92 protein-coding genes, 15 pseudogenes and 1 other annotated feature (1 of these 108 running past the window's edge) are annotated in these 109,803 nt (G+C 61.8%); of the genes and pseudogenes, 67 read left to right on the top strand and 40 right to left on the bottom strand.

The annotated features are described in order from the left end of the window. From BLR24_RS31010 to BLR24_RS07075, 7 genes and pseudogenes are all read left to right on the top strand, one after another. Positions 1-107, top strand: a pseudogene (locus BLR24_RS31010) (type VI secretion system tube protein Hcp); the annotation flags it as partial. Positions 108-205: 98 nt separating this feature from the next. After that, a complete protein-coding gene (locus BLR24_RS07100) occupies positions 206-2,509 on the top strand; it encodes a type VI secretion system Vgr family protein (protein ID WP_093014623.1) in 2,304 nt (767 codons plus the stop codon). Beyond that, positions 2,506-3,675 (top strand): DUF2169 family type VI secretion system accessory protein, encoded by a 1,170-nt coding sequence (locus BLR24_RS07095; protein ID WP_093014620.1) that lies wholly within the window; start codon positions 2,506-2,508, stop codon positions 3,673-3,675. Before BLR24_RS07100 ends, BLR24_RS07095 begins: the two co-directional genes overlap by 4 nt. A gap of 2 nt (positions 3,676-3,677) precedes the next feature. Then, positions 3,678-4,022 (top strand): PAAR-like domain-containing protein, encoded by a 345-nt coding sequence (locus BLR24_RS07090; RefSeq protein ID WP_093014617.1) that lies wholly within the window; start codon positions 3,678-3,680, stop codon positions 4,020-4,022. Further along, positions 4,022-5,044 (top strand): hypothetical protein, encoded by a 1,023-nt coding sequence (locus BLR24_RS07085; protein ID WP_093014614.1) that lies wholly within the window; start codon positions 4,022-4,024, stop codon positions 5,042-5,044. Before BLR24_RS07090 ends, BLR24_RS07085 begins: the two co-directional genes overlap by 1 nt. After that, positions 5,041-5,469: a hypothetical protein gene (locus tag BLR24_RS07080; RefSeq protein WP_175543211.1), complete on the top strand. Its 429-nt coding sequence runs from the start codon at positions 5,041-5,043 to the stop codon at positions 5,467-5,469. Before BLR24_RS07085 ends, BLR24_RS07080 begins: the two co-directional genes overlap by 4 nt. A 348-nt stretch (positions 5,470-5,817) precedes the next feature. Continuing rightward, a complete protein-coding gene (locus tag BLR24_RS07075) occupies positions 5,818-6,957 on the top strand; it encodes an ABC transporter substrate-binding protein (RefSeq protein WP_254787196.1) in 1,140 nt (379 codons plus the stop codon). A 355-nt stretch (positions 6,958-7,312) separates the two neighbouring features. On the opposite strand, the gene BLR24_RS07070 is transcribed toward BLR24_RS07075, so the two are convergent. From BLR24_RS07070 to BLR24_RS07040, 7 genes are all read right to left on the bottom strand, one after another. Continuing rightward, positions 7,313-8,593 carry a TRAP transporter large permease subunit gene (locus BLR24_RS07070; RefSeq protein ID WP_093014611.1) on the bottom strand — a complete coding sequence of 427 codons (1,281 nt, stop codon included), beginning with the start codon at positions 8,591-8,593 and terminating at the stop codon, positions 7,313-7,315. 19 nt (positions 8,594-8,612) lie between these two features. Beyond that, positions 8,613-9,173 carry a TRAP transporter small permease gene (locus tag BLR24_RS07065; RefSeq protein ID WP_093014849.1) on the bottom strand — a complete coding sequence of 187 codons (561 nt, stop codon included), beginning with the start codon at positions 9,171-9,173 and terminating at the stop codon, positions 8,613-8,615. 17 nt (positions 9,174-9,190) lie between these two features. Beyond that, on the bottom strand, positions 9,191-10,231 hold the full coding sequence (locus tag BLR24_RS07060) for a DctP family TRAP transporter solute-binding subunit (protein ID WP_254787195.1): 1,041 nt from the start codon (positions 10,229-10,231) through the stop codon (positions 9,191-9,193). A 34-nt stretch (positions 10,232-10,265) separates the two neighbouring features. Then, positions 10,266-11,141: a sugar phosphate isomerase/epimerase family protein gene (locus BLR24_RS07055; RefSeq protein ID WP_093014608.1), complete on the bottom strand. Its 876-nt coding sequence runs from the start codon at positions 11,139-11,141 to the stop codon at positions 10,266-10,268. A gap of 63 nt (positions 11,142-11,204) precedes the next feature. Then, positions 11,205-11,948 carry an SDR family NAD(P)-dependent oxidoreductase gene (locus BLR24_RS07050; protein ID WP_093014605.1) on the bottom strand — a complete coding sequence of 248 codons (744 nt, stop codon included), beginning with the start codon at positions 11,946-11,948 and terminating at the stop codon, positions 11,205-11,207. Continuing rightward, positions 11,945-13,705 carry an FAD-dependent oxidoreductase gene (locus tag BLR24_RS07045; RefSeq protein ID WP_093014843.1) on the bottom strand — a complete coding sequence of 587 codons (1,761 nt, stop codon included), beginning with the start codon at positions 13,703-13,705 and terminating at the stop codon, positions 11,945-11,947. The genes BLR24_RS07050 and BLR24_RS07045 overlap by 4 nt, the downstream gene beginning before the upstream one ends. Positions 13,706-13,832: 127 nt before the next feature. Beyond that, complete coding sequence (locus tag BLR24_RS07040) at positions 13,833-16,409, bottom strand: winged helix-turn-helix domain-containing protein (protein WP_175543210.1); 2,577 nt, start codon at positions 16,407-16,409, stop codon at positions 13,833-13,835. A 666-nt stretch (positions 16,410-17,075) separates the two neighbouring features. Between BLR24_RS07040 and BLR24_RS07030 the strand changes: the two genes are divergently transcribed. Further along, on the top strand, positions 17,076-17,768 hold the full coding sequence (locus tag BLR24_RS07030; protein WP_175543209.1) for a TetR/AcrR family transcriptional regulator: 693 nt from the start codon (positions 17,076-17,078) through the stop codon (positions 17,766-17,768). A 105-nt stretch (positions 17,769-17,873) separates the two neighbouring features. Then, complete coding sequence (locus BLR24_RS07025) at positions 17,874-18,536, top strand: TetR/AcrR family transcriptional regulator (RefSeq protein WP_093014594.1); 663 nt, start codon at positions 17,874-17,876, stop codon at positions 18,534-18,536. Positions 18,537-18,558: 22 nt separating this feature from the next. On the opposite strand, the gene BLR24_RS07020 is transcribed toward BLR24_RS07025, so the two are convergent. From BLR24_RS07020 to BLR24_RS07005, 4 genes are read right to left on the bottom strand one after another with little or no spacing between them, the layout of a single operon-like run. Beyond that, positions 18,559-19,740: an acetyl-CoA C-acyltransferase gene (locus BLR24_RS07020; RefSeq protein WP_093014591.1), complete on the bottom strand. Its 1,182-nt coding sequence runs from the start codon at positions 19,738-19,740 to the stop codon at positions 18,559-18,561. Beyond that, positions 19,733-22,708 carry an AMP-binding protein gene (locus BLR24_RS07015; protein WP_093014588.1) on the bottom strand — a complete coding sequence of 992 codons (2,976 nt, stop codon included), beginning with the start codon at positions 22,706-22,708 and terminating at the stop codon, positions 19,733-19,735. Before BLR24_RS07015 ends, BLR24_RS07020 begins: the two co-directional genes overlap by 8 nt. A gap of 51 nt (positions 22,709-22,759) precedes the next feature. Further along, positions 22,760-23,629 (bottom strand): SDR family oxidoreductase, encoded by an 870-nt coding sequence (locus tag BLR24_RS07010; protein WP_093014585.1) that lies wholly within the window; start codon positions 23,627-23,629, stop codon positions 22,760-22,762. Between the two features lie 40 nt (positions 23,630-23,669). Further along, positions 23,670-24,665, bottom strand: coding sequence for a Bug family tripartite tricarboxylate transporter substrate binding protein (locus BLR24_RS07005; protein WP_093014582.1), 996 nt, complete (start codon positions 24,663-24,665; stop codon positions 23,670-23,672). A 204-nt stretch (positions 24,666-24,869) separates the two neighbouring features. On the opposite strand from BLR24_RS07005, the gene BLR24_RS07000 reads away from it, so the two are divergent. The 13 genes from BLR24_RS07000 to BLR24_RS06940 all read left to right on the top strand — a co-directional run bounded on the left by BLR24_RS07000 (position 24,870) and on the right by BLR24_RS06940 (position 38,493). Continuing rightward, positions 24,870-25,283 (top strand): FAS1-like dehydratase domain-containing protein, encoded by a 414-nt coding sequence (locus BLR24_RS07000; protein ID WP_093014841.1) that lies wholly within the window; start codon positions 24,870-24,872, stop codon positions 25,281-25,283. A gap of 13 nt (positions 25,284-25,296) precedes the next feature. After that, the gene (locus BLR24_RS06995) at positions 25,297-25,707 is read left to right on the top strand and encodes a MaoC family dehydratase (RefSeq protein WP_093014838.1); all 411 of its coding nucleotides are present in this window, start codon (positions 25,297-25,299) and stop codon (positions 25,705-25,707) included. A 38-nt stretch (positions 25,708-25,745) separates the two neighbouring features. Further along, positions 25,746-26,906 carry an acyl-CoA dehydrogenase family protein gene (locus BLR24_RS06990; protein WP_093014578.1) on the top strand — a complete coding sequence of 387 codons (1,161 nt, stop codon included), beginning with the start codon at positions 25,746-25,748 and terminating at the stop codon, positions 26,904-26,906. A gap of 50 nt (positions 26,907-26,956) precedes the next feature. Next, the gene (locus tag BLR24_RS06985; RefSeq protein WP_093014835.1) at positions 26,957-27,832 is read left to right on the top strand and encodes an SDR family NAD(P)-dependent oxidoreductase; all 876 of its coding nucleotides are present in this window, start codon (positions 26,957-26,959) and stop codon (positions 27,830-27,832) included. A gap of 16 nt (positions 27,833-27,848) precedes the next feature. Further along, on the top strand, positions 27,849-29,120 hold the full coding sequence (locus tag BLR24_RS06980; RefSeq protein ID WP_093014575.1) for an acetyl-CoA hydrolase/transferase family protein: 1,272 nt from the start codon (positions 27,849-27,851) through the stop codon (positions 29,118-29,120). A gap of 35 nt (positions 29,121-29,155) precedes the next feature. After that, on the top strand, positions 29,156-30,352 hold the full coding sequence (locus BLR24_RS06975) for an acetyl-CoA C-acetyltransferase (RefSeq protein ID WP_093014573.1): 1,197 nt from the start codon (positions 29,156-29,158) through the stop codon (positions 30,350-30,352). Positions 30,353-30,579: 227 nt separating this feature from the next. Continuing rightward, positions 30,580-32,148 carry a carotenoid oxygenase family protein gene (locus tag BLR24_RS06970; protein ID WP_093014570.1) on the top strand — a complete coding sequence of 523 codons (1,569 nt, stop codon included), beginning with the start codon at positions 30,580-30,582 and terminating at the stop codon, positions 32,146-32,148. A 297-nt stretch (positions 32,149-32,445) separates the two neighbouring features. Continuing rightward, the gene (locus BLR24_RS06965) at positions 32,446-33,171 is read left to right on the top strand and encodes an ABC transporter ATP-binding protein (protein WP_139188736.1); all 726 of its coding nucleotides are present in this window, start codon (positions 32,446-32,448) and stop codon (positions 33,169-33,171) included. Continuing rightward, complete coding sequence (locus BLR24_RS06960) at positions 33,158-33,892, top strand: ABC transporter ATP-binding protein (protein WP_093014564.1); 735 nt, start codon at positions 33,158-33,160, stop codon at positions 33,890-33,892. The genes BLR24_RS06965 and BLR24_RS06960 overlap by 14 nt, the downstream gene beginning before the upstream one ends. Continuing rightward, positions 33,892-34,761 carry a branched-chain amino acid ABC transporter permease gene (locus tag BLR24_RS06955; protein ID WP_093014561.1) on the top strand — a complete coding sequence of 290 codons (870 nt, stop codon included), beginning with the start codon at positions 33,892-33,894 and terminating at the stop codon, positions 34,759-34,761. The genes BLR24_RS06960 and BLR24_RS06955 overlap by 1 nt, the downstream gene beginning before the upstream one ends. A 1-nt stretch (position 34,762) precedes the next feature. After that, positions 34,763-35,758, top strand: coding sequence for a branched-chain amino acid ABC transporter permease (locus tag BLR24_RS06950; RefSeq protein WP_175543208.1), 996 nt, complete (start codon positions 34,763-34,765; stop codon positions 35,756-35,758). 25 nt (positions 35,759-35,783) lie between these two features. Further along, positions 35,784-36,992, top strand: a complete 1,209-nt coding sequence (locus tag BLR24_RS06945) for an ABC transporter substrate-binding protein (protein WP_093014555.1) — start codon at positions 35,784-35,786, stop codon at positions 36,990-36,992. 34 nt (positions 36,993-37,026) lie between these two features. Then, positions 37,027-38,493 carry an aldehyde dehydrogenase family protein gene (locus tag BLR24_RS06940; protein ID WP_093014552.1) on the top strand — a complete coding sequence of 489 codons (1,467 nt, stop codon included), beginning with the start codon at positions 37,027-37,029 and terminating at the stop codon, positions 38,491-38,493. A gap of 252 nt (positions 38,494-38,745) precedes the next feature. On the opposite strand, the gene BLR24_RS06935 is transcribed toward BLR24_RS06940, so the two are convergent. Further along, entirely contained in the window at positions 38,746-39,579 is an 834-nt protein-coding gene (locus BLR24_RS06935) for a GntR family transcriptional regulator (protein ID WP_093014550.1), read from the bottom strand. A gap of 143 nt (positions 39,580-39,722) precedes the next feature. Between BLR24_RS06935 and BLR24_RS06930 the strand changes: the two genes are divergently transcribed. The 10 genes from BLR24_RS06930 (at position 39,723) to BLR24_RS06885 (ending at position 49,832) form a co-directional block, all read left to right on the top strand. After that, positions 39,723-40,916 carry a CaiB/BaiF CoA transferase family protein gene (locus BLR24_RS06930; RefSeq protein ID WP_217636295.1) on the top strand — a complete coding sequence of 398 codons (1,194 nt, stop codon included), beginning with the start codon at positions 39,723-39,725 and terminating at the stop codon, positions 40,914-40,916. Further along, the gene (locus BLR24_RS06925) at positions 40,913-41,713 is read left to right on the top strand and encodes an enoyl-CoA hydratase/isomerase family protein (RefSeq protein WP_093014547.1); all 801 of its coding nucleotides are present in this window, start codon (positions 40,913-40,915) and stop codon (positions 41,711-41,713) included. Before BLR24_RS06930 ends, BLR24_RS06925 begins: the two co-directional genes overlap by 4 nt. Positions 41,714-41,882: 169 nt before the next feature. Further along, the gene (locus BLR24_RS06920) at positions 41,883-42,731 is read left to right on the top strand and encodes a fumarylacetoacetate hydrolase family protein (RefSeq protein ID WP_093014544.1); all 849 of its coding nucleotides are present in this window, start codon (positions 41,883-41,885) and stop codon (positions 42,729-42,731) included. A 16-nt stretch (positions 42,732-42,747) separates the two neighbouring features. Next, complete coding sequence (locus tag BLR24_RS06915; protein ID WP_093014541.1) at positions 42,748-43,689, top strand: VOC family protein; 942 nt, start codon at positions 42,748-42,750, stop codon at positions 43,687-43,689. Between the two features lie 66 nt (positions 43,690-43,755). Next, positions 43,756-45,267: an aldehyde dehydrogenase family protein gene (locus BLR24_RS06910; protein ID WP_093014538.1), complete on the top strand. Its 1,512-nt coding sequence runs from the start codon at positions 43,756-43,758 to the stop codon at positions 45,265-45,267. A 19-nt stretch (positions 45,268-45,286) separates the two neighbouring features. Then, on the top strand, positions 45,287-46,417 hold the full coding sequence (locus BLR24_RS06905) for an ABC transporter substrate-binding protein (RefSeq protein WP_093014535.1): 1,131 nt from the start codon (positions 45,287-45,289) through the stop codon (positions 46,415-46,417). A gap of 36 nt (positions 46,418-46,453) precedes the next feature. Then, positions 46,454-47,341 carry a branched-chain amino acid ABC transporter permease gene (locus tag BLR24_RS06900; RefSeq protein ID WP_093014532.1) on the top strand — a complete coding sequence of 296 codons (888 nt, stop codon included), beginning with the start codon at positions 46,454-46,456 and terminating at the stop codon, positions 47,339-47,341. 5 nt (positions 47,342-47,346) lie between these two features. Beyond that, complete coding sequence (locus BLR24_RS06895; protein WP_093014529.1) at positions 47,347-48,303, top strand: branched-chain amino acid ABC transporter permease; 957 nt, start codon at positions 47,347-47,349, stop codon at positions 48,301-48,303. 7 nt (positions 48,304-48,310) lie between these two features. Further along, complete coding sequence (locus BLR24_RS06890; RefSeq protein ID WP_254787194.1) at positions 48,311-49,057, top strand: ABC transporter ATP-binding protein; 747 nt, start codon at positions 48,311-48,313, stop codon at positions 49,055-49,057. A gap of 1 nt (position 49,058) precedes the next feature. Continuing rightward, positions 49,059-49,832, top strand: a complete 774-nt coding sequence (locus BLR24_RS06885; RefSeq protein ID WP_093014523.1) for an ABC transporter ATP-binding protein — start codon at positions 49,059-49,061, stop codon at positions 49,830-49,832. Between the two features lie 76 nt (positions 49,833-49,908). On the opposite strand, the gene BLR24_RS06880 is transcribed toward BLR24_RS06885, so the two are convergent. From BLR24_RS06880 to BLR24_RS06860, 5 genes and pseudogenes are all read right to left on the bottom strand, one after another. After that, a protein-coding gene (locus BLR24_RS06880; protein WP_093014519.1) for an IS3 family transposase occupies positions 49,909-51,140 on the bottom strand; the annotation gives its coding sequence in 2 pieces (ribosomal slippage) (positions 49,909-50,852 and positions 50,852-51,140; 1,233 coding nt in all). Then, positions 50,746-50,862 (bottom strand) — a sequence feature (AL1L pseudoknot). Its footprint overlaps the gene before it by 117 nt. A 453-nt stretch (positions 51,141-51,593) precedes the next feature. Then, complete coding sequence (locus BLR24_RS06875) at positions 51,594-52,580, bottom strand: Bug family tripartite tricarboxylate transporter substrate binding protein (protein WP_093014516.1); 987 nt, start codon at positions 52,578-52,580, stop codon at positions 51,594-51,596. 56 nt (positions 52,581-52,636) lie between these two features. Beyond that, positions 52,637-53,074, bottom strand: a complete 438-nt coding sequence (locus tag BLR24_RS30645; RefSeq protein ID WP_254787193.1) for a M20/M25/M40 family metallo-hydrolase — start codon at positions 53,072-53,074, stop codon at positions 52,637-52,639. 94 nt (positions 53,075-53,168) lie between these two features. Then, a pseudogene (locus BLR24_RS06865) lies at positions 53,169-53,458 on the bottom strand (helix-turn-helix domain-containing protein); the annotation flags it as partial. A gap of 102 nt (positions 53,459-53,560) precedes the next feature. Further along, the gene (locus BLR24_RS06860) at positions 53,561-54,454 is read right to left on the bottom strand and encodes a LysR family transcriptional regulator (protein ID WP_093014512.1); all 894 of its coding nucleotides are present in this window, start codon (positions 54,452-54,454) and stop codon (positions 53,561-53,563) included. A 200-nt stretch (positions 54,455-54,654) separates the two neighbouring features. On the opposite strand from BLR24_RS06860, the gene BLR24_RS06855 reads away from it, so the two are divergent. From BLR24_RS06855 to BLR24_RS06845, 3 genes and pseudogenes are all read left to right on the top strand, one after another. Beyond that, entirely contained in the window at positions 54,655-55,620 is a 966-nt protein-coding gene (locus BLR24_RS06855; RefSeq protein ID WP_175543206.1) for a tripartite tricarboxylate transporter substrate-binding protein, read from the top strand. Between the two features lie 82 nt (positions 55,621-55,702). Beyond that, positions 55,703-55,921, top strand: a pseudogene (locus BLR24_RS31255) (DUF2817 domain-containing protein); the annotation flags it as partial. Beyond that, positions 55,920-56,414, top strand: a complete 495-nt coding sequence (locus tag BLR24_RS06845; RefSeq protein ID WP_302848486.1) for a DUF2817 domain-containing protein — start codon at positions 55,920-55,922, stop codon at positions 56,412-56,414. The pseudogene BLR24_RS31255 and the gene BLR24_RS06845, both read left to right, overlap by 2 nt. A 52-nt stretch (positions 56,415-56,466) precedes the next feature. On the opposite strand, the gene BLR24_RS31250 is transcribed toward BLR24_RS06845, so the two are convergent. Then, positions 56,467-56,676 (bottom strand): integrase core domain-containing protein, encoded by a 210-nt coding sequence (locus BLR24_RS31250; RefSeq protein WP_093014503.1) that lies wholly within the window; start codon positions 56,674-56,676, stop codon positions 56,467-56,469. 119 nt (positions 56,677-56,795) lie between these two features. Next, positions 56,796-56,903, bottom strand: a pseudogene (locus BLR24_RS31245) (hypothetical protein); the annotation flags it as partial. Between BLR24_RS31245 and BLR24_RS31005 the strand changes: the two are divergent. The 6 genes and pseudogenes from BLR24_RS31005 to BLR24_RS31235 all read left to right on the top strand — a co-directional run. Next, positions 56,862-57,059, top strand: a complete 198-nt coding sequence (locus tag BLR24_RS31005; protein WP_254787192.1) for a hypothetical protein — start codon at positions 56,862-56,864, stop codon at positions 57,057-57,059. The pseudogene BLR24_RS31245 and the gene BLR24_RS31005 overlap by 42 nt on opposite strands. A gap of 214 nt (positions 57,060-57,273) precedes the next feature. After that, positions 57,274-57,456: a hypothetical protein gene (locus tag BLR24_RS30350; RefSeq protein ID WP_139188734.1), complete on the top strand. Its 183-nt coding sequence runs from the start codon at positions 57,274-57,276 to the stop codon at positions 57,454-57,456. Positions 57,457-57,464: 8 nt separating this feature from the next. Continuing rightward, positions 57,465-57,632 (top strand): annotated as a pseudogene (locus BLR24_RS31000) (IS21 family transposase); the annotation flags it as partial. Beyond that, positions 57,630-58,155, top strand: a pseudogene (locus BLR24_RS06830) (ATP-binding protein); the annotation flags it as partial. The pseudogenes BLR24_RS31000 and BLR24_RS06830, both read left to right, overlap by 3 nt. Before the next feature lie 34 nt (positions 58,156-58,189). Then, positions 58,190-58,339, top strand: coding sequence for a hypothetical protein (locus BLR24_RS31240; protein ID WP_175543205.1), 150 nt, complete (start codon positions 58,190-58,192; stop codon positions 58,337-58,339). Between the two features lie 80 nt (positions 58,340-58,419). After that, positions 58,420-58,581: pseudogene (locus tag BLR24_RS31235) on the top strand (iron-containing alcohol dehydrogenase); the annotation flags it as partial. 38 nt (positions 58,582-58,619) lie between these two features. Here the strand turns inward: BLR24_RS31235 and BLR24_RS06825 are convergent. The 5 genes from BLR24_RS06825 to cofH all read right to left on the bottom strand — a co-directional run bounded on the left by BLR24_RS06825 (position 58,620) and on the right by cofH (position 65,256). Then, the gene (locus tag BLR24_RS06825) at positions 58,620-59,279 is read right to left on the bottom strand and encodes a nitroreductase family protein (RefSeq protein WP_093014500.1); all 660 of its coding nucleotides are present in this window, start codon (positions 59,277-59,279) and stop codon (positions 58,620-58,622) included. A 116-nt stretch (positions 59,280-59,395) separates the two neighbouring features. Next, a complete protein-coding gene (locus BLR24_RS30875) occupies positions 59,396-59,614 on the bottom strand; it encodes a hypothetical protein (protein ID WP_217636294.1) in 219 nt (72 codons plus the stop codon). Between the two features lie 441 nt (positions 59,615-60,055). Further along, the gene (locus tag BLR24_RS06820) at positions 60,056-61,387 is read right to left on the bottom strand and encodes an aspartate aminotransferase family protein (RefSeq protein WP_093014497.1); all 1,332 of its coding nucleotides are present in this window, start codon (positions 61,385-61,387) and stop codon (positions 60,056-60,058) included. Positions 61,388-61,432: 45 nt separating this feature from the next. After that, complete coding sequence (locus BLR24_RS06815) at positions 61,433-62,704, bottom strand: hydantoinase/carbamoylase family amidase (RefSeq protein WP_175543204.1); 1,272 nt, start codon at positions 62,702-62,704, stop codon at positions 61,433-61,435. Positions 62,705-62,856: 152 nt separating this feature from the next. Then, positions 62,857-65,256, bottom strand: a complete 2,400-nt coding sequence (gene cofH, locus BLR24_RS06810) for a 5-amino-6-(D-ribitylamino)uracil--L-tyrosine 4-hydroxyphenyl transferase CofH (protein WP_093014491.1) — start codon at positions 65,254-65,256, stop codon at positions 62,857-62,859. Between the two features lie 216 nt (positions 65,257-65,472). Between cofH and cofD the strand changes: the two genes are divergently transcribed. The 8 genes from cofD to BLR24_RS06770 all read left to right on the top strand — a co-directional run bounded on the left by cofD (position 65,473) and on the right by BLR24_RS06770 (position 71,789). Then, a complete protein-coding gene (gene cofD / locus BLR24_RS06805) occupies positions 65,473-66,456 on the top strand; it encodes a 2-phospho-L-lactate transferase (protein WP_093014488.1) in 984 nt (327 codons plus the stop codon). Next, complete coding sequence (gene cofC, locus BLR24_RS06800; protein WP_139188733.1) at positions 66,453-67,076, top strand: 2-phospho-L-lactate guanylyltransferase; 624 nt, start codon at positions 66,453-66,455, stop codon at positions 67,074-67,076. Before cofD ends, cofC begins: the two co-directional genes overlap by 4 nt. A 7-nt stretch (positions 67,077-67,083) precedes the next feature. Next, the gene (gene cofE / locus BLR24_RS06795; RefSeq protein WP_093014482.1) at positions 67,084-67,854 is read left to right on the top strand and encodes a coenzyme F420-0:L-glutamate ligase; all 771 of its coding nucleotides are present in this window, start codon (positions 67,084-67,086) and stop codon (positions 67,852-67,854) included. Further along, the gene (gene npdG, locus BLR24_RS06790) at positions 67,851-68,519 is read left to right on the top strand and encodes an NADPH-dependent F420 reductase (protein ID WP_093014479.1); all 669 of its coding nucleotides are present in this window, start codon (positions 67,851-67,853) and stop codon (positions 68,517-68,519) included. The genes cofE and npdG overlap by 4 nt, the downstream gene beginning before the upstream one ends. 241 nt (positions 68,520-68,760) lie before the next feature. Continuing rightward, positions 68,761-69,867: a pyridoxal phosphate-dependent aminotransferase gene (locus BLR24_RS06785; protein WP_175543203.1), complete on the top strand. Its 1,107-nt coding sequence runs from the start codon at positions 68,761-68,763 to the stop codon at positions 69,865-69,867. 135 nt (positions 69,868-70,002) lie between these two features. Beyond that, on the top strand, positions 70,003-70,752 hold the full coding sequence (locus BLR24_RS06780) for a 2-amino-5-chloromuconate deaminase CnbZ (protein WP_093014473.1): 750 nt from the start codon (positions 70,003-70,005) through the stop codon (positions 70,750-70,752). Between the two features lie 30 nt (positions 70,753-70,782). Then, on the top strand, positions 70,783-71,076 hold the full coding sequence (locus BLR24_RS06775) for a gamma-glutamyltransferase (RefSeq protein WP_368086192.1): 294 nt from the start codon (positions 70,783-70,785) through the stop codon (positions 71,074-71,076). Positions 71,077-71,378: 302 nt separating this feature from the next. Further along, positions 71,379-71,789 (top strand): nuclear transport factor 2 family protein, encoded by a 411-nt coding sequence (locus BLR24_RS06770; RefSeq protein WP_093014470.1) that lies wholly within the window; start codon positions 71,379-71,381, stop codon positions 71,787-71,789. 430 nt (positions 71,790-72,219) lie between these two features. Here BLR24_RS06770 and BLR24_RS06765 read toward each other — a convergent pair whose 3' ends face one another. The 5 genes and pseudogenes from BLR24_RS06765 to BLR24_RS30870 all read right to left on the bottom strand — a co-directional run. Further along, positions 72,220-73,095 (bottom strand): DMT family transporter, encoded by an 876-nt coding sequence (locus BLR24_RS06765; protein WP_093014467.1) that lies wholly within the window; start codon positions 73,093-73,095, stop codon positions 72,220-72,222. Between the two features lie 112 nt (positions 73,096-73,207). Further along, positions 73,208-74,269 carry an XdhC family protein gene (locus tag BLR24_RS06760; protein ID WP_093014464.1) on the bottom strand — a complete coding sequence of 354 codons (1,062 nt, stop codon included), beginning with the start codon at positions 74,267-74,269 and terminating at the stop codon, positions 73,208-73,210. Between the two features lie 285 nt (positions 74,270-74,554). Next, entirely contained in the window at positions 74,555-75,973 is a 1,419-nt protein-coding gene (gene pntB / locus BLR24_RS06755; protein WP_093014461.1) for a Re/Si-specific NAD(P)(+) transhydrogenase subunit beta, read from the bottom strand. Between the two features lie 12 nt (positions 75,974-75,985). Further along, a complete protein-coding gene (locus BLR24_RS06750; RefSeq protein ID WP_093014458.1) occupies positions 75,986-77,644 on the bottom strand; it encodes a Re/Si-specific NAD(P)(+) transhydrogenase subunit alpha in 1,659 nt (552 codons plus the stop codon). Then, positions 77,634-77,762 (bottom strand): annotated as a pseudogene (locus tag BLR24_RS30870) (hypothetical protein); the annotation flags it as partial. The gene BLR24_RS06750 and the pseudogene BLR24_RS30870, both read right to left, overlap by 11 nt. Positions 77,763-78,219: 457 nt before the next feature. On the opposite strand from BLR24_RS30870, the gene BLR24_RS06740 reads away from it, so the two are divergent. The 8 genes and pseudogenes from BLR24_RS06740 to ribA all read left to right on the top strand — a co-directional run bounded on the left by BLR24_RS06740 (position 78,220) and on the right by ribA (position 85,732). Then, complete coding sequence (locus BLR24_RS06740; protein WP_093014455.1) at positions 78,220-79,239, top strand: LLM class flavin-dependent oxidoreductase; 1,020 nt, start codon at positions 78,220-78,222, stop codon at positions 79,237-79,239. Between the two features lie 9 nt (positions 79,240-79,248). Beyond that, a pseudogene (locus BLR24_RS30990) lies at positions 79,249-79,350 on the top strand (ABC transporter ATP-binding protein); the annotation flags it as partial. Between the two features lie 98 nt (positions 79,351-79,448). After that, positions 79,449-80,444, top strand: a complete 996-nt coding sequence (locus BLR24_RS06735; RefSeq protein ID WP_093014452.1) for a tripartite tricarboxylate transporter substrate-binding protein — start codon at positions 79,449-79,451, stop codon at positions 80,442-80,444. A 148-nt stretch (positions 80,445-80,592) separates the two neighbouring features. After that, positions 80,593-81,960: an amidohydrolase family protein gene (locus tag BLR24_RS06730; RefSeq protein WP_093014449.1), complete on the top strand. Its 1,368-nt coding sequence runs from the start codon at positions 80,593-80,595 to the stop codon at positions 81,958-81,960. Between the two features lie 102 nt (positions 81,961-82,062). After that, the gene (locus BLR24_RS06725) at positions 82,063-82,260 is read left to right on the top strand and encodes a hypothetical protein (RefSeq protein WP_139188732.1); all 198 of its coding nucleotides are present in this window, start codon (positions 82,063-82,065) and stop codon (positions 82,258-82,260) included. A 114-nt stretch (positions 82,261-82,374) separates the two neighbouring features. Then, the gene (locus BLR24_RS06720; protein ID WP_175543202.1) at positions 82,375-82,974 is read left to right on the top strand and encodes a flavin reductase family protein; all 600 of its coding nucleotides are present in this window, start codon (positions 82,375-82,377) and stop codon (positions 82,972-82,974) included. Positions 82,975-83,009: 35 nt separating this feature from the next. Further along, positions 83,010-84,476: a dihydroorotase gene (locus BLR24_RS06715; protein WP_175543201.1), complete on the top strand. Its 1,467-nt coding sequence runs from the start codon at positions 83,010-83,012 to the stop codon at positions 84,474-84,476. Positions 84,477-84,643: 167 nt separating this feature from the next. After that, positions 84,644-85,732: a GTP cyclohydrolase II gene (ribA, locus tag BLR24_RS06710; RefSeq protein ID WP_093014437.1), complete on the top strand. Its 1,089-nt coding sequence runs from the start codon at positions 84,644-84,646 to the stop codon at positions 85,730-85,732. A 362-nt stretch (positions 85,733-86,094) separates the two neighbouring features. On the opposite strand, the gene BLR24_RS06705 is transcribed toward ribA, so the two are convergent. Both BLR24_RS06705 and BLR24_RS06700 read right to left on the bottom strand, forming a co-directional pair. Further along, complete coding sequence (locus BLR24_RS06705; RefSeq protein ID WP_093014434.1) at positions 86,095-86,289, bottom strand: hypothetical protein; 195 nt, start codon at positions 86,287-86,289, stop codon at positions 86,095-86,097. A gap of 38 nt (positions 86,290-86,327) precedes the next feature. Then, positions 86,328-87,905 carry a hypothetical protein gene (locus BLR24_RS06700; protein WP_139188731.1) on the bottom strand — a complete coding sequence of 526 codons (1,578 nt, stop codon included), beginning with the start codon at positions 87,903-87,905 and terminating at the stop codon, positions 86,328-86,330. Positions 87,906-88,381: 476 nt separating this feature from the next. Between BLR24_RS06700 and BLR24_RS06695 the strand changes: the two are divergent. The 8 genes and pseudogenes from BLR24_RS06695 to BLR24_RS06665 all read left to right on the top strand — a co-directional run. Further along, a pseudogene (locus BLR24_RS06695) lies at positions 88,382-88,695 on the top strand (leucine zipper domain-containing protein). 251 nt (positions 88,696-88,946) lie between these two features. Further along, positions 88,947-89,942 carry a Bug family tripartite tricarboxylate transporter substrate binding protein gene (locus BLR24_RS06690; RefSeq protein WP_093014429.1) on the top strand — a complete coding sequence of 332 codons (996 nt, stop codon included), beginning with the start codon at positions 88,947-88,949 and terminating at the stop codon, positions 89,940-89,942. A 46-nt stretch (positions 89,943-89,988) separates the two neighbouring features. Beyond that, positions 89,989-90,135 carry a hypothetical protein gene (locus BLR24_RS30625; protein WP_175543200.1) on the top strand — a complete coding sequence of 49 codons (147 nt, stop codon included), beginning with the start codon at positions 89,989-89,991 and terminating at the stop codon, positions 90,133-90,135. Next, positions 90,132-91,613, top strand: coding sequence for a xanthine dehydrogenase small subunit (xdhA, locus tag BLR24_RS06685; protein WP_093014426.1), 1,482 nt, complete (start codon positions 90,132-90,134; stop codon positions 91,611-91,613). Before BLR24_RS30625 ends, xdhA begins: the two co-directional genes overlap by 4 nt. Next, positions 91,601-93,973: a xanthine dehydrogenase molybdopterin binding subunit gene (xdhB, locus tag BLR24_RS06680; protein ID WP_093014423.1), complete on the top strand. Its 2,373-nt coding sequence runs from the start codon at positions 91,601-91,603 to the stop codon at positions 93,971-93,973. Before xdhA ends, xdhB begins: the two co-directional genes overlap by 13 nt. Positions 93,974-94,154: 181 nt before the next feature. After that, positions 94,155-95,699, top strand: coding sequence for a histidine ammonia-lyase (hutH, locus tag BLR24_RS06675; RefSeq protein WP_093014826.1), 1,545 nt, complete (start codon positions 94,155-94,157; stop codon positions 95,697-95,699). A gap of 149 nt (positions 95,700-95,848) precedes the next feature. Beyond that, positions 95,849-97,279 (top strand): FAD-binding oxidoreductase, encoded by a 1,431-nt coding sequence (locus BLR24_RS06670; protein ID WP_217636293.1) that lies wholly within the window; start codon positions 95,849-95,851, stop codon positions 97,277-97,279. Positions 97,280-97,281: 2 nt separating this feature from the next. Next, positions 97,282-98,076, top strand: a pseudogene (locus BLR24_RS06665) (IS110 family transposase); the annotation flags it as partial. Between the two features lie 304 nt (positions 98,077-98,380). On the opposite strand, the pseudogene BLR24_RS06660 reads toward BLR24_RS06665, so the two are convergent. The 3 pseudogenes from BLR24_RS06660 to BLR24_RS30980 form a co-directional block, all read right to left on the bottom strand. After that, positions 98,381-98,893 (bottom strand): annotated as a pseudogene (locus tag BLR24_RS06660) (transposase); the annotation flags it as partial. Continuing rightward, positions 98,890-99,144: pseudogene (locus BLR24_RS30985) on the bottom strand (IS21 family transposase); the annotation flags it as partial. The pseudogenes BLR24_RS06660 and BLR24_RS30985, both read right to left, overlap by 4 nt. Positions 99,145-99,535: 391 nt before the next feature. Next, positions 99,536-99,628 (bottom strand): annotated as a pseudogene (locus tag BLR24_RS30980) (ABC transporter ATP-binding protein); the annotation flags it as partial. Positions 99,629-100,043: 415 nt separating this feature from the next. On the opposite strand from BLR24_RS30980, the pseudogene BLR24_RS06645 reads away from it, so the two are divergent. Beyond that, positions 100,044-101,013, top strand: a pseudogene (locus BLR24_RS06645) (IS3 family transposase); the annotation flags it as partial. Between the two features lie 267 nt (positions 101,014-101,280). Here the strand turns inward: BLR24_RS06645 and BLR24_RS06640 are convergent. The 6 genes from BLR24_RS06640 to BLR24_RS06615 form a co-directional block, all read right to left on the bottom strand. Beyond that, positions 101,281-102,258 carry a Bug family tripartite tricarboxylate transporter substrate binding protein gene (locus BLR24_RS06640; protein ID WP_093014417.1) on the bottom strand — a complete coding sequence of 326 codons (978 nt, stop codon included), beginning with the start codon at positions 102,256-102,258 and terminating at the stop codon, positions 101,281-101,283. Between the two features lie 109 nt (positions 102,259-102,367). After that, positions 102,368-103,651 (bottom strand): phosphopyruvate hydratase, encoded by a 1,284-nt coding sequence (gene eno / locus BLR24_RS06635; protein WP_093014414.1) that lies wholly within the window; start codon positions 103,649-103,651, stop codon positions 102,368-102,370. A gap of 12 nt (positions 103,652-103,663) precedes the next feature. Continuing rightward, entirely contained in the window at positions 103,664-105,079 is a 1,416-nt protein-coding gene (gene pyk, locus BLR24_RS06630; protein WP_093014411.1) for a pyruvate kinase, read from the bottom strand. Between the two features lies 1 nt (position 105,080). Further along, positions 105,081-106,385: a glycerate kinase type-2 family protein gene (locus BLR24_RS06625; RefSeq protein WP_093014820.1), complete on the bottom strand. Its 1,305-nt coding sequence runs from the start codon at positions 106,383-106,385 to the stop codon at positions 105,081-105,083. Between the two features lie 17 nt (positions 106,386-106,402). After that, complete coding sequence (locus BLR24_RS06620) at positions 106,403-107,758, bottom strand: dicarboxylate/amino acid:cation symporter (RefSeq protein WP_093014408.1); 1,356 nt, start codon at positions 107,756-107,758, stop codon at positions 106,403-106,405. A gap of 146 nt (positions 107,759-107,904) precedes the next feature. Next, positions 107,905-108,993 (bottom strand): tartrate dehydrogenase, encoded by a 1,089-nt coding sequence (locus tag BLR24_RS06615; protein ID WP_093014405.1) that lies wholly within the window; start codon positions 108,991-108,993, stop codon positions 107,905-107,907. A 118-nt stretch (positions 108,994-109,111) separates the two neighbouring features. On the opposite strand from BLR24_RS06615, the gene BLR24_RS06610 reads away from it, so the two are divergent. After that, on the top strand, positions 109,112-109,803 hold the 5' portion of the coding sequence (locus BLR24_RS06610) for a LysR substrate-binding domain-containing protein (RefSeq protein WP_093014402.1). Its footprint extends 238 nt past the window's final position; 692 of the gene's 930 nt are visible here — the first part of the coding sequence; the start codon lies at positions 109,112-109,114; its stop codon lies off the right edge, out of view.

Genomic DNA, 109,803 nt, shown 5'->3' with positions numbered 1-109,803 from the left:
TCCAGGCCGCCAAGGTCAAGCAGCAGTACTGGGAGCAGACGGACAAGGGCGGCAAGGGCGCCGAGACCGTGCTGGCCTGGAACATCAAGGAAAACAAGGAGGCCTGAGCCTCTCGTCGTTCGATGCCTCCAGGGCCTCAGCGCGCATGAGGTCCCCGGGCATCCCGGCCACGCCTCTTTCCGTAGGGTCAACTCAGGGGGATCTCATGCCAACAGGCTCCGCGCAGCTTGCGCGTGTTCTCAGTGTCTCTTCGTCCGCCATGCCGGCGCTGGGCGGCGAGCCGGCGTTGGAGCCCATTGCCATCGAGGGCGATGAAGGGATGAGCTGCCTGTTTCGCTACACCCTGACCCTGGCCACGCCGGAGCAGCCCGGCTACAACGAGCGCCAGGCCGCCAACGTGGCCATCAAGCAACTGGTGGGCGAGGGCCTCACTGCCCACATCGTGCTCGATGGGCGTCCGGGTGCGGGGCCGCAGCGGCGCCACATCTCGGGCCTGGTGACGCGCGTGCGCTTCCTGCGGCTGGAGAACCGGCGCGCACTGTACGAAGCCGTGATCGAACCCTGGCTCACCCTGGCCACGCGCACCAGCGACTACCGCATCTTCCAGAACCAGAACGTGCTGGACATCGCCCGGGATGTTCTCGGCAAGTACGGCTTTTCGTTCGACGTGCGGGCCACCCGCAGCTATCCGCCGCGCGAGTTCCAGGTGCAGTACGGCGAGAGCGACCATGACTTCGTCGCGCGGCTGCTGCACGAGTGGGGCCTGTATTTCTACTTCGAGCACGAAGAGGGCAATCACAAACTGGTCATCGTCGACGACATGGCGTCGCACCAGCCCTTTGCCCATGCGGGCTACCAGCGCATTCCCTTCCACGCGGCCGATGCCACCGTGCGCGAGGAACGTTGCGACCGCTTCAATGCCTGCGAGGAGCTGCAAAGTAGCCGCTGGGTCACGGATGACTTCGACTTCAAGCGCCCCAAGGCCGAGTTGCAGCAGGTCAGCGCCATGCCGCGCAAAACCGCGCAGAACACCTGGGAGCGCTATGGCTGGCCGGGCGACTACGTGGTGGAGACCGAAGGCGAGCAGCTCGTGCGCACGCGCATGGAAGAGATCGGCAGCCAGGGCGAACGCGCCAGCGGCTCGGGCAATCTCCGCGCGGTGGTGCCGGGGTATCTGCTCACGCTGGAGCGCCATCCTCAGAACGAGTCGAACCGCCAGTACCTGGTGACCGACGCCCATCTGCGGCTGCAGGACGTGGGCGATGCCAGCGACCAGCAGGAGTTCGAGTGCCGCGTGGATTTCGAGGTGATTCCAAGCAGCAAGGTGTTCCGGGCGCCAGCACCGCTGGCGCCCAGGCCGCGCACCAGGGGTCCGCAGACGGCGATCGTCACCGGGCCGGCTGGCCGCGAGATCTGGACCGACGAATACGGCCGCGTGAAGCTGAGCTTTCACTGGAACCGCTATTGCACCAAGGACGAGAACAGTTCGTGCTGGGTGCGCGTGTCCTCGCCCTGGGCCGGCACCCACTTCGGCGGGATCCAGATTCCGCGCATCGGCCAGGAGGTGATCGTCGATTTCGAGAACGGCGATCCCGACCGTCCCATCGTGACCGGGCGCGTCTACAACGCCGACAACATGCCGCCGTGGAAGCTGCCGGACAACGCCACGCAAAGTGGCCTGCTCACGCGCAGCTCCGAAGGCGCGACGGATGCCAACGCCAACGCGCTGCGCTTCGAAGACAAGAAGGGGCAGGAGCAGGTGTGGCTGCATGCGGAGCGCAACCAGGACATCGAGGTCGAGAAGGACGAAACGCACTGGGTGGGGAACGACCGCAGCAAAAAGGTGGAGCGCAATCAGATCTCCACCATCGGCATGGCCTACATGCACAACGTGGGCCTCGCCAAGATGGTGAATATCGGCCTGGCCTACTCGTTCAACGTCGGCATGTTGCGCAATACCGTCGTCGGCATGACGGACAACACCTTCGTCGGCAAGACGCAGACCACCAAGGTCGGCGAGCAATACACCCTTTCAGTGGGAGGCGACAAAGGCAGCCACATTCAAATGGACGCCAAGACCATCTCGCTGCGCGTTGGTGCATCGGTCGTGCAGTTGACGGCAGATGGCTCCATTGCCGTGACGGGAAAGAAGATCAACATCACGGCACAGGGCGATGATGTCACGGTCAATGGAGAAAATATCTGGTTGAATCCGACCGGGGGGCAAGCCGCCCTGCAGCCTTCGGCCGTTCCCGTGGCACCGCCATTTCAGCCTCCTGACAGCCCGGCGGCGAGCCTCGACAAGCTGATGAGCGATCCGGGCCAACTTCTGGGCAAGGTTTCTCAACTGGCCTCGGTTGCCCAGCAAGTCTCCTCGGCGGGAGGGGGCAGCGGAGGAAAAGGCCCCGCACAGCTGCTGGGTGTCGCATCGGCCGCGGTGAAGGGGATGATGAGTGCGAAAGAGGCACTTCCTCAGCGGGTGGATGGCACACCGGGGAGCTCCCGATGAGCGCGGCATCGGCACCGCCAATTCCGGCGCCACGCCTTCAGCAGGTGCGCAATGCGACGCCGTTTCCTCATCTCCAGTTCGACAAGATGGGCAAGGGCCGACGCTTTTACGACGTCGTGGTTGTCTGTGCGAGCTTTGTTCTCGAGGCGGGCCGCCTGCAGCCCGCTGCAGGGCACCGAGGACCAGTCCTTGCGGACGAATTCTGGGATCCTGCACGCGCCGAGTTGTCGAGCCTGCGCGCCGCCACCGATGTCTTGCTGGTCAAGCCCGCGACAGATGTGTACGTGACCGGCGCGGCGCGCACCTTCGACCGGCGAGCATGCAAGGCATGGAACGTCGCGCTCACCGTCAAACGCCGGGGAGAGCTGCTGTTGCATAAGACGCTTCGCCTGACGGGGCCCCGGCGTTGGACAGAGGGCCCGGAGCCGGGGCACCACGCGCTGTCTGATGCCGAGCCTACGCGCGAGGTCCAGCTTCGCTACGAACTCGCCTATGGCGGTTGGTGGTTCGACAAGGGAGACGATCCCTCCGCATCACCTCGCACGTATAGCCAGAATCCTTGCGGCACAGGTTGGTTTGGAGCGGCTGCCAGGAAGGATGACTCCCGCGACTGCTACGAAGACAGCAAGACAGTGCCGGCACCGCAGATCGAATACGCGGATGCCCCCATTCCGGATGGCAACCAGGATCTTCTCGTGGCTGGACTGGCGCCGATCGCCCGGTTCTGGGAGCCGCGTGTCGCCTTGGCCGGTACATACGACGACGCTTGGCGCAAGCGCTTCGAACACGAGACCGTCATGGACTATGCCTCGGACTTCGACGAAAGGTTTTTCCAGTACGCGCCGGGCGACCAGGTGATCGCTGGCGGGCTCGTCGGCGACGAGGCGATCCACCTGGCCGGATTCTTCGTCTCCGCGTCCGCCATCGACATGCAACTGCCCCATGTTCGGATCGAAGCCACATGCGAAGCCGAAAACGGTGAACGGCACCGCGAGGCGATGAAGCTGGATACCGTGCACATCGACCTCGACGACATGCGGGTCCACCTCACCTGGCGGTTGACCCTCGATCAAACGCGCGACATCGTTGCAGTCGAGTTGCGCGACCAATCGACCGATGACAACGCAGTTCGTGACGAAGACCTCATCGAGGGAGTTCTCTCGTGACCATGGAAAAGCACATCGCCGATGCCGAGACGCAGTTCATGGTGCTCAACGTGACGCCGGACTTCTGCAAAGTCGGCAACAGAATTGTTCCTTTCGACATCGTCGCCATCCTGCCTCCGGAACGCGCCGCGTATGCGCATTCGGTGTTCGCGCACAGCGAAAAAGTGCTGATGGTCGACAGCGTCGTGAAAGGAGTGACGGGCAATGCCGGAAGCGGTGTGCGATCTGGTGTTTCCCTCGGCGCCGGCAATGTCAAGGTCATCACGGGTTCAAAGACCGTTTTCGTGGAAAGCCGGGCGGCAGCGCGCCATGGCGATCTCTGCGAGATGAACGGAGCAGCGGGCTGATGGGCGACACACCATTCAGCGGCAACGGAACCATCGGTCGCTTGCATACGCAGGTGGTGCCCACACCGCCCAGGATGCTTCAAAAGAAGGACTGTGAAAGGATCTGGAGTGATGTCCGGGAAGCGGAGAGCGCGATGGGCTGGATCCAGTGGATCGCCACAAAGGACGAGTCCTGGCGCGATCCGTGGGTCATCAATGCGCGCTACCAGGAATGCAAGCAATGGCCGAGCCAACTCGAGGAGGCCAAGTACACGCGGGCTCGCGACCAGTTGATAGCCTATGACAGAGGCGAGCTGGCGTTGAGCGCGGAGGACGCGGTCCAGTTGCGTGGGGCGGTGAACAAGGTTCAGTCTCTGTACGACGTGAGCGCGCCCTACAAGACCATGCCTGCCGACTACATGAGCGAGCCGGAAAGGGAGCTCTTCCGGCGTTCGGGAAACAACTTGGGCATGGCCTTGATGCCGACGTCGATACCCGGAGTTTTGGGTGCGCGATGGCTCGGTGCGAATGAAACCGTGGCCGCGCAGGCGGGCTTGGCGACAGCGGGCGTGCTGGGAGCTGGTGCAGCGACGTTCGCAGCAAAGGGTCAGCAGCTTCGGCCGTTGCCGCCTCAGCAAACCAGTGGCTTGTATATCGGGCCGAAGAGAGTCTGGAATTTCAAGCCGCCCCTCACCTCGCGGCACAGCATTCGCGGAGTCAAGGAAAACAGCCGACCCAAGGAAAAAAATACCGTGGCCGACCCGTCTGTGGATATGAAGGCTGACGTCGAGGCCATCAACAACGGGCAGGGCACAAGAAACGGGAACCTGTACACGGTCAACGGAAGAACGTATCAGCGTTTTGACAACCATCTGGTGCCGCACAGCGGACCGGGTTTCCATCCGCTCGACCGCGGTGAGTTCAAGGCGCTGGGAATCTTCAATTCACAAGGCAACACACCGCAGGCGATGCAAAATGCGATTCGTACAACCAACGATATGACTGCTCAACGAGCGCTCGAAATCTGGAGACTCGGACAATGATCTGGTTTGATGCCTCCTTGGAAAGCCCTGCCGATGATGGCCTCCTGCAGCGTTGCATAGCGGCAATGCTCAACGTCTCCACCGAGAGCGTGGAGGTTGTCCACAGCATCAGAGAAGTCGAAGATGCGCCCGTCACATGCGTCGTTGAACCTCATTCTGTAGACAGCTACTCGCAACTTATCACCCTCTATCTCCCCGAGGCCTTGCCGCGCCCTGACGTTCCCGAGGCGGCCGCTCGATTGGCTCGGACGCTCGATAGATCTTTGCTCCTGGCGAACGACGAAACAGCGAATCCGTATTCATTCATTCGCGTCTCCAATACCGGCCAATGTTCGGTTGTCTTGGTAGACCCTGACGAGCTGGACGAGAACGACCGCTATGTCATTCGGGAGCCCGGCCGCGAAAACGACGGGGCTTCGACGTAGCAGGGCGCGTGCCATGACTTCAGCAGCATCGCTCAAGAGCGCTACCCTTGCGGCCCTGTTCCCACTGAGGAGCCCGCACAGCTGGGATACGTGACAGGCGACCCCTTCGCGGACCAGGCCTTGCCAGCGGATGTGCGCTTGGTGCGAATCGGTCCTTGAGCTGCTCGCGGTGAAACCGAAGCGCCGCGTGCCACCAGCAGACCTGATTAACGATGTGCGCCCAGAGGGTTCGGTTCGCAATCCTGCAGCAGCTCATGCGAGCGAACAGTCATTCGGGATTCCCCTTGGATGACGTATCAATATGTTGCATATATTCCACGCTCATTAATACAAAAGAGGAAACTGGCCATGAAACACGGTGGACTCGCACAGTGGCTCACAGGCATGGCAATCGCGACGGCGGCGATGAGCAATGCATGTGCCCTTGAGGTACTGGTGGCACAGGTAGCACCCATTCGCGGGCTGGAAGCCAAGCAGGGGATGGGCTATGCCGCCGGCTTGCGTCTGGCGTTCGAGGCTGCGAATCGCCGAGGCGGCATGAACGGCCACACCTTCGCACTGACGACCGAGGACGATGGCAGCCGCCCGGAATCCACCGTTGAACAGACCCGCAAGCTGCTCACCGAAAAGCGCCCGCTGGTGCTGGCGGGCTACTTCGGAAGCCAGAATCTGCGCGAACTGCTGGCCTCGCGACTGCTGGAGCAGCAGCATATCGCGCTCGTGGGTTACCGCACGAGCGACATCGCGCCTGCGCACGCGCAGCTTTTCAACGTGCGCGCCGACATTCCGAGCGAGCTGGCCAAGCTCACGAACCAGTTGGCGACCGTGGGCGTCACCAAGCTGGGCCTGCTTTACGAGGCGGGCCCGGGGGGCGATGCGATCGTCGCGGCGGCCGACCAGGCGGCCGCGCAGGCCAAGGTCCGCTTCCTGGCGCGCGCTTCCTATGCGAGCGGCAACCGGAGCGCGAACACATCGATTGCCGATGCGGTGCAGATGTTCACCAAGGCTGCGCCCCAAGCCATCATCCTGGTGGTCAACGGCGCCCCGACCGCGGCCTTCATCGAGGCCTACCGTCTCAGCGGCGGCACGGCGCAGCTCTTCGCGTACTCGGGCGCGGACATCGAGCAACTGTCGCAGCGGCTGGGAGATGACCACCTAAAGGGCGTGGTCATCTCCCAGGTCACTCCGAATCCCTACAAGAACACCAGCCGCCTGGTGCGCGAGTTCACCGAAGCCGTGGCCCAGCAAAAGCCGAAGGAACCGAAAAGCTACGTGATGATGGAGGGCTACATCGCCGGGCGCGTGATCGTGGAAGCCGTGCAGCGCCAGGGCCGCACTCCCACGCGCGAAGGCATGATCGCCACCCTCAATGCGATGAACGACTACGACCTCGGGGACTACGTCATCGGTTTCGGCAGCGGCGCGCGCAGCGGTTCGAAGTTCGTCGAGCTTTCGATCGTTAGCAACGGCGGCAGGGTTCAGCAATGACTGGCATCCTGACCGGCGCTTCGTGTCGGAGTAGAACGCCGCCGACCTTTTGGGGCTGGAGTGGCGATGATCCTGCGGGACTTCGCTGCAATGCCCAGGCAGAGCGGCGGGCCGGCGAAACGGCGCGACTTATAGTCTGAGCCTGTCGATCATTACCTCCTGGACCTTGACGTCCAAGGTCTTGTGGTCGCGCAGCACTGCCAGCGGGAAGGCGCAGGCGCTGGTTGACCTCGTCAAGCAGCATCTGGCTTAAGCCCGGGTGCGAGTAGTCGTCAATCGCCAAATGACAAGCCCTGCCTCGAGCTGTTCACGCTTCCCGGCGTAATCGGTTTACAGCTTGAGAAATTTCACCCAATCAACCGCCCAACCACCTCGCCGGGCCTGTTACGAGCCACGGAAAAAACACCAGAACGAACATCACGATGAACTCCGCGAGCATGAAAGGGAGTACACCTTTGGTGACTTCGTCCAGCTTCATCCGGCCGACTCCAGCCACCACGTTCAGCACCGTACCCACTGGCGGCGTGATCAGGCCAATGGCATTGTTCATGATGAAGAGAACACCGAAGTAGATCGGATCGATGCCAGCGGCCTTGATGACGGGCATCAGCACGGGCGTGAGAATGAGGACGGTCGGGATCATGTCCATCGCCGTTCCGACCAACATGACCAGCACCATGATGGCGATCAGCAGCATTGTCTGATTGCTCATGAAGGGTTTCAGCAGATCCACCGTCTGCGCCGGGATATCGGCGACTGTGATGAGCCAGGCCGAGACCATTGCCGCCGCGGTCAAGAACATGATTACCGCCGTCGTCTTCGCGGCACTCGCGAACACGCCATACAGTTGCTTCAGTGAAAGTTCACGGTACACCAACGTAGACACCAGCAGCGCATACACGGCGGCAACGACAGCCGCTTCCGTCGGCGTGAAGACTCCGAACTTCAAGCCCACGATGACGATGATTGGTAGCACCAGTGCCCAGGTGGACTCCTTCAGCGCTTGAACGCGCTCTGGCCAGGTTGCCTTAGGCGGCGGAACGATGTCCTCCTTGCTGGCCACCAGGTACCACGTGATGGCGATGCTCAATCCCATCAGCAGCCCCGGCACGATGCCAGCCAGGAACAGTTTGGAGATCGATACATTGGCCGCAACGCCGAAGATCACAAAGCCAATGGATGGTGGAATGATCGGGGCGATGATGCCTGCGGATGCAATGAGCCCGCCTGCGCGGCCCTTGTCATGACCCGCCCGTACCATCATCGGCAGCAACAGCGCAGCCAGCGCGGCCGTGTCTGCCACGGCGGAGCCCGACAGCGCCGCCATGATGCAGGCTGCCACAATGGCCACGTAGCCAAGGCCACCGCGTCGATGACCGACGAGTTGGAGCGCCAGGTTGACGATGCGTCGTGAAAGACCCCCGACGTTCATGATCTCGCCCGCAAGCATGAAGAAAGGCACGGCCAACAGCGGGAACGAATCGGCGCCGTTGATGACGTTCTGGGCCAGGATCTGCGCGTCGAAGATGTCCAGGTGCCACATCAGGGCCACGCCAGAGAGAAGCAGGGCATAGGCGATCGGGACGCCCAGTGCCATCACGCCGAGCAGCGAGCCGATGAAGATGAATATGGTCATGTCGTATGTCTCCGCGCGCTCATTGCTTCTTGAAGGGCTGGCTCTGATCGAGGTGCAGCGCTTCAAGCTGGGCCATCTCTTCGCTTTCCTGGCTCATGCTCAGATCAGCTTCAGTGGCGGTGCCCGAGACGATCAGCCAGAGCTGCATCAGCAGGAGGAGCGCACTGCATCCTGCGAAGACCAGACCGGATCCGTAGAAGATTGCCATCGAGGCACCGGACACGGGTGCCAGTACCTCGCGATTGATGAGGACCTGGGCCCAGCTGCCCGAGAACAGCAGCCAGGTGGCATAGAGCATCATCAAGTGGGCAACCACCGCGAATACCTTTTTCCCCACGAGCGGCAGGCGCGAAACCAGCATGTCGGTTCCCAGATGTCCGTGCTCCTTCAGCGCAACGACAGCGCCCAGGAAAACCATCCAGACGAACAGCCACCTCGAGACTTCTTCGCTCACTGCGATGCCCGAGTTCATCGCGTATCGCAGGACCACGTTGCCGAACACCAGGATCACCATCAGTGCAAGCAAGATGACCAAGAGTGTTTCGAAGAGACGGCAAAGGGCGTCGACGAGTCTGTTCACGATGGGACTCCAGTCGATCACTTGCGCAGCTTGGCCAGTTCCGCGTGGGCTTCCTTGACCAGCGCTTCGCCAACGACACCGGCGTACTTGTCGACGACCGGTTTGGCCTTCTCGCGCAGCCTGGCGCGTTCGGCCGTCGACACGTCATTCACGACCATGCCGTTCTTGGCGAGCACCGCCAGTGCTTGGGAGGTGTACTCCGGAATCTTCTTTCGCTGGAACTCCTTCGCCTCCATCGCGGCTTGGATGATCAGCGCCTTCTCGTCGGCGTTGAACCGATCCCAGCTCTTTCCGCTGACGAGCAGAACGATGTAGTTGTACATGTGCGCTGTCAAAGACATGTACTTCTGCACTTCGTACGCTTTCATGCTCGACGCGATCGGCGCGGTGTTGGTCATGCCGTCGATGGCCTTCTGCTCCATCGCGTTGTAAACCTCCGTGAACGACATGGCCACGGGATTGGCGCCCAGTGCGCCCATCAGGTCGACGTACACAGGGCTCTGGATGACGCGCAGCTTCAGGCCTTGGATGTCGTCCGCCTTGTTGATGGGCCGTTTGCTGTTGTGGAGATGTCGGAACCCGAAGGCCGAGATCGGCATGCCGACCACGCCCTTTGCTGCGAGCTTGTCGAACATCTGCTTGCCCACGGGCCCATCGATCAGGCTCGACGCTTCCTTGTCGTTGTCGAGCAGGAACGGGAAATCGAGAAGTCCGAATTCCTTGACGACGCCGACGAGCGCATTGGTACCCATCACGCTCATGTCGATGGTGCCGCCCTGCAAGGAGGAGATCATCTGGACGTCGCCTCCGAGTGTGCCGTTGGGGAACACCTTGATCTCGATCTTGCCGCCGCTCTTTTGCTTCACGAGTTCGACGAACTTGTCGACGCCGTTGAGTGCGCCCGTGTCAGCGGCCGTGACAAATGCAAGCTTGACCTTGTGGTCCCTGATCTGCGCTTGCGCATGGCTCGCTGCCAGGACCAGGCCACAGGAAAGTGCGGCTGCGATCCCTCTGAGAATCGACCGCGTTGAACTCGTTTTTTGTGTACGAATGACCATCATTGTCTCCGGTGCGTTAAGTGCTTGGATTGATTCATGAATGCGGTGCGATCTGCACACGCGGTGCGCAGGCATACGACTGGAAGAAGTCCGTCGTGTGCTGGGCCGCCGACCTAGCTCGCTGAAGCGGCGAAAAACCGGCTTCGGTCGCTATGGGTGTCTCGATGACCAACTGAAGGCCGGCCGGAAGCAGATCGAGTATTTGTTGCAGCGGTATTGCGCCTTCGCCAAGGTGCAGCCGGGAGCCGCGCGCTTCCGCGGCGAGCTTCTCCGGTGGCAAGGCCGTTGCAACGCAGTCGGACAGCTGCGCGTAGGCGATTCTTTCCGCCGGCATCTGAAGCAAATCGGACGGTGCCGCACCGGCGCGGAAGAAGTGCAAGACGTCCAGGATCAGGCCGGCATTCGCACGTCCCGACGCGTCGATCATCTGCAGGGCATCGCGCCAAGTTTGAATGTCGCGATACATCATGAATTCGACGCCGACAGTGAGTCCAAATTGAGCAGCCTCGTCGCACAGGCGTCCGAACAAGTCGATGCGCTGTTCTCTCGACAAGAAGGTCGCGTTGTCCGCGAACTCTGTGCCGATCGAAGAGATGTGCGTTGCGCCAAGTTCGGCCCCGAGTTCCAACGCAGGCCTGAAACGCTCGACATCCGTTTGCGGGGACAGAACGAAGGCCTCGACGTCGAAGACGCCGACACCTGTGTCCCGGGAGGCGGCCTTGATCTCTCGGATCACATCGGGCCGGCCGATGACTTCATGCTGCAGCGGCTGTGCGGTCGCGGTCATGAGCAACAAGCCGACCTTGCCGAAGCCCGCCTCGGCTGCCGCCCGAATCAGTTCGGTTTGAGTAGTGCGGCCAACCGTGAGGTTGGCCAGAGAGACGTGATTAAGTTGGGTTTCATTGATCATGGCTGATGGGAGAGTTGGGGCGACTGCGCGAGCCTGACTCGCTCGGAGTGGCGCCTATGCGTGTCAATAGGTTGCTCGCCCACCGGTCAGGTCGAAGGTGAAGCCGGTTGTGAAGCTGCAATCCGCGCTCGCGATCCACGCGACCATCGCCGCGAGTTCCTCGACTTCCATGAGCCGCCGCATCGGAATCTTCGCCTTGATCGATGCGATGAACTCGGGCGTCATCTGCTTGAGCAGGTCGGTCTCGGCCATCGTCGGCGCCACGCAGTTGACCAGCACACCGGATTGCGCGAGTTCCTTCGCAATCGATTTCGTATAGGCAATCACGCCACCCTTGGCTGCGGCATAGGCGCTTCCGTTCGGATTGCCTTCTTTGCCGGCGACCGATGCGACATTGACGATGCGGCCGTAGCCGTTCGCGATCAAGTGCGGTATCGCCGTTCGACAGCAGTTGAAGACACCGGTCAGGTCGATATCGAGCACGCGCTGCCACTGGTCGACGGGGTACTCCCAGGTCGGAGCGATGGGACCATTGATGCCCGCATTGTTGATCAGGATATCGACGCGCCCGGCCGCCAACAGGGCCTCGTTGAAGGCCTTCGAGACGGACGGTAGATCGGCCACATTGACCTGCTGCATCAACAAAGGTTTGAAGCCGGCTTGGGACGTGGCGAAGTTCTCGAAATCCAGATCCCACAGAATGATCCTGCGTCCTTCCGAGGCCAATCGCTTGGCGATGCCGAGCCCGAGCCCGCGGGCGCCACCCGTGACGATAGCGGTCTGAATTGGATGATTTGTCGTGGTCAATGGCTGTTCCTGATGCTGTGTTGCGAAAGTTCGAAACCCGCTGCGTGGCGGCCCGCGATGTATCCGAAGGTCATGGCGGGGCCGAGATTGATGCCGCCGGACGGGTAGTAGCCGCCCATCACGCTGGCCATATCCGTCCCGACTGCGTACAGGCCGGCGATCGGCCTGTCGCTTCGGTCGAGCACCTGGGCTGCGCCATTCGTTTTGAGGCCGGCGAAGGTTCCGAAACTGCCGGGCAGCACCTTCACGGCATAGAACGGTCTTTGCTCGATCGGTGCCACGCACGGGTTCGGCCCCGCGTGCTGCGGATCCCCCTGCTTGCGGTTGTAGGGCGTGGAGCCACGGCCAAATTCCGGATCCTCGCCCCGGCGCGCGTGCTTGTTGTAGCGCCCGACGGTTTCGACGAGGCCCGCGGCGTCGATGCCGCAGCGCTTGGCAAGGTCCTCGAGGCTGTCGGCTCGCTGGAGATAGCCGCTTCGGATGGAAGGTCCGACGGGAATCGGAAACGGCCGTGCATGGCCGAGGCCATAGCGTCTCTGAAAGCGGTGATCGCATATGAGCCAGGACACCACGTCCTGACCTTCGGGCACTTTCGCGACCATGGCAGCGGTGTAGTCGTAGTAGCCGTCGGCTTCGTTGACGAACCGCTTCCCATCGGACAGCACACCAATCAGCCCAGGCTTGGCCCGATCAATGATGTGCGGGAAGTGCCCGACGCTGCCATCGCCGTGTCGAACCCGCGAGACCGGCGCCCATGCCACAGGTGAGGCGAGATCCGTCACCAGGCAACCGCCTGCCGATTCGCCGAGGCTGATGCCGTCACCAGCGCACGCGGCGGGCGGCAGCGCGAGATGCTCTTCGCCGGTCGGTGTGCGAGGGAATAGCGCCTTTCGGCGGTTCGCATCATGCGGGAATCCGCCTGCCGCGAGGACCACGCCTTTGGCCGCGCGAATCTCGATATCGCCTTGTGCCGAGGCCACGACGGCACCGCGCACGGCGCGGTTCTCCACGATCAAGCGCTTTGCAGGCGCCGACTCGATGAGTGTCACGCCCAGTTTCTCGGCGGACTTCGCCAGCCGGCCGATGAGTGCGACGCCATTGACCAATTGCATCGCACGTCCATACAGCGCCAGGTCCATCAGGTGCCGGATGAAGCGCGTGGTCACGTGGAGCAGCGACTTCAGCGAACGTGTCATGTTCAGGAAGGCCGCGAGGTCGGCGCCCGCCATGATCGGCATGCCCATGAACGAGGTTTCGCGCATCGTCTTGCGAAGGCGTTCCACCAATGGACCGAGTTCGCGGCCGTCGTAGGGTGCGGCAATGACTTGGTGGCCTTGTGTGCCGGCGCCTGCCACGCTCCCGTGGATGTCGGGAATGGCGTTCCCATCGACGAACTTCAGGTCGGTGTGTTCCTCGAAAAAGGCGACCATGCGCGGGCAGTTGTCGAGGAACGCATCGATCCGCGCGGCGTCATATCGCGCGCCCAACTCATTTCGGAGATAGGTTCGCGGCTGCTGCGGGTCTTCATGGATACCAGCACGCTGGGCGAGTGGATTGCCAGGAACCCACATCCAACCGCCCGACCAGGCTGTGGCCCCGCCGAAGACGGCTTCCTTTTCCACCACCACCACCTTGAGGCCATGCCACGCGGCCGTCACGGCCGCCGCCAGGCCCGAGGCACCGGAGCCGACCACGAGCAAGTCGCACTGCAGCGACTCGACATCGCCGCGCGTCTCGCTTGCCAAGGGCTCTGACATCCGCATCTCCTGTTCTTGCAACGACCCACCGTCGTCGCGAGAGCAGAATTTAGTGATCCGGCAGCGAAATCTCGCCTATCCGCCACCTGCCGAAAGATAGGTTGGATGCCCCGTGGCGGGTAAACACCTACAGGAGCTTCGACTGGCGCGCCTTGGCAATTGCCTGGGCGCGATTGCGCACGCCGAGCTTCTCGAAGATCTGGCTGACGTGCCACTTGGCCGTACCCAACGTGATCACGAGCTGCGTCGCGATCTGTTGATTGGCAAGGCCTTGACTGACCAGGCGTAGCACCTCGAGCTGGGTCCCGGTGAGTCCTGCCGTATTCGCCTCGACAACGTCTTCGTCCGCCGGCTGGCGGAACTGTTCGAGCAGGCCGCTGACAAACGCTGGCGCAGCGCTGCTCACTTGGCGCAGCAGTCCGGCCAATGCGGCATCCCCGTCGAGGAAAGGGCGAACATAGCCGCCCGAAGCGGCCAACGACACGGCCCTCTCGAGATGTTCGAGCGTTGCGCCTCGGCCGCCGTTGGCGCGATGCCCCAACGCCTGTAGCACATGGACCGTGACGAGCAGGCCGGCTTGCCCTTGGCTGCGACATGACACCTCGACCGTGCCGAGCATGCGGAGCGCCGCAAGCGCATGGTTGCTCGCGAGCAGCAAGCGAGCGTGCAGGAGTTGTCCCTCGACCGATGACTCGACCGCGCCGCGAATTTCCTGGAAGGTCTGGTTCGCCGCGGCGACGTTGCCCTCGCGAAGCTGCAGGTCTGCGATGGCGATGCGCACCATGCGCTGGCGCCGTGGATTGCGCGAGCGATCCGCCAGATCCTGGGCCGCCGCCAATGCATTCCACGCCTGCTCGCGCGCACCGCGTGCATGGTGGACCCTGGCGAGGGCGCACTCTCCGGCCAGCGTGTGGTACAGATTGCCAAGCTGCCTGCACAGCGCCACACCCGCCTCAAGCAGCTCGACCGCCTCATGCAGTTCGTTTCGTTCATATGCCAGCATGCCCATCGGTATCAGGATGAGGCCGCTGATGGGCGCCTGCGCTTCGTCCGATGGCGAACAGCGCTCCAGCGACGCGCGGCAGAGCAACTGCGCCTCGCGCAATTGGCCCTGCGCGCTCATCAACGGGGCGAGATGGGCCAGCGCGTCAAGCGCCGTCATGCGATGCCCGAAGGCCCATCCCAGCTCGAGCGCCTGTCGCAGCATTTCGGTGGCTGGCTTCGGCAGGCCGGTGCGAAGCAGACCCAACCCCTGGTAGAAAAGCGCCCAAACCCGGAAGAACGAGGTGCTGCTTCCCAACTGATCCAGCGCTTGGCGCGACAGCTCGATCGCGCGGGCCGGGTTGTCCGACGTGATCGCGAGAAAGGCCTGGAGTGCAAACAGGATGCCCTTGTGTTCCTGGGAGCTTTCCGCCACATTCGGCGCGCCAGTTAGAGCGTAGTACTCCTCGGCTTCTACGGTGCGGCCGCTCATGAACAGAAGCCACGCCTGATACCCGGCAAGGTCCTGATGCTGACGCACAAGGGATGCCGGCAGCATGTCGAGCCATGCCAGCAGCGTGGGCAACTCGCCACGGGCGAGCATGTCCTCCACGAGACTGCGAAAGAGCCGCACTGCATCCGCGTCGCTGCGGGCCGCGAGCGCGTGCTTGATCGCGTCCTTTCCCATCCCGTGAGATTCGAACCACGCGCTGGCTCGACGGTGCAACTCGATCCTCTCCGACTCGGCAAGGCCTTCGCGAAGAAAATCTGCCAAGAGCTGGTGATACCGGAACCAGCGGCCCTGGTCATCCAGCCGCCGCAAGAAAAGGTTCGCGCGCTCCACCCGGACCAGCATTTGCCGGCTGTCGGTGCGCTCGGTGACCGCATCGCAAAGATCGGCAGAGAAGCGATCGAGGATGCAGGTTTTTCGCAGGAAGTCCTGCAGATCCTGAGGCTGCTGGCGCATGACCTCGGCTGCCAGGTAGTCGATCACATGCCTGTGCTCACCACTGAATGCCGCGGCGACCTGTGCCAGGTTCACCGCCCCGTGCGACTGCATGTGCCGCTGCAGCGATAGCGCAGCGATCTGAAGCCCCGCCACCCAGCCTTCGGTGCGTGCTGCAAGCGTCCGAGCCGATTCGGCATCGAGTGTCAGCCCCATGCTCCGGGCGAAGAATGCCATCGCTTCGTCCGGCGTGAATCGCAACTGGTCGACTCCGACGTCGGCAACCCATTGCCGCGTACGCCATCGGGACAGCGGCAACTGGGGATCTTTGCGGGTGGCGACGACCAGACGTAACTGCTCAGGCAGGTGCTCGACGAGAAAGGTCAGCGCCGCATCGAGTTCTGGGTTGTCGATCGCTTGGTAGTCGTCGAGCACCAGTACCACCGGATGGTCCAGTTCGGTGAGCTCGTCCAGCAACGATGTCATCCGATCCTTCGGGGTCGGCGACCCTGCTCCGGAGAGGGGAGCCGTCGCTGTGCATCCCACGTCGACATTGGCGCCTTGCAAGGCACCTCGCAGATAGTCGAAGAAGCGCACCGGGTCGCTGTCGTCCTCGTCCAACCCCAGCCATGCCACAGCTGGTCGATCCACGGCTTCGTTGACCCATGCCGAGAGCAATGTGGTCTTGCCGAATCCCGCTGGAGCGCAGAGAAGTGTCAACGGCTGCTTCAGTGATCCGGACATCAAATCAAGCAGACGCGGACGCGACAAGCTCATCGGCTGAGCAGGCGGGAGTGCAAGCTTTGCCTTCAACAAGAGAGTTTGACCTGGGGTTCGCATTCCGTTTCGCAGTCCGGGCTTGCGCCATGGGCCTTGCCAACTGCGGCATTTGCACTTGGGCTACAAATTCTGGCTTGACATGCGTCAGTATCAGCCGTTGTACTTGAGCTTACAGCACGATTGCTCCGCCAAGGCTTGCTTACGAGGATGCTCGGCGACCACTCGGAGGAGTTGGTGCAGCCGCACACTTGGCAAGCCGCCGTACGGGACGATGCACGCCACGACGCGACGGCAGCTGGGCGCCGGATCGGCTGGCGAAGTCCGTAGCGAGAATGCCAGCCCGGGGGCCTGCCGCGCGCCCATATCAACCCACATCCCGCAATCGAAGTGCTCGTCGTCTTCCTCGTGGGACGACGTCCTCTCGTCAAAGGAGGGCTTCATCAGAAAAGAGAACTCCTGCTCGACATCGCACCGCTGGTGGCATGTGCGGCGACTCCGCTCGTCCGCTGGACGATTTTGGAGATCTGCCATCCTGGTAATTGAATTGTCCTGGAATATTTCAATTCAATGCAGAACCCATCCTGATGAGCTGCTTGCTGAAAGCTTGACGCATAAAATCGCTTGGTGTTACCATTGCGCACTCTTTTGTCAAAAAATAGTCTCGTGAAACGAATTTCAAATAAACCTTCTGAAGAGGTCGGCACGGAGATTGGCGAGAAGCAAGGGTATCATCATGGAAATCTCAGAGAGGCTTTGATTAAAAGCGGATTAAAAATACTTGGAGAAGAGGGGATAGAAAGGGTTACGTTGAGGGCTGTAGCTCAATACGCAGGGGTCTCGCAGGCGGCAATCAGAAATCACTACAGAGACAAAAATTCTTTGCTCGCAGCAATGGCTGCCGCTGGACATTTTGAACTATCGAGGCGTAGATTTCGTAGGCGAGGACGGCTTGCAAAGCTGGAAGACGTCATAAACCTGATATTCTCCAATTACGTAGAATTCGCAATTGAAAATCCAGATTTGTTCCGCCTAATGTTTGCGTATAAAAGCTTGCGGAGGCGGGAGTATTCCGATCTGGAGGGTAACTCGAGAAGAGCGCTGCACAGTTTGATGGACTTGCTCTCGGAAGCCCTCGCTCAGGAGGGAATTCTGGACCACGACATTGAGTCGTTGACCTTCAAAGTGTGGAGTGCGATGCATGGCGTCGCGATGCTTTCAATCGACGGCCAGTATGAAAAAATCACTGGTAACGGGGCATTGATCGCACAACACTGCCGTGAGCTTGCTCGGATAATTTCGGTGGGAACGATCCAGGTGGAAAGACTGAAGCAGTCGAGCGGGCGTCTTGCAAATTAGGAAACTCCTCCCTTGTATTTTCACAAAAATAACTGGAGCTTGAGTTTCACGGAGATGGCAAGAAATGGCAGCTGCCACTGATTATATGGACAAGGAAGTGTCGAAATGAGCTCGTCGGATGTCGTGGGTGTGGATAAATTAAACCAGAATACGGACGAGTCCAAGCGAGGGGGCTATCATCACGGAAATCTTCGTGAAGCACTTGTTCGGTGTGGTATAGAAATTTTGAATTTGGAAGGTTTTGATGCCCTTAGTTTGCGGCAGGTGGCCAGAGATGTAGGAGTTTCTCAGACCGCTCCCTTGCACCATTTCCCCTCAAAAGTAGATTTCTTGGCAGCGGTCGCCGCGCAGGGATTTCGCATGATGTTTGAGCAACGAATTGTTGCGCTCAAAGGCGTCACGGATCCACGCGAGCGACTTCTCAGTGTGATGTTGGCGCATTTGCATTTCTCGACAGGACATCCTGCGTTGTTTCGCGTGATGTATGGTTCCTATATTCCCGCCAAGTCACATTTTCCTGAACTGGAGCAGGCAGCCTCTCGTTCTTATGGGATATTGGAAACGGCCGTTGGCGACTATCTGAGCGATCGGGGCAAGAGCCTTTCCCGCGTGAGACCAGCCTCGCTGGCTGTTTGGACGGCATGCCATGGCTTGGCGACGATCATGGCTGACCGCCAGAATGCTTGGGACATCATCGGCCACGACCCGATCAAAATCGGGCGCGACGTGTTTGGCATCTTCATCGCCGGCCTGGATCAGCAGGCCTGAAATGGGGATGCCCCCCATTCTTTCAGCCCGGCAGTACCTCGAACAACCCAGCCGCGCCCATGCCGCCTCCGATGCACATGGTGACCACGACGAATTTCACGCCGCGGCGGCGTCCTTCCTGCAGGGCATGGCCAGTCATGCGGGCACCGGACATTCCAAAAGGATGGCCGATGGCAATGGCGCCGCCATTGACGTTCAATCGATCATTCGGAATGGAGAGCCTCTCCGCGCAATAGAGCACCTGCACTGCGAAGGCTTCGTTAAGTTCCCACAGCCCGATGTCTTCGGTCCGTAGACCGGTCTTGCGAAGCAGTTCGGTAACGGCGGGCACAGGGCCAATCCCCATCTCGTCGGGGGCGCAGCCCGCGATCGCAAAACCCCGGAACAGGCCCAGCGGCTTCAAGCCGCGCCGGGCTGCGATGTCGGCATCCATGACCAAGCAAGCAGCGGCGCCATCCGAGAGTTGGCTGGCATTGCCCGCAGTCACTGTGCCGCCATCGCGCACGGGCTTCAAGTTCGCTAGCGTCTCAGCGGTTGTATTGGGACGGGCGCCCTCGTCGCGGGTCAGTTCGACTGTTTCTTCCCAGCTCTTGCCATCGCGATCTTGTCTGAGCGCTGTCGTGGTGATGGGAACGATCTCCTCGTCGAACATGCCTGCCCGCAAGGCTGCGGCGTAGCGCTGTTGGCTTTGCGCAGCGTAGGCGTCTTGACGTTCTCGCGAGATTTCGTAGCGGCGCTGAATTACCTCCGCAGTGTCCAGCATGGGCAAGTACACCTGGGGTGCATGGGCCGCCAGCCATGGCTCTTCGCGCATGTGCTGGTTTGTATGCTCACGCACGCAACTGACAGACTCGGTGCCGCCGGCGATCGCGACGTCCAGCGCGCCCACCTGGATGGCATGGGCTGCAATTGCGATGCTCTGCAGTCCTGAGGAGCAGTAGCGGTTCACCGTCATCCCGGGCACGCTTTCGGGTAAGCCTGCGGCCAGTGCACTGATGCGCCCGATGTTGAAGCCGTTGGCTCCCTCCGGGAAGGCGCAGCCCATCAGAACGTCGCCGACCTCCGCCGGATCGATGCCAGCGCGCGCGACCGCATGGCGCACCACGTGCGCACCCAGCGTGCCGCCGTGTGTGAGATTCAGCGCGCCCCTGAACGCCTTGCCGATGGGCGTGCGGCTGTAAGAGACGATGGCGGCATCAGGCATGAACAGATTCTCCGAGTGATGATGGTGCGGCCGAGACCGCCACCTGGTGGAGGGGGAAGCCGGCACCGTGAGTGTGGAAGTCACGCAGGGCCTCGATGGCTGCAGCTTCCCCCGGGAAAACAGCCAGCCCGCCGCGGGCAAAGGCTTCGCGGACATGCGGGTGCGGGCTGTAGAACACGACCGGCTTCCCGTTGTCGCGCTGCGCCTGAACGGTTTCGCGCACGAAGCGCGGCAGGTCGTAGCTGGGCCCACCGATTGCTAGCAAGCCGAGAGCCAAGGAGTCCACATGAGCGTCTTGCAGAGCGACTTGGACGACCCGTCCCAGCAAGCTTGGGTCGGCCAGCAGCATGGCTGTAAGGTCCAGCGGGTTGCGATTGAGAGAGAAGTCGGGCAACAAATCTGCGAGAGCGTCGCGGGAAGCATCACTGAGTTCGGCCAGGCGCAGACCTTGCGCATTCGCCTGGTCGGCGGCCAACACACAAGAGGCTCCAGAGTTGCTGACAAGGACCAGGCGAGGCTGGGCTGGCGGCGCCCGGCTGACGTGTTGCGCACCGAGGTACAAAGGCGCTGCCTGCACGAGTTCGGCCAAGCCGGCCACAGTGCGACAGCCATGTTGCTCGAACATCGCATCCAGCGCGGGGTCTGAGGCCCCCGGGGAGCCGGTGTGAAGTTCCGCCGAGCGGCGAGCGTCAGGTGAACGGCCGGCGCGGACTGACACCACGCGCACGCCGCAGGCCTGTGCAGCGTCAAGCGCCGCCGCCATGCGCAGCGGGTCGGGCACGTTCTCCAGATATAGCAGCACAAGCTTCACTCCCGGCGATCGAGCCACTGCGTCCACGAAGTCCGCGGTGTCCAGGTCCGCCTCGTTGCCGGTAGCCGCCACACAGCGGACGCCCCAGCCAGCCTGCCGCAGCAGTGCATAGGCGGACACGCCAAAGGCGCCGCTTTGGGAAACGATGGCGATGGGGCCATCCTCGGGCGCATGGTCGGCGTAGATCGAAGCAAAGGAAAGGATGGCGCCGCTGTTGAAGCTGGCCACCCCAATGCTGTTGGGGCCGACAAGTCGCACGCCGCCCTCCCGGCAGATCTTCAGCAGGCGTTCTTGACGCTGGCGGCCCTCATCGCCCACTTCCGCGTAGCTGGAAGCGAACAACACGGCGTTCGGCACCTTGAGACGAGCGCACAGCTCAAGCTGCTCCTCGACCTGGTCCGCACCGACGCACAACACCACGGCATCAGGCACTTCAGGCAACTGGTCCAGCGAGGCATAGGATGGCAGTCCTTGGATGGTCTGCGCGCGGGGGTTCACGGGATAGATGTTGCCCTGGAAACCTTGTTCTCGTAGGTAGACGATAGGACGGCCGCCAACCTTGTTCGGGTTGTCCGAGGCGCCTACTACTGCGACAGAACGGGGTGCGAGCAGACGCTCGAGGTCAGCTGGTGGGCGGGCAGAGGGGGCATTGGCCATGGCCTTGAGGCGTGCTTTGAGCAGCTTGCCGGTAGGTGATGCGGGGAGTTGAGCCAGCAGGCGGATATCGCGCGGCAGTTTGTAAGGTGCAAGGCGTTCGCGCAGGAAGGCGGTCATCGCTGCGGTGTCTACTTTCTGTCCGGCAATCGGCTCGACGAACGCGACCACCTCCTCATCGCCAGGCACGGTGCGGCCCACCACAGCGCATTGCGCGACGCCGGGAAAGGCCGCGATGGCGCGTTCGACCTCGGCGGGATACACGTTGAATCCACTGCGGATGATCATTTCCTTTATGCGACCGGCGATCTGCAGATCGCCCTCGGACCCAAAAAACCCGATGTCGCCGGTGTGCAGCCAGCCGCGCGCGTCGATGGCCTCGCGCGTCTGCTCGGGCGCGCGGAAATAGCCCCGCATCACATTGGGACCGCGAACGCACACTTCGCCAGGCGTACCGCAGGCGAGGGCGTGACCGTTGCCGTTCTGGACTTCGACCTCGATGCCCGGGATGGGCCAACCGGCTGTCACTTCGAGCGGCGGCGCATATCCAATGGTGCGTGCGACGACGGGCGCCGCTTCGGTCAGGCCATAGCCATGATGGAGGTGCACGCCAAGCATCGACTCGGCTTGCGCCTTTCGCGTAGCGTCCACCTGCGAGCCGCCGATGTAGGCCAGCCGCAAGCGGTTGGGTCGCAGGCTGCGTCCGGTCTGTGTCTGCCATTCGTGCAGTCGTGCGTACATTGCGGGCACGCCCTGGAACACGGTGATCACGCCATCGGCAATGGCCTCGGCCAACTTCTCTGCTGAATAGCGCGTGACCAGATGCAAGGTAGCGCCTACCTGCAGACCGCACAAGAGCGCTGAAATCAGGCCGAAGGAGTGAGAGATGGGTAACGCGTGGAAGGCCACGTCTCCGGGCAGCAGCACCTTTTGTTTGAGGGAAGCATCCATTACGAAGCGCAGGTTGGCGTGCGTAAGCATCACCCCCTTCGGCTCCCCCGTGCTACCCGAGGTGTAGATCATCAGCGCAACATCCACGTTCGCGTCCGGCTCAGTACCCGGTGCCACGTCGATTGCCAGTGCTCCTAGCGGGAAGGCGGCATCGGTAGGAGCGCTCAGGCGGCTCGCGTGGGTCGCTGCCGACGCGGAGCCAGCGCAGTCGTAAAAGACGAAGCGGGGCTCGCAATGCGCACGAATCGCGTCAATCTCGCCCGCCGACATGCGGCCATTCACAGGAACAGCCCATCCTCCTGCCCGGATGCATCCCAGCAGTGCCACCACCGTCTGGGCACTGTTCTCTCCGACCAGCATCATGCGATGGCCCGGGATCAGTCCGAGGTTGGCCAGTGCCTGTGCGGTCTCGTCGATGCGAAGGTTCAGCTCGGCGTAGCTCAGGGCAGTACCGTCCTCCAGTACCAGTGCCGGGTGGTCGCCGCGTCCTTGCGCAACAACAGCGTCGACGATTCGATCAGTAGAGGACACGGTAGTTTTTTCCTTGCTCATTTCTTTGCGACGGGCGGGCGCGTCTGGTGCGAAGCAACAGGCTCAGCGGCCTCAACGCAGCGACTTGTCACGTTGGTCCTGGTTGCGGATGGCTTCGCGCATTTCGCGCCAGGCAGCGTCGTCCAGATCGGCCAGGTCCGTGAAGGAGGCGCCGTTTTGCCGGTGGCCGGCGCCGTCGATGGCAATGGTCTCGCCGTTGATCCAGTCAACGCCATCGGCCATCAGGAACACGGCCAGGTTCTGCAACTCCGACATTCGGCCCAACCGGTTCATGGGATTGCGCACCACGCCGTCTTCCCACTGCGCTTTGGGGCTGAGGCGCTTGTTGGCACCCTCGGTAGGGAAGATTCCAGGAGCAATGGCGTTGAGACGGATGCCGTAGCGTCCCCATTCGATCGCAAGCGACTTGGTCATCACGTCAATACCGGCCTTGCTCATCGCGGAGGGGACGACGAAAGGCGCGCCTGTGCGCACCCAGGTCACCACGATCGAGATCACCGAGCCCTTGTGTCCGTCCGCGATCCAGCGGCGGCCGACGTGGTGGGTCATGTAGTAGGTGCCGTGCAGCACCGTGTTGGCCACGGCGTCAAAACCACGCGGCGACACGTCTTGCGTACGGCTGACAAAGTTGCCGGCGGCGTTATTGACAAGACCATCGAGCGGACCGCTGTCGCGCCAGATCGCATCGACCATCGCGTCCACGGCCTCGGCGCTGCGTACATCTGTCACGTGCGTCTTGACGGTACCGCCGTGACGCTCCATCAGTGCCGCCGCGGCTTCCTCCAGCACCGCCTGCCGGCGGCCGCAGATATGCACCTCGGCGCCCAGCTCCAGATATTTTTCCGAGATTTCGCGGCCCAGGCCGGAGCCACCGCCAGTGACGAGGATGCGCTTGCCGCGCAGCAGTTGTGCTTGGAACATGTGAACGGTCCGTCAAGTTGTGAAAAAAAGGGGTCGATACTCACTCGAGAACAATATTCTTGGCGCGAATCAGTGGTTCCCACGCAGCCCGCTCGTGCGCGATATACGTGGAGAACTCCGTGCTGCTCAGAGGCTTGGGAATCACCATGCCGAGCGCCTCGAACTGCTTCCGGAATTCAGGGTCCGCGCCGGAGGCAGCTACCGCCGCGTTCAGCCGTTGCACGACGGACTCCGGCGCTTTCTTGGGCACCATCAGGCCGAACCACGTCGTCACTTCGAAGTTGGGGTAGCCGCTTTCGGCCACCGTAGGGACATCTGGCAGGGCGGACAGACGCACCTTGCTCGTCACTGCCACCGCGTGCAACTTGCCGCTCTTGGCCAGGGCCATCGCGCTGCCAGCTGGGTCGGCAGCAAACTGGATATCGCCGGACATCAATGCCACGTGAACTGGCGAACTGCCGTTGTAGGGCACGTGCAGCATCGAAATGCCGGCTTCCTGCTGCAGCAACTCTCCAGCCAGGTGCGGCGAGCTGCCCGTGCCTGTGGAACCGTAGTTGAGTTTGGCGGGGGTGTCCCGTGCGGCCGTGATGAGGTCGCTCAGTGTCCTGTGTGGCGATTTGCCGCCTACCACCATGAGCATCGGCGTCAGTGCGATGCGGGCGACCGGAGCGAGCTCCTTTTCGGGGTTGTAGGTCAGCTTCGGGTACAGCAGAGGATTGAGTACTGCCGTCGCGCCCGTGGCAAACAGCACCGTATAGCCGTCCGGGTCGGCGCTGCTCACGATCTTGGCTGCCAATGCCGTGTTAGCGCCGGGCCGGTTCTCCACGATCACGGGCTGCCCCAGGTGGGATCGCATGCGCTCGGCCAGGGCCCGTGCCAGCACATCGGTGATCCCTCCAGCGGTGTAGGGCACCACCAGCCGCACGGCCTTGTTCGGATACGCGCTCTGGGCGCGCGCGCTCAGCGCGGCGGCGCCCAGCGCCAGGCAGGCAAGGGACAGTGTCAGACGAGAAAGAAGTGTGCGGCGGCTAAACATGGATGACTGTCTCCAGGGTCGTTCTGATGGTGTGCATCACACTGCACTTCGCATGAATCTTATCAACGAACAGTTAAAAGAACTAGAGATCTTGCAGGAAATCATGCATGCATAGGGGATTGCCCCAGTGGCGATGGCGGTTCTGAGCAACTATCAACTTATCTCTGATAAGATCAAGCCGTCTTTTGCTAACGAGGATTGATCGTGATCGACAAGGCATTCGTGGGGCGCGTGTTGCCTCGCTTCGAGGTGCTCGCCGAGTGCGGGGCGGTATCTGCCTTCCTGCGTGCCACCGCGGCGCCCGGCTGCCAAGCGGCGCAGGAGGGGTCGCAACTTCCGCCCACCTACCTGTTCTGTCTGGAAATGCAGGGGCCTGATCCTGCGGCGATGCGCAAGCTGTTGGGAATCGACATCGGGCGGGTATTGCATGGCGAGGAACTCTTCGTCTATCACGCCCCTGCGCATGTGGGCGACCTGTTGGCTTTCGAGCCGCGAATAGCCGACATCTACGACAAGCGTGCCGGCGAACTGGAGTTCGTCGTGCGCGAGACGCGCGTGTGGCGTGGCGAAACGGCCATCGCCACGTTGCGTAACACGACGGTGGTGCGCAATGGCTGAAGGAGTCGCGGACATGAGGATGCCGAACGTCGGCGACGAACTGCCCCTGTGGGTGTCGAGGCCCATCACCCGTCACACGTTGGCGCTGTACTGCGGTGCCTCGGCAGACTACAACCCGATCCATGTGGATATCGACTTCGCGCGTGCGGCCGGAATGCCCGACGTGTTCGCGCACGGCATGCTGTCCATGGCCTACCTGGCCCATGTGCTCACGCAGTGGGCGGGCGTCGGGGCCATCCGAAGCTACGGCGTCCGCTTCGTCGCCATCACGCACGTTGGCGACGTCATCACCTGCCGCGCGCAGGTCGCCGAGCACTTCAGCGAGGCTGATGAGCCACGCGTCCGACTGACCCTTGCCGCAAGCGATCAGCAAGGGCAGGTCAAGGTTCAGGGCGAGGCCGTCTTGGCTGCGCCCCTACGCTGACTTCGGCCCTTCGGTGTCACTCCCTCCACTTCCATCGTATGAACATTCCGACAGACAACTATCAGGACATCCGTGACGCTGTGCGCGCCCTGTGTGCCGAATTCCCCGATGAGTACCACCGCCAGATCGACGAAGAGCGCGCCTATCCCGAGGCCTTCGTCAACGCGCTGACCAAAGCCGGTTGGCTGGCCGCGTTGATTCCGCAGGAGTACGGTGGCTCCGGCCTGGGCCTGACCGAGGCGTCCGTCATCATGGAGGAGATCAATCGCTCGGGAGGCAACTCCGGCGCGTGCCACGGCCAGATGTACAACATGGGCACGTTGCTGCGCCATGGCTCCGATGCGCAGAAGCAAGAGTACCTGCCCAAGATCGCGAGCGGCGAGTGGCGTCTGCAGTCCATGGGGGTGACCGAACCGACCACGGGTACCGACACCACCAAGATCAAGACCACCGCCGTCAAGAAGGGCGACCGCTACGTCATCAATGGCCAGAAGGTGTGGATCAGCCGCGTGCAGCATTCGGACTGGATGATCCTGCTGGCGCGCACGACGCCGCTTGCCGAGGTCAAGAAGAAGAGCGAGGGCATGTCGATCTTCATGGTTGACCTGCGCGAGGCCGAGCGCACCGGCATGACGGTGCGGCCGATTCGCAACATGGTCAACCACGAGACCAACGAGCTGTTCTTCGAAAACCTCGAAATCCCGGCCGAGAATCTCATTGGCCGGGAAGGGCAGGGTTTCAAATACATCCTGGATGGCCTGAACGCCGAGCGCACGCTGATCGCGGCCGAATGCATCGGCGATGGCTACTGGTTCATCGACCGAATCACACGCTATGTGAAGGATCGGCAGGTCTTCGGTCGCCCGATCGGCCAGAACCAAGGCGTGCAGTTCCCGATCGCCGACGCCTATATCGAGCTCGAGGCGGCCAACCTGATGCGCTTCAAGGCCTGCGAGTTGTTCGACGCGCGCCAGGCCTGCGGCACCCAGGCCAACATGGCCAAGTACCTGGCGGCCAAGGCCAGCTGGGAAGCCGCCAATTGCTGCCTCCAGTTTCATGGTGGCTTTGGCTTCGCCGCGGAGTATGACGTGGAGCGCAAGTTCCGCGAGACACGCCTCTATCAGGTGGCGCCGATCTCGACCAACCTGATCTATTCGTACGTGGCCGAGCACGTGCTTGGTCTGCCGCGCTCCTACTGAGAACGCACTCACACACAAACAGCCGATTGGAGCAAACAAGCATGAGCAAAATGGTTGAAGGCAAGGTAGTCGTAGTTACCGGCGCAGGGGCGGGTATAGGGCGCGACTTGGCGCTGGCACTGGCACAGGAGGGCGCTAGCGTCGTAGTGAACGATGTGGGCGACGCGGCGCACGCGGTGGCGCGCGAGATTGCCGATGCTGGCGGGCGCGCTCTGGCCAGTATTGGCAGCGTCAGCGAGGCGGACAGCGCATCGCGCATCATTGATGGCGCGGTCGAACATTTCGGCCGCATCGACGGCGTTATCAACAACGCCGGCATCCTGCGCGATCGCATCTTCCACAAGATGAGCACGGACGAATGGGACGCTGTGATCAAGGTGCACCTGTACGGCAGCTTCTACATGAGCCGCGCCGCAGCCAACCACTTCAAGGAGCAGGGCAGCGGTGCCTTTGTGCACATGACCTCGACCTCGGGCCTGATCGGCAATTTGGGCCAGGCGAACTACAACGCGGCCAAGATGGGCATCGCAGCACTGTCCAAGACCATTGCGCTGGACATGCAGAAGTTCAATGTGCGCAGCAACTGCATCGCGCCCTTCGCATGGACCGCGATGACCAGTTCGATCCCGACGGACACCCCGGATCAGAAGGCGCGCGTCGAGAAGTTCAAGCAGATGACGCCGGCCAAGATCGCACCGCTGGCCGTGTTCCTGCTCAGCGACGCGGCCGCCGACGTGAATGCCCAGGTGTTCACCGTGCGTAACAACGAGGTCTTCCTGATGAGTCAGCCGCGGCCGCTTCGCTCGGTGCACCGCCAGGAAGGCTGGACCGCGAAGAGTCTGGCCGAGCACGGCATTCCGGCGCTGAAGGCATCGTTCGTGCCGATGGATCGTTCGGCTGATGTGTTCAGCTGGGACCCGATCTGAGTCTTGCACGCTCGTCATGGACCTGCCGCTGCCGCCCTCCGCCGATATCGATCTGGCACGCTGGATCCGTCCGGGCGACGGCGTGCTCTGGGGCCAAGCCAACGCCGAGCCGCTGACGCTGGTCAGCGCGCTGGCCGACCAGCACGCTCGTTTGGTCGGTTGCAAGGTGTTCCTTGGCATTCACCAGTCCGGACTGCTCACGCCGGAGCACGCTGGCGCGTTGCGATTTAGCGCTTACTGCGGCAGCGCCGCCAACCGCCGTCTGGCCGACGCGGGTGTGTTGGACCCGCTGCCCGCGCCTTACTCGAGCTTCCCGGCGCTGATCCGCGCAGGGGTGCTGAAGGTGGATGTGCTGCTGCTGCAGGTGTCGCCGGCCGACGCCCAGGGACGGCACAGCCTGGGATTGGCCTGCGAATACCTTGCGAGTGCGCTGGATGTCGCGCGTGTGGTGATCGCCGAGGTGAACGACCAGGTGCCCTGGACCGAGGGCGACACTTGGTTGGACGCGCGTCGCATCGATGTCGCCGTGACCGCCTCCTACGCACCGTTGAGTACGCCGGAAACCCGAACCGGTCCGGTCGAGCGAGGGATTGCCGCGTACGTGGCCGACCTCGTGGAAGACGGCGCCACGCTGCAATGCGGCTTGGGCGCTGTACCCGAAGCGGTGCTCGCTGCGCTGGGCCAACATCGGCGGCTCGGCGTGCATTCCGGCACTGTGGGCAATGGCGTGATGACGCTGATGCAGGCCGGCGCGCTCACGAATGAGGCCAAAGGCCGCGACTTCGGCGTCGGGGTCGCGGGCGTGCTCATGGGCAGCAGCGCGTTGCACCGCTTCGCCCATCGCAACCCGGCACTGGCACTGCGCAGAACCGAATACACGCACAACCCCGAGGTGTTGGCCTCTCTGAGCCGTTTCACGGCCATCAACTCCGCGATCGAGGTGGATCTGACGGGGCAGGTCAATGCCGAACTGGCGAGCGGCTCCTACGTTGGCGCGGTCGGCGGCGCGGGCGACTTCCTGCGCGGCGCGCATCGCAGTCCGGGCGGCCTGCCCATCGTCGCGTTGCCGTCCACCGCGGGCAGCCGAAGCCGAATCGTGGCTCGACTGTCGGGTCCGGTCAGCACCTCGCGCAGCGATGCTGGCGTGTTCGTGACCGAGCACGGCGTTGCCGACTTGCGGGGGCTGACTTTGTCTGCGCGCATCGAGCGGATGCTGAGCATCGCCCATCCGGACCAGCGGGCCGCGCTGGAGCAGCAGGCCGGGGCGCCGCTGCACGGCGCCGCCTGACCTGCTTCTTCTCTTATTTCATTCAGGAGACTTTCATGCGCCAAGCATTCATCGTGGCCCCCTTGCGAACGCCGGTGGGCACCTTCGGGGGCGCGTTGCGTCCTGTACCGGTCGAGGAACTGGCCGCATCCGTCGTGCGCGCCGTCGTCGAGCGCAGCGGCATCGAGCCACAACGCATCGAGGAAGTGGTGTTCGCGCAGTCCTACGCCAACAGCGAAGTGCCTTGCGTGGGCCGCTGGGCCGCACTGCAGGCGGGCTTGCCCGTCGAGGTGCCGGGCATGCAGCTGGATCGCCGCTGCGGCGGCGGCCTGCAGGCCATCGCCACGGCCGCCATGATGGTGCAAAGCGGCGCTGCCGACGTGGTGCTTGCTGGCGGAGTGGAAAGCATGAGCAACATCGAGTACTACAGCACCGACATGCGTTGGGGGGCTCGTAGCGGCTCGGTCCGCCTGCACGACCGTCTGGAACGTGGGCGTGAACGCTCGCAACCCGTGAGCCGGTTCGGCCCCATCTCCGGCATGATCGAAACGGCTGAGAATCTCGCGCGCGACTACGGCATCACCCGCGAGGATGCTGACGCCTACGCAGTGCAGAGTCACCAACGTGCCGCCGCTGCATGGGAAGCTGGCCGCTTCGATGACGAGGTCGTGCCGGTGAGCGTGCCGCAGCGCAAGGGCGGAACCGTCGTGTTCGCGCGCGACGAGGGCTTTCGTGCCGACGCCAGCATGGACGGACTTGGCAAGCTGCGCCCGTTGATGAAAGAAGGCACGGTGACGGCCGGCAATTCGAGCCAGCAGAATGACGCGGCGGCGGCCTGTTTGGTGGTTGCCGAAGATCGACTCGCCAAGCTTGGCCTGACGCCAATGGCACGTATCGTCGGCTGGGCTGCGGCGGGTTGTGAACCATCGCACATGGGCATCGGTCCGGTGCCTGCGGTTCAGAAGCTGTTCGCCAGACTGGGCTTGAGTTTCGATCAGATGGATCTGGTCGAACTCAACGAGGCCTTCGCTTGCCAAGTGCTGGCTGTGCTCAAGGGTTGGAATTGGGACGATCGGGAACGCCTCAATGTCAATGGCTCCGGCATCTCGTTGGGCCATCCAATCGGAGCCACGGGCGTGCGCATCGCCTGCACCCTGCTACATGAACTGAAGCGTCGTGGTGGCCGCTATGGCCTGGAGACGATGTGCGTGGGTGGCGGCCAGGGCTTGGCGGCCGTGTTCGAGCGCATCTGAGAAGCGTTCAGTCGTTGTGACAGGCCGCGCTGATGAGTGATGAGGACGGAAATTCGCGACGACCGCTACCACATGGATGTAGTCAATGAATACATGGAAAACACGCGTCCTCGCGCTGTGCCGAAAACATGGTCAATATTTACAATGAACACATTCAGTCGGCCCCTTGAGCGTCGGGTCCGGGACCGCCCAATTTTTCCGGGCATTCAAACCATGAGGCAATCACCATGTCTGATACCACGATCGAAACCATCTTCAGTTCCGAGGAGCTGCAGCTCCTTGATCAAATCTCGGCCGATGCGGAAGCCTATAACCGCACCAGCGTTTACAACGTCCCTGGCTATCAGCCGGTGTCTCACGAGACGCGTCATGTCCCCGTGAAAGTCGTGGGTCAACTGCCCAAGGATCTGCGCGGTGTCTACCTGCGAAATGGCGCCAATGCCCGTTTCAAGAAGACCATGTCGCGTGCCCATGCGTTCAACGGCACTGGCATGTTGCACCAAGTGCAGATTCGCGATGGCGAGGTGACCTACTCGAACTTCTTCGTGCGTACGCCACGTGATGCATTCGAAGAGAAGGTGGGTCGCGAGATCTACCCGCAGTTCTCCGATCTGGCCAACGGTGCAACGAGCCAGCAGTCAAAGCTGAAGCTGATCGAATCGAAGAAGGCGCAGGGTGCCATTCCGAACTTGACGCCGCTTGAACTGAGCACCGCCTCCACCGCCGTGCAGATGCACAAGGGCAAGCTGTACTGCCTGAACGAAACGGCGTTCCCCTTCGTGCTGAACACGCGCGAGGTCGAAGGGCGTTTGGTCATGGACGGAACGGGTCACCTCGAGACGTGGGGCGGCAAGCTGCAAAGCCCGTTCTCGGCCCATCCCCGTATCGATCCGAAGAACGGCGCCTTCTACAACATCAGCATTCATCGTCAGAATGGCGGCGTCTTCTACTCCCGGCTGGAAGACGGTGAGCTGAAGGATCACCAATTGATCCATCAGCAGGGTCCAGGCGGCCGGATGGCCTACCTGCACGACTACATTGTGTCGGAGAACTATGTGATCTTCCCGGACCCTTCGTTGCGCAGCGACCGCTCGCGCATCGGGCAGGAAGAAAGCATCTACTACTTCGATGTCGACTACAAGATGCGCTGGGGCGTGCTGCCGCGCTATCCCAAGGCTGGCGACACCGTTCGCTGGTTCGAGACGCACGAACCAGGCTTCATCTGGCACATGGTCAACGGCTGGGAGCAGACGGGGCAGGACGGTCACAAGCAGATCGTGATGTTCGCGCCTTTGTTCAAGGACTATCCGAACGGTGTGCCCATCCACAGCCCCGAAGAGTCGCATAGCAAGTTTCACAAGTGGGTGCTGGATCTGGACACCGGTGCCGTAGAAGCCAAGCAGTTGCTCGACGGTGCCTTCGAGCGCCCGAGCATCAATACGAACCACTCAGGCTTCCCTTGCCGTTACGCCTACCTGCTTGACGAGAGCAGCGGGTACATGGGCAAGGGGGTACTCAAGTACGACCTGCAGGAGGAGAGGGAAGTCGGCTATCTGAGCTACGGGGATGCGCTGGGCGGCGAGCCGCTGTTCGTGCCGCGCGAAGGTGCTTTCGCCGAGGACGATGGCTATCTGGTCGACCTGCTCATGAAGGAGAACGACGCGGCCCTGGTGGTCTTCAGCGCCACCACTCTCCAGGAGCTGGCTCGCATACATCTGCCGGCGCGTGTCCCGTTCGGAGTGCATGCCTGCTGGTTGAACCAGGAGCGCCTGGCTGAGATGCATCGGGGCGAATAGCCGGGATCGGTCGACGAATGGCAGGAACCCCTGATGCTCCGCGATCACCAATGCGACCGACTGGCATCAAATCTTGTCACTTGATCTGATCGGTGAATAGTTTCGCTGACCGGATATGTTGAGATCGTCGCCCCGTATCCGGTGAAAACCCTGTGAACAATCCATTTCCCTTCAGTTTAAACTAATCATTGATTAGATTAATGTTCCTGGATGGACTAGGCACACCCCACTCCAGGATGGGCGTAGGGGTGTTGCGAAGGGCCGTAGCTATTGCCTCGCGCAAAGGATGGATAACTCGTGCTGAATGTCGAGAAACTGAGTGTTTTCTATGGTGGAGTGAAGGCCCTGAACGAGCTTTCGATGCGCCTCGAACCCTCGCGCATCTATGGCCTCATCGGGCCCAACGGGGCGGGGAAATCCACCGCGATCAATGCCATATCGGGCGCCATTCGGCCTACCGCGGGCAGCATTCGGCTGCGAGATCGTGACCTCACCGCGCAGGTGGCGCACGAACGTGCGCGCGCGGGTATCGGTCGCACCTTCCAGAATCTGGCGCTGTTCCAGAGCATGACGGTGTACGAAAACATCGCGTGCGGCGCGCTGCACGCCAGAGGTGCGGCAGGGCGGGGTGACGCGGCTACCGCGGTGGATCGTCTTATTGAGGAGTTCGGTCTGGAGGCTGTGCGCGACCGCCATACCAAGGCGTTGCCGCTGGGTATCCGCAAGCGGGTGGAGCTTGCGCGCGCCTTTGCGTCCAATCCCAGCGTGCTGCTGTTGGATGAGCCAGCGGCTGGCCTCACGCCGGAGGATATGGAGGACCTCAAGCGACGCGTACAGGGCCTGCGCGATGCCGGCGGCATCGCCCTCATCGTTGAGCACCACATGGGTCTGGTGATGTCGCTGTGCGAGCACCTGTACGTGCTGGAGTTCGGCAAGCTGATCGCGTCCGGATCACCGCAGCAGGTGGTCGCCGATCCGCTGGTGCAAGCGGCGTACTTCGGAGGCGACGATGAAATTGAATGAAGCGGGGACGGTACTGCTGCGCACGCACGGCCTTCGCGCAGGCTACGGACCGATCGAGGTGATTTCCGATGTGTCGATCACCGTGAAGGCCGGCCGCATCACGGCGCTGTTGGGCGCCAACGGCGCCGGCAAGACCAGCCTGATTCGAGCGCTGTGCGGCATGGTCAAGGCCGAAGGCGAGATCCACCTTGGTGAGCGCAGCATCCGGGGCCTGCGCCCCGAGCAGATCGCGCGCCTCGGTGTGGCCCAGGTGCCCGAGGGTCGTGGAACCTTTGCCGACCTGACGGTAGAGGAAAACCTGCGCGTGGGCAGCTTCGCGCGCCGTGAGGCAGCGGGTTTCGACGAGGCGCTCGAGCGCGTCTATGGCTGGCTGCCGCGACTGAAGGAGCGACGCTGGCAGCTCGCCGGCAGCCTGTCGGGTGGTGAGCAGCAGATGGTGGCCATCGGCCGCGCACTGGTCGCGCAACCCAAGGTGCTGCTGCTCGATGAGCCCACTTTCGGCCTGGCACCGCGCATCGCGATGGAAGTGATCCAGATTCTTCGGAATTTGCAGGTTGAGTCGCCCATGGGCATCTTGCTCGCTGAGCAAAACATGGCATTGGCATTGAAGGTCGCCGATGACGGCTATGTCCTGTCGAACGGGCGTGTGCTCGCGGCGGGCGCCGCCAGCGCGCTGCGTGAAGACCCGATCGCGCGGGCAGCCTATCTGGGAGAGGCATGATGGAACAACTGCTTCACCAGATCGTTGCGGGATTGGCCACGGGCTGCGCCTATGCGCTGCTGGCGCTTTCCCTCGTTGTCGTATACCGCTGCAGCAAGCACGTGAACTTCGCGCAGGGCGAAATGGCCACGCTGTCGGCCTACGGCGCGTTCGCCATGCTGCAGGCGGGCCTGCCGTATTGGGCGGCCTTCGTGGGGGCGCTGGTACTGTCGTTCCTGGGCGGCGCCGCCGTGGAGCGCCTGATCATTGGCCGGCTGAAGGCGGTCTCTCCTCTGGCTACGGTGGCAACGTTCATCGGTTTGTTCATGGCCATCCACAGCCTCACGGGTTATTTCTGGGGCCACGACGTGCGTGATTTCCCCAGTCCGTTCCCTGACATCTCGCTGATGGGGGGGCTCGTCTCCGGCCAGCAGTTGGGCGTGATGCTGACTACGGCCTTCCTGCTGGCGACACTCTGGGCCTTTTTTCGCTTCACGCGCATAGGCCTGGCCGTGCGAGCCGCCGCCATGAATCCTGATTCGGCGCAGCTCAGTGGTATCTCCACGCGGCTGATGTTCTCCATGGGCTGGGGCCTTGCCGCGATGCTGGGCGCGGTGGCTGCGTTGTTGCTGGCGCCGGTGCTGTACCTGGATCCGAGCATGATGAGTGGCGTCTTGATCTACGGCTTTGCGGCGGCAGTGCTGGGCGGCCTCAACAGCGTGCCGGGAGCCGTGGTCGGTGGGCTTTTGCTGGGTGTGCTGGAAAACCTGCTGGGCACTTACGTGGTGGGCTCACAGCTCAAGCTCACGGTAGCGCTGATCGCGCTGGTTTCAATCTTGATCTGGCGGCCCCATGGGCTGTTCGGAAAGCCCAGTGCGGAGAGAGTGTGACATGAAGAACAGGACATGGATCTATGTCGCCGCAGGTGTAGCGGCGGCGGCACTGCCCTTTGCGATCGCCGGTGCATCGACCTTTCAGTTGACGCAAATGATCGGCATCGCCATCGCGTTGATCGGACTGAATGTGTTCGTGGGCTGGGTGGGCCAGCCTTCGTTGGCCCAAGGTGCGATGTTCGCCTTGGGCGCGTACGTCACGGCGATGTTGTGCGGCATCGGCGTGCCCTGGTGGCTCGCGCTCCCGGTTTCGGCCGTGACGGTGGCGGCGTTTGCGTGGCTGCTGGCCGTGCCATTGCTGCGGCTGAGTCACTCCTACCTGGCACTGTCCACCTTTGCATTGGCGCTTGCCATTCCGCAGGTGCTGCGCCACGGCTCGCTGTCGCCCTGGACCGGCGGGGCCACCGGGCTCCAACTGGAGCGGCCGAAGGCGCCTTCGTGGGTGCCAGCCGAGCTGGGTTCTGATGCCTGGATGTACTGGGTGGCGCTGGCCATCGCGGTGCTGCTGACCGTGGTGCTGGCCAAGATCTTGGCCGGTCGCAGAGGCCTGGAGCTGCGTTCGGTGCGCGACAACGCCATCGCCGCAGCGGCGCACGGTGTGCACGTCAGCCGCGTCAAGGAGGTGGCCTTCGCCTTCAGTGGCCTGTGTGCGGCGCTCGGTGGTGGCCTGTATGCGTTGAACGTGCAGTACGTCAGTCCCGACAGCTTTGGCGTCTTCCTCTCGCTGACCATGCTGGTGGCGCTGGTGGTCGGCGGTCCAGCCTCGACGGTGGGGCCATGGATCGGAGCGGCGTTCATTCTGTACGTGCCGGCCTGGGCAGAGCGCGTATCCACGGCAGCGCCCTGGGCCATTTTCGGCTTCTCGGTGTTGGTGATCGTCTTCCTTGCCCCTGGTGGCTTGGCCGGTGCCGGCCAAGCGCTGGCGCAGCGCTGGCGTTCACGGACCAAGCCCGCCCCAACACCCGGGCCATGCATTGAGTCCAGACCTTCATAGCTTTTAACCACGAAAGGGACTTGCCATGTCCATGAATCGACGCACCGCACTTGCGGCCTCGGCCGCGGCACTGAGCTTTCCGCACGCCGTTTTCGCACAGCCCAAGTACGGGCCGGGCACTTCCGATAGTGAAATCCGCATCGGCTCCACCATGCCCTTCAGTGGGCCGGTGTCAGGCCTTGGCATGATGGGAAAGGCCGCGCAGGCCTACTTCGAGGAGTTGAACGAAACGGGCGGCATCAACGGCCGCAAAGTCCGACTGATCCAGTACGACGACGCATATAACCCCGGCAAGGCACTGGAGCTCACGCGACGCCTGGTGGAAAGCGAGAACGTCGCGCTGATCTATCAGACGCTGGGAACTCCCAACAACAACGCCATCCACCGTTACCTCAATGAGCGCAAAGTGCCGCAGCTGCTTGTCAACAGCGGCGCGAACAAGTGGGTGGACGCCAAGGTTGCGCCCTTTGTCGTTCCCGGTGCACCGTCCTATGCCGCCGAAGGGCGTGCCTATGCACGCTGGCTACTGGATAACAAGCCCAACGCGAAGATCGCGGTGCTGCGCCAGAACGACGACTTCGGCAAGGACTACCTGGACGCCATCAAGAGCGCGCTTGGTGAACGGGCCAAGACCATGGTCGTGGCTGAGAACACCTACGAGGTGACGGATGCGACGGTGGACTCGCAGGTCGTAGGCCTGAAGAGCACGAATGCGGACGTGTTCTTCGTGCTGTGCAACGGCAAGTTCGCGGTACAGGCGCTGCGCAAGGCGCACGACATTGGCTGGAAGCCCCAGATATTCCTGCCGTTGGGCAGCTCGTCCATCCAGGCCATCATGCGCCCGGCCGGCGGCGACAAGGTTGTGGGGGCCATTACCATCGCCGTGGCCAAGTCGCCCTCCGATTCGCAGTGGAACAAGGACCCCGCAATCGTCGAGCTGCGGGAGTTCGCGAAGAAGCGCCTGAGTGGCCACGATCCCAATGACCAGTTGATCGCCTCGGGCTACAACAGCGCACAGATTCTGCGAGAGATCCTGCGACGAAGCGGCGATGACCTCACTCGCGAGAACATCATGAAGCAGGCGCTGAACCTCAAGGGTTTTCGCACCGCCATCATGCTGCCCGGCGTGCAGCTGAGTACCCAGCCGAACCAGCACGAGCTCTACGAAAAGCTGTGGCTGCAGCGCTTCGACGGCGAGACCTGGAAACCCTTCGGTGAACCCCTGGCCGTGTAAGCGGCCCTTCTTCTGCCCGACCCCGGATTTAGCGATGTCCACACCCACCCCTCAACTGCCTCCCCTGAAACTGTTCATCAATGGTGAATGGGTCGACGCCCGATCGGGCGCGACTCTGAGCACTGTCAATCCCGCAACCGGCCAGCCCATCGCGCAAGTGGCCTCGGCCGATGCGCAGGATGTCGATTTGGCCGTGCGCAGCGCGCGCGCCGCCTTTGAAAAGGGTCCCTGGGCCAAGGCGCCGCCCATGGCCAGATCACGCGTGCTCACGCGCATTGCCGACATGATCGAGGCCCGCGGCGAGGAACTTGCCGCGCTCGAATCTCTGGACAACGGCAAGCCCGTGTCGGCCGCGCGCATGGCTGACATACCCTCCGCCGCCAATGTGTTTCGCTACATGGCGGGCTGGGCCACGCGGATGGAGGGGGAGCAGCTTCCGCTGGCGGGCCGCCCTCAGGGCCAATTCCTTGCCTACACTCAGCGCGATCCCATGGGCGTGGTGGGTCAGATCGTGCCCTGGAACTTCCCTTTGTTGATGGCGGCGTGGAAGGTTGCCCCGGCCCTGGCTTTCGGCTGTGCGTCCATTCTCAAGCCTGCCGAGCAGACGCCGCTGACCGCTGCGGCGCTGGTGGCCATCGCGCACGAGGCTGGCGTGCCCCCCGGGCAACTCAATCTCATCCAAGGCCTGGGTCATTCGTCGGGCGCCGCTATCGTGGCGCACCCTGACGTTGACAAGATCGCCTTCACGGGATCCACCGAGGTCGGCAAGATGATCGTGCGCTCAGGCTCCGACACGCTCAAACGCATTTCCTTGGAACTGGGCGGCAAATCACCCGTCATCGTCATGGGCGACGCCGATCTGGACGCCGCCGTGAAGGGCGCAGCGCATGCGATTTTCTTCAATCAGGGGCAGGTCTGCACGGCCGGTTCGCGCCTGTACGTGCATGAGTCGATTTATGACAAGTTCGTGGAGCGCCTTGTGGCCGTGGCATCAGCGCTCAAGATCGGGCCCGGCCTTGACCCTGACACGCAGATCGGCCCCTTGGTTTCTGATGAGCAATTGCGGCGCGTAACCGGCTACGTTGACATTGGTCGGAAGGAGGGCGCCGGTGTCGCGGTCGGTGGCGAGGCGGTCGGCGGGGCGGGCTACTTCTATCGCCCCACCATCCTCACGGACGTGCGTCAGTCGATGCGGGTCGTGCAGGAGGAGATCTTCGGCCCGGTCCTTGTCGCTACGCGCTTCAAGGAAGTGGATGAAGTGGTAGCCCATGCCAACAACAGCATATACGGCCTGGCCGCCAGCATCTGGACGCGAGACGTATCGCGTGCACACGCTGTGGCCCGTGCCGTGCAGGCCGGTACGGTGTGGATCAACTGCCACCACGTGATGGATGCAGCGATGCCTTTTGGCGGCTACAAGGAATCGGGCTGGGGTCGAGAGATGGGCTCTGCCGCCCTTGAGATGTACACCGAACCAAAAACAGTTTGCATCCAGCTATGAAGACGCTGCTTTGAGTTCAACGTAGGCAGTCAATAAACCACGCCCTTGCGCGTGGTGTCTGAACCGACGTAAGCAGTGCGATTTACAGCGGACCACCAACCCGGTGGAGAACGCAAGACGCCCGTTCGTGGTCGAAAGACGAAGCTGGAAACGAGGACGATGGACATTCCCTCGGTCGCGATCATTGTGAAGCTCGCGTGCGTGAGGTAGGCCACCACCTGTCCTTCAGTTTGCCGTCGGCACTGCAGGCCCTCAGCCCGCTTTGCCCCTGGCTGCAGCGCGAGGCCTACCCACTGGACGCCGCGTCGTCTTCGCCGGAGCGTGTCCCAATTCCGCCGCTTGCTTTCCTGGATAGGTTTCTACTGCGGAAGCCAACAGCCGTTGAGGCAGGGTGGAGATCAAGTCTGCGAAATCGCGCCCGCCCGCCGCAATGTGGTCCACCATCAAGTGGCCGGCCATGACCGAATCGCCCGCCAGTATCGCCTCCAGGATGCGTCCGTGTTCTTCCCGGGAGCGGCGAATACGTGCCTGGTTCTGAAAGACGGACTGCCGATACACCTGCGTGCGGCGCCGAATGTGGGCGATCTCGCCCATCAGCGCGTCATTGCGGCAGGCGCGATAGAGGATTTCGTGAAATCGCGTGTTGGCCCGGCTGTAGGCCTGCGGGTCGGGATCGGATTCAAACGCCAGACTTTCTTCGTGCACGCGGCGCAATTCGTGCGCCTCTTCTGGAGTGAGCCGACGCGTTGCCAGTTTGGCGCAAGCGCCTTCGAGTTCGGCAAGCAACTCGGAAAGGCCCAGCAATTCAGGGATGGAAAGCCGCGACACATAAGTGCCCGCGCGCGGGGCGATTAACACAAGTCCGCGGACCGACAACTGCAGCAGGGCCTCCCGGACCGGGGTGCGCGAAACGCCAAACCGCTTTGCCAATGCATCCTCGTCCAATGCATCGCCGGGCAGGAGCACTCCACTACTGATGTCGCGCTCCAGCTGACGGCGAACCAGTTCCGAGGCGCGGAGCTTAGGTTCCACGGCTGCGGGTGAGCTCTCCAGTTCGGCCGATTCGCCTGGATTCTTTGTTTTCATCGCAAGGTTCCGGTCAAAGTCATCGAGCTATTTTATGTCAAAGGGGGTTTTGAGACGCACACCTATTGGTATCTGAAATATCAGACATTGCTTGTGATGTATTTGACATGTAGACTGCGGCGAAATTTTTAAAGGTCGTCTCAATGCAACGCGTCATGAATGAGGGAGCGCTACACCGCTTTCGGGTCATCGACCTGAGCCAGGTCCGCGCGGGCCCCACTTGCGTCAAACAGCTCGCTGACTTTGGGGCGGATGTCATCAAGGTGGAGGCTCCAGCTGCGGCCAAGCGGGGAGAGCTCTATGTCGGTGCGCGCAATGGAGCCGACATGCAGAACTTGCACCGGAACAAGCGTTCGATGACGCTGGACCTGAAGTCCACGGGCGGGCGCGAGGTGCTGATGCGACTGGTCGCAACGGCGGACGTGGTCGTGGAGAACTTCCGTCCGGATGTGAAGACTCGGCTTGGTATCGGCTACCAGGCGCTCAGGGCAATCAACCCGAGGATCATCCTGGTGAGCATTTCAGGGTTCGGACAAGACGGCCCGTACCAGCGCCGACCTGGCTTCGACCAGATCATCCAAGGCATGTGCGGCCTCATGAGCACAACAGGCGCACCCGAGGGCGACCCCATGCGCGCGGGGGCGGCCGTCGTCGATGTGGTGGCAGGACTCTATGCAGCGCTGGGTGCTCTCACGGCACTATTGGAGCGCGAATCGAGCGGTGAGGGTCAATGGGTCCGAACCTCCCTGCTGCATGCAGGCATCGGGCTCATGGACTTCCAGGCAGCCCGTTACCTTGTGGATGGCACGGTTGCGGGAAGAGTCGGTAACGACCACCCCACCAGCATGCCCACGTCGGCCTATCCCACCAGTGATGGTTTTCTTAACGTTGGCGCCGGCGGCGACAGCATGTGGCGGTCGCTATGTCGGGCAATCGGTCGACCCGACCTGGCCGATCTCCCCGAATTCCTGTCCGATCCCGACCGGGTGCGAAACCGGGAACAGCTGAACGAGTTGCTGCGCAGCGTATTTCGCACGCGCAGCACCGCAGCGTGGATCGAAGCACTCGATGCACAGGACGTGCCGTGCGGACCGATTTACTCCATGGGTCAGGTTTTTGCTGACGAGCAGGTGCGGCACTGCGGCATCTCGAGTCCGGTGAGCCATCCGGAACGGGGTCCGATCAACCTGATCTCCCAGGTGGTGGACCTCGCACGCACACCCGCAAGAATCGAGACGACCCTTGAGGAAAAAGGCGGCAGCAACCTGAGCCTGCTCCAGGAACTGGGCTTCGGTCCTGGCGAGATCGAAGCGCTGATCGCCGAGGGTGCCATATGAGCCTGCGACAGCCAGAAGAAGAGAACGGTGCGCCGTCGCTGAGCGTTTCGGGTTCCGTTGCGACCATTCGCCTGCGGCGCCCGGGGTCCGCCAACCGAGTCGAGCCTGCCGACATCGACGTCGTGCTGGCTCATTGCAAGGCGCTGCAAACCGACGGCACTGTCCGCTGCGTCATCCTCACAGGTACAGGCAAGCATTTCAGCGCGGGCTATGACATCGGATCGGTATTGAACACGCGCGAAGAAGGGGGGCGCGAGCCCGGCGGTGGCAATGCCTTTGTCGCCATGGTCGATGCCGTGGAAGCGCTGCCCCAGGTGACGGTCTGCGCCTTGAACGGAGGCGTGTTCGGCGGGTCCACCGACCTCGCGCTGGCCTGTGACTTCCGCCTGGGCGTGCCATCGGTGCGGATGGTCATGCCGGCTGCTCGCCTGGGGCTTCACTATTACGAGTCCGGTCTTCGAAGATATGTGTCACGTCTGGGGCTCAATGCGGCCAAGCGACTGTTCCTTCTGGCGCAGGAACTAGACGCCGAGGCGATGCTGGCCATCGGGTACCTCGATGCGATCGTCGCACCGGAGGTCTTGCTGGACGAAGCGCGAGCGATCGCCCGCGCTGTCGCAGCTACCGCTCCCTTGCCTAGCAGGGGCATGAAGGCCGCATTGAATGCGCTTGCACGCGGACGATGGGACGCCACCGAGGTTGCGCAAGCCGAGCTTGCGTGCCTGCGCTCGGCCGATCTTCGCGAAGGCGTTGCCGCCTGGCGCGAAAAGAGGATCCCCTTGTTTCGGGGCCAGTGATGGATGAGGCATATCCGCTGGCGGGTCGAGGGTTTTCCTTATGGACGAACTAGAACTCGACTTCTGATATATATGAATCGAATACTGATATTTTTATATAGCCGACAAAGCTCCCACGAGCACCTCACTCGCTCCAAACCGTACTGATCAACTTCGAATAGGACACCCAATGAAATTATTGCGTTATGGCCCCGTGGGTCAGGAGCGGCCCGGTTTGCTCGACAACGAGGGGCAGATCCGCAGCCTGTATCCGGCGATCGCCGACCTCACCCCGGAAATCCTTGGCCCCGACAGCCTGAAGGTGTTGTCCGCCATCGACCCGCGCAAGCTCGCCCTGGTCAAGGGTCCGCAGCGCCTAGGCCCCCCTGTTGCCGGCGTGCGCCAGTTCTTCGCGATCGGCCTGAACTACAGGGCCCACATCGCCGAGGCGGTGGGCATGCCGACACCGCCCGAACCCCTGGTGTTCAACAAGGCGCTCACCTCGATCTGCGGTCCTGACGACGACACCGTGATTCCCCGCGGAGCCACAGCGGTGGATTGGGAGGTGGAACTCGCAGTCGTGATGGGCCGGACCGCCAGCAACGTCAGCGAGTCCGAGGCGCTCCAGTACGTCGCGGGTTACTGCTTGGCCAACGACATTTCCGAGCGCAACTGGCAGATGGGCCGCGGCGGGCAGTTCGTCAAGGGAAAGAGTGCGCCCAGCTTTGGGCCGCTCGGTCCGTGGCTGATCACCCAGGACGAAATTCCGGATCCTCAGGCGATCGATTTGAAGCTCGATGTGAGCGGCGTTACCCGCCAGGTGACAAACACTGCGGACATGGTTTTCAGCGTGCGGCAGATCATTGCCCACCTGTCCGAGGTCATGACTTTGCTTCCCGGGGACGTGATCGTCACCGGCACGCCCGGGGGCGTGGGCGCCGGCATGAAGCCGCCGGTCTACCTCAAGCCGGGCGACGTGGTCACTCTCACCTCCCCCCAACTTGGCCAGCAACGCCAGCGCGCGCGTGCCTTTGAGTAACGCCCAAGGAGTCGTCATGCCAATCATCAGAGCAGCAGATCTTGCCTACGTCCGCGTCCGAGTGCCGGACCTGGATCGTGCGGAAACCTTCATGCAGGATTTCGGGTTGGTCCGGGCTGACCGCACCGGCCAGGCGCTTTACATGCGCGGTGCCGGACCCGACCACCATGTTCACATCACGGAAGAGGGGCCGGCCAAATTCCTGGCTCTCGGCTTCGCTGTTGATAACGCAGAAGACCTGGACTGCCTCAGCCGCTTGCCCGGGGCATCGAAGGTGGAACGTATCGAGGAGCCGGGCGGCGGCCTGCGTGTACGCCTGACGGACCCCGACGGGCACACGGTGGAAGTGGTCCATGGTATCGCCCGCGTCGAGCCGATCCAACACGTCCGGCACCCGTTGAACGACGCCACCGAGGGGCTGCGTCGCGCGGGAACGCTGGCACGCCACGAGCGTGGTTGCGCCAACGTGCTGCGTTTGGGACATGCGGTGCTGGTCACTCCCGAGTTGCCGCGCATGAGAGCCTGGTACCGCGAAACCCTCGGCTTGCTCATGAGCGACGAGATCGTGGGGCCCGGCGGGGAAGTGGGGCTCTCGTTCAATCGTCTCGACCGTGGGGCCGAATTCGTGGATCACCATGTGCTCCTGCTGCAAGCGGGGCCCAAGGCCGGCCTCAATCACGTGGCATTCGAAGTCCACGACGTCGACGACCTGATGCTCGGCCACGAGCATCTGCAGGGCCTGGGCTACGAGAGCGTGTGGGGCATAGGCCGGCACGTCTATGGCGGGCAGATATTCGACTACTGGATGGACCCCTGGGAATTCATGTACGAACACTGGACCGATAGCGATCGTTTGAATGCGGAATTTCGAGGGGTGACCGAAGGCACGGTCGAGAGCATCAATGGTCCTTGGGGCCAGCAGGTGACCCATCGATTCCTCACCCACGCGCATGAATAGCCGGGCGGGCAAGGCAAGAGCACGAGTCAGCGACTCCAACCGATCATCAAACATATATCTACTGAAATGATTGAGACCAAAGATGTCCAGGAGCCGGCGCCGATCGCTCAAGCGCGAGCGACTGCCCGCCGACTGAGCGGCAAGCTGCTGATCGACGGAATGCTGGCGCATGCTCGCGGCTCGCGCACGTTTCCCATCAACAACCCGGCCACGGGTGAGAAGGTGGCGCTAGCCGCCCACGCGGGTGTAGATGATGTGGAACTGGCTGTTGCCGCGGCCCGGCGCGCACAGGTAGCGTGGGCAAAGACTCCGGCACGCGAGCGCGGCAAGCGCCTGATCGCAGCTGCTCACCACGTAGCCCAGCACGTCGAGGAGCTTGCCGCGCTGGTTGCACTGGAGTCGGGCAAGGCCTTGCGGACGGAATGTCGCGTCGAAGCCAAGGGCGTCGCGGACGCGCTGGAATTCTTCGGCGGACTGGCTGGCGAACTCAAGGGCGATACCGTGCCTCTGAGGCCCGGCGTCCTGAGCTATACCGTTCGCGAGCCTCTGGGCGTGGTTGCGGCGGTCCTGCCTTGGAATGTGCCTGTCATGTTGATGGCCGTGAAGATCGGGCCGGCGCTGGCGGCCGGCAACGGCGTCGTTGTCAAGAGCGCGGAGGAGGCCCCATTGGGAGTCCTTCGCATCGCGGAGTTGATGAACGAAATCCTTCCCAAAGGGTTGCTCAACGTGCTGTCTGGCGACGGCCCCGGCTGCGGCGCCCCTCTGGTTGCCCACCCGGCAGTATCCAAGATCACGTTCACAGGTTCCGTGCAGACCGGCAAGCTGATTTACGCGGCCGCCGCTGCCAAGCTCGTGCCGGTGACGCTTGAACTTGGCGGCAAGAGCCCGATGATCGTTCTCGCCGATGCGGACCTCGACCGCGCGATCGACGGCGCAGTGACGGGCATGCGCTTTACACGCCAGGGACAGAGTTGCACAGCCATGACTCGCATGCTCGTGCACGACAGCCTGCACGATGCATTCGTGAGCGGTCTCAAGGCGCGCATCGACGCTCTGAAGATGGGAGATCCGCTGCAAGAGGAGACGGACATCGGCGCGATCATCTCTCGTGACCAGTTCGAAAAGGTGCGCAGCTACATCGAGCTTGGCCGCGCAATGCCGGGCGCTACTGCCCATGAGTGCAGCGCAGTTCCGACTGACCCGCGGCTGAAAGGCGGGTTCTTTGTGCGGCCGGTCATATTCACTGGTATGGACAACAACAGCCGCCTTGCCCGTGAAGAAATTTTCGGCCCTGTCACTTGCGTCATCCGCTTTTCCACCCTCGATGAGGCTCTGGCGATCGCCAACGACTCCGACTTCGGCTTGGCCGCGACCGTGTGGACGCGAGATCTGCCCAGCGCAATGCGGGCGGTGAACGAACTGCAGGCCGGCTTCATCCAGGTGAATCAAGGTCAGACCGCTGGCATGAACATCTCTTTCGGCGGCTTCAAGCAGTCGGGTCTGGGCAAGGAAATGACCCTCGAATCGATGCTGGAGCACTTCACCCGCTCCAAGACCGTATTGATCAACTTCGAATAGGTCACAGCCTGTATCCGTAATGAATATCCAGTCCAACTTTTGCCATACGCTGCTGGCTGCGTGCAGCATCGTCTGCGTCGCCGTGCCAGCGTGGGCTCAACAGCCGCCGCTCAAAGTCGGGGTGATCGCGGCCGTGACCGGACCCGCCGCGCTCACTTTCGCTGCCGCGCGCAGCGGTGCCCTGCTGGCTCAGAAACAGATCAACGCTGCCGGAGGGGTGGGCGGTCGGCAGGTGCAGCTTCTGATTCGGGACGATGCCACCAATCCCGACTCGGCCTTGACCCACGCGAACGAGCTGGTGCGCACCGAAAAGGTCGACGTCATTGTTGCGCTGACAACCACGGCCAGCTCGATTGCCATTGGCGGGGTTACCACCGCGGCAGTGACGCCTCAGATCTCGCTGTCCGGGATCGGCCCCACGATCGAGCGTGAGCGCAAGTGCGTTGTGCATCTTGGTTTCAGCCAGGACGTCACCACGAAGGCGTTCCTTGCCTATGCGCGCAGCATGAACATGAAAAAGATGGGCGTGCTGTACGACTCGGGTTGGGGAACACTCATCTATGCGGAGCTGAAGCGGCTTGCGCCAAGCTACGGAGTCGAATTGGTCGGCGCCGAGAAGTTCGAGCAGGCCGCAACAGAAGCCACGGTCCAAGCGGCCAAGTTGAAGGCGGCCGCTCCCGATATCCTGGTCGCCGTCAGCAATACGGCCATGCCGTACCGGGAGCTGCGTCGGCTGCAGATGACCCAGACGATTCTTGGGGCCGGGACAGTCGCCTCGTATGAAGCGGTGAATGCCATGGGTGCTGCCGCTGACAACATCGTCCTGGTCGAATACATCGTCTCCGAGTCGCCTGCACCACGGCAGAAGCCCTTTGTCGAGATACACCAGAAGGAATACGGCACGCTGCCCAAAGGCGCTGCCATGATGGGCTGGGACGCCATCCAGATTGCCGCCGAACTGGGCAAGCGCGCTGGTCCAGGTGCCAATGGCGCCAAGATGTGCGCGACCGTGCGCGACCGCTTTCCAGGCGTCAGCTACGACTACAACTTTGCGGCGGAAGACCTCAACGGGATCAAACCTTCGCAGGTGGTTTTTTCGAAACTGGTGGCCGGCAAATTCACGCCGCTCGAAGTCAAGATCGCCGACTGAAGCGCCGCACGATCGAATAGCAGGACGGCCAAAGCCATGAGCATGAGTCTTTTAATCCAGGCGCTGATCGCCGGCGTGACGAACGGGTTCGTCTATGCCCTCATCGGGATGGGGCTGGCGGTGATCTTCAAAGGGAGTCACGTCATCAATGCGGCGCAGGGCGACTGTGCCGTGGTCGGGGCCATCGCATCGGTCTTGTTGCTGGCGCGCCTGAGTGTGCCGTACCCGCTGGCTGCGCTGGGCGGGGGCCTCGTCGGTGCGCTGCTCTGCGCCGGTATCGAGCGGGTGCTGGTGCGCCCCATGAAGCGCCGTGGCGCCGGGGAGGAGGCGTATCTGCTACTGACGATCGGGGTGACGCTGACCCTGTCGGCCGCACTGCTGTTCTTTCTGGGGCGCGGGAGCTACAGCCTGCCGACCCTTGGCAGCGATCACGTGTTTCTGGTCCAGGACGCCGTGCTCGTCGAGCATGCGGTATGGCTGGTGGCGGGTGGCGTGCTGCTGACGGTCGCGCTCCATGCATTTTTCCGGCATACCGCCGTGGGCCTGGCCATGGTGGCTGCCTCGATCGATCCCCAGGGTGCGGCCACCATTGGCATCGACGTCGGCCGCATGCGGACGTTGGCGTTCGCCACCGGTGGCCTGCTCGCCGCGTTCGCAGGCATTCTGGTTGCGCCGCTCGTGGCCATGGACTACCACGTGGGCATGAGCCTGACCTTGAAAGGCTTTGCCGCGGCAATTCTCGGGGGTCTGGCCAATCCGCTTGGGGCCGTGGCGGGCGGCCTCACCATCGCCTTGCTGGAGGCGTTTGCCATCACGTTCATTTCGTCGAGCTATAAGGACGTGATCGCATTCGGCCTGCTGATCGTCATCATGGTCGTGCTGCCGCACGGCATGCTGGGCCGCGCAGCCCGGGTTGGAGGGTGACGCGAATGGTCGAGACGGGAACTCGCGGCCTGTGCGCACGGATCTTGTGGTGGGGCCTGCTCTTGCTTGCCTGGGCCACGGCGCCGATCCTGCTTGCGCCTGCGCTGAACGATCTGCTGGTGTTGACTGGCCTCTACTACATCGGCGGGCTCGGCGTCGGCCTGGCACTCGGTCAGTGCGGGATCGTCAATCTGGGGCAGGCGCTGTTCTTCGGCATCGGCGCTTATGCAAGCGCCGCGCTGAGCACCCGAGGCGTTCCGGCGCTGGGCGGCATTGCTGCTGGAGCAAGTATTTCCATGGCCATAGCGGCGGCGCTCGGGTGGACCATCCTGCGCCTGCAAGGCTATTTCCTTGGCCTGGCCACGCTGGCGCTTGGCGTGATTGGATACACCTTGTTCTTTGAATGGGACGGCTTGACGGGCGGCAGCCTTGGGATTGGCGGCATCCCGAAGCTCACCCTGTTCGGACGCGCGACGGATTCAGCGGAATCGTTCTACTACGTCGTCTGGATCGCCGCTTTTGTCGCCACCTGGGTGGCTAACAACCTGATTCGCGGGCGAGCGGGCCTGTTGCTGCGTGCCGGCCGTGACAGTGGCGACGCGGCTGTCAGCCTGGGTGTGCCGCTGCGCGCCATGCGAACCGCAGTATTCGTATTGTGCGCACTGCTGGGAAGCCTGGCCGGGTCGCTCTTCGCGCATTACGCCAGCTTTGTCAGCGTCGACAGCTTTGGCCTCTCCAAGTCATTGCTCTTCCTGCTGGTCCCGGTGCTGGGAGGTATGCGCTCGCCCGCCGGCATGCTGGTAGGCGCGGTATTTGTGAGCTTCGCACCTTACTACCTGAGTCGGTTGGGTGACGCCCATCAAATGCTCTTCGGGTTGGTCATGATCGCCGTGGTTGTGCTGCTTCCTCAGGGGCTGGGCGGTCTGATCCCCATGTGGGTCAAGCGGAGGTCGCGTGCCTGATACCACTTTGCTGAAGGTCGAGGGACTGGGCCACAGCTTCGGTGCGGTGAAGGTGCTCAGCGGGGTGAGGTTCGACGTGCCAGAAAACGGACTCGTGGGGCTGATAGGCCCGAACGGATCTGGCAAGACCACGTTGTTCAATCTTATTTCGGGCTTCATCGAGCCATGTGCTGGCGCCATTGCGTTCGGCGGCCGACCGATGGCCGGCATGGCCGTGGAAGACCGCAGCCGCTGCGGGCTGGTGCGCACCTTCCAGACACCGCGGGTTTTCGAATCCATGACTGTCCACGAGAACATCATGGCTGGCTGCGCGAAGGTGCCCGGCGCCGGAATGCTGAGCGAGATGTTCGGCCTTCCCGAAGCGCGCAAGACGCGGCGCAGCATGGAGCAGGCTGCTGATGAAGTGTGCGCCCGTTTCGACTTGTGGAAGCTGCGAGGGGAACCCACATCCACACTGCCGGCCGGCCAGAGACGGGTACTGGAGATCGCCCGAGCCGTGATCGGCAGACCACGCCTGCTGATGCTCGATGAGCCGTCTTCGGGCCTGAACGACGCCGAAGTCAGGACGTTGCGGCAGTGGATCAATCGGCTGCGCGCCGATGGAATCTCGATCCTTCTCGTATCGCACGACATGGAACTGATGGCCGACGTGGACGTCGTGCATCTTCTCTACAACGGGGAGCTGCTCGTCAGCGGCGGCATGGCAACGCTCCAGAGTGACCCACGCGTGCGCGACATCTATCTGGGCGTCTGACATGTTGAAAATCGATGCGCTCAAAGCCGGGTATGGACCGCTCACCATCCTGCATTCGCTCTCTCTTCATGTGGCCAGCCGTGAGGCGGTCGCTGTGGTCGGGCCCAACGGAGCCGGCAAGACAACTCTGGTCAAGGCGTTGTGTGGCCTCGTTCCAGTCGTTGGCGGCCGACTTGCCAAGGATGGGCTCGACCTGACTCAGGCCTCCCCCCAGGCACGCCCGTCTTGTGGGATCGCGGTGGTGCTCGAGAACCGGCACCTGTTCGGCGAGCTGAATGTGCACGAGAACCTGCTGCTGGCTGAACGGCATGGCCGGCGCACGCGCGCGGAACACCATCGATTCGGCATGGACGAAGTGGTGGCCCTGTTCCCGATCCTGGGCGAGAAATGGCACCAACGCGTGCAGCTCCTTAGCGGCGGGCAGCAGCAGATGGTGGCCGTCGCCCGGGCACTTCTGCTGCAGCCCGACCTCCTCATCATGGACGAGCCTTCCACAGGCCTGGCACCCAAAGTGTTCAAAGACATTCAGGTGGTCTTCGAGAAGCTGCGCGAAAGGCGTGTCGCGCTGCTGTTGATCGAGCAGAACGTGCGCATTGCCGCGGCCATCGCCGACCGCGCCTACGTGATGTCCATGGGCCGTGTCGTGGACGAACTGGATGGCGCCGACTGGAAATCTGCGGCGCAGAGCGATCGCATGGTTCGCGCCTATTTAGGTCACTCCAATTCGTCCGACCCAACCTTTGACGGCTACCAGGTCAGCAAGTTCACCAACTGAGTCTGATCTGACTCGCGTGGAACTCCAATATGAAGATTGAATCGCCCCGGCTTTCATGGAGGCCGGTTGGTTTAAGTTATGCCGCCGCAGTGGCGGTCTGACTGGCGAGTTGCCGGTAATAGTTTGCCTCAGCTTCTGCAGGCGGGATGTAGCCGATGGGTTCGAGCAGGCGATGGTGGTTGAACCAGGACACCCATTCGAGCGTCGCGAACTCCACCGCCTCCTTGGTCTTCCAGGGTGCTCGACGATGGATCAACTCGGCCTTGTAGAGGCCGTTGATCGTCTCGGCCAGGGCGTTGTCATAGGAGTCGCCCTTGCTGCCCACCGATGGCTCAATGCCAGCCTCGCCCAGTCGTTCGGTGTACCGGATGCTGACGTATTGCGAGCCGCGATCCGAGTGACAAATCAAGCTGCCATCGCGCTCGGGTCGACGGTCGTACAGCGCTTGCTCCAAGGCATCGAGCACGAAGTCCGTGCGCATCGAGCTGCTGACCCGCCAGCCCACGATGCGCCGGGCATAAACGTCGATCACGAAGGCGACGTAGAGCCAGCCCTGCCAAGTCGACACGTACGTGAAGTCCGAGACCCACAGTTGGTTAGGGCGCTGCGCGCGGAACTGCCGGTTGACCCGGTCCAGCGGGCATGGGGCTCTGGCATCGCTGATCGTGGTCTTCACCACCTTGCCTCGCATCACGCCTCGCAGCCCCAGGCGCCGCATCAGCCGCTCGACCGTGCAACGCGCCACCGCCGTGCCTTCGCGTGCCAGTTGCCTCCAGACCTTGTCGGCGCCATAGACCTGCATGTTGGCCTGCCACACGCGCTGAATCGCTGACATGAGGGCATCGTCGCGTTGCGCCCTGGCGCAGCGCTTGTGCGGCTCGCGCAGCAGCGCTGCGTGCCGCCGATAGCCCGACGGGGCGACCTGCAAGACCTTGCAGATCGGCTCGACCCCGAAGGTGGCGCGATGCTTGTCGATGAAATCCCTCAGGACTTCAGCCGGCGGTCGAGCTCCGCCTGGGCGAAAAACGCGCTCGCCAGCTTCAGGATCTCGTTGGCCCGGCGCAGCTCCTTGACCTCGCGCTCGAGCTCCTTCATCCGCTGGGCCTCGCTGGCCGTGACGCCTTCACGCACGCCGTTGTCGATTTCGTCGCGCTTGACCCATTCGTTCAGCGACTGCGGCACGCAGCCGATCTTCGGTGCAATCGATTCGATCGCCGCCCATAGCGATGGGTACTCCCCACGGTGCTCCTGCACCATCCTCACCGCGCGCTCACGCACCTCGGGTGAGAACTTGTTCGACTTCTTCATGGCTCAATCCTCTCAGAGTGTTGAGCCTCCATGAAAGCCGGGGCGATTCAGCAAGCCCGACTCGGCTTGCTTGATGAAACCGATGATCTGCTCCTCGGTGTATCTGCTCTTTCTCATGTCCGTCATTCTCCAAGTTGACGGACTTCGCTGCCATTACGCTGGTACGGCTGGGAGGGGGCAGGTCAAGTGCTCTTCACAGTTCAGAAGGCACTTAGCTGAGTCCTTGCCTCTCTCAACTCCGCGGATACCGAGAGAGTCTCGGACTCACGACATAAAAGCAGTCCAAGTTTTTATCCGCACCCTCAACTGGTCACTTCTGGATGGAAATCGACAACGAAACGATTAAGCGGCGGACCCCGATACGCTTTCTACGCAGCGACGGTGGTCGCATCGTCACGCGCCCTAGGCTTGCGAGGTTGAATGATGTTGTTCAACAACCCGGAGCGAGCAAACTCATTCGCTAGTCGCCCCTGATGCGCGCACAACCTTGCCCCACATCTCTGTTTCGCTTTTGACGAAGCGGCCAAATTCGGCTGGCGTCATCGGCGCGGGGACGGCACCCATCTGATCCAACTTCTGGCGAACTGATGGGTCTGTAAGCGCTTTGTTGACCGCGGTGTTGAGCTTCATAACGACGTCAGAGGGGGTGCCTTTGGGAGCTAGCATCCCGAACCATGCCGAGACGGCGTAGTCAGGGTAGCCAGCCTCCGCCACCGTCGGAATGTCGGGAGCGCTTGGTGATCTTTCGCGGCTTGTCACTGCAAGCGCTCTCAGCTTGCCGCCACGGGCATGGGGCAGCGCGGAAGGCAGGTTGTCGAAGCTCAACTGCACTTGACCGGCAATCAGATCTTGAAGAGCGGGAGCACTCCCCTTGTAAGGAACGTGGAGCATGTCGATGCCCGCCTGAATCTTGAAAAGCTCGCCTGCCATGTGCGTTGAACCACCAGTTCCAGCGGACGCAAATGCCAGCTTGCCTGGATTCTTCTTGGCATAGTCCACCAGCTCTTTCAGATTTTTAATGGGGAGTGATGGGTTGACCACTAGCAGGTTAGGCGAGAGAAAGAAGTTGGCAACGGGCTCGAAGTCGGTCGTAATGTCAAACTTGAGGTTCTGGAACAAAGTCTGGTTGATCGCCGAGGTCACCGCAAAGACCAGTAGGGTATAGCCATCGGGCGTCGCGCTGCGGGTTTGAGCCGTAGCGAGGTTGCTGCTCGCACCTGGCTTGTTTTCCACGATGAACGTTTGACCTAGGCTCTTGCTCAACTCAGCTGCAATGATGCGCGCCGCAATATCTGTAGTACCGCCCGCCGCGAACCCCACCAGAACACGAACAGGGCGCTCTGGATAGTCAGCGAATGCCGGTGTTGCAGCGCACGCTGCAACAGCACTGAGACTGAGCAACGCGCGGCGAAGAGGCGGGAAGCGCCAGAGATTTTTCATGATGGCATCTCCTATAAAAATGAAATCGGAAAACTGAATCGAACTGCGAAGGACTACTAGACGGGCTCCAGCGCGCACCGGGCCAGCACCTTGACTCCATCGAGAAAATCCCTGATTTCCATGGCTTCATTCACCTTGTGGTTCCCGTTTTGGTTGCGGATGAGGACCATTCCCGCGGGCACGCCTGCGCGCGCAAACAATGCCGCGTCGTGACCCACCGTAGGCATGTTCAGGATGGCAAGTCCAAGATCGCGAGCTGCTTTTTCAATCTTCAAGATCAGGCCCGTATCCAGTTGAGCCGCCTCTGTTCCTACCCGAGTCCCGAAGTCGATGTCGGCGGGTGTGGCTGGTCTATCACGGCTATTTACACCTGAGGCTGCGACCGCACTGACCGCGCGCGGAGAAGGTCTCAGAGCGCAGTTGAATGAGATCGCTACCAAAGCAGGTTTCCCGATGCAGTTCACGGGTATCGGTTCGATGATGAACGTGCACATGTGCGAGGGACCGGTTCGCAGTATCCGCGAATTGACTGGAAGCAATTTCCCGCTGCGCGACTTGTTCCATTTCGACATGGTTGAGCAAGGTATCCTTGAGTTGGCTGATGCCGCCTGTGTAGCCGCGTTCCTGGATCTCACGCAGCAGCACGGTGGCCGGAATCCATCTGGGCCTGGCTTGCCCGATACGTTCATGCAGATAGGTCTTGTAGTCGTCGAGCTTGCATGCACGCGGGTCACGCGGCCCGTACCGCTGCGCGGCCTCGTCTCGCAGGTCCTGCGCACCGTATTGCGCGAGCAATCCAACTGCTTCGCGATCGCTCCGACACTCTCGCCCCTTCGGGCCATCACTTGTATCTCCAATGCTTGCTCCTGAGTCAACATCAGCAGCCTCACAAAGGCTGCCATGGTGGGTCACTTTTAATTCGGCGCAGTGTCTAGTTTTACATCGGCGCTAACATTTGGGTAAAGCGGGGTCGACTGCGCTCACTTTTCGGACGACTTCTTTGTCTCGTCGGTCAAGCATTGAACAAACAGGCGCGCAGCGGGAGTCAGTAATCCAACGTTGCGCGCTACAAGGGACAGACGCAAACGCGGCAACGCTTCCCTGACCTTGAGACGAACCAGCCCACCCGAAACGAGCGGGTCTTCGTGCAGCGTGCTCGAAAAGAGGGTAAGCGCGTCCGTGCCTCTCAGGATAGACAGAACGAACTGCAACGATTGGCACAGTAGCACGTCATTGGGCGGTGGCACCCCCAAGCCCTGCATTAAACCGGTCATTACCCGCAAGCCATGGCCGGGCAATAGCCACAGGCTTGATCGTAGATCGCGCAATGATCGGGCATTGGCCAAAGGATGCCCCTCTCGCGCAGTCACGACCATCGGCGACGTAAACAGCACTTGGCGTTCCATGCCGTCTGCAATCGGCTCATCCAACTCACTGATCACGGCAAAGTCGAAGCGCCCGCTCTGCCAGTGCATCCGGGGATCAATCAGGGTGATCTCATGCAGCTCGATTTGGACCCCGGGGCGCAGTTTTCGGAAGCTGTTCAATGTTGGCACTAGGACCCTCATAGCGGCCCCCGAACTGAACGCGATGCAGAGACTGCCGCCCGTGCCGTCCCTCAATTGCACCAGTTCATCCTCGGCGCGTCGCATTTCTGAAAGCAACAGCACAGCGCGCTGGTGCAGCGCCACTCCGAGCGCGGTCAACGTTGCTCCCTTACTGTCGCGAAGCAGCAGCTCCGCGCCCAAAGAGCGTTCGAGTTCACGTACGACGTAGGTCACTGCGGGTTGTGTAACCCCAAGTCGCCGAGCGGCAGCACGGATGCTGCCGCATTCGGCCACAACCTTGAAAACATGGAGTTGGTTCAGCTTCATAACAGGGTCGGATTGTCGCGGCAGATGCTTCCTTGAAACGGCCAACGCTCTGGAGCGGAGAAAAGGAATCTTAATCACCAGAGAAGAAATCTTGTCTTTTCGTTTTCTCTCGGTGTTTCTACATTCAGCCGGCAAGCAACCAAGAAACCTTTAGTAAATTTAGGAGACATCTCATGCGAAGAATTCCGATACGTTCACTGATGGCCAAAGGCCTCAAGGCGTTGGTGCTCGCTTTGGGGCTGAGTGCCGCGCATTCGGCCCTGGCACAGTCGTCGGCGCCACCGGTTCGGATCCTCGTCGGATTTCCGGCAGGCGGCGGTGTCGACGTGGTAGCTCGCCTTCTGGCAGAAGCGCTCGGGCAAAAACTCGGGCAACCATTCGTGGTGGATAACCGCACGGGAGCCGGCGGCCTGATTGCGGCCGCGGCGCTCAAACACGCTGCGGCCGATGGACAAACCGTTTTTCTATCCAACGACCACACCGTAGTCACGGCGCTACTGACGACGAAAGCGCCGGGTTTCGAGCCTTCGAGCGACTTTGTACCGATAGGCAATGTCGCGCAGATCGCAATGGGTCTGGCCGTGCACCCCTCCACGCAGTCGATGCGGCTGGATGAATTCGCGGCATGGGCCAAGCGCAACCCCAGCAAAGCCAATGTAGGTGTGCCTGCACCAGCCAGCATTCCGGAATTTGCAGTCAGTCTGCTGTCTGGCCAGTTGAGCATCGATGCCAAAGCCGTTGCGTACCGCGGCGGTGCGCCGCTGGCTGCGGATTTGGTTAGCGGACAATTGCCAGCCGGCATTACAGCTCTGAGCGAGCTATTGCAATATCAAAAGGCGGGCAAGATTCGTGTGCTGGCCGTCTCGGGCACACAGCGTTCGCCGCTGCTGCCCGAAGTGCCAACATTCGCGGAGCAGGGCGTCCAGGGTTTGGACCAGTCCAACTTCCTTGTCCTTTTTGCGCGGGCCGGCACCAGCGCCAAGGTGGTCGAGCGCTACAGCGATGCCTTGCGTGCGGTTCTCGCCGGTCCCGCATTGCGCGAGCAACTGCAAGCACTAGGCATGCAGCCGGATTATGCCGGCCCAGAGGCGGTGCGACGCAACATGCAGCGCGCGACGGACAACTGGGGGCAAGTCGTCAAACAGATTGGATTCCAGCCGCAATGATTGCCCCATTGGGCAAGGCCACCCGCGGCGAAGCCGTGCCAGTGTGCCGGATCTTTGAAAAGCGCCTCTATATTTCCAACCCATGAGCTATACACACCTCAAAGCCTATTTTTCTGAGCACTACGAGGACGCTCGCGAAAACTTTCTTCGCGCTGCCGCGCAGGCTGCAGCAGCGACAGAGCACCACCTGCTTCCCGGTTATCGGGGCAGCAGGGGTGAGGACCTTGCGATTGATGAAGCGCTGATTCGCTGCGAAAACGACGAAGCCCCGTTAGTCGTAATTTCTTCCGCAGTGCACGGTGTCGAAGGACATCTGTGGGTCGGGCTGCCAAACCGCAATGCTCAGCGACGAGGTATTGCTAAAGGTGGCGAGTCAGCGCGGTGTGGACCTGCTATTCTTACACGCGGTCAATCCGCATGGATTTTCCTACCTGCGCCGCGCCAACGAAGGCAACGTCGATCTGAACCGCAATTTCATCGACTTCTCGAAGCGGACCCAGCAGCCTGCGAATCTAGCCTATGCCGAACTTCATCAGCTGTTGCTACCACCTGCCTGGCCACCAAGCGCCGACATCTCGCAGGCCATCGGGTCCTATATAGCCAAGCATGGCGTCGCGGCATATCGTAGAGCCGCAACGACCGGTCGGCATAGCCATCAAGACGGGATATTTTGTTCTGGCAGCAAGACCTGCTGGAGCAACTTGGTTGTACGGTCCCTGCTGCGTCGTCATGCTTCGCGAAGGCCTGCCATGGCTTGGATCGATCTGCACACGGGGTTGGGACCTTCCGGCTGACCTGCCCCCTCCTGCCGTGCCATTCATAACGAGGAAGTCCGGGGTTGCAAGATTAATTGATCTCGGTGGTTGTTGAGCTGGTTCGAGCTGCATCGCCAGCGCGCCGGCGATGCAGCTCGGCGAACTTCGCCGGTGGCATTCGCTGGCAACTGCTGTGCGGCCTGACCTCGTTGTAGTCCTGGCGCCAGAGCGTGATGGCCGACCTGGCCTGCTGCAGCGTCTCGAACCACTGCTCGTGTCGCTGACGAAATCCATGCTCCACACCTCAATGACCGTCGTGGCCAGTTGCAGCGGCACGCGTTCGCTGGCGGGGCGTTTGACCTTCTTGCGCTTGCGCACAGCCAGGTTGGCAGCGCTGTACAGACGGTAGACGCGCTTGTGGTTCACGCCCGGGAAGTGCGGGCGCAGCATGTCGTGGATACGCCGATAGCCGAAGCGCAGACGTGCATGCGCGATCTCGACGATCTTGCTGCTGAGCTCTTGCGTCATGGCATCGGCCTCGGGTGGATTGCGATAGCTGTCGCGGGAGAGCCCCACAAGCCTGCATGCGCGTCGTTCGCTCAGATCGCAGTGCTCGATCATGGTGGCGACGGCGGCACGCTTGGCCTGGCCATTCGAAGTCCGCTGCGGCCGGAGCGGAAGTGAAACTCCGCTCCCCCCGAATCACGAAAGGCCAGTACTCTTCGTCAGGTGCGCGGAAGGAGCAATTGACTTCGGTCGGAAAGCATCCGCGACGGATGCTGCTACGATCTCGGCGGTCGCTGCTGAAAAGAGTCCCTCCCAGATGCCCGATCGATCTGCGTCCGCTGCGCCCGCAGCGGTATGCTGAGGGGGAAATACAGCGACGAAAGGGCGCGTTATGAGTTCTTCCGAACCCGACTCAAGGCAAGAGCAGGTGATCGTGTCGCTATACCCGGGCACTTACGCGCAGGAAGATCTGGCGCCCGCCAACAGCTCGGCGCGCAGATTCCACTGGACGGCTGCGGTCCCGTACGTCGTGTTTGTGGTCGGTCTTGCGATTGCCGTGATGTTCTCGACTTGAGCGTACGGTGGCCACCGATCCGGCCGCCCGGATCAGCGCCGAGCAGCATCACGTCGGCATGCGAGCCGCACCGCGCCTTCATCGAGTCGCAGTTGAAGCTCAACCGCAACGCGATGGCCGTGTACCAAGACCTGGTCGACCAGTTCGGTTTCACCGCGGCCTACAACTCGGTCAAGCTGCCGCGCCAAGCCTGCTTCGAGTTGCATACCCTCAAGTTCATCGCCGAAGGTGCCAACGCGCTGATCATCGGCAAAGCCTGGAACCGGGAAGAGTCACATCGCCAAGGCCGTGGCTTACCAGGCCACCCTGCAGGGTCACGACGTCCGGTACGTCGAAGCCGACACCGAGTTCGCACGATATGGGCTGTCCAGCCAGGCCGAGCAGGCTCAGATGCTGCGCGCCTACATCGAGCCCGCTCTCCTGGTGCTGGACGATCTCTTCCTCGCGCGTCGCATCAGCGAGGCCGGCGCCGAACTACTGCAAACCATCGTACACCAGCGCTACAAGCGGCGCCGCAGCCTTGTGGTCACTTCGAATCGCGTCGTGCAGGACTGGGGCAAATACCACGGCGACGCCACCATGGGCACCACCATCCTCGACCGCCTCATGCATCGCGCCGCGATGCTCGAGTTCGAGGGCAAGAGCTATCGACTCAAGGAGGCCGTTGCACGCATTGCACAAACCCCCGTCACTGCATAGTCCGACCCGTCCTGCCTGGAGCAGTTTGGGCGACGTGGCCGCGCAGAAGGCCGGTTTCTTCGAGAGCGAGATCACCCCGGTGAACATCCCGCAGAAGAAGGGCGAGGCCATCGTGCGCCGATCTCTTCCAAGTGCTGCTCAAAGGCGGCATTGGTGGGGCGAAGCTCAAGCCCACTGGATTTGAGTTCAGCGATGACCGCGACGACAACTTAGTTGCTGTGATGATGCCCTTCGACAAGGCGTACAACGACGTGTATGTGGAGCACCGGTTCGGAAGTGACACCGGTGTCGATCATCACGGCGACGAGGAAAGCGTGGCGTATCCAGCTCAATCATTCTGCCCGATATTGCGATACTCGACGCCGAATTGACTCTCGGTCTGCCGCCAGCGATCACTGCGGCCACATCGATGCGATGGTGCCCGCCAGAGTCAGCCGCGCAAGGATGATGTATCGATCATCGGTCTAGCCCGGAGCGTCGTGTGGTTCAGCGAAGCGAACGAAATCGGTGATTGTCTTGCGCGGCTTGTTCCGTCCGGGCTGAGCCGGACAGCCAAGCGTGATCAGCCCCTGCGGCTCCCAGTCCGCCGGTAATGACAGCGCCGTCTTCACCTCGTCGGGGCAAAACAACGGTGCGCACATCCAGCATGTGCCATGGCCCTCGGCATGCGCAGCGAGCAGCAAATTCTGCGTGGCCATTGCTGTGCTTTGCACTGCCATCGTGCGCTCTGCTTGCGTGCGGAACTGATCCGGATAGCAGTCCATCTCGACCATGCTGAGCGCGACGATGATCACGACTGGAGCCTGTGTGATCCGCTGGGAAGATCGCTCCACGTCCTGTTGGATAGGGTCAGAGGCATCACCGTCTCGGCTGCGGTCGGCCGCTAGGCGACGACCCATGGCGAGCGCCAATTGTTCCTTCGCAGCGGACCCGAACAGCACCATGTAACGCCATGGCTGGCGATTGTGCGCAGACGGCGCATACGCGACGCTTTCAAAGATCCTTGTGATACTCGCGGTGGACGGTTGTGCTGCGTGATAGCGGCGAATGCTCTGCCGCCCGCGAAGCAGGCTGTGTGCATCCAGTGCATTCATCAGTGCGTCGTTGCGAGTCGCGGCGTTCATCGGAACAAATCTGTTGTCTTGGACCGCAGCAGCTCTGCCGCCGACCCATCACGCCGAGCATAGGGTGCGCCGCGGATGAGGACGACCGGCACGCCTTCGGCTGCCTGCTTCCATCATCAGCGATGCTGCGCAAAAATGCTCTCATTCATCAGCGTGCCGCCGAGGTCGTTGACCCCGCCATACAGCAGGGTTCGCACGCCGTCTGGGCCAAGCTTGCCTGAATATTGGCAATAAGCGGAAGCAGCACCAGCCGTGCGATCGCATGCATCAGTCGCACCTCGAGCCAGGTAGGGCCTTTGCGCGTTCTGCCACGGACGCCCGAGTGGCGCTTTCATTTAGATGAACGGCAGGGGACGAATTCGGTGAAGCCTCCGATGCGCTCCTGCAGGTCGCGAACAGCAAGGTAGTGCGGGTTGACCCCACCTTGCGTGCAGACTTCGGTTGCCCCGCGGTCCAACGCCTCCTGTACGCGCCGCTATTGCGGTTTACGACATACCGCGCGACATCGCCGTTGGCTCGTTGGCGGAGCCGGAAACATAACCAGGTCAACTCCATACCGTCAAAGCGGCTTCAACTGCTTGATCAAATCAGCGAGACGCTCGTAGTCCTTTAGGAAACTAGAGGCACCTTAATCAGCTGCGGACGCAGCAGGTCATCCTGTACGGAATGGGCGCGGGCGATGCCTCATGGCAGAACCGAAATTGCATGGTTTCGGCGGAAATCATACAAAACCCTACAGGCCATGGAGAGAAGAGCCGCAGCGTTTCAGCACAAAATTAAGGGCATGACTGTTGTATATGACGAACTATCAAGTTCTCATGTTCATCGACAAATCCCATCAACGCCTCCTTGACCGTATCGAAATGCCGCTTTTCCATCGGGAGGCTAAGGAAGATATCGCCTCGCGCGGCCACAAGAACACCTCGCATCAGCATTTCCATATGCATGAGCGGCATTAGCACCTTGTCGATTTTCGGAACGTCCTTCGGACCGAGTATCGGGGTGGTCGTGAAGTGCGGCGCCATGATCGAGCCGAGCCCGGTGAACTGCAACGGAACATTGCGCTTGGCCAACATGATGTTCAACTCGGAGCGGAATGCCTCGCCGCGCGCGAAGAACCGAGCAGCTTCGTCACACGTGAAAACCTCAGTCATGGCAGCGACGCCCGCCGCCATCGAACACACGTTGTTATTGAAAGTGCCGGAGTGGACGAGCGTTCCAGCCTTGGCGGGGTCGAAGATTTCCATGATGTCGCGCCGGCCGCCGAACGCGCCCGTCGTCAATCCGCCACCGATATATTTTCCAAGCGTCGTCATGTCCGGAATGATGCCGAACCATTCCTGCATGCCGCCCGGGCCGTTGCGAGATGTCTTGACTTCATCGAAAATCAGAACCGCGCCTATCTCGTGCGATGTCGTGCGCAGCATCCTCATGAATTCGGGCGTCGCGCAGATGTTTCCACCCGCACCGATGATCGGTTCGATGATCACAGCAGCAAGATCCGGCGCGAACTTGCGCATCAGGCCTTCGGTTGCCGGATCGTTGTAGTCGGCCATCACAAAATCAAACGGCAGGTTTGACGCTCCCCCACCCGATTTGAAGGCCAGAAACCCGCCGTGGTAGGCATCGTTGAAGACAAGGATCTTCTTGCGGTTGGTGAATGCCCTCGCGGCGAGCAGCGCAAGCGTGTTGGCCTCAGTTCCCGAGTTGCAGAACCGCACGAGTTCAATGGAGGGAAACCGGTCGCATATCGCAGCGGCGAAACTCGTCTCATACAGATTGGGCCCGCCGAGCACGATGCCAGCGTCCAACGCTTTGACGATGGCAGACCTGATTGTCGGGTTGGAGTGACCGAACAACCCGGCGGAGTACTCGCCGACACAATCGACATAAGTGTGACCATCGGCATCCTCGACTTCCGCGCCAACGCCGTTCGCGATCGTCAGCGGGAACGGCTGATAGCCGAGAACTGCGCGGGTGTTGCCGGCGGGGAAAACCGCACGGGCCGCTTCTTGCGCTGCCTTGCTGTTTGGATTTGCCGCGGCATAGCGATCGCGCACGCGCTTCGTAGCGGCGGCGATGTCATTTTCGATGATCGTATCTACCATGCTCTTTCCCCAATAATCTTTGAAATCGACCTGATGCCGTACGCGTCAGATGGATACTGCGGTTGCGCCCAGCACTTGAACGCCGAGAATGAAGTCCTCGATCTCCATGGCCTCGTCCGCGTTGTGGCTGCCGTTCTCATTGCGGATCAGGATCACACCGCATGGAACGCCGTTCTTTTCGAAGATCGCGGCATCGTGTCCGACGGTGGGCATGATCTCCATCGCGATCGAAAGATCCTCGCCGGCCCTGATCGCGGCGTTCATGATTCTCGGATCTAGGGGAGAGGCAGACGAACCCGTTCGCACGCCAAAATCGAACGTCACCGAATGTTCCCTTGCGAGCTCGTCCGCCTTCTTGATCGCGAAATCATAAAGCTCTTGCATCACGCCATCGTTCGTCCCGCCGACGTTGAAGCTCCAGGTGAGTTCGCCCGGAACTTTCGTCATGGTATGGGTATCGGCGTTCGTTTGGATCACGCCCGTCGTGTAGACGAGATCGTCATTTCCGGCGTCGATCAGGCGCTTCCACTCCCCGTCGATACTGGCGAGCAGCTTGGCCGTGGCCATGACGGTGTCTTTGCGCAGATGCCGCGGCATGGCGCCCGAATGGCCGTATTCGCCGGTTACCGTCACCTTGGGATGCCGAATATTGCCGCGAACCGCCCGGGCGACGGCCACGGGACGATTCAACGAAACCAGCAAGGGAGCCTGCTCGATGTGAAGTTCGAGATAGGCATGGATGTTGGCAGGTTGAATTTGCTTGCGATTGAGCGACTCCTCCGGATCCAACTTCAGATCTTCGAGCAACTGCCACAGGCTCTTACCGTAGCGGGAGTGCTTCAGATTGTGCAGCTCGTCCCTGGACAGCGCGCCCATCAGCAGCTTGCTGCCGATATAAGCCTGCCCGAGCCAGGGGCTCTCTTCGCCTCGAAAGCCGATGACTCGGATGCCATGATCCGTGGCGATGGCCGCGCGCTGCAAGGCTGCCAACAGGGTGGCCCCTGCAACCACGCCCGCCAGCCCGTCAAAATTGCCGCCACGTGGGACCGTGTCGATATGAGAGCCTATGACGATCTCTTTGTTCGACTTGCCATTGCCCGGTCTTGTCATATGGATATTGCCGACACCGTCCCAAGAGGCCTGCAGACCTTCGGACCGGGCGAAATCGGCGAGGATCTCACCCGTCGCGGTTTCCTCGGGACCATAGGCCGCGCGTGTAATCCCTTCGACCTTATCGCGTGACGCATCGGCAATCGAACGAAACAGTCCAGCAGAAGCGTCCTTTAGCTCTCGAATGGCATGAGCAAGTTTGGTCAAAGCATTTCTCCTCGTCGGCATAGAGCCGTATGGTTAATATTGTTCGATCTCTGGTGAGCCCGGTGAGACCTATAAATTCTTCCTCGGCGCTTCCGGGCTCGGTCGACAGCCGTGCATTGGCGGGGCCGCCGACCTTTTGTCTGTCCTTGGGGCTAGCTCGCCATGCTCAAAGACTTGCGGCTTGGCGGTGTAAGAATCATCGGCGTAAGCTCTGGCGCAGCGAAGGCTGCATTGCGGCGCTCGACGGGAGCATCGCCGTAGGTGGTCGTTCGCAGCCGCGGGACACGGCCAGCGGAGCGGATGAGCGCCTCCATCTCCTTGGGAGCGAACTCCTGTCCGTGTTCGGTCCCGGCGGCACGCGAAATGCTCTCGTTCATCAAGGTTCCGCCGAGATCATTCACGCCGGCATTCAAGACGTCACGGGTACGGTCTGGTCCGAGTTTCACCCAGGAGGCCTGAATATTGGTGATCAACGGGTTAAGTGCCAGACGGGCGACGGCATGGATTAGGACTGTTTCTCGCCATGTCGGGCCCTTCCTCGTTTCGCCTCGGAAGAAGGCGGGCGCCTCCATATGGACGAAGGGCAGGGGGACGAATTCGGTAATCCCGCCCGTCTGTTCCTGCAGGTCGCGGAGATGCAGCAGATGACGTGCCCAATTCTGGGGTCCATCGACGTGACCAAACATGATGGTGGACGTCGTTTTGAGGCCAACCCGATGCGCCTGTTCGATCACGTTCAGCCACTGGACTGTCGTTAGCTTGTCGGCGCACAGGAGTTGGCGAATGGGGTCGTCCAGAATTTCGGCTGCTGTGCCCGGAAGACTTCCAAGGCCGGCATCGCGCAGCATCGACAGAAACGTCGGGATCTCGATTCCGAGCGTCTGAGCGCCGTGGGTGATTTCGAGCGGCGAGAAGGCATGGACATGCATCTCAGGAATCGCTTCTTTTACGGCCTTAACGAGGTCGAGGTAAGTCTGCCCGGTGTATTTGGGATGAATTCCGCCTTGCATGCAGACCTCGGTGGCACCACGGTCCCACGCTTCGACAACGCGGCGTTGCACTTCATCGAGGGCGAGATCGTAAGGTTTGCCGCGAAGGTTGTCGCTGGTTTTACCCTTCGAGAAGGCGCAGAAGCTGCATTTGAAAGAGCAGATGTTCGTATAGTTGATATTGCGAGTCACCACATAGGAGACGGTATCGCCATTGATGGATCTGCGTAGTGCGTCCGCAGCGCTGCATATTTCGGAAACGCCGGAACCACGTGCCTGAAACAAGCTCGCCAGCTCACGCTCATCGAGCCGCGCTCCCGATTCGGCGCGGTTCAGCACTCCGTCCATCGCGTAGAAGCGCAGCCCGCCAATGGGTGATGGAAATGGCTCCGCAGGTTTCACGCTGGCGATCCCTGGAGACCATTTGTCGGCACGTGCATATCCGTCAGCGTCGGACGCGCGCTTAATTGGCGTGATGAAGGCCGGATCAATCCAACGCTCGGCATTGTTAGTGTATGCGGGGTAGATCGCCAATCTCTCGACCAGCTCGAGGCCCGAACGCCGGGTTGCATCAGCTAGACGATCGATCTCCGGCCACGCTGCTTCAGGATTGACGTGGTCAGGGGTCACGGGAGAAATTCCGCCCCAATCATTGATCCCGCCTCGGAGAAGCTCGGTGTAGCTGTCCTTGCAAAGATTGGGCGGAGCTTGAATGTTCATGCTGGCAGGAAGGAGAAGTCTGGCGGCCGCGATCGTCCAAAGGTGGTCTTCGGTCGTCGGTTCGGGCGCATTGGCCATGCGCGTATTCGGCTTTGCGCGGAAGTTCTGAATGATCACTTCCTGGATATGGCCGTATCTCTCGTGCAGCGCGCGAAGAGCCAGCAGCGATTCAATCCTCTCGGCACGCGTTTCGCCGATACCGATCAGGATGCCGCTCGTGAACGGGACGGCTTGCTTCCCCGCCGCCTCGATCGTCGCGAGGCGCTCGGAGGGCTTCTTGTCAGGCGAACCGAAGTGCGGCATGCCGCGCTGGCAAAGCCGGTCGGAAACGGTTTCCAGCATCAGGCCTTGTGAAATGCTCACCTTGCGCAGTCGCGCAATATCGTCCTCCGACATTACCCCGGCATTGATGTGCGGGAAAAGGCCTGTTTCCCTGAACACCAGCTCGCACATCGCCTCCAAGTAGGAAAGTGTCGTTTGGTGCCCTAGGGTCGCCAGCTCTTCGCGTGCCTTGGCATAGCGAAGCTCCGGCTTGTCTCCCAAAGTGAACAGCACCTCATGGCAGCCGGTAGCGCGCCCGGCCTCGGCGATGGCGAGCACTTCGTCTGGAGACAGGAAGGACTTCTGATTGCGGACTGGCGGCGCAGCGAACGTACAGTAGGCGCATACGTCTCTACAGAGATGAGTGAGCGGAACGAAGACTTTTCGGGAGTACGAGACTACAGCGCCATGGGAGGCTCTGGCTTTCTCGCTGGCTGCCTTGAGGATATCCTCCAGAGGCGCCTGCTCTAGAACGTGGAGGAGGTCCAGATCGTTCAGATCAAACCGGATGTCTTTCATCATACTGATAAGCCCTTTTCTGAGATGTCCACGTCCGCGCCGACTACTACCCCAACTAGTACAACAATTTTGCGGTCGCCTGCCGCACCCGACAAGTCTCACGGAGTAGGGTATCGGCGCAATACGGTATGAAACTGATCTGCGGGTGTAGCTAGCGCTAATCTGCAGGCAAGCGTCGGTCACATCCTTGACTGAAATTGCAGGATTGGTTGCTAAGCGATGTCAGATTCTTTGTCGAAATCATCAACGAACAGATCCGTTGTCCTGCTGGCCGGGGGCGTTGGTGGTGCCAAGATGGCGGAGGGGCTCGCGGGCCTCGAGAATGTCGACCTGACCGTCATAGGAAATGTCGCGGACGATGATGAGTTCCACGGATTGTGGGTATCGCCCGATATCGACACGCTCACTTATAGCCTGAGTGGCCGGATCAATCGACAGCAGGGATGGGGGGTTGCGGACGAGGCGCTGCGCGGGCTTTCGGTGTTGAAGGAATTGGGCGAAGAAACCTGGATGACGCTCGGCGACCGCGATCTTGGCCTGCATATCTATCGCAGCAGCCGCTTGCGCAAGGGTCACGCGCGCCAGGCCATCGCCGACGATATTTCTCGGGCTTTCGGCGCTTGCTGCCGGATTGTTCTGTCAACCGAGGATGTCGTGCAAACCCGCGTAAAAACGGAAGCGGGCTGGCTGAGTTTCCAGGAATATTTCGTCCGCGAACATTGCGCTCCTGAGGTGCTGGAGCTGTCCTACCAGGGACTCGATGTGGCGGCCCCGAATCCGGCAGCTTTGGACGCGATCGCAAATGCCGATGTCATCGTGATCGCGCCGAGCAATCCGTTGGTCTCGATAGAGCCGATCCTCTCCATTGCCGGGATGCGGACGGCGATTGCCGGTGCCAAAGCCGCGAGGATCGCCGTGTGCCCCTTCGTCAACGGAAAGGCGATCAAAGGTCCGGCGGACAGGATGATGGTATCCCTGGGGTTCGAGGCCACGGTCGGTGCCGTCGCGCGGCGCTATGCCGGGATTGCCGACACGCTGCTGATTGATACTTCTGATCGGGCATTCTGCGGCGATGTGAAGTCGGCCGGCCTGTGTGCCGTCGCCTGCAATATTGTCATGACCTCGTTGGAAGACAAGGTGGCCTTGGCGCGTACCGTCTTGGCCACGGCGCTGTCTGCCGAGGCCTGTGGGGTGGTGCCGTGAGCCAGGTCAAGCCTCTTCTCTTCGCGATTCCCATGAAGGACCCGTCGATTTCCAAGTCGCGGCTCTCCATGGTTCTGGATGACCGTTCGCGGCGGGAGTTCGCTTTGGCGATGTTCGAAAGGACGCTCGACGTGGTTGCCAATGCCGCCGATGACTCGGCCGTTCTGGTGATCACGGAAAGCAGGCAGGTCGAGGCCATTTGCAAGGCGCGTGGCTTCAACACTCTGGTTGAGGACCGTGCCGAAGGCATCAATGAAGCCGCAAGGAAGGCCGCAAGCTGGGCCGCCGCGAACGGCTTCGAGCGGATGGCGATTCTGCCGATGGACCTGCCCCTGTTGTCGTCCGCAGATCTGGTTTATTTGCAGAACCTGGTCTTGCCACGCGGGCATGTGGCACTTTGTGAATCGGTAGATGGCGGAACCAACTGCCTGATGGTTTCGCCGCCTGACGCCATGAAGTTCCAATACGGCGAAGGATCGTTTCGCGCCCATCGGCTGGAGGCGATGCGCAACGGGCTGGTCTGCCACATCCTTCGCGACAGCAACATAAGGTTCGATCTGGATTCAGCCGAACATCTGCAAGAGTTTTCACAGATCGCGTCGCGCGACAAACACAGTTGAAAACAACATGACCGCAGTCTCGATTTTCTCCATCCCAGGGGTTCCGGATATCACCTCCGGCGACGACCTTGCGCGCATCCTCGGCGATGCGATCCACAGCCACGCAGGCGGCATAGCGCAGAACGATATCCTTGTCGTGGCGCAGAAGGTCGTTTCCAAGGCTGAGGGGCTTTTCGTCGATCTGGACGAGGTGGCCCCGTCGGCTGAAGCGAAGGAGCTGGCAGATCAGTTGGGCAAAGACGCCCGCTATGTCGAAGTCGTGCTTCGCCAGAGTAGCCGGGTGGTCAAACATTTCTGGCACCCGAGCCAGAAGGAGGGCACGCTGATCTGCGAGCATGTCAGTGGCCACATCTCGGCCAATGCTGGCGTGGATAGGTCGAATGTTGGCGGCGAGAATCGCGTTCTGCTGTTGCCGCGCGATCCGGATGCGTGCGCCCGCCGCCTGCACCAATCACTGCAAGCGCGGTTTGCCTGTGCCTTCGGCCTCGTCATCAGCGACACCTTTGGTCGGCCCTGGCGTTTGGGTCAGGTCAACGTCGCGATCGGTGCCGCCGGTCTGCCCGCTCTGAGGACCGAAATCGGAAATCTGGATGCGCATGGCCGCGAACTTTCCGTTACCGAACCCGCCTTCGGGGATGAAATTGCGGCTGCTTCGGGTCTCGTCATTGGCAAAGCGTCGCGGACGCCACTGGTGATGATCCGCGGATTGCACTGGCATGAGAAACCAGGTTGCGCAGGCGACCTTTTAAGAAATCAATCAGAGGATATGTTCAAATGACTATAGCGATTATCGGTGGAACCGGCCCGCAAGGCCAGGGTCTGGCACTGCGCTTCGCGCGTGCGGGTATTCCTGTTGCCTTGGGATCGCGCGACGGGGTGCGTGGCGCTGAGATCGCCGCAGAACTCAACCAGCGTCTGGCTGGTGCCGGTGCGCAGATCGTCGGCGTCAACAACGATGCCGCCGTCGCAAAGGCGGACGAGATCGTGATCCTGGCGGTTCCCTTCAGCGCGCACAATGTGACGCTTGAGGCCATCAAGGCTGGACTGAAGGGCAAGATCCTCGTCGACATTGTCGTGCCCTTGTCCGCGAACGATCCCAAACTTGTGAGCATGCCGCCGGAAGGCTCGGCAACCGAGGCCGCTCAGGCCCTGCTCGGGCCGGAAATTCCGGTGATCGGCGCTTTGCACAACGTATCGGCCACAACGCTGAATACGCTGGACTGGGACATCAACTGTGACGTGCTGGTCTGCGGCGACGATCTTACGGCCCGGATGAAGGTTATGGAGCTGTGCAACAAGCTCGGTGTGACCTCCTACAATGCCGGCCCCGCCCAGAGTGCGCGCTGCATTGAGGCAATCACGCCGATCCTCATCCGGATCAACATCTCGAAGGCGGTGCCCTTTTCGCACGCCGGGATCAAGATCTGGGCGCCAAGCCACTGACGCCGCAGATCGGGGATCGGGCGGCGATGCCGAGGCGCAAACAGAATGGCATAACGCTTGCGCAAGCGATCAATTCGGTCTGGCCTTTCGTTGCGATCGAGATAGCACTCCTGATCTTGCTGATTGCTTTCCCAGGCATCGCGACCTGGTTGCCGTAAATGCTTGAATAGGTAGGCAGTCGGCCGATATAGACCCGCATTGCACACCAAACTACACCGTTGATACTGCCGAAATGGACACGATGAAACACCTCTTCCCTATCAAAAAAGTTCGGGAAATTGTTTTCCCTCAACCGCCGGTGATTGCTGACCGTGGTTTCGAAGTCGATGGGTCTAATGTTCGCATGAACCTGAACGAATCGCCTTTTCCACCCTCGCCCAAAGCCATTCACGCGGCTGTTGCGACGCTTGGCAGTTTCAACTCCTATCCCGACCACGGCTGCAGCTCTCTCGCTGCGGCTGTCTCCCGCCAGACGGGTATACCGACCAATCGGATCAGCTTCGGCAATGGCAGTGGTGAGTTGCTGGTTGCGCTGGCAATGCTTTCGATCGAGCCGGGCGATGAGGCGGTGGTTCCCACCCCAACCTTTCCCACCTGTCCGAAGGGTGTGCAGATCGCGGCCGGTAAGCTGGTCAGCGTTCCCCTGCGGTCGGATGGCGTGAATGATGTGCCGGCGATGTTGGGGGCTATCACCGCCAAGACCCGCCTGTTCTATCTCTGCACCCCCAACAATCCCACCGGCGGCACGCTCGGGCAGGCCGACATCCTCCGCGCGATTGAGGAGGTTCCCGAGAATTGCCTCCTGGTAATCGATGAAGCCTATTATGAGTTTTCGGCCCATGGTGGTGGGCCTGATGTTCTTGCACTGCTCTCAAGCCGAGTTGGCCCCTGGGCTGTGACACGCTCGTTTTCCAAGGCCTATTGTCTGGCTGGGCTTCGTGTCGGCTACGCGATCAGCAGCGGTACCGAGATACAGTTGGGCCTCATGCAGCTTCGCCCGAACTTCAATGTGAACCGGGTCGCCCTCGCAGCCGCGACCGAGGCCTATGCCGATAAGGCTCACCTTGAGGCGACGCTGGACAAAACCATTGGCGAACGCAACCGGCTTGGCGACGGACTGCTTGCGCTTGGCTTTGAGGTCTTTCCCAGTCAGGCGAATTTTCTTGCTGCGGGTCTTCCCACAGCAACGCAGGTTTCCGCCCAGGACATCGTGGAGAAGCTGAAACAGGGCGGCATTCTGATACAAGCGATGCCCTGGCCAAATCAGCGTGGTTCGCTGCGGATTACGGTCAGTTCCCGAGAGAACAACGACAGGTTCCTCAGCGAGTTGCGTGAGATCCTGGCTTGACCTGCAGCGGCCTTTGCAAACGCAAGGGCTCATGTAGGTCAGCCTGAACACCTTGGTCATGTGTCATGAGGGCTGGCCCCGTGACTTCAGCGTCATGGGCCTTAAGTAAGTGCCATTTGTCTTAATGAGGCTTCGATGAATACCGCGGCGATCCATGAGCTTGGGAATTTTCGATTCATCCCGGGTGGCTATTTCTCAAACGGCGTCGCTGCTCTTGCAGGCAGCGAGCTGCATCGCGTCCGGTTTTTGCGGCCGCAACCACTGGAAGCGGGTTTCCGGAAGATCGCTGCCTTCCTCCAACAAAGGGGCAGGCCCCTGGCAGCGTTAGCTGCGTGTGAACTGCGTTCGCCCGCGGCCCTTGCGCGTTCAGACTTCGATCAGTTCAACAGGAAATACATTGAGCTTCTGGCCTCGTGTGGGTTTTCAGGGCAGCCGCCCTATCCCATCGGTCGCAGCAACCTCGCCCCGCTGTACAGCCCTCCAATAGAGCCTTCCGTGTTTGCGTTTACATACACCGCCCCGGTCGAGCGAAAACACGAGGTTCGGCCAGTCGACTTTTTCATCTCGGGCAAGCCGGAAAACATCGAGAGCGAGCCCGACGGGATTTTTGGTGGCGCCGACGTCTCCTCTGATGGCCTGAAGAGCAAGGCGGCGTACATCATGCAAGCACTCCGCGAGAGAGTCTTGCAGTTGGGTGCTGAATGGTCGTCGATCACTGCTTCACAGATCTACACGGTACATCCGGTCGAGGCTGTCGTTTCGTCGGTGTTTGCTGAGAGTGGGCTTACGAACGTCGGTCTTACGCTGTTTCCCAGCTATCCACCCGTACAAGGCATGGAATTCGAGGTTGATGTGCGCGCCGTAAGTCGCGAGCTGGTTCTCTGACCTTGCCCCCCCGAGAGCGGACACCCTTCGATGCGAACCCTCGCACAGTCGAAGCATGGAATGGTCACGAGCCCACACTCCCTGGCGACCAGCATTGGCCTGGAGGTATTGAAGTCGAAAGGCAGCGCGATCGAAGTGGCGATTGCCAAAGGGGCCGGCCTCAGTGTCACGTATCCGCATTTCTCCGGTTTCGGTGGCGATGCGTTCATGATCATTCGCGACAGGACTGGGAAGGTCCGGACTTTGTCCGGCATTGGCCAAGCGCCAATGGCCCCACCGGAGCGCATGGAGCGATTCCGACTCGCGGTCCTGCTTCAATGCTGACCACTGCAGGGAATGTCGATACGTTCGGTAAGGCGCTCGAAATCAGCCGCACGGAATTGGGCGGACGGTGGAGTTGGTCCGAGCTCCTGGCCCCGGCGTCCAAACGCATTCAGCCATGACAAGAAGCAACCCGCGAATCATAGCGACGAGCGAAACGTGCGCCCGGTCCTCATTGTCATCTTCTCTGCCTCGCCTGCGCACTGGCAGCGGTCTGGCCATAGGCGTCCAGGGATCGGTCGCGTCGAGAGACCGCCATGGCCTGACGGTGGTTGCCGCGTAACTGTCTTCTTAAGGAATTGAACATGAATTGCTCTGAGGTTGCCTCCGCTGCCAATCTGATCGCTCTTGAGCGCGAGCGCTGCTCTGCGATGGTCGCTGCTGATCGGGGAAGGTTCCGAGATCTACTTCACCGGGATCTCCTTCATATCCATGCAATGGGACAGGTCGACACGTACGAGAGCTACATGGCGACTGGCGGATTCAGCGCCCGGTACCTTCGCGTCGAACGCTTTGACGATCTGCACGTTCGGATCCTCGGGGATTCGGCGCTGATGACAGGGCGCCAATTGCTCGAATTGGAGCGCAAGGACACAGGAGACCGTATGCGAATCGACTCCCGGGTCATGCAGGTGTGGGTTCAGGAAGACGGGCGCTGGCAGCAGATTGCCTTCCAGACAACTCCGACCGAGATCTCGCTAGAACGACCGATCTGATTTGGCGCCACTCACCGAGAGCCGAACCGATGGACAACATCGGGTTGGGTGCTGATATCTTTGGACATGGCTTCATTTCAGTTGGGGCGAGGAGGGCGTGCTGGTCATCGGTTCGGGCAGCCTCACGCACAACCTGTACGAGTTCCGCCAGAGCGAGGAGGTCCCAGCCGGGTACGTGCAGGAATTCACATCGTGAATTCGCCAGGGCGTCGAGGCGGGCGATGTGGCCAGGTTGATCCGGCCGCTCGAGAAAGCGCCGCATGCGGCCCGGTCGCATCCGACCGCCGAACATTTCCTGCCCTTGTTGATCGCTGGGTGCTGCCTCGTTACCTGTTCCCGCAACGGTGCTCCCCGGCGGCATCGTTCACGGGGTGCTGTCGATGTAATCGTATGTGTTCGGGATGCGGGTGCGGTGGGCGTCTGAACTGCGTCAGCGCCTGGCCTCGGCCGGCTTGATCAGTGCCAGCGCGAGTCCCGCGGCGCAGCACACCATCGACGCCCACTGCACGGGCCCCAGCGGCTCGTGGTGAATGATCGCGCCGGACACCATCGCCACGACAGGCACCATGACCGATGACAGGCCCGCTACGTTGCCAGGCAACAAGCCGACGATTGCAAACCACGCCGCGTTGCCCACTGCCATCGGCACGAGCGTGATGTACGCGATGACCACGAGAGTTGTCGTCGAAGGCACGAACCACGGACCTTCCGCGAAGGCAAATGCGCCGATCGTGAGAGGCACTGCGGCGACCAGCAGCTGCCAGCCTGTGAGCACCAGCGGCGAGCCGGGCACGGGACAGCGCTTGAGGATGACGGTGCCCGCCGCCCAGCCAAGGCCCGCGAGCAGCCCCATGGAAAAGCCGAGCGGCGCCTTCGCGTAGGCATCGATTCCGTTGACGATGAGCAGCGCGACGCCCAGCCCCCCGATCGCCAATGCCAGCAACACGCGGCCGGTCGGGCGCTGTCCCACGAATGCCCAAGCCATCAAGGCCGCCCACAGCGGCATCGTGAAGCCGAGGATGGCGGCTTGCCCTGACGGTATCAATATCGCCGCATAGGTGCTGGTGATGTTCCAGACCACGAGGTAGGTCAGCGAGGCGGCAACCAGAGTGCCCCAATGGGCTCGCGCAATGCGCAACGATTCGCCACGGGCGCGCGCGATCGCCAGCAGCGCCAATCCGGAGCCGACCAGGCATACGGTACGAAAAGTCCACACGGAGACCTCACGCACGCCGATGGTGAACAGTGGCCACATGGTGCCCCACACCAGCGTGAGGACGAGGACGAGGGGGATTGCTTTGCGCAAGGTTGGGGTGCTTCGGAACTCAGCGGAAGATTAGCCAGAGAAGGCGATCAACGCATAAGAGTTTAGGTTCTTCAAAACAAGTAGGCGCCAGCAAAATTTGGGGCGAACAGCCTCATTCGGCAACACCACCGTCATTATGGTCACCCACGACATCGGAACTCCTTGGCGCTCCCCCGTCTTTAGCCCGAGCCACGTCCATTTCTTGCGGAAGAATTACTTCATTCTTTACCGCAAGAATCTCAGCCATCACGCTAACCGCGATCTCAGCCGGGGTCTTGCTCCCTATATAAAGACCGATCGGTCCGCGCAGCCGAGCTAATGACTCTTCGGTCTCCGCGAAGTGGTCAATCATCCGTTGCCGCCGGGCAGCGTTGTTACGTCTGCTGCCGATGGCGCCAATGTAGAACGCTTTGGAATTGAGCGCCTCCAGCAAAGCCAAGTCGTCAAGTTTGGGATCGTGAGTAAGGGCCACAATACAGCTACGGCGGTCAGGCTTGAAAGCCATGACCACATCGTCAGGCATGCCGGTCAGCATCTGAGCGCCCGGCACATTCCAACCACCTCGGTATTGCTCCCTAGGATCGCAGACTGTTACAGCGAAGCCGCTGAACAGCCCCATTGTGGCCAGATACTCGGTTAGCTGACCCGCGCCAATTAGCAGCATGCGGTACTCAGGGCCGAAGGTGTTTACTACTTCTGTCGCGTTTACATACGGTGTTCCAGGCGACGCGTCCAAGGTAACAGTGCCATCGGACAGCCGCACAGTTCGGCGCATTAGCTGCCCCTGTTCCAGTCCCTGAACCAATTCGCCCAAGCTGATGGCGTCCGGGTCGTACTCCAAAAGCAACTCTAGTGTGCCGCCGCAAGGCAGGCCAAAACGGTGTGCCTCTTCGGCAGTTACCCCGTACCTTATGAAAATCGGAGGACCCAACGGGAGCGAACGAATTTCATCTTTTCCAGCATTGGCCGTCGTAAAGCGGTGTATCAGATCATCTTCAATACACCCGCCCGAGATGGAGCCGACCACGGCGCCGTCTTCGCACAACGCCATGATCGAGCCTACCGGGCGCGGCGACGAGCCCCAGGTTCGCACGACCGTTGCCAATAGTGCTCGCTTACCGGATCGGCGCCATCCATGCAGGGTCCGAAGCACCTTCACGTCGAGATTTTCCATAGTTACTGTAATAGGGGCTTCTGTCGCGTTCCAATTGATAAACATGTCAGGGGTAGGAACGGATGCGCCAGCTACTCAACTGCGATGGATTTTTCCTGCCAACGCATAAACTGGTCGGCAAAAGACAGTTCGTTGCAGCCTTGCAGAATGGCCTTTGCGAATCATGTGCATGAGTCATGTCAGGACATTCTTGGCCGATCGAAAGGACTCGAAGTTCAGCATTGGTCTGGCGACGCGCGTGATGGCCCTGGTCAATGCCGCGCCTCTGCCATTGATCTCATCGCCTCAAGCCTCCAGCGCGACCATCACCTCGTCGAGCATCTTCTTGGCGTCGCCAAACAGCATGCGGTTGTTGTCCTTGTAGAACAGCGGGTTGTCCACACCGGCGTAGCCCGAGGCCATGCTGCGCTTCATGACGATGGAGTGCTTGGCCTTCCAGACTTCGAGCACCGGCATGCCGGCAATCGGGCTGGTCGGGTCGTCCTGCGCGGCTGGGTTGACGATGTCGTTGGCGCCAATCACCATGGCCACGTCGGTGTCGGGGAAGTCCTCGTTGAGCTCGTCCATCTCGAACACGATGTCGTAAGGCACCTTGGCCTCGGCCAGCAGCACGTTCATGTGGCCGGGCATGCGCCCGGCCACCGGGTGGATGCCAAAGCGCACCTTGACGCCTTTGTCGCGCAGCAGCTTGGTGATCTCGAACACCGTGTGCTGGGCCTGCGCCACCGCCATGCCGTAGCCCGGCACGATGATCACGCTCTTGGCCTCGCGCAGCATCTCGGCCGTCTCCAGCGCGTTCACCGGGATCACTTCTCCGGCCGGTTGCGCCGCGTCCCCGCTGGCCTTGGGCTTGACACTGGTGGTGCCAAAGCCGCCGGCAATCACGCTGATGAAGCTGCGGTTCATGGCGTTGCACATGATGTAGGACAGGATGGCGCCGCTGGAGCCCACCAGCGCGCCGATCACGATCAGCAGGTCATTGGACAACATGAAGCCGGTGGCCGCGGCCGCCCAGCCCGAGTAACTGTTGAGCATGGACACCACCACCGGCATGTCGGCGCCGCCAATGGCCATCACCATGTGCACGCCAAACAGCAGCGCAATCGCCGTCATCACGATCAGCGGCGTCATGGCCTCGTCGATGGAGTGGGCGTTGAGGAACTCGCGCCCGAACCAGATCACCACCAGCAGGCCGGCCAGGTTCATCCAGTGGCGCCCCGGCAGCAGCATGGGGTTGCCGCCGATGCGCGCGGACAGCTTGCCAAAGGCGATGATGGAGCCCGAGAAGGTGATGGCGCCGATCAGGATGCCGATGTAGATCTCCATCTCGTGAATCGCCTTGGCCGCGCCGGTGAATTCCTTGGACGCTTCCGGGTCGATGAAGGTGGCAAAGCCGACCAGCATGGCGGCCAGGCCGACCATGCTGTGCATCAGCGCCACCAGCTCGGGCATTTGCGTCATTTGCACGGTGCGCGCCGCGTACAGACCGATGGCGGCGCCCACCAGCATGGCGCCGAGAATCCAGGGAATGCCGGCGGCCGTGACCTGCGGGCCGAACACGGTGGCCAGCACGGCAATCGCCATGCCTATCATGCCGTAGAGATTGCCGCGGCGCGAAGTTTCCTGGTTGGACAGGCCGCCCAGGCTCAGGATGAAAAGAATGGTGGCTCCGATATAGGAGACCGTGGACAGACTTGCGGACATCAGTGGTCTCTCTTATTTGCGGAACATGGCCAGCATGCGCTGGGTCACGGCAAAGCCGCCGAACATATTGATGGCGGTGAGCACAATGCCGGCCGCCGCCAGCCAGCGAATCCAGTCATCGGGCCGATTCGCGGCCCCGGCGATCGGTGGCGCGATCTGCACCAGGGCGCCGATGGCGATGATGCTGCTGATGGCATTGGTCACGCTCATCAGCGGCGTGTGCAGGGCCGGCTTGACGTTCCACACCACCATGTAGCCCACAAAGCAGGCCAGCACGAAGACGGTGAAATGGGCCAGGAAGGCCGCGGGCGCGTTGGCGCCGACAAACCAGAACAGGGCGGCGGACACGCCGAACAGAATGGCCAGCTTGTTGCCGGCCATGGGTTCGCTCGGGGCACCGTGACCGTGGGCCTTCTTGACCGCCACTGGCGCGGCGGCGGGCTTGGTCTGGGCCGGCGCGGCCGCCTGCTTGGGCGGGGGCGGCGGCCAGCTGATGCTGCCCTCCTTGATGACGGTCAGGCCACGAATCGCGTCGTCTTCCATGTTGACGTTGATGATGCCGTCCTTGGTCTTGCAGAGTTCCTCGCTCAGGCGGAACAGGTTGGTGGCGTAGAGCGTGGACGACTGCTTGGCCAGGCGGCTCACCAGGTCGGTGTAACCAACGATGGTGACGCCGTGCTTGACCACCGACTGACCGGGCTCGGTCAGCTCGCAGTTGCCGCCGCGCTCAGCCGCCATGTCGACAATGACGCTGCCCGGCTTCATGCTCTTGACCATCTCGGCGGTGATCAGCCGGGGCGCGGGCTTGCCGGGGATGAGCGCGGTGGTGATGATGATGTCCACCTCCCGCGCCTGCTTGGCGTACATCTCGCGCTGGGCCTGCTGGAAGCCCTCGCTCATGACCTTGGCGTAGCCGCCGCCGCCCGAGCCTTCCTCCTCGTAATCGACCTTGACGAATTCGCCACCCAGGGACACGACCTGGTCGGCCACTTCGGCGCGGGTGTCGTTGGCGCGCACGATGGCGCCCAGGCCGGCGGCGGTGCCGATCGCGGCCAGGCCGGCGACGCCGGCGCCGGCGATGAAAACCTTGGCCGGCGGCACCTTGCCCGCGGCCGTGATCTGGCCATTGAAGAAGCGGCCGAAGGCGTTGGCGGCCTCGATCACGGCGCGGTAGCCGGCCACGCCGGCCTGCGAGGTCAGCGCGTCCATCTTCTGGGCGCGCGAGAGCGTGCGCGGCAGCGAGTCGATGGCCAGCACGGTCACCTTGCGCTCGGCGAGCTGCTGCATCAACTCGGGCTTTTGCGCCGGCCAGATGAAGCTGATCAAGGTGCCGCCGGCCTTCATGAGGGCGACTTCCTCCGGGGTGGGCGCGCAAACCTTGAACACGATGTCGGAGCTGGCCCACAGCGTGGCGGCGTCGGCGACGATGTGCGCGCCGGCCGCGCGGTAGCTGTCATCACTGCAATGGGCGGCATCGCCGGCGCCGCTCTGGAGCACCACCGAGAAGCCCAGCTTGATGAGTTTTTCCACCACCTCGGGCACGGTTGCCACCCTTTTTTCGCCAGGGAAAATCTCGCGCGGAACGCCGATCACCGCAGGCTTGCGTGCTGCTTCCCCTTCAATAGCCCCGTTGGTTCCAGCCGCGGGCTCGTGTGTCGTTTCAATGTGCATGCGTGACCGCGATGCCTTGTCCCACGCCGATGCACATGGTGCAGAGCGCGTAGCGGCCGCCGCTACGGTGCAACTGGTTGACGGCGGTGGTGGCCAGCCGGGCGCCGGAGGCGCCGAGGTCGTCGACACGAATGGAGGAGGAGGCGCCGCCGTGGCGGCCGAAGGGCGTGCGGATCGCGTCGCAGATGAGGCTTGTTTGGTCATGAGGTGCTCCGGGTGTCAGAGAAGAGGATCGGCAGGCCGACCAGGCGTTCGAGTTCGGCATGGCTCAGGTCATCCATCGACCGCGTCGATGAGCCTGAGGCCCTGCGGCGGCCTGAGGCCCTGCGGCGTGCAGGCTAGCGTGCACTTTGGTCACTTCTCAAACAAGTCTCACGGAGTAGGGTATCGGCGCAATACGGTATGAAACTGATCTGCGGGTGTAGCTAGCGCTAATCTGCAGCCAGGCATCCGGTCACATGCTCAGGCACCGCACCAGCTTGAAGAAATTCACCTGGCTGTGGGTCAAGGATGTGCCCCGGTGTTTCGTTTAGGCGAACAGTTTTAATAAACCTTACGTGACAAAGGAACTTCACATGAGAGACGAACGGATCGGATTCTGCTTCCTTGATCGGCCATCTACAGTTGAGCAGATTGAACTTGTCCAAACGATGGAGAAGCTTGACTACACGTCTGCGTGGGTGACGGAAACCCGCCTGGCGAGAGATGCCTTTAGCGTCCTTGGTGCGTTTGCCGCAGTCACGAGCCGCATTCAGCTCGCCACCGGCATCGTCAACTCGTGGACCCGCGGCCCTGCACTGATGGCGATGACCCTGGCAACACTCGATGAGATGGCTCCTGGCCGCGTCATCTGCGGATTGGGGGCTTATTGGGACCCGCTGGCTTGGAAACAGGGCATCGACCGCCGTAAGCCGGTTTCGCAAATGCGTGAGTATGTTGAGGTGCTCCGCCGTTTGCTGAATCTGGAAGAAAACATCACCTTTGAAGGTGAATTCGTCAAGGTGCGCGATATCAGCCTGGACCTGGGTCATGGTTCGACGCGCGAACCCAAGAACGTCAAGATCTACGTGGGCCCGACTGGTCCCGTCATGACGGAGCTGGCAGGCGAGGTTGCCGATGGCGCAATCCTGAACGGTCTGCTGTCGCCGGAGTACACCGGTCGGATGGTGAAGAACCTGAAGGATGGCGCGGAGAAGGCCGGTCGGGACTTCAACAACTATGAGCGTCCGCAGCTCCTCAACATCGCCATTTCGAACTCCGATCCAGATTCCGCGCACTACGCAGCGCACTATCTGGTGACCAAGTATCTCGGCCAGCAGCCGCATATCGGCCTTGCCAGCGGACTGGAGCCGGAGCTGATCGCACGCATCACCGAAGTGATGGGTGGCTGGCCGGCGCGCAAGAACGGCATCGAAGACGCCATGAAGCTGGTGCCCGTCGAAACCGTTCGCAAGATGACGCTTTCCGGCACCTCGACTCAGGTCAAGGACCGCGTCAATGAGTGGAGAGATGCGGGCATTTCCTATCCGGTGTTCCTGCCTCTGAGCGAGAACTACGACGAAATGGTTCGCGCCATGGCTCCCGGGACCTGGTGATACATATGGGAAGAATTGTGGGGCGTAACTCAGCAGCTGTGGCTGCAGAAGAAATTCAGTTGCGTTCTCGTGACGCACGACCTGCGCGAAGCGGTTTTTCCAGCGGACACGCGGCCGTTCTCTGATGGGCCACCAGTCCGCCCTGGCAGCTAGTTAGCAGTCCGAAACATTTAGTGCATTCACTCTCTTATCCATCGCCAGAAATCGCCATGACTACACGTAGACAGCTTCTAAAATCAATCGGCGTCGCTGGGATTTCTGCCCATCTTGGCGTCCCCGCGGTATCGAGGGCGCAGGCTCCAGTTGTGGAGACCTTGCGCATCATTGTGGGCTTTCCACCGGGCGGAACGAGCGATGGGTTTGCGCGCAGACTCGCTAGCAAGCTTCAAGGCACATACGCCGCCAACGCCTTCGTTGAAAACAAGTCCGGCGCCGGCGGGCAAATTGCAGTCACTGCTTTACGTGACAGTGTTGCAGACGGATCCGTCATGCTGCTGACGCCCGCGGGAATGCTGATCATTTACCCCCACACGTACCCCAAGCTGCCTTACACCATCAACGATGTAATGCCCATTAGCACGGTGAATTACGGTTCCCACGGCTTTGGAGTCGGCCCGCAAGTGCCAGCCTCGGTCAAGACGCTGCACGAATTCCTCGATTGGGCCAAAGCGAATCCGGCGTTGGCCAACTATGGATCGCCGGCCGCCGGTTCGATGCCCCACCTGGTTGCGGCCTTGATGGAAAAGACTTCGGGTATCCCGCTCAAGCACATTCCTTACCGCGGCTCGGCCCCCGGCATTCAAGACCTGCTTGGCGGCCAGGTTGCCGCCTTCTCATCCCCCATGGGCGACTACCTGCCATATCTCGGCAGCGGGCGATTGCGTCTGCTCGCCGTGACTGGTACGACGCGCTCCCGCTTCACGCCGGATGTGCCAACCTACACAGAGCAGGGGTTCCCTGAATTGAACATGCGCGAGTGGACTGGTGTTTTCATGCCCCCGCGCACTCCTGCAGCTGTGGCACAGCGTGCGTCCGCCGCCGTGCGCGCTGCTCTCCTGCAGAAGGACATGATTGACGCTGGATTGCCGTGGGCTTTTGACGTCGTCGGCTCATCCAGCCCAGAGGAGTTCGCACGCGTCCTGAAGGCTGACCACGATCGCTGGGGCCCGTATGTGCATCGTGTCGGTTTTACGGCCGAATCCTAATGGGCGCTGACGGGGCGGACAGTCTCTGTCCGCTTCGTCAAGGCAATGAAGAAAACCAATGACAAACACCGCAGTTCATGAAGCAGGGAATTTTCGATTAGCGGCCTGTCGAAACCCATGATGGCCCCAAGTTAAGGTGACTTACCGAATGCCGACCTTGCTTCTGCGCAACATCCACACGTTGGCGACAATGGACGGACAGCGCCGCGAAATTCGCAATGCTGGTATCTTTATCCGGGACGGCTGGATCCAGCAGGTGGCCGAAACCGAGCAACTGCCGCAGACGGCGGATGAGATCGTCGACCTTCGTGGGCATATGGTGCTCCCCGGGCTAATCAATGCCCATCACCATCTGTTCCAAACGCTGGACAGGGCCTGCCAATGCAATGCCGGCTTCGTCGACTGGCTGAGGAAACTCTATCCGCGTTGGAGGCTTTTGCGCCCCCCGATCGTCCAGATGGCAGTGGAAGTCGGACTGACGGAGATGGCCCTTTCAGGGTGCACGACCGTCGCTGACCACAATTATCTCTGGCCCAACGGCTTGACCGCAAAACACCTGGTCGATACAGCGCGGTCGGTCGGGCTGCGCTTTCATCTGGGACATGGCTTTCAGAATATCTCCAACAAGGACGGCGGCTTCGCACCGGATGAACTGGCGGAAAGCAGCGAGGTTGCCCTTTCGCGCTGCGCCCAATCGATCGAAGAGTTTCATGATCCGTCGCGCGGGTCTCATCTGCAGGTCTTCGTCGCGCCAAGCTCGATCAGGTCGGTGACGCCGGATCTTCTGCGCCGGTCTGCGGACCTCGCGCGGTCGATGGATGTCGGCTTTCACATGCATCTGGCCGAGACAGCTGGTGAGACCGTCTTCACGCGCGAGAAATTTGGCCTCAGTCCGGTCGAAGCGGCGCATAGCTTCGGCTGCCTTGAAGGCAAGAGTTGGATTGCCCACGGGGTCCACCTCAGCGATAGCGACCAGCGCCTTCTGGTTCAGACCGGCTGCGGCGTTTGCCACTGTCCATCGTCGAACATGCGTGTCGGCGCGGGTCATGCCCCGATCCGGACGTATAGGAAAGCGGGGGTTAAGGTTGGGCTCGGGGTGGACGGCGCGGCCTCGAATGACGGGGCGAACCTGCTGACCGAGGCCAGACTGGCAATGCTGTTGGCGCGGATTGCTCCTGGTGAGGTTCCGCCGCTCTTTTCTCCTCGCAATGCGCTAGAGGTTGCGACATTGGGCAGTGCGGCGCTTCTTAGGCGCGATGATATTGGCGCAATTGAGGTTGGGCGTGCCGCGGATTTGTTCTCGATCAATCTTTCGCGGCCGGAACTTCTTGGCGCCAATGATGCAATCGCGGCCGCCTTGCTTTGTGCGGTCAATCACGTCGACAACTCATGGGTCCACGGCCGCCAAATTGTGAAGGATAGGGCTTTGGTGAATGGAAATTCGCAAAACCTTGTCGAACGCGTGCAGGATTGGAAAACCGAAGTCGACGCAGCCCTTCTGCTAAGGGAGGTCTGAACAAGTCGCGAATCCGATCCGGAAGTCGGCAATTCATCTGACTAGCGGATGGTTTGCCCCAGCCAGATGTCGAACCAGTCAACTACTTGCCAGGAAAATGACATGTACGTGAGCCTCGAGTCTCTCCTCGACGATGAGCGCCGCGCCGAGTGCCGCGCCAACGATGTAGCCATGGCAATGGGCCGGCCCATCATCGCGAGCCAACCCACCATCTACCCTGTGCAGCGTACAAGCAGGCTGCATCCTGCACGAAGCGAACGTTCCAACGCGGCGCAGGTCGCCACGAATGAACTCAGGTAACCCAAGGAGTGCACCGTGCACGACGACGAAAACGCCATATCGGCCTGGAGGCCGTCGGGGAGGCAACCCGGGTGCGCTACGACGCGGTCTTGCTCAGATACTGGAATGAACCTAATGGCTCCGACAAACGAATTCGAGAATATCAGCCTGGACGGCTTGCCGTTCGATCTTCGCTACAAATTACTGTCGGCATCCATTATTCCACGCCCGATCGCACTTGTATCGACAATCGGCGAGGCGGGTAACGTCAACCTCGCGCCTTTCAGCAGTTTCATGATCGCCTCGGTCGAGGAAGGATTTCTCTGCTTCTCGGTTGGCCCCGATCAGAAGCGTGTCAAGGATACCTTGGTGAATATCCGTCGCACGGAAGAGTTCGTCATCAACTCCGTTTCCGAACCGATGGCGGTTCAGGTCCAGAACTGCGCCGAGGAATATCCGCCTCACGTCAGCGAGGCGAAGGAAGTCGGTTTTGACCTGATCCCCTCCCTCAAGGTTGCACCGCCCAGGGTAGCGATGTCGAACCTGCATTTCGAGTGTCGCTTGCACCAGATCATCCGCTTCGGGGAAAGCCACATGACAATCGGGCGAATCGTGCAGGTCCACGCCCGGGCCGGCCTGGTGCGGAATTACAAGATTGACCCCCGCGAGCTCGCGCCGCTCGGCCGGATCGCGGGGCGCAACTATTGTCAGTTGGGAAATATCGTCAAGGTTTGATCCGACCTTCAACTGTCAACATGGAAAGAACCATCATGGAAAGAACCAACATGGAAAGAACCAACATGGCTGTCGCGAATAATGACGAATCCCCATTTGACTTACTGATCCTTGGTGACGTTGTGACACCGGACAAAGTCCTGAGGGAGGGCTATATTGCCATCCGCGACGACAGGATCGTGGCGGTTGGTTCCGGTGAGCCTCCCGCCGCGAAAACGGTCGAGCGCTATGAAAACAGCTACCTCTTTCCGGGCCTGATCGACGCCCAGATCCATGCCGGCAGTTTCGAAGGCGTCACAGGAATTGAAGACGCAACACGCGCGGCCGCGGCCGGAGGTGTCACCGTCGTCGTGGATATGCCATTCGACAACCCGGATCCTGTCAACACCGTTGCGCGGCTCGAGTCCAAGATAGCCGAGGTCAATCGTCTGGCATGCGTCGACGTCGCGCTTTATGTGACGCTCTCCAAGGAAGCCGACGCGGCCGATGCGATAGAAGGGTTCGCCAAGGCAGGCGCGGCGGGCATCAAGCTGTCGACTTACGAGTACCATCCTGTCCGGTTTCCCCGCTTTTCGACGGCGGAGATGTACGCGGCCTTCGTCGCTGCCCAGAAAGTCGATCTTCCCGTTGGCTTCCACAACGAGGATCAGGAGTTGGTCGACTATTTTACAAGCAAGCAAACGGCCGCCGGCAACAACACTGCTGCAGCTCAACTTCTGGGCCGACCTCCCATTTGCGAGCTTGTCGCGGACGCGCAGATCCTGGAACTGGCCTCGGGCACTGACGCGCGTTGCCATATCGTCCATTCTTCCCTGGCGCGGGGCTGTGACATCGCCCGGCACTACCGCGATGCAGGCAACAAGGTCACTGTCGAATCCTGTGTCCATTACCTCGTTTTCAACAACGACGATGTCCTGAAGCATGGCGCATTCCTGAAACTCAATCCTTCGATCCGGCTGGAAGAAGAGCGTGAAGCCCTGTGGGGCAGCTTGTTCAAGGGCGATATCGATTTTATTTCGACCGATCACGTGTCCTGGCCTGTCGAACGGAAGAGCAATCCTGCGTTTTTCTCCAATGCCTCGGGAATTGCCGGGTTGGAATCGCTGCTGGCCTTGCTGTACACCGGAATGGCACAGCGGGGGGCGCTTGATCCGCTGCTTATCGCCAAACTCACGGCGGAAAACCCAGCCCGACATTTCGGGCTCTATCCGAACCGAGGGCGCATTTCCTCGGGCGCGCTTGCCGATGTCACAGTGTTCCGCCGCGAGAAAAGGTCGATCGATCCTGCCCAGATGAGTTCCAAGTTCAAATTCACGCCCTATGCGGGGATGGAAATGGATGGCTATGTGTCGGCCACCTATCTGCGCGGCAAGAAAGTGTATGAGGACGGAAAAGTGATCGCCACCCCCGGCACTGGCTGCTTTGTAAGACCGGATGCGCCGCAGTCGCGCGAAGTCCTTCGCCCTGAACAAGTCAGTCAGGCTGTTTTGACGTCCCGTTGAGCCTAGGCTGTGCTGCGGAGTACGCCTTTTGGTAGCTTGGTGACATGCGCGAGCCTCACCGTTCCGGCAAGCTGTGCAGCGGATACGTCAAGGCCTCGTGTCCGATTGCGGGGAAATGTTTCAATTCTCGTCAACTCCGGCAAGACCCGAAAACGAAAGGACAGCCCATGCCACTTGCCCCGAGCACCGTCGAACGCATTGCCCGTGCGCGGGGCGATCTGCGCATGGGGGTGCCGGTGGTGCTGACCGAGGCGGGGCGATCCGCGCTTGTCGTGGCGGTGGAGGCACTGGAGGCCGCGCGACTGGCGGACCTGCGGTCGCTTGGGGTGCCCGAGCTGGCAATCTCCCTGCGGCGGGCGGAGACGTTGCAAGCGTGGGCTTACGACGGCGATCTGGCGCGTCTTGAGGTGCCCGAAGCGGCGGGGGTTGACTGGATACGGGCGATCGCCAGCCCGGTGATCGATCTGTGGGTGCCAATGAAGCGACCCTTCCGGTCGTCGCGAGGCGGCCCGGCGGATCTGCACCGCGCGGCCATTGCGCTGGCGAAGTCGGCGCAGTTGCTGCCTGCCGCGCTGCTGGTGGCGGTGCAGGACGGTCGGGCGCTGGCCGCCTTGAACGTGCTGACGCATCTGAGCTTGGCAGAGCTGGCCCCGGAACTACTGCGCGGCTCGCCGCTATACCCAGTGGCCTCGGCCCCAGTGCCTTTGGCCGCCTCACAGGCCGGGCGGGTGCATGTCTTCCGGCCCGAGGATGGCGGGGCCGAGCATTACGCCATCGAGATTGGCCGCCCCGACCGCAGCCAGCCGGTGCTGGCGCGGCTTCACTCGGCCTGTTTTACCGGCGACGTGCTGGGCAGCCTGAAATGCGACTGCGGTCCGCAACTGCGTGCTGCGCTGGCGCAGATGGGGGCCGAGGGCGCGGGTGTGCTGCTCTATCTCAATCAGGAGGGCAGGGGCATCGGCCTTGCCAACAAGCTGCGGGCCTATGCCCTGCAGGATCAGGGCTTCGACACGGTGGAGGCCAATCACCGGCTGGGCTTTGAGGATGACGAGCGAGATTTCCGCATCGGCGCGGATCTTCTCAAGCAGATGGGTTTTTCTGCGGTGAGGCTGATGACCAATAACCCGAACAAGTTGTCGATGATGGCGGCCGTTGGCCTGACCGTGCACGAGAGGGTGCGGCTGCATGTCGGCCTGTCCGAGCAGAACGCGGGCTATCTGGCAACCAAGGCCGCCAAGTCGGGGCATCTCGCATGAGGCGCGGCGGTCTGCTGACCGGGCGATGGAAAGCGCCGTCTGATGTGACCTGCTAACCGGCGTCCCTCACTCCTAAACAAGAGTCCGGCTTGTCGATAGGCATTGGTCTCGGAGTGGGCAAGCAAGTGCCCTGCTGCGCGACATCCCCGAAACATCCTCGCCCAGTTCAGAGCTTGGCTTGTCCTGCGCATCGGGCATGTCCCAATACGTGGTGTAAGTCCACAGCCCGGACAGACGTTCCCACCTAGTGCTGCAGATACTTGTCGGTGAACGAGACCTTGTCGCCGCGACGGAAGTCATCGCGGCTGGGCTATTGTGGGGACGGTTGAACGTTGATGGTGAGCGATTCACTTTAAACCCGATCACTGTCCGCGCCCGGGTCGTGCGTGTTTGATCGCAACGATCTTGCCCGTGCGCATTTGGCCGGTGCGCCAATCCATGAATCGCACCGACTTGCCAAGGTTAAGCTTATTGCGTATCGCGACGATGCGCCGAGGGTCAGCCAGCAATCGGTCAATGATGTTCATCATCACCCCCGTCAGTGCGGGGGATTGCATCACGCCAGCCTGGAAGGCTTAACCCAATTAATGGGTCTCTAGATTAGATCAAGGTGCCGCAGGGCGTCTTGCAAATTGTCGGTCAAATCATCCGAAGTCGAAAGATATCTGAAGTAAGTGTCTACATGCTCGCGCAGAGAAGGATTTATTCGGCGAACATCATCTGCCGCCTTCTCTGCTTCATCCAAGCGTCCAAGTCTGAATAGCACCACCGCCCTTAGGAGTGGCGGCGTGAAATGCTCGGGCACAAAATACTGATTGATGAAGCTGAGTGCCTCTTCGTAGCGGCCCAGCCGATAGGAGTTCAAGAACAATGCCTTGTAGGCCCAGCCCGGGGGATTATGAAGCCTCTTGATTGCCTTCGAGAGGAGTTGGCATCCTTCGTCCCAATCGCCGGCGAGAGCTCGAAAGAAGCCGGTGCTCAATTGGTTGCTGGCTGATCTGGGGTTCTTTTCAAGCAAACGATCACAAATATCGATGACCGCCTTGAAGTCCCGATTATAAAGGTGAAACTGCGCTATCGCGACCTGCGCATAATGGCTATTCCGGTCCAGCTCAAGCGAACGCTGCGCGCAATAATAGACCAGATTTAACCAGTCCTCGTCTCGGTCATAACCAAGGACGTTGCCATAGAATACAGCCTGCGCACGTGCTGCCCATATCATAGGATTGTTAGGGAGCTCTTTGACGCCGATCTCTATATTCTTGCGGGCTACCTGATACGCATGCTCCGTAAGTGTCCGCGCCATATGGCGATGAAAAAGGTTGGTATTCTGTGCGCTCCATCGCTCATGGATTCGGCTTTCCAGCTCCAGACTCATGCGATAGGATAATATGCCGAAGTCGTCCCCAATAATTCCCGCTATGTGGCCTGCGATTTCCTCTTGAGCGCCCAAGACATCAGTCGAGCCGACTTTAACGTCGAATCGATCGGCCCAAATGACGGTCCCCGACATGCGATCATGTAACTGAAATGTGACTCTGATCGCCGAGATCGAGGACGTGACACTCCCGCACAGAACAAATCGGGTGCGCAGATCCAATTCGGTGTCAGAGCTCTGTAGCTGCTGCTCCTCGGCTTCATCTGAGGACGTGGAGACCGTGATGTCGGGGTACCGCGAAAATTCGACAATTAGCTGCTCGGTCATTCCTTCAGAAAAGTTAGGCACCCCGCCATTGATGCTCGACCCCTTGAGCTTCATGATCAAAAGGCGGTTGGGTTCAAAAATACCTGTACGACCGAGGCTCTCTACGTTCTTGGAAGATGCCAGTTGCGGTTTAGACGCAACTCTCTCAAAAATCGGTATGTAACGCCCTTTGGGAACGGATATTCGGATAGTGTCCTCAACTCCCTCGGCTTTATAGTAGGATTCAAGGGCAATGCGCAATCTGCCAGCGTCTAGCCGAACGGCCGGATTGGTGTCTGGATCAAAATTTTCATTCAAGCCGAATGCATTCGTGGCTATTGAATACTGCTTGAGCCGGCTCCCGTTGCCTTGCAGTGTCTCCTCAACTATGTATTGAAGAAATTTTCGCAGCTTTGGCGACGCTGAAAATACATCGCTGTTCACAATGCGTTGCAGCTGCAGCTCCACCTCTTTTTTTGTAACGTCCACGTACACTATCATGCCCCTTTCAAACGGCGTTCTTCTAGGGGGTGTTAACAATCAATCCAGCCAGATGTAAGCGCAAGCCAGGCTCGAAATGCTCGGCGATGGTGCGGTACAGCAGGGTTCGCTCGGGGTGGCGCGGATTGTAAAGCCGGGGTTTGGCGCCCGCTTGCGCACCCGCGTGCGGGCGCGAGTGCTGTTGAACTGGACGTGCGGCGGGCGACATGGGGTGCCAGCGTGGGCTGGGTGCCGATGATACTGTGGCTATATCCAGCTTTGTGCATTTTCGGTGCTGTCAGAGGGTAGACCACTAGCTCGTGAATTGATAGCTGCCTGCGCACATTCCACAGGGTCTATGTAGTTTCCCAAGAGGTTGTTCACCCGAGGTGAAGGAGAGGTTCTGACATCTTCCAAAACCCTTCAGGACTCCCCGGATGAACATCCGCAAGAATGCCTCAATGACGCCCTAAGGTCGAGCCCACCTGGTTCGAGAAATTGATCCAATTGGTCTCAAACTAGCGGCTGCAGCCGCTGGCTTGAGTACCCGCACGGCGGCCAAGTGGCGTCGTCGCTTTGCGCTGCACCGCGCTGGCGCACTGGCCGACCACAGCTCACGCCCGAAGCGCAGCCCCGCTCGCTGTTGCCCCAGCAAGCCCCCAACCTCGGACGCCCGCGCCAGCGAGCTGGCCCCGTGGATGCATCACTACAACTTCCATCGGCCCCACTCAGCTACTTCCGCCCTCCGGCTTCTCGCCTCGGATTTGATGGGAACAACGTCGTGAGAAGCTACATCTAGAGCCCGACTTTGGTGACTTCTCAAACAAGTCTCACGGAGTAGGGTCTCGGCGCAATACGGTATGAAACTGATCTGCGGGTGTAGCTAGCGCTAATCTGCACGCAGGCGTCGGTCACATGCTCAGGCACCGCACCAGTTTGAAGAAATTCACCTGGCTGTAGGTCAAGAATGGCCCGGTGTTTCATTAAGGCGAACAGTTTCAATAAACCTTACATGATTCAAAAGAACCTCACACGACAGACGGAATATTCATGAAAGCGTTTTCTCGCGTACTTCTCGGCCTGCTCGCCTTCGGCCTGGCTGGCCACGCTGCCATCGCGCAGGACTGGCCTGCTAAACAGCCCATCCGCATCATCGTGCCGTATCCGCCGGGCGGAAATGCGGACGTCGGCGCGCGGGCGGTGGCTGAAAGCGCCGCCGCCCGCCTGAAACAGGTCATCCTCATTGACAACCGCCCCGGCGCGTCAACCATGATCGGGACGGAAGTGGTCTCGCGAGCTGCACCGGACGGCTACACGATCGGCGTGGTGTCGGATTCGCACGCCATCAACCAGGCGATCTCGACGCAGCCAAAAGCTGCAGAGATTCTGGGTGCCAAGGTCCCCTACGATGCAGTCCGCAACTTCGTCCCCGTCGCCGGCCTCGTCGACGTGCCCTTGGTCCTGGCCGTGCATCCGGCAGTCCCGGCCCGCACGCTGAAGGACTTCATCCGGCTGACGCAAGATCGCAAGTCGGGGGAGGGCGTCAACTTCGGCTCGCTGGGCCCAGGCAGTGCCTGGTCAGTGCAGATGTACCAGCTTGCGAAGCTGACGCAGGCCAAGTATGTCGATGTCCCCTACAAGGGCCTCGCGCCGGCGGCGACCGACCTGATCTCCGGCCACATCCAGGCCATGATCCTTCCGGTGCACTACGCGCAACAGTACGTGAAGAGCGGCAAGATCGTCGCGATCGCCACGCTAAGCGAGCGTCGCCACCCGCTGCTGCCCGAAACGCCAAGCCTGGCGGAAAGCGGCTTCCCTGGCCAGAACTTCACCAACACGATCTGGTTCATCGCGCCGGCGGGCACGCCGCCCGCTATCGTCGATCGCATCAGCCGCGAGTTCAACACTGCACTCGCAGAGCCCGGCATGAAGGAAAAGCTGGCGACTTCGGGTGATCCTTACCCCGCCACGCCGGCGGAGCTCTCGCGACGGCTGCGATCCGACATCGATTCGTACGGGTCGACGATCAAGGACGTCCTGAAGTAGACGGCTGCCTAAGTTTGCAAGACGTTTTCCTTGAGAGGAATACCGCATGAACTCCCAACATGATTCCACCGTTGGCGACCTGATCGCACTCGAGCATGACCGTTGCTCGGCAATGGTTGCGGCCAACCGTGGCCGGCTGCAGCAGTTGCTTCGCCGGGATCTCTTCCACGTCCATAGGATAGCTTCTGAATGAACGACCACATCAAGTTCCTCCTGAATGGCGAGCTTGTCACGCTCGGCGGCTTCGATCCCGGCCTGACGGTGCTGAGGTATCTGCGCGAGCAGGCAAAGCTCAAGGGCACGAAGGAGGGATGCGCCGAAGGCGACTGCGGAGCCTGTACCGCCGTCAGCGCAACACTCGAAAATGACGTCGTCGTTTATAAGGCTTTCAACACCTGCATCCAGTTCATGGGATCGATGCACGGCAAGGCTCTGTTTACCATCGAGGGCATCTCGACCCCCGCGCAGCCGCATCCGGTCCAGAAGGCTATGGTGGAATGTCACGGCTCGCAGTGCGGCTTCTGCACTCCCGGTTTTGTGATGAGTCTGTTTGGTGGCTATTGCAACGGCGCGGGCGGGGATCGGAAGAGCGTCGACGACCTCCTTGCCGGCAATCTGTGCAGATGTACCGGGTACCGTCCGATCGTCGACGCGGCGGCGAGCGCGCTGTCGCTTGCCAAGCCGGTCGACTTTGACGGCAATCGCGACGCCCTGGCGGCTGCGCTGGCGGAAATCAGCGCACCTGGGGCTGTCAGGATCGAAAGCGAGGCAGGCGAGTTCTTCCTGCCTGCGACCACAGACGAGCTGGCGGACATTCTCGCGAAGACCCCGAAGGCGCGCATTGTTGCAGGCGGCACAGATCTTGGTCTGCATGTGACCAAGCGGCACATTCAATTCGAAGCCCTTGTGTCCGTTGCCGCGATTGCTGAAATGAACGCGGTGGTCGCCGAAGCCGGTGGCCTGCGGATTGGCGCGGCCGTAACCTATGAAACGGCCTGGCCGCATCTGGAGAAGCTCTATCCCGATATGGGCGAGCTGATACGCCGCATCGGCAGCGTTCAGGTCAGATCGTCAGGAACCATCGGTGGCAATATCGGAAACGGTTCGCCGATTGCCGATTCTTCGCCGGTGCTGATTGCGGCCGGTGCAACCTTGACGCTGCGCAAAGGCGCAGAGCGCAGAACGGTTCCTTTGGAGGACTACTTCATCGAGTATGGCCGGCAGGATCTGCGTCCGTGCGAGTTCATCGAAGAGATCTTTGTGCCGCGTCCCGCAGCCGGGGCCGTGCTCAAGGCCTACAAGGTATCGAAGCGCTTCGATCAGGACATCTCGGCGGTTTGTGGCATCTTCAACCTGTCCTTCGCCGAACGCGATGGGGTGACCAGGGTGGCCAGCGCGCGAATCGCATTCGGTGGCATGGCTGGCACCCCGCTGCGGGCGACAGCCTGCGAGGCCTTCCTGATCGGCAAGCCCTGGACGGAGGAAACGGTCGCGGATGCAAAGGCGATCCTCGACCGCACCTATGAGCCGATCAGCGATGCTCGCGCCAGCGCAGGCTATCGACGCTTGATCGCAAGTAACCTTCTGACGAAGTATTTCCTGGAAACCACCGCATCAAAAGAGTTCCGTCTTGCCGGAAGACTTGAGGAGTTCACGTCATGGACGCAATGAATCGCGAGCAACGGCCGATCATCGGCGACAGCAAATATCACCAGAGTGCCTGGGGTCAGGTCACAGGCATCGCTGAATATGTAGACGACATGCGTGAGCCCCAGGGCTTGCTGAATATCTACATCGCCTACTCGCCGCATGCGCATGCCCGTATCCTTTCGATGGACCTTTCTGCCGTCGCAGCCTACGATGGCATCGCGACGGTGGTGAGCGCGCAAGACATTATCGGCCACAATGACATCAGCTGCATTCATCGCGACGATGAGCCGGTTCTGGCGCATGATCTTGTGCAATACGTCGGTCAGCCGATTTTCGCCGTGGCGGCGGAGTCTGTCGATGCGGCCCGGCGGGCCGCGAAGCTGGCAAAGATCGAGTACGAAATCCTCAAGCCGATCCTGACCATCGAGGAGGCGATGGCCGCGAATAACTTCGTGCTGCCACCCAAGATGGCGCGGCGCGGTAATCCCGAGAAAGTTCTCAACACGGCAACCCACAGGCTGCAGGGCGAATTGCTGGTCGGCGGTCAGGACCATTTCTATCTCGAAAGCCAGATTTCAATGGCGTGGCCCCTGGATGATGGCGGCATGAAAGTGTTCTCCGCGACGCAAAATCCCAGCGAAGTGCAATACCATTGCGCTCAGGTGCTCGGGCTTGCGAACAATGCGGTCGAGGTGGTGGTTCGCCGCATGGGGGGTGGTTTCGGCGGCAAGGAAACGCAGCCGGCACAGTATGCTGCGATTGCCTGCCTTGTGGCACACAAGTCCGGCAGACCGGCAAAAGTGCGCCTTGATCGCGACGACGACATGGTGATGACCGGCAAGCGGCACGACTTCAAGATCGAGTATGACGTCGGCTTTGACGATACCGGCCGGATCCAGGCGATCTCATTTGTCCAGAAAGTGAAATGCGGCTTCGCAGCAGATCTGTCCGGCGCTGTGGCGGACCGGGGGATCATGCATGCGGACAACGCCTACTTTCTAGAGCATGTCGAGATCCACTCCTATCGCTGCAAGACCAACACGGTGTCCAACACCGCATTCCGTGGCTTCGGCGTTCCGCAGGGCGTCATCGGAATCGAGCGGGCGCTGCTGGACATCGCGCATCATCTGGGCCTAGACCCGCTGGAGGTGCGCAAGGCCAATCTCTATCACGAAGCCGGGCGGGATATCACGCACTACGGCCAACGCGTGACCAATCTGATCATCGGCGATGTGATGGACAAGTTGGTTGAGGATTCCTCCTACCACCAAAGACGCGAAAACATTGCGGAGTACAACCAGAACAGCAAAGTGTTCAAGCGCGGCATCGCAGTGGTTCCCTGCATGATGGGCATCTGCTTTACGCGTGACCACCTGAACCAGGCTGGTGCTCTGATCCATATTTATAAGGATGGCAGCGTCGCGGTCAATCACGGCGGCACCGAGATGGGCCAGGGCCTGCATGTCAAGATTGCGCAGATTGCTGCGAATGAACTCGGCGTGAAATTTGAGCGGGTTATCGTCGCAGCCACGACCACCGACAAGGTGCCGAATAGCTCGCCTACGGCCTCTTCGGCGGGCATCGACCTGAACGGGATGGCCGTTATCGATGCAGTGCGCACCCTCAAGGATCGGCTGACAAATTTTGCCGCGGCCCATTACAACGTGGACGCCGAGACAGTGTCCTTCGACAACGGTCTTGTCCACGTCGGTCCGCAGATCGTCACTTTTGATGAGCTTGTCATGAAGGCCTACCTGGCGCGGGTGTCATTGTCCGCAACCGGCTATTTCAAGACGCCGCATGTCTACTTTGACGACCAGAACTTTGTCGGCGAGCCGTTCCTCTACTTCTGCTTCGGTGCGGCTGTTTCGGAAGTTGTCATCGATACGCTGACCGGAGAGTACCGCGTCGAGCAGGTGGACATCCTCCATGACGTCGGCACCTCGCTGAACGTGGCGATTGACATCGGTCAGATCGAAGGCGGTTTCATTCAGGGAATGGGGTGGTTGACCACCGAGGAACTCTGGTGGAATACCAAGGGCGAGCTGAAAACCCATGCGCCCTCCACCTACAAGATTCCCGCCTCGTCCGACGTCCCGCCAGTCTTCAACGTCAGCCTCGTGGACAACAAGTCTTTCCGGGCCGAGACGCCGTATTGGTCGAAAGCGGTCGGCGAACCGCCTTTGATCCTGGCGGTATCGGTCCATCAGGCTTTGATCGAGGCGGTGACGGCCGCGAGGAAGTCAGGCGACAGGGCAGGCTTGGACGCTCCGGCGACGCCTGAACGCGTGTTGATGGCGACGGTAGCGAGGAAGTCAGGCGACAGGGCAGGCTTGGACGCTCCGGCGACGCCTGAACGCGCGTTGATGGCGACGGTCTGACCGCCGTTGCTCGCAAGCAGAGATTGCGCGGCATCCGGTCAATCCTGCTTTGGTTTGCCGCGCACTGTCCTGAAACCTCGGGACAGTGCGCACGCCCGACCGGGAACGCGGTCAGGTAAACACCAAAAAAAAAAAGACTTTCACAACGTGAGCCCAGGGTTCCAAATTGCAGAGAAACAAGATGAAGACGATTGAAATTACCACCGGAATGAATGGCATGGATGCCTGGGAAACGATCTACCGCGAGCGCGTGACGCTGCGGCTGGGCGAGTCCGCGACAGCCGCGATCAAGGCCGCGCACAAGACGGTGAAGGATCTCATGGCCAAAGGCGGACCGGCCTATGGCATCAACACCGGCTTCGGCCGCTTGTCTGACACAGTCATCGACGAGAAGGACATCGGCCTGCTGCAGAGAAATGTTGTGCTGACGAACGCGATTGGCTCGGGGGTTCCCTTGACGGCAGCGGAGACCCGTCTTGCCCTGGCGATGAAGATCGCATCGCTGGCGCAGGGCAACTCGGGCGTCCGTCTGGAGTTGGTGCAATTGATGGTTGCTATGTTCAACCACGATCTCTTGCCGGTTATTCCCTGCCAGGGCTCGGTCGGTGCCTCGGGCGACCTGACGCCGCTTGCGCATATCGCATTGACGATGATTGGCCTGGGCTCGGTCCGGCTCGACGGCAAGCTTGTTCCGGCAGCCGAGGCTCTGGCCGCAAAGAACCTCAAGCCGGTTGTGCTTCAGCCGAAGGAGGGCCTTGCGCTCCTGAACGGCACACAAATCTCCACGGCACTTGCCTTGACCGGGGCGTTCGAAGCGCGTCAGGCGTTTGACAGCGCCGTGATCATCGGCGCTCTGACGACCGAAGGTGTGATTGGCTCCGTCGCGCCCTTCGAGGACCGGATTCATCAGGTCCGTCGCCAGACCGGCCAGATCGAAGTGGCACGCAGGCTGCGCGAGCTGACCAAGGGAAGCCAGTTCCGCGAGAAATCGATCAAGGAGGGCAGGATGCAGGACCCCTATTGCATCCGTTGCCAACCCCAGGTCTATGGCGCTTGTCTGGATCTGTTGAACTTCGTGGACACCACGCTGGAACGCGAAGCGGATGCGGTTACAGACAACCCCATCGTGTTCCCTGAAACCAATGACGTCGTTTCCGGTGGCAACTTCCACGCGGAACCGGTGGCCTTTGCTGCGGATATCACGGCGCTCGCCATTTGCGAACTGGGCTCGCTCTCGGAACGTCGCCTGGCGCTGATGACAGATACGAGCCTGTCGGGCCTGCCGTCCTTCCTGACCAGCAATCCGGGACTGAACTCGGGCTTCATGAGTGCACAGATCAGCGCAGCCGCAATGGTTGCCGAGAACCGGCAGAAGTCGCATCCGGCCTCTGTCGACAGCGTGCCGACCGTGGTGAACTATGAAGATCACGTGTCCATGGCAACCCACGGCGCCCGCCGTCTGGTCGCCATGGTTGAAACCCTGAACAACATTCTTGCGATTGAACTTCTGGCGGCTGTCGAAGCCTGCGATTTCCAGGGGCTGGAACTGTCGTCGCCGCTCAAAGAGATCAAGGACCTGGTCCGCAGCCAGGTTGAGCGGATGAACATCGACAGGGAATTTGGTCCCGCCTTTGAAGCGGCCAGAATCATGGTCAAGTCGGGGCAGCTTGTTGCCATCGCTGCGGGGGCCTGGCGCAACGCTGATGGCGCGCGATCCAACGCGTGACCCGACGCGCCAGACAAAGCAGATGAGCAGCCCGATCTCCGCCCTCGCCGGGCGGAGATCCTTTGTTTGGCTCGATGCTGAACGGGAAAGAAACCGTCTTCCCTCAGCCGTCCGCTGCGCCAGACTGTCTCCAAAACGCGGAGTTTCCGATGACTGTGACCTTTTTGGATGACCTGCGCAGCGCTCTGGGCCCCGGAGCGCTGCTGACGGATCCCGCCGATTGCGCGCGCTATCTGACCGACTGGACTGGGGCTTATACCGGCACCGCGCTGGCCGTGGTACGCCCCGCCTCGACCGAGGCCGTGGCCGAGACTTTGCGTCTCTGCGCGGCGGCGGGCGTGGCGATCACCCCGCAGGGAGGCAACACCGGCCTCGCCGGCGGCGGCGTGCCGCTGGGGGATCGGCCGCAAATCCTGCTGTCTCTGGACCGGATGAAGCGCATCCGCCAGATCGACCCCGCCGCGCGCACGGCCACGGTCGAGGCCGGATGCGTGTTGCAACAGCTTCAGGAAGCCGTCGCGGCCGAAGGCTTGGTCTTCCCGCTGATGTTCGGCGCGCGCGGCAGCTGCACCATCGGGGGCAACCTTTCAACCAATGCCGGCGGCTCGAACGTGCTGCGCTACGGCAATACCCGTGCCCTCTGCCTCGGGATCGAGGCGGTGATGGCAGATGGCAGTGTGGTCAGCGACTTGTCGGGCCTGCGCAAGGACAACACGGGCTATGACCTGCGCGACCTGATGATCGGTGCCGAAGGAACGCTCGGCATCATCACCGCAGCCTGCCTGCGGCTCTACCCCGTGCCAGTGGTCCGGACAACCGCCTTCCTCGCGCTGCGGGACGTGGCCTCGGCCCTGAACGTGCTGAACCGGCTGCAGGATGCTTCGGGCGGTTTGGTCGAGGCCTTTGAATACATGCCTGCCCCGATGATGCGTCTGATCACGGGTTATCACGGCAAGCGCGCTCCTATGACACAGGCACCCGAGACCGGGCTCCTGCTCGAACTTGCCTCGACCCGCGCCGACGATGCCGCGCCGGATGCGGACGGAACGCCAAAGCTGCAGGCGCTGGTGATAGAGGTCTTAGACGGGCTGATGGAAGACGCGCTGGTCGAGGACGCGGTTGTCGCTACGTCTGAAGCGCAGCGCGATGCCCTCTGGGAACTCCGCGAAGGCGCCGCCGAGGCTGTCTTTGCCCTCAAAGAGGCTTACATGTTCGACATTTCCCTGCCTTTGGCCGCGGTGCCAGGCTTTGTCGCAGAGACGGATGCGGGCTCCCGCGCGCTTGGGTTCGAGGTCTATACCGTCGCGCATCTGGGCGACGGCAATTTGCATTGCACGCTGGCCACGGGTGAAGAGCAGGATTGGGCCAAGCTGCCGGTCGAAACGCAGGTGGCGAGTATTCTCGACCGCGTGGCGGCCTTGGGCGGGTCCTTCAGTGCCGAGCATGGCATTGGTCAGTCGAAGCTCGCCTACATGCACCGCTACCGCGCCGCTCCGCGTCTGGCGGCGATGCGCGCAATCCGTCAGGCGCTCGACCCCGCTGGCCTTATGAACCCTGGGAAGACGATACCGGATCTATAGCACCCTACGTCAAGACAAATAAGAACGATGCGGCTGACGCTGAGGCCATTTGCGAGGCGGTGGGGCGCCCCAATATGCGCTTCGTGCCGGTCAAGAATGTCGAACAGCAAGCGGTGCTCGCCCTGCATCGCGTACGCCAAGCCTTCGTCAGGGCGCGCACGGCCCAAGCCAACCAGATCCGTGGACTGCTCGGCGAGTTTGGCATCGTCATCCCGCAGGGCATCGGATACATCGCCAACCGTGTTCCTGAACTGATCGAAGATGGCGCCAACTACCTCCGTGGCGCGTTTCGACTGCTGGTGCAACGGTTGCTCGATCACCTCAAGGACCTGGACCGCCAAGTCGAAGAACTCGAAGCAAAGATTCATGCATGGCACCGAGGCAGTGAGCTCAGTCGCAAACTCGCCGAAGTTCCGGGCATCGGGCCGATCACGGCCAGCGCACTGGTCGCCTCGATCGGAGATGCGAAGAACTTTGACAGCGGTCGTCAGGTGGCAGCGTGGCTTGGCCTCGTGCCGAAGCAGCACTCTTCGGGCGGCAAGGCCGGCCTACTGGGGATGAGTAAGCGGGGCGACACCTACCTTCGAACGCTTCTGATACACGGCGCGCGCTCGGTGATCTACCGAGTCGGCCAGAAGACTGAGGCATGTGGCTGGATCGCCGGCGTGGTCAAACAGCGCAACAAGAACATAGCGGCAGTCGCGCTGGCGAACAAGAATGCTCGGATCGTCTGGGCTCTGCTAGCGCACGGTCGCAACTTTGACGCAGGCTACGTCCGCCAGGCAACGACCGTTTGACTATCTGAAAAGCAACGAGATCAGGGAGAACGAACCACCGATTGCTCAGGCGATCATGAAGTGATGGCAAGACAGGTTGGACCGTGACTGGCAAAGCCCGCACCGCGCGTAGCACCTCGAGTGCGTGTAAGCGATGGAGAAGCCAGTCAGCAACTCCCATCAGGGACAGCAGAGCCAAAAAGCACTGAAACAAAGTCCGGATGTACGGGTGCAATCTTTACCTTCGAACCGTTACGAACTGAGAGCGTGGCATAGGGGGCGTCCATGTACGCGCGGTGATCCCGTCTTGACGACGGTCCTTCGATCAGCGCACTGCGGTTGGCTGCCAGCGGTGCGGCAGCAACTCTCCGACGCGGCTGGCCGGCTGCGTGGGCAGGCGCTCAAGAATGTCGCTGAGGTACGCGTGCGGCTCGTGTCCATTGAGCTTCGCCGACTGGATCAAGCTCATGATGGCTGCAGCGCGCTGGCCCGCCCTTAGCGATCCCGCGAACAGCCAGTTGGATCGTCCGATGGCGATCGGGCGGATCTGGTTCTCCACCCAGTAGTTGTCCGCCGGCAGATCCCCGTTGTCGATGTAGCGCGTGAGCGCGTGCCAGCGCTTCAGGCTGTAGTCGATTGCCCTGGCCGTTATCGAGCCATCCGGTACTCTTTGCCGTTGCCCGGCGAGCCATTGCTGGAGGGCATCAGCCACCTTGCGCGACCTCTCCTGGCGTATTCGCCTTCGCTCCTCAGGGATCAATTCGGCGACCTCGCGTTCGACGGCGTAGTGCTCGCCGACCAGGCTGCCGTGATTGGCCCAGAGTTCGTGGAACTTGCGTAGTAGCGGCCATCGAACTCGACTTGGTAGTCGATGTTCACCTTGGCGCTTCTCCATAGCCAAACCTCGAAGCGCGTGGCCGGCAGCGGGCGCAGAGCTGGCGCATCCAGCATCTCAAAGGCACTGCGCTGACGACCCGGCAGCCTCTTGAACGGGCGCTGGTTCAGATCGACCAGCAGCTCGGCGATCGCGCGGTCGAGTTCGCCCAGGTTGAAGCGCCGATTGCCCAGGCGCGCAAGAATCCATTTTCGACCACGAGCTCCCCGTTCTCTACCTTCGGCATCTCGATTCGACGCAGCAGGGTCAATCGGGCATTCTTATGAATGTTCTCTGGTTGGGTGCTCTCGAGAAAACAGGGGGTGCGGCGATTCCAGTCTCTTAAACTCAACTCGGATGAACAGATACAGCCTATTGGGCCCTCACACCTAGCCCTTCCTTGCTCGGCCCGGGGGAATCGGTTGAGCCGTCGACCAACTGCGCACCCGCGTTGCCATCCTCGTGAGCGTCTACGAACCAGCAGCCGCCGTGAAAGTACGCAACGTGGGCCGGCCAGGGGGTGGGCGACACCGGTTCTGAACTCATGGATTTGCGCATGAGCTGCCGCAGCCTGTGAATACAGTGTCGAAGCATCGCTCGATCATTCCCCAGGGGCGCCGCCCGGATCTTGGGGTGGCTCAGCATCACATTGGCGTCGCCATCCATCGTGACGAGCCCCGACTTCACCAGGTAGCCGCGATAAGGCCAGCTGCAGCGCGTGGTTAGCCCTGTGGCAAGTCCCTCTATTCCTGCTCCTGCTCCTGCTCCTGCTCCTGCTCCTGCTCCTGCTCCTGCTCCTGCTCCTGCTCCTGCTCCTGCAGTCAATGCGTTCCGATTCGACATGACCGAGTTCCTTTGACTGAATGGCGCTTGGGTCACCGACGGGGCTATCTGTCCAAAACGCAGAAAATTTCTATCGTCAATTTTATCTTTTATCGATAAGAGCTAGGTTCCTCGAACAGTTTGTTAGGCCTTGCGCGCGCCGAGCACCATGAAGAACCTGGCGCGGAGATTCGGAGCGAGAAGCGCCGGCGGCGCCATCTGAGCAAGAAGCCTGCGGTCGAAGATTTGCTGCACGGCACACTCCCAGGAATGGGATGCCTCAGACGTGCCCGATGCCAGGCGACTGCGTGAACTCGAGGCCGAGAACAACAAGCTCAAGAAGCTGTTGGCCGAGGCCCACCTGGACATCCACGCGTTGAACACCGCCTTCGGGATAAAGCGTTAGGCCCACAGGCCAAGCGTGCCGCCGTCGAGCAATGCGATCTGAGCGAACGGCGCGCATGCAGGCTTGTGGGGCTCTCCCGCGACAGCTATCGCAATCCACCCGAGGCCGATGCCATGACGCGAGAGCGCAGCAGCAAGATCGTCGAGATCGCGCATGCACGTCGGCGCTTCGGCTATCGGCGTATCCACGACATGCTGCGCCCGCACTTCCCGGGCGTGAACCACAAGCGCGTCTACCGTCTGTACAGCGCTGCCAACCTGGCTGTGCGCAAGCGCAAGAAGGTCAAACGCCCCGTCAGCGAACGCGTGCCGCTGCAACTGGCCACGACGGTCAATGAGGTGTGGAGCATGGATTTCGTCAGCGACAGCCTGAGCACGGGACGGCGCATCAAGTGCTTGACCGTGGCCGATGACTTCAGCCACGAGTGTGTGAGCATCTCGGTGGACTGGGGCATCTCGGGCCAATACGTCACGCGTTTGCTCGACCAGGCGGCTGTCTTCAGGGGCTACCCGCTGGCCGTGCGCACAGACAACGGTCCGGAGTTCACCAGTCGTGCCTTCATGGGCTGGGCGCAGACCCATGGCATTCGCCACATCCTGATCGAGCCGGGACGGCCCATGCAGAACGGCTACATCGAGAGCTTCAACGGGAAGTTCAGGGACGAGTGCCTGAACGAGCAGTGGTTCGAGACGCTGCAGCAGGCCTGGTCGGCCATCACGCTCTGGCGCCAGGACTACAACGAGGTCAGCCGCACAGCAGTTGCCAGCGAATGCCACCGGCGAAGTTCGCCGAGCTGCATCGCCGGCGCGCTGGCGATGCAGCTCGAACCAGCTCAACAACCACCGAGATCAATTAATCTTGCAACCCCGGACTTCCTCGTTATGAATGGCACGGCAGAAGGGGGCAGGTCAAAGGGTGTTAACAGGCCGCGGGGGATTGTGCGAGGCACGAGCCACCCAAGCATCCGAACACGCCGGCGCATGGCTGGTCGCGTTCATGACCAACCCAATGCATTGATAGCAGCGCGGCTGCCCCGCAGCGGCCTATTGGCCTATTGTTAGACGACTCGGCTCTGCCTTCTATCCGGCCTTAGCCGCACACCTCAAGGTGACCCGGCTGCAATTCACTCGATTGCAACCTTGGCATCCTTGACGAGCCGGGAGTACTTCGCTGTGTCGTCCTTGATCTGAGTCGCCATCTGGGCCGGAGTGTCGCCGACGGGCTCGGCGCCGATTTCTTCCATGCGCTTCTTGAACTCGGGCGACTTGATGATCTTCACCATCTCGGCGTTGAGCTTATCGACCACTTCCTTGGGCGTCGCGGCTGGCGCCAGGATGCCGAACCAGGTGCCCTGGTTGAAATCCTTGATGCCGGATTCGGCCAGCGTGGGCACATCGGGCAAGGTGCTCGAACGCTTCGCGGTGGTCACCGCCAGCGCGCGCAGCTTGCCCGCCTTGATGTGCTGCACCAGCGGCGTCAGCGTGTCGAAGGACATGTCGACCTGGCCGCCGAGCAGGTCGGTGGTCAGCGGCGCGCTGCCTTTGTAAGGCACGTGCAGCAGGTCCACTCCGGCAATGCCGGAGAACTGCGTCCCGATCAGGTGCTGCACCGTGCCGTTGCCGTTCGAGCCGTACGACAGCTTGCCGGGCGAAGCCTTCGCCAGCGCGACCAGGCTCTTGACGTCAGTGGCCGGAGACTTCGCATTGACCACCAGCACGTTGGGCACCAAGGCCACCGTGGTGACGGGCGCGAAGCTCTTCTCGAAGTCGTAGGGCAGCTTCTTGTAGACGCTGGTGGCGATCGTGTGGTGCACCGCGCCCATGAGCAGCGTGTAGCCGTCGGGCTTGGCCTTCGACACGTAGTCCGCGCCGACCGTTGCGCCGGCGCCCGGCTTGCTCTCGACGATCACCGGCTGGCCGAGGCTTTGCGACAGCGGCGTGGTGATGGCGCGGGCCAGCGCGTCCGAACTGCCGCCAGGCGGAAACGGCACGACCAGTGTGATTGGCTTCGCGGGCCAGGCCTGCGCGGCAGCGAGCGATGCGGCGAAGCCGAAAGCGATGGCCGTCAGTGCGGTGCGGGGGCGGAATGTCGAAGTCTTCATGATGGTTGTCTCCTTATGGTTGTGAAGCGACTGTAGGCAGCCGCGAGGTGTTCAATGCATACCGAAAGTTGGATCCGCCGTTAACTCAAGTTCAACGGTACAGGCGATCTCAGCGAAGGGATTGGATGGCCGCACGACCGGCGAACACGGCATCGCGGCCGAGCTCCGCCTCGATGAGGAGCAGGCGGTTGTACTTGGCCATGCGATCCGAGCGGCACAGCGAGCCGGTCTTGATCTGCGTCGCGGCGGTGCACACGCTCAGGTCGGCGATGGTGGTGTCTTCCGTTTCGCCCGAGCGATGCGAGACCACGGCGGAGTACCCGGCCTTGTCGGCCATGGCGATGGCGGCGAGCGTCTCGGTCAGGGTGCCGATCTGGTTCGGCTTGATCAGGATCGAGTTGGCTGCGCCGCACTTTATGCCCTGCTGCAGGATCACGGTGTTGGTGACGAAGAGGTCGTCGCCGACCAATTGCACGCGCCGGCCCAGTTTCGCCGTGAGCAGTTCCCACCCATCCCAGTCGTCTTCGGCCATGCCGTCTTCGATGGTCACGATGGGATAGGCATCGACCCAGCGCGCCAGGTAGTCGACGAAGCCGGCCGAGTCGAAGCGCCTGGACTCCGAGGCCAGTTCGTACTGCCCGCCCTTGTGGAACTCGGAACTCGCAACGTCCAGGCCCAGCGCGATGTCTGCCCCGGCCTTGAAGCCTGCCCGTTCGATCGCAGCCAGGATGATCTCGATGGCCGCCTCGTTCGACGGCAGGTCGGGCGCGAAGCCGCCTTCGTCGCCCACCGCGGTCGACATGCCGCGACTCCTGAGCAGGCCCTTCAGCGAGTGGAAGACCTCGACGCCCCAGCGCATGGCTTCGGAGAAGCTGGGCGCGCCGACCGGCACGATCATGAATTCCTGCATGTCGACGTTGTTGTCGGCGTGGGCGCCGCCGTTGATGATGTTCATCATGGGCAACGGAAGCACCGGCTTGTGTTCGCCGCCGATGTGCCGATAGAGCGCCGCGCCGCTGGAGGCCGCCGCGGCCTTGGCCGCTGCGAGCGACACCGCGAGGATCGCGTTCGCGCCCAGTCGCGACTTGGTCGGGCTTCCGTCGAGGTCGATCATCAGGCGGTCGAGCGCGGCCTGGTCTTCAGCGGCGCGGCCGACCAGTGCCTTGCTCAGCTCGCCGTTGACGTGGCCAACTGCCTTGATGACGCCCTTGCCGAAGTAGCGTTTCGGGTCGCCGTCGCGCAGCTCGATGGCTTCCCGGGCGCCCGTGGAAGCGCCAGAGGGCGATGCGGCGAAGCCCTTGGCGCCGTCCGAGAGCACCACCTCGGCCGCCACGGTGGGATTGCCGCGCGAGTCCAGGATCTCGAAGCCGCGGATGTATTGAATCGATGCCATGTCTGCTCCCGGTCAGATCTGCGCGATGCGCAGCAGGTTGGTGGTGCCGGAGGTGCCGAAGGGCATGCCGGCCGAGATCACGATGGTTTGCCCGGCGGCGCCGAAGCCTTCCTTCTGCGCGGTGCGGCAGGCGAGCTCGCTCATCTCGGGCACGTCCACCACTTCGTGGCAGAGCACGGCGTGGACGCCCCATGCGAGCGCCAGGCGACGCGCCGTGGCGAGCCGCGGCGTCATGCCGATGATGGGCGCGCTTGGCCGCTCGCGCGCCATGCGCAGCGCAGAGTAGCCCGAGCTGGTGTAGGCGACGGTGGCCGCTGCGTTGAGCAAGCCCGTGATGTCGCGCATCGCCGAGCCGATGGCGTCGGCCGTGCGCGCCAGCGGCTCGGCGCGCGATGAATCGATCGCGGTGCGGTAGTTCGGGTCGCTCTCGGTGTGCGCGATGATGCTGCTCATCATCTTCACCGCCTCGACCGGATAGCGCCCGCTGGCCGATTCCGCCGACAGCATGACCGCGTCGGCGCCTTCGTAGATTGCAGTCGCCACGTCCGAGGCTTCGGCCCGCGTGGGCACCGGCGCACTGACCATCGATTCGAGCATCTGGGTGGCGACGATCACCGGTTTGCCGGCCCGCCGGCAGGCGCGGATGATCCGCTTCTGGATCGAGGGCACCTGCTCGGCAGGCATCTCGACGCCGAGGTCGCCGCGGGCGACCATCACCGCATCCGTCTCGGCCACGATGGCATCGAGCGACGCAATGGCTGCCGGCTTCTCAAGCTTGGCCACGATCCCGGCGCGCGCGCCGATGATGGCGCGGGCTTCGGTGATGTCTTCGGCACGCTGCACGAACGACAGCGCGACCCAGTCGATGCCGAGCGTGAGCCCGTAGGCCAGGTCGGCGCGGTCCTTCGCGGTCATGGCGGAAAGCGGCAGCACGACGCCGGGGACGTTCACGCCCTTGCGATCCGACAGCCTGCCGCCGGTCACCACGCGCGTCTCGGCGAAATCCTTGCCAAATTTCTCCACCCGCAGCCGGAGGCGGCCGTCGTCCAGCAGCAGATCGGCGCCCGCTTCGAGCGCCGCGAAGATCTCGGGGTGCGGCAGTGCGACGCGCGCTGCGCTGCCCGGGGTCTTCGTATCCAGGTCGAGCCTGAAGGGCTTGCCTTCGACCAGGTCAATCGGACCATCGGGGAAGGTGCCGATGCGCAGCTTGGGCCCTTGCAGGTCGAGCAGCACGCCGATGGGGCGCCCGCTCTCGCGCTCGACTTCGCGGATCAGGTCGAGGCGCCGCTTGTGGTCTTCGTGCGTCCCGTGGCTGAAGTTGAGCCGGAACACATCGGCGCCTGCATCGAACAACGCCTGGATGGTCTGCCGCTCGTCGCTTGCCGGGCCGAGGGTCGCGACGATCTTCGCGTGCTTGGTTCTTCGCATCTCAATTTCTCCTGTGGGCACGCTCGGTGCTGCCGGGGCCGGCAGCGATCACGATCGCGCGAAAGTCGTTCACATTGGTCAGCGTCGGACCGGTGAGCACCGAGTCGCCGAGCGCCTCGAAGAAGCCGTGTCCGTCGTTGTCGTCGAGGCGCTCGCGCGGCCTCAAGCCTTGCGCACGGGCGCGGGCCAGCGTGTCGGGCGCAAGCAGCGCGCCGGCGATTTCTTCCTGGCCATCGACCCCGTCGGTATCGCCGGCGAGCGCGTGGATGCCGGGCTCGCCGTTCAATGCGATACCCAGGGCCAGCAGGAATTCGACGTTGCGTCCGCCGCGCCCGCGTCCGCGCAGGGTGACCGTGGTCTCACCGCCGGACAGCAGCACGCACGGCGCCGCCACCGGCTGGCCGTGCCGTGCCACCTGCAGCGCGATGCCGGCCAGGGTCCGCGCCACCTCGCGCGCTTCGCCTTCGATCGCGTCGCCGAGGATGCAGGCCTCCAGCCCCGCGACGCGGGCGGCCGCCGCCGCGGCCTCCAGCGCCATCTGCGGGGTCACGATGAAGCGGGTCTCGATGGAAGGCAGGCGCGGGTCGTCCGCCTTCAGCGTCTCGCCCTCGCCGGTTTCGAGCAGCGCACGTGCCCGTGACGGCACGTCGATCTCGTAGCGACGAAGGATCTCCAGCGCGTCGGCGCAGGTGGTGCGGTCGGGCACGGTCGGCCCGGAGGCGATGTCGATCGGGTCGTCGCCCGGCACGTCGGACAGCAGCAGATTGACCACGCGTGCCGGATGGCATGCCGCGGCCAGTCGTCCGCCCTTGATGGCCGACAGATGGCGCCGCACGCAGTTCATCTCGCCGATGCTGGCTCCACTGGCGAGCAGGGCCCGGCTGAGCGCCTGCTTGTCTTCCAGCGTGAGGCCCGGCAGCGCGAGCGGCAGCAGCGAGGAGCCGCCGCCGGAGATCAGGCACAGCACCAGGTCGTCGCTCGTGAGGCCCCGGACCGCCTTCAGCATGCGCGCTGCCGCGAGCTCGCCGGCCGCATCGGGCACCGGATGCGCGGCTTCGACGATCTCGATGCGCTCGCAGGGCACGGCGTAGCCGTAGCGCGTCACGACCAAGCCACCGAGCGGCCCGTGCCAATTCGCTTCCACGGCGCGGGCCATCGCGGCCGAGGCCTTGCCGGCGCCGATCACCACCAGCCGGCCCTTGGGCGGCGCCGGAAGATGCCGCGGCACGCATAGCGCGGGCTGGGCAGCGGCGATCGCGGCGTCGAACATGGTGCGCAGCAGGTTGCGGATGTCCGCGGGATTCATGGCGGCGGTCATGCGGTTCAGGCCGCGATCCGCGCGCCGTCGAGCTCGACGCGAATCGGCTTGACGCCGCTCGCCTCGTCGTTGTCCCCTTCGTACAGCTCGTCCAGGTTCTCGGGATCGCTCTTGCCGTCGAGCACCTGAGTCAGCCGATCGCGGTCAACCGCCCCGACCCAGCGGGCGATCGCGATGGTGCCTACCGCGTTGCCGATGGTGTTGGTGATGGCACGCGCTTCCGACATGAAGCGGTCAACGCCGAGCAAAAGCACCATGCCGGCGACCGGGATCTTGCCCATCGAGGCCAGCGTGGCGGCGAGCGTGATGAAGCCGGAGCCCGTGACGCCAGCGGAGCCCTTGGAGGTGAGCAGCAGCACGCCCAGCACCACCAGCTGATCGGTCATCGTCAGCGGCGTGTTGGTGGCCTGCGCGATGAAGATCGCCGCCATCGTGTAGTAGATGCACTGGCCATCCGGGTTGAAGGTCAGGCCGGCCGGAACGACCAGGCCGACCACCGGCTTCGAGACGCCGGCATGCTCCAGCTTGCGCATCAGCTGCGGCACCACGGATTCGGATGAGCTCGTGCCCAGCACCGTGAAGAGTTCGTCCTTGATGTACTTGAGGAACTTCCACAGGCTGAACCCTGACATCCGCGCGATGATGCCGAGAACGATCGCGACGAACAGGAGGCAGGTGATGTACATCGTGCCCATCAGCTTGCCCAGCGAGACGACCGAGCCCAGGCCGTACTTGCCGACCGTGAAGGCCATGGCGCCGAAGGCTGCCAGCGGCGCCAGCCGCATGATCATTCCGACCACCGCGAACACGCCGTGCGTGAACGAGTCGAGGAAGTCGACCACGGGCTTGGCGCGCGGCCCGATGTGGGACAGTGCAACCCCGAACATGGTGGCGAAGACCAGGATCTGCAGGATGTCGTTGCGGGCTAGCGCATCCACGACGCTCGTCGGCACCAGGTGCATGAGGAAGTCGATGAAGCCGTCGGATTTGGCGCCAGCGGCGGTGTAACCGGCGATGGCCTTGGTATCGAGCTGCGTGGGGTCGATGTTCATGCCGTTGCCCGGACCGACGACATTGACCACCACCAGGCCGAGCGCCAGCGCGAAGGTCGACAGGATCTCGAAATAGATCAACGCCCGGACGCCGACGCGGCCGAGCTCCTTCATGTTCTCCATCCTGGCGATGCCGAGCACCACGGTGGCGAAGATGATCGGTGCGAACACCATCTTGATCAGTTTGATGAAGATGTCGCCCAGCGGCTTGAATTCGCTGCCGATGTGGGGGACGAAGAAGCCGAGGGCTGCGCCGGCGAACACGCCGATGAGCACCTGGACGTACAGCTTTCCGAAGAAGCGGCGCATGGTTTGTCTCCTGGTGGATGTGTAGGCACGAGTTCGCCCCTGCGGCGCTTGGCGGCCGCTTCGGGATGAGAGGCGGCGCGTGCCGCGCGGCCCCTCGGTTCAGTTCAATGGAAAGCCCGGCCGCCGATGGCTGGGGGTAGGGGCCGTCAGGCCGCCTTGCGCTGCGCGCTGCCGGCCACCTGGTCGCACACGGCCTTGGTGACTTGCGCCGTCGTCGCCGTGCCGCCCAGGTCGCGCGTGTGCAGCGACTTGTCGGCAGTGACCTTCTCGATGGCCTGCATGACGCGCCGGGCGGCCTCGGCCTCGCCCAGATGCTCCAGCAGCATCACGACCGACCAGAAGGTGCCCACCGGGTTGGCGAGGCCTTTGCCCATGATGTCGAAGGCGGAGCCGTGAATCGGCTCGAACATCGACGGGTAGCGGCGCTCGGGGTCGATGTTGCCGGTGGGTGCGATGCCCAGGCTGCCGGCCAGCGCCGCTGCCAGGTCGCTCAGGATGTCGGCGTGCAGGTTCGTCGCGACGATGGTGTCGAGCGACGCCGGGTTGTTGATCATGCGGGCCGTCGATGCGTCGACGAGCTCCTTGTCCCAGGTGACGTCCGGGAACTCCTTGCTGATCTGCAGTGCGATCTCGTCCCACATCACCATCGCGTGGCGCTGGGCATTGCTCTTGGTGATGACGGTCAGCAGCTTGCGGGGGCGCGATTGCGCCAGCTTGAAGGCGAAGCGCATGATGCGCTCGACGCCGGCACGGGTCATCATCGACACGTCGGTGGCGGCCTCGATCGGGTGGCCCTGGTGCACGCGGCCGCCGACGCCGGCGTACTCGCCTTCGGAGTTCTCGCGCACGATCACCCAGTTGAGATCGTCCGGGCCGCAGCGCTTGAGCGGCCCGTCGATGCCGGGAAGGATGCGCGTCGGGCGCACGTTGGCGTACTGGTCGAAGCCCTGGCAGATCTTCAGGCGCAGGCCCCACAGAGTGATGTGGTCGGGGATGTGCGGATCGCCGGCCGAGCCGAACAGGATCGCGTCCTTGTCGCGAATGGCGTTCAGGCCGTCGTCCGGCATCATGACGCCGTGCTCGCGGAAATAGTCGCCACCCCAGTCGAAGTTCTCGAACTCGAACTTGAAGCTGCTGCCGGCCGAGGCCAGGGCTTCCAGCACTTGCTGGCCGGCGGGCACGACTTCCTTGCCGATGCCGTCGCCAGGAATGGTTGCGATCTTGTACGTCTTCATGGGTTTGTCTCCGAGGGGGTGGTGTTGAAGGGGTAGCGGTACTGTAAGAATTCGACTCCCCATCGGCGCGGCGTTAAAGTGAATCCATTGTTAACCTGAGTTCAACAGTGGAGCGACCATGACCTCTGCAATCCTGCCGGCAGACCTGGGGTTCTTTTCTACCCTCGCCAGTGCCGGAAGTCTCAGCGCCGCAGCGCGGGAACTCGGCATCACCACGCCCGCGGTGAGCAAGCACCTTGCCTTGATGGAGTCGCGCATCGGGGTGTCGCTGGTCAACCGGTCGACGCGCCGCATGAGCCTGACGCCCGAAGGTGAGGTATACCTCGACCACGCGCGCCGGATCCTCGGCGACATCGACGGCATGGGGGAGGTTCTTGGGGTTTCCAAGGCGACGCCGCAGGGCCTGTTGCGGGTGAATGCCACGCTGGGCTTCGGGCGCAGCCACGTGGCACCGCTGATCTCGCGGTTCGTGCGCAAATACCGGCAAGTCGAGGTGCAACTGCAGTTGTCGGTCAATCCTCCGGCGCCGACCGAAGACCTCTTCGACGTCTGCGTGCGCTTCGGCGCGCCGCCGGACAGCCGCGTCATCGCAAGGCGCATCGCGGCCAACCGCCGCCTGCTGTGCGCGGCGCCGGCCTATCTCGCAAAGCACGGCATCCCGAAGGTTCCGAACGACCTGACGACGCACAACTGCATCGGCATCCGCCAGGGCGAGGAAGCCTACGGCGTCTGGCGGCTGGCAAGCGGGAGGGGCCGCAGCGCCAACACCGAAGCGGTCAAGACGCGCGGCAACCTGGCGACCAACGATGG

Origin of the sequence: Variovorax sp. OV700 (genome assembly GCF_900099805.1) — a bacterium.
GTDB lineage: Bacteria > Pseudomonadota > Gammaproteobacteria > Burkholderiales > Burkholderiaceae_C > Variovorax.
The sequence above is the reverse complement of the archived record's forward strand: the minus strand, read 5'-3'. Positions and strand labels throughout refer to the sequence as shown.

Coding starts and splice junctions, on each gene's coding strand:
- npdG (WP_093014479.1), top strand. CDS start 67,851: ATGACTATAGCGATTATCGGTGGAACCGGCCCGCAAGGCCAGGGTCTG.
- BLR24_RS30645 (WP_254787193.1), bottom strand. CDS start 53,074: ATGTGCACGTTCATCATCGAACCGATACCCGTGAACTGCATCGGGAAA.
- BLR24_RS06715 (WP_175543201.1), top strand. CDS start 83,010: ATGGAAAGAACCAACATGGAAAGAACCAACATGGCTGTCGCGAATAAT.
- BLR24_RS07090 (WP_093014617.1), top strand. CDS start 3,678: ATGGAAAAGCACATCGCCGATGCCGAGACGCAGTTCATGGTGCTCAAC.
- BLR24_RS06930 (WP_217636295.1), top strand. CDS start 39,723: ATGCAACGCGTCATGAATGAGGGAGCGCTACACCGCTTTCGGGTCATC.
- BLR24_RS30350 (WP_139188734.1), top strand. CDS start 57,274: ATGAGTTCTTCCGAACCCGACTCAAGGCAAGAGCAGGTGATCGTGTCG.
- BLR24_RS06990 (WP_093014578.1), top strand. CDS start 25,746: ATGAACATTCCGACAGACAACTATCAGGACATCCGTGACGCTGTGCGC.
- cofH (WP_093014491.1), bottom strand. CDS start 65,256: ATGATGAAAGACATCCGGTTTGATCTGAACGATCTGGACCTCCTCCAC.
- BLR24_RS07055 (WP_093014608.1), bottom strand. CDS start 11,141: ATGATCAATGAAACCCAACTTAATCACGTCTCTCTGGCCAACCTCACG.
- BLR24_RS06885 (WP_093014523.1), top strand. CDS start 49,059: ATGTTGAAAATCGATGCGCTCAAAGCCGGGTATGGACCGCTCACCATC.
- BLR24_RS07025 (WP_093014594.1), top strand. CDS start 17,874: ATGAGCTCGTCGGATGTCGTGGGTGTGGATAAATTAAACCAGAATACG.
- BLR24_RS07015 (WP_093014588.1), bottom strand. CDS start 22,708: ATGAGCAAGGAAAAAACTACCGTGTCCTCTACTGATCGAATCGTCGAC.
- pntB (WP_093014461.1), bottom strand. CDS start 75,973: ATGTCCGCAAGTCTGTCCACGGTCTCCTATATCGGAGCCACCATTCTT.
- BLR24_RS07010 (WP_093014585.1), bottom strand. CDS start 23,629: ATGTTCCAAGCACAACTGCTGCGCGGCAAGCGCATCCTCGTCACTGGC.
- BLR24_RS06820 (WP_093014497.1), bottom strand. CDS start 61,387: ATGGTAGATACGATCATCGAAAATGACATCGCCGCCGCTACGAAGCGC.
- BLR24_RS06900 (WP_093014532.1), top strand. CDS start 46,454: ATGAGCATGAGTCTTTTAATCCAGGCGCTGATCGCCGGCGTGACGAAC.
- BLR24_RS06915 (WP_093014541.1), top strand. CDS start 42,748: ATGCCAATCATCAGAGCAGCAGATCTTGCCTACGTCCGCGTCCGAGTG.
- BLR24_RS06875 (WP_093014516.1), bottom strand. CDS start 52,580: ATGAAAAATCTCTGGCGCTTCCCGCCTCTTCGCCGCGCGTTGCTCAGT.
- BLR24_RS06905 (WP_093014535.1), top strand. CDS start 45,287: ATGAATATCCAGTCCAACTTTTGCCATACGCTGCTGGCTGCGTGCAGC.
- BLR24_RS06780 (WP_093014473.1), top strand. CDS start 70,003: ATGAATACCGCGGCGATCCATGAGCTTGGGAATTTTCGATTCATCCCG.
- BLR24_RS06725 (WP_139188732.1), top strand. CDS start 82,063: ATGTACGTGAGCCTCGAGTCTCTCCTCGACGATGAGCGCCGCGCCGAG.
- BLR24_RS06670 (WP_217636293.1), top strand. CDS start 95,849: ATGACTGTGACCTTTTTGGATGACCTGCGCAGCGCTCTGGGCCCCGGA.
- hutH (WP_093014826.1), top strand. CDS start 94,155: ATGAAGACGATTGAAATTACCACCGGAATGAATGGCATGGATGCCTGG.
- pyk (WP_093014411.1), bottom strand. CDS start 105,079: ATGCGAAGAACCAAGCACGCGAAGATCGTCGCGACCCTCGGCCCGGCA.
- BLR24_RS06735 (WP_093014452.1), top strand. CDS start 79,449: ATGACTACACGTAGACAGCTTCTAAAATCAATCGGCGTCGCTGGGATT.
- BLR24_RS06985 (WP_093014835.1), top strand. CDS start 26,957: ATGGTTGAAGGCAAGGTAGTCGTAGTTACCGGCGCAGGGGCGGGTATA.
- BLR24_RS06860 (WP_093014512.1), bottom strand. CDS start 54,454: ATGAAGCTGAACCAACTCCATGTTTTCAAGGTTGTGGCCGAATGCGGC.
- BLR24_RS06920 (WP_093014544.1), top strand. CDS start 41,883: ATGAAATTATTGCGTTATGGCCCCGTGGGTCAGGAGCGGCCCGGTTTG.
- BLR24_RS06785 (WP_175543203.1), top strand. CDS start 68,761: ATGAAACACCTCTTCCCTATCAAAAAAGTTCGGGAAATTGTTTTCCCT.
- BLR24_RS07020 (WP_093014591.1), bottom strand. CDS start 19,740: ATGCCTGATGCCGCCATCGTCTCTTACAGCCGCACGCCCATCGGCAAG.
- BLR24_RS06740 (WP_093014455.1), top strand. CDS start 78,220: ATGAGAGACGAACGGATCGGATTCTGCTTCCTTGATCGGCCATCTACA.
- BLR24_RS06855 (WP_175543206.1), top strand. CDS start 54,655: ATGGCCAAAGGCCTCAAGGCGTTGGTGCTCGCTTTGGGGCTGAGTGCC.
- BLR24_RS06940 (WP_093014552.1), top strand. CDS start 37,027: ATGTCCACACCCACCCCTCAACTGCCTCCCCTGAAACTGTTCATCAAT.
- BLR24_RS06690 (WP_093014429.1), top strand. CDS start 88,947: ATGAAAGCGTTTTCTCGCGTACTTCTCGGCCTGCTCGCCTTCGGCCTG.
- BLR24_RS07040 (WP_175543210.1), bottom strand. CDS start 16,409: ATGAGCTTGTCGCGTCCGCGTCTGCTTGATTTGATGTCCGGATCACTG.
- BLR24_RS06980 (WP_093014575.1), top strand. CDS start 27,849: ATGGACCTGCCGCTGCCGCCCTCCGCCGATATCGATCTGGCACGCTGG.
- BLR24_RS06730 (WP_093014449.1), top strand. CDS start 80,593: ATGCCGACCTTGCTTCTGCGCAACATCCACACGTTGGCGACAATGGAC.
- BLR24_RS07080 (WP_175543211.1), top strand. CDS start 5,041: ATGATCTGGTTTGATGCCTCCTTGGAAAGCCCTGCCGATGATGGCCTC.
- BLR24_RS06620 (WP_093014408.1), bottom strand. CDS start 107,758: ATGCGCCGCTTCTTCGGAAAGCTGTACGTCCAGGTGCTCATCGGCGTG.
- xdhA (WP_093014426.1), top strand. CDS start 90,132: ATGAACGACCACATCAAGTTCCTCCTGAATGGCGAGCTTGTCACGCTC.
- BLR24_RS06770 (WP_093014470.1), top strand. CDS start 71,379: ATGAATTGCTCTGAGGTTGCCTCCGCTGCCAATCTGATCGCTCTTGAG.
- BLR24_RS06910 (WP_093014538.1), top strand. CDS start 43,756: ATGATTGAGACCAAAGATGTCCAGGAGCCGGCGCCGATCGCTCAAGCG.
- BLR24_RS07005 (WP_093014582.1), bottom strand. CDS start 24,665: ATGTTTAGCCGCCGCACACTTCTTTCTCGTCTGACACTGTCCCTTGCC.
- BLR24_RS07100 (WP_093014623.1), top strand. CDS start 206: ATGCCAACAGGCTCCGCGCAGCTTGCGCGTGTTCTCAGTGTCTCTTCG.
- BLR24_RS30875 (WP_217636294.1), bottom strand. CDS start 59,614: ATGAAAGCGCCACTCGGGCGTCCGTGGCAGAACGCGCAAAGGCCCTAC.
- BLR24_RS07060 (WP_254787195.1), bottom strand. CDS start 10,231: ATGGTCATTCGTACACAAAAAACGAGTTCAACGCGGTCGATTCTCAGA.
- BLR24_RS06720 (WP_175543202.1), top strand. CDS start 82,375: ATGGCTCCGACAAACGAATTCGAGAATATCAGCCTGGACGGCTTGCCG.
- BLR24_RS06935 (WP_093014550.1), bottom strand. CDS start 39,579: ATGAAAACAAAGAATCCAGGCGAATCGGCCGAACTGGAGAGCTCACCC.
- BLR24_RS06955 (WP_093014561.1), top strand. CDS start 33,892: ATGGAACAACTGCTTCACCAGATCGTTGCGGGATTGGCCACGGGCTGC.
- BLR24_RS06750 (WP_093014458.1), bottom strand. CDS start 77,644: ATGCACATTGAAACGACACACGAGCCCGCGGCTGGAACCAACGGGGCT.
- BLR24_RS06925 (WP_093014547.1), top strand. CDS start 40,913: ATGAGCCTGCGACAGCCAGAAGAAGAGAACGGTGCGCCGTCGCTGAGC.
- BLR24_RS07095 (WP_093014620.1), top strand. CDS start 2,506: ATGAGCGCGGCATCGGCACCGCCAATTCCGGCGCCACGCCTTCAGCAG.
- BLR24_RS06950 (WP_175543208.1), top strand. CDS start 34,763: ATGAAGAACAGGACATGGATCTATGTCGCCGCAGGTGTAGCGGCGGCG.
- BLR24_RS31005 (WP_254787192.1), top strand. CDS start 56,862: ATGCGCGATCTCGACGATCTTGCTGCTGAGCTCTTGCGTCATGGCATC.
- BLR24_RS07075 (WP_254787196.1), top strand. CDS start 5,818: ATGAAACACGGTGGACTCGCACAGTGGCTCACAGGCATGGCAATCGCG.
- BLR24_RS06995 (WP_093014838.1), top strand. CDS start 25,297: ATGAGGATGCCGAACGTCGGCGACGAACTGCCCCTGTGGGTGTCGAGG.
- BLR24_RS06775 (WP_368086192.1), top strand. CDS start 70,783: ATGCGAACCCTCGCACAGTCGAAGCATGGAATGGTCACGAGCCCACAC.
- BLR24_RS06705 (WP_093014434.1), bottom strand. CDS start 86,289: ATGCAATCCCCCGCACTGACGGGGGTGATGATGAACATCATTGACCGA.
- eno (WP_093014414.1), bottom strand. CDS start 103,651: ATGGCATCGATTCAATACATCCGCGGCTTCGAGATCCTGGACTCGCGC.
- cofD (WP_093014488.1), top strand. CDS start 65,473: ATGTCAGATTCTTTGTCGAAATCATCAACGAACAGATCCGTTGTCCTG.
- cofE (WP_093014482.1), top strand. CDS start 67,084: ATGACCGCAGTCTCGATTTTCTCCATCCCAGGGGTTCCGGATATCACC.
- BLR24_RS30625 (WP_175543200.1), top strand. CDS start 89,989: ATGAACTCCCAACATGATTCCACCGTTGGCGACCTGATCGCACTCGAG.
- BLR24_RS06945 (WP_093014555.1), top strand. CDS start 35,784: ATGTCCATGAATCGACGCACCGCACTTGCGGCCTCGGCCGCGGCACTG.
- BLR24_RS06825 (WP_093014500.1), bottom strand. CDS start 59,279: ATGAACGCCGCGACTCGCAACGACGCACTGATGAATGCACTGGATGCA.
- BLR24_RS07085 (WP_093014614.1), top strand. CDS start 4,022: ATGGGCGACACACCATTCAGCGGCAACGGAACCATCGGTCGCTTGCAT.
- xdhB (WP_093014423.1), top strand. CDS start 91,601: ATGGACGCAATGAATCGCGAGCAACGGCCGATCATCGGCGACAGCAAA.
- BLR24_RS06960 (WP_093014564.1), top strand. CDS start 33,158: ATGAAATTGAATGAAGCGGGGACGGTACTGCTGCGCACGCACGGCCTT.
- BLR24_RS07045 (WP_093014843.1), bottom strand. CDS start 13,705: ATGTCAGAGCCCTTGGCAAGCGAGACGCGCGGCGATGTCGAGTCGCTG.
- BLR24_RS06615 (WP_093014405.1), bottom strand. CDS start 108,993: ATGAAGACGTACAAGATCGCAACCATTCCTGGCGACGGCATCGGCAAG.
- BLR24_RS06625 (WP_093014820.1), bottom strand. CDS start 106,385: ATGAATCCCGCGGACATCCGCAACCTGCTGCGCACCATGTTCGACGCC.
- BLR24_RS06895 (WP_093014529.1), top strand. CDS start 47,347: ATGGTCGAGACGGGAACTCGCGGCCTGTGCGCACGGATCTTGTGGTGG.
- BLR24_RS06640 (WP_093014417.1), bottom strand. CDS start 102,258: ATGAAGACTTCGACATTCCGCCCCCGCACCGCACTGACGGCCATCGCT.
- ribA (WP_093014437.1), top strand. CDS start 84,644: ATGCCACTTGCCCCGAGCACCGTCGAACGCATTGCCCGTGCGCGGGGC.
- BLR24_RS07070 (WP_093014611.1), bottom strand. CDS start 8,593: ATGACCATATTCATCTTCATCGGCTCGCTGCTCGGCGTGATGGCACTG.
- BLR24_RS06970 (WP_093014570.1), top strand. CDS start 30,580: ATGTCTGATACCACGATCGAAACCATCTTCAGTTCCGAGGAGCTGCAG.
- BLR24_RS06760 (WP_093014464.1), bottom strand. CDS start 74,269: ATGGAAAATCTCGACGTGAAGGTGCTTCGGACCCTGCATGGATGGCGC.
- BLR24_RS06975 (WP_093014573.1), top strand. CDS start 29,156: ATGCGCCAAGCATTCATCGTGGCCCCCTTGCGAACGCCGGTGGGCACC.